Source organism: Luteibacter aegosomaticola (genome assembly GCF_023078475.1).
GTDB classification, from domain to species: Bacteria; Pseudomonadota; Gammaproteobacteria; order Xanthomonadales; family Rhodanobacteraceae; genus Luteibacter; species Luteibacter aegosomaticola.
Genome location: NZ_CP095741.1, coordinates 1,721,158 through 1,835,424, shown reverse-complemented (window position 1 = coordinate 1,835,424; position 114,267 = coordinate 1,721,158). Strand labels below are relative to the sequence as shown.

Below are 114,267 nucleotides of genomic sequence, written 5' to 3'. Positions count from 1 at the left end.
GTACTTTTCGACCGCGCCATCGGCGCCCCGCACGGGGTTGATTACCATGGATACCCAGTAAGGCGTGCCGTCCTTGCGGTAATTCAGGATCTCCTCGTGCATCGCTTCGCCCGCCATCAGCTTGCGGCGCACCGTGGTGACGACACCGGCATCCGTGGCACGCCCCTGCAGGATGTGCCCCGGCTTCTGGCCCACGAGGTCGGCGGCGGCGTAACCCGACATACGCGAGAAACCATCGTTCACGAATTCCGTGAGGCCCTGCGCATCGGTGATGACCACGGCGTTGTCCGTGTGATCGGCCACCATCGAGAGCAAGCGCAGCGTTTCGCGCCGCGCAACGTCCTCGCTCACGTCACGCACGAACGCGGTGTAATGAATGCCATCAGGCAGGTGAATGCGCGACATGGCGAGCGATACCCAGAGCAGCGTGCCGTCAGCACGCTCCAGGCGCACTTCGCGGCTCTTGCCGACGATGCGATCAGGCCGGCCGGCGCGATTCGCGTTCACCATGCCATCGTGGCCAGCCTGGAGGGCGACGGGCACCAGCATCGATACGTTGCGGCCGATCACCGCCTCGCGCGGGTAGCCCCACAACCGCTCGGCCGCGGCGTTGTAGAAGGTCACGTGATTGCCTGCGTCGATGCTCACCACCGCATCGAGCGCCTGCTCGAGGGTCTGCTCGAACGTGATATAGGCACGGCGGCCCGCGTCCTCTTCCACCACCGGCAGCGCGCGATCGCGACGATGCCACCAACGCTGCCAGCGTTCCAGCCACGCACCCATGTACTGCTCCGGTTACTGCTTGGGGAGCTCGCGTAACGGCGGTTGCATGCGTCATCTTGAGGTGATGTCAGCACCCTGCGACGTTCCGTCACCGTCACGACGCTAAGACGGGAACATGTGCTCACTGAAGAAATCGATGAACACTCGCAGCTTGGGCAGCACGTGGCGGCCCGAGGGCCATAGCAGGTGGAAGCTGCTGGATGCCTCGAGGTAATCATCGAGCAACGTCACCACGGCTCCACTTTCGAGCGCGTGGCGAGCGGAGTGGTCAGGCACGAAGGCGATACCGTGTCCACGCGAGGCGAAGTGCACGCGACTCTGCACATCGTTGCAAACCAGCGACGCGGGAAGGCGCAGGTCTTCGCCATCGCGCAGCGGCCATGTTTCGAGCCGGCCCGTGCTTGAGTAGCGATAGTGCATGCAGCGGTGGCGCACGAGATCCGCAGGCACGCGCGGCGTGCCGTGTTCGCGGAGATAGTCCGGCGAGGCGATCAGGTAGCGGTTGAAGCTGCCGAGAAAACGGCCAGCAAGACGCGAATCCGCAGGCTCCCCAACGCGAAGCACCGCATCGAAACCTTCCTCGATCACATCGACCATGCGATCGGTAAAGTCGAGATCGAGCGCGATATCCGGGTATGCCGCGACGAAATCAGCGAGCACCGGCAGGATGAGGTCGTTGACCGTCGGCAGGCTTACGCGCAGGCGGCCTTGCGGGTTGCCGACCCGCTCGGAGAGCTCGGTGCGCGCGGCCTCGGCTTCTTCAAGGATGCGTCGGCAACGCGCGAGGAACAGATGCCCTTCGGCGGTTAGCGTGATGCTGCGCGTGCTGCGATGGAACAGGCGCACCCCCATCGAGGCTTCAAGGCGCGCGATGCTTTTGCCCACGGCTGCCGCGGAAACGCCCAGGGCGCGGCCGGCATCGACGAAGCTGCGCGTTTCCGCCACGCGAACGAAGGTGTGCAGGCTGCCAAAGCTATCCACGGTGGAATCCGCTTAGAGGACATTTTTGTCCGGTATGTGCAGAACTCTACCCGACTTTATCCGCTATCGCATCCCGGATACGCTTGGAGGCATTGTTTTTAAAGGATATTCCCATGACCCGGATGCAGCAGGAGGCCACGACCGTCGCGCCCTCCTTCCCTTGGGTGGGCCTGGCCTGTCTCGCGGCGGCCGGCTTTATCACGATCATCACCGAGGCCCTGCCCGCCGGCTTGCTGCCGACCATGAGCGCGAGCCTGGGCGTGAGCGAAGCGCTGATCGGCCAGCTCGTCACGGTGTATGCGCTGGGCTCCGTGCTCGCCGCCATTCCCGTCGTGGCCCATACGCGCCGGTTCCGCCGACGCCCGCTACTGCTGACCGCTATCGCCGGGTTCGCCATCGCAAACACGATCACCGCGCTGTCCGGCTCCTATGCCTTGATTCTCGTTGCACGCTTCGTCGCCGGGGTTAGCGGCGGCTTGCTGTGGGCGCTTGTCGCTGGACACGCACTGCGCATGGTGCCCGGCGAGCGCCAGGGCCGGGCGATGGCGGTGGCCCTCGTCGGCGCGCCACTCGCGCTCTCGCTCGGCATCCCCGCCGGCACGTGGCTCGGCAATGCCATCGGCTGGCGGGCGACGTTCGGCATCATGTCGGCCTTCAGCGTGGCGCTGTTCGCCTGGGCCCGGTTCGCCCTGCCCGACTACCCGGGCCTCGCGAATCCCGGCCCGCTGCGTCTGCGCCGGGTTATCGCGCTGCCTGGCGTGGCTCAGGTACTGGGCACCCTGCTGCTCTTCATCCTGGCCCACAACACCATCTACACCTATATCGCGCCCTTGGTGACGCTCGCCGGTGCGGGCACGGCGGTGGATCGCTACCTGCTGGTGTTCGGCGTGGCGTCCGTCGGCGGGATATGGCTCGCGGGTGCCTTCGGCGACCGGCACATGCGCCTGCTGGTCGTGGGTGGCGTGATCGCACTGCTCGCCTCGGCGCTGGCTATCGCGCTCTTTCCCCGCGCGCTGCCCGTGCTCGCCGTGGCGCTCGCGGTATGGGGGCTTGGCTTTGGCGCCACGCCCACGCTGCTACAGACCGCGCTCTCCCGTAACGCGGGCGAATGGGCGGATGTGGCGCAATCGCTACTGGTGACCGGCTGGAACCTGGCGCTGGCCCTGGGTGGCATCGTCGGTGGCGCCGTGCTCGATCATGCGGGCGCCGGCGCACTGGCATGGAGCACCCTGCCACTGATCGTGGCGGCGCTGGCGATCGCGTGGCGGCCGGCGGCATGGCGCCGCACGGCCCCCTGAGCGCGACGGATCAGCTTCCGTCGGCGATCACTTCCTTCACGTCGCGCACGCTGTACACATCGATCGCGTACGGCGCGGCGGCATCGCCGGTGGACGTGAACCGGCCGAAGACGGTGGCGTCGGCGCGCGTGTTTTTCTCCGACAGCACCCTGCGGAAACTCAGCACGTCACGCTTGCGGCCGTTGCCGTCGTCCATGGTCAGCGACACGCCACCCTTGCACTGTGCATCGGCAAGGATCGTGATCTTGCCTTCGCTGGTGGCCGTGCCACGCACGGTAATCGTGGTGCCGACATAGCGCGCGGCCGTATCGAGTACGGCGCACAGGCTGTCCGGCGGTGTCTCGTCTCCGCGAGCCGCAGCCGGGCTGGTAGCGAAAACAAGGCCCAGGGTGACCCCCGTCACCCGGATAAAAGTTGGCACGTTCATGCGGATTCCCCCATCGTCACGGGCCTCGCGGCCCCGCCGTTTGGACGGCTGAACGGAGACTGGCCCCCTTGACGCATCGCGTCAATAAGAAAAATGGGCATGAAACTGGGCTTAGAATGCCGGTATGGCCGCTATCCCCGCCCAACCGGACTTGACCCTGCGCAGTTATGACGGCGATGAAGGCACCGATCGCCACGACTGGGCGCAGCTGGTGCTGCCCGTGCGCGGCTCGCTGACCCTCGCCATCGCCGGGCGCGAGAACCGGTTCGGCGTGGCCCGCGCGGCCTACGTGCCCGCCGGCGCCTGGCACACCACCATCGGCGACCGCCCCAACCGCTCGCTGGTGCTCGACGTGTCGGCGGCCGATATCCCGGCGGGCATTGCCGACCGGCTGGCCTCCTCCGCTTTCGTGCCCATGGCACCCGCCGCGTCCGCGCTCGTGGAGTACATGCGCCTGCAGGTGGAAGACCGCGCCCACACCGGCGAACAGCTGGTGCGCTGGGTGCCCTTGCTGCTGGATGCGCTGGGAAGGGAGCGGCCCCGCCCGGTGAGCCGCCTCCAGGCCACCCTGGCCGTGGTCGATAACGCTATCGGCCAGCCGTGGACCGCAGCCCTCATGGCCCGGCACGCGAACCTGAGCGTCAGCCGGCTGCATGAGGTGTTCCGTGCCGAACTCGGCACGACCCCGCGCGTCTGGCTCGCGGAAAGACGCCTGGCGCGCGTCCGCGAATGGCTGGTGCACAGCGACCGCTCGATCGCCGCGATCGCCACCGAGGCCGGCTACGGCGACCAGAGCGCGCTAACCCGGGCCATGCGCGACGCCATGGACACCACACCCGGCGCCTATCGGCGCCAGCAACGCGAGACGGCGACAAACATCCCGTAGCCCATGCCAAGCGCCTCCCCTGCGCACGCTGCCATGATGGCCATGCGCATTTCGAGGAATCAGCGTGGACGGCAAGACCAACATCCCCCTGGGCATCGCCTTTGGCATCGTGGCGGGCGCGCTTTGGGGCACCGTATTCGTGGCACCGCAGCTCGCCCGGGACTTCACCGGATTGCAGCTCGCGGCGGGCCGCTATCTCGTCTACGGGGCCATTTCTGCATTGCTGCTCATGCCACGCTGGCCGAGCCTGCGCGGGTGGCTGGAGCCTCGCCACTGGCGCGCCCTGATCGGGCTCAGCCTGCTGGCCAACATCATCTACTACGTGGCGCTCGCCACGGCGGTGCAATGGGGTGGTGTCGCCATGGCGTCACTGGTCATCGGCTTCCTGCCGGTCGCCGTGACCGTCGTAGGGAGCCGGGCGGTGGGCGCGGTTCCGCTGCGCCGTCTGCTTCCCTCGCTGGGCTTCAGCGCCATTGCCATCGTGTGCATCGGCTGGCAGGCGTTTACCGGTAGCGCCGGGTTCGAATGGCGCCGCGTGGCCGGGTTTGCCTTCGCGGTGACGGCGCTCGTTTCGTGGACGATCTACGCCCTGCGCAACGCGCGCTGGCTCCACGCGCTGCCCCACGTCTCGGCACACGACTGGAACCTGCTCACGGGCCTTGTGACCGGTGCGCTTTCGCTCCTGCTGGTGCCCGCCGCCCTGTACTTCGACAACGCCACCCACTCCTGCGGTGCCTGGCTGCGGTTCGCGGCGATCAGCGCGGGCATGGCGATTTTCGCCTCGATCCTCGGCAACGGCTTCTGGAACCGCATGAGCCGCCTGCTACCCCTGACCCTGGTCGGCCAGATGATCCTGTTCGAAACGCTCTTCGCGCTGCTCTACGGCTTTATCTGGGAAGCACGCCTGCCCGTCGCCACGGAGTGGATCGCGATGGCCTGCGTGGGCCTGAGCGTGCTCTCGTGCCTGCACGCCCACCGCCGCTGACCGTCACGCCTTGCCGGCGGCGATGTTCACGCTGATCGCGATGATGAACACGTTGAAGAAGAACGCGATGGCGCTGTGCATCAGCGCGATGCGGCGCAGGTAGCGCGTGCTGATCTGCACATCGGATACCTGGAAGGTCATGCCGATGGTGAACGAGAAGTACGCGAAGTCCCAGTAGTCGGGCTTCTCGTCACCGGGGAAGTCGAGGCCTTTGTGCTGATCGCCAAAGTTGCCGTAGAAGCCGTGCGCGTAGTGCAGCGCGAACAGCGTATTCATGAACGCCCAGGACAGGATGAGCGTGGTCGCGGCGATGGCAATGGCCATGGCACCGCCCTTCTCCGCCGATTCCAGTTCGGTGCTCACGGCCACCAATACCGCGGCCGACAAGACCACGCCGGCGAGCAGCGTCCCCCAGCGTCCGACATCCTGCTTCCGCGCTTCGTCGCGCATGGCAGCGGGCGTGCAATCGTGAAAGGTGCGCACGATAAGGACGAGGTAGAGCAGCGCCCCCAGGTCGAAGCCCAGCATGAAACTCAGCGCGTGCGGCAGCCGCGTGCATTCGAGGACGCCAAAGGTCGCCGCGGCGACCACGGTACCGATAAGCAGGCGGGGCCGCGCGTTGAGGTAGCGGCGGCCCCACCAGGGATGGGCTGCGGGTTGTCCGGTCATGCGGCGGACTATAGCCGCTGCGTTCGTGGGTGGTATGTGCACACTCCTACAGGGGGCGTGCCTTGTGGTTTGCGGTTTACAGCTGCGTCGTCGCGGTCTTCAGTAGTGCAGCCGCCTTACGGGTGGCCTCCGTCGTGAGCGTAATTTCTTGCTTCACCTGGGCTGTGTCCTTCGCATCGAGCGCATCGCCGATCGCCGGCAGCGGTGCCACGTCCTCACCTTCCTTACGGCCCGGGGCCTGCAACAGATGGCGGTACCAGGGGCGCTGCGGGAGGCCCGCTGGCTGTAGCCATGCCGTGGCAAACGCGCGCAGGGTGGCATTGACCTTCGCTGCCTTCGCCGCAGGCAGCTCGCTAGCCGCGCCAGCCGCCTCGTCATAGGCCCTGGCCGCGGCCAGGAGCTCCTGCTGCGCATCGCGCAATGGCGCCAGATCCGGCGCTTGCAGGGCCTCGTCGACCCGCGCGGGAGGCTGGAGCTGGCGGTAGGCCACCGAGGCAAGCCCGTAGGCACCGTTGTCGACGAGCGCGTTATGCCGCTGCGATTCGCGATGCGCCGCGTCGGCGCTGGCCTGCAGCCGATCGATATCCTTCCCCAGCGACGTCGCAAACGAGGTGTACCGCCACGGCAGCACGTCGGCATTCGCGGTACGCAACACGAGCCGCGCATTGGTCTTCGCGAGCAGGCCCACGTAAGCCAGCCCCGGGTCACCGAAACGCTGGTAGTGCGTGTAGGTGTCGTACAGCGAGTGATAGACCGGCACGCTCTCCTCATCGCCATCGCGGTCGTAACCGTAACGCACATGGAGCGACGGCACGCCGAAGCGATGCGCGAACGGCAGGTAGTCCGAACCCGTGCCCAACCGCTGCGGCACGATCTCGCCTTCGGCGTTCCGGCCCTTCTCCGCAGCATCCACGGCGCGCTTTGCCAGACGCCGGGCCTGCACGGTCGCACCTGTCTCGGGATCCTTCAGATCAGCCGCCACACCATCCACGAGCGCCGCCAGCGAGGGGTCACCACCCGCCGAGAGAAAGCCGCGACCGGTCGTGTCGTTGTTGAGATAGAACACGGCATGCGTCGCAAGCTCGCCGGCGTGGCGTTCCGCCCAGGCTTTCGAACCGAGGATGCCCAGCTCTTCGCCATCCCAACTGGCGAAGACCAGCGTGCGCTTAGGCCGCTGCCCCGCCCGGGCCAATTCACCGAGCGCTTTGGCTTCGGCAAGCAAGGCCGTGGTACCCGCCAGCGGATCCCACGCACCGAAAACCCATGCATCGTGGTGCACGCCACGGATCACCCATTCATCAGGCCATGTGCTGCCCCGCAAGGTCGCCACCACGTTGTACAAGGTTCGCCACTCCCACGGCGACGCCACTTCCAGATGGACACCGGCATCGCCACCGACGTGGTACGTGAGCGGCAAGCCACCCTGCCAACGCAACGGCACGGGCTTGCCGCCCAGCGCGCGCAGGAAGTGTTCGGCATCGCCGTAACCGATGGTCACCACCGGGATCGAGAGGTCGGCCGTGTGATGCTCGGCCTGCAAGGTCTTCGCGCCCTTCGCATCCAGCACGCTATCAATACCGAGCGTGCCGCGCTGAAGGGTTCGCTCGGTACGCCAGGCGCCCGTCGGATACACATCACCCTTGGGGAACCCGTCTGCTTCGGGATCCGAGTAGATCACCACGCCGACGGCACCATGCTGCTGCGCGAGCCGCGGCTTCACCCACCGCCCCGCACCGCTGGATTTCACCAGCACGACCTTGCCCTTCACCGATGCACCGAGCCGCTCGAGGTCGTCGTAGTCGCGAGCCAGGCCTTCGTTGACGAAGACCAGTGGCGCATCCACGCGTCCATCGGGGCTATACGACTCCATGCCGGGCAACACACCAGCCTGCTTCGCGGTATCAGGGTCGCCCGCCACGGCAGGCTCGGTGAAATCGGCGGCGTAGGGGTCGCCGCCGCTCAGCGACAGTTTCTGGGTCGTGGGATAGGCCACCAGCACTTTCACCGGCTCGACCTTCACATCCCAACCCCAGCTGCGTAGGCTGGCCGCGATGAAGTCGGCGTTCTCCTTGTTGTGCGCCGCCCCGACGTTGTTGGGCGCCGAGGTCAGCTGCTTCAGCCAACCATCGAGATCCGCCTTATCGATCGAAGCATCGGCGCGCTGCTCAAGCCCGCGCTCAGCCGATGCAGCCGTGGGCCCGAAGCCGGCCAGTGCCGCATCCTGCGCCGCCGCTGTGGTCGCCGCCACGGCGGCCGTGAGAACCAACGAAGAAATCACTGCACGCATGGCCATCACTTCCACCGGTACGTGACGCTGGCGTAGTAGTAGCGGCCGTTCCAGCTCAGTGGCGAGAACAGGCTGTACTTGAAGTTTCCGCTGGTCGAGTTGGCATACTTCACCTGCTCCGGGCGCGCGTTGGTCACGTTGTCCGCGCCAGCGGTGAAGGTCCAGCTATCGAGGTTGTAGTCCGCCGAAAGATCTAGCGTCCAGCGATGGTCGAAGTTCTGGTCGAGCGCCGGGCCGCTGTTGCTGTAGACCGTGTAGCTGCCGTAACGCTGTACGTTGGCATGGCCGCCCCAGCGCCCATGCAGGTAGTCGAAGCCGAGGTCGAGCTTCGTCCGTGGGTTCGTATCGCCCAGGAGGCCCAGGCGCTCACGCCTTTCGACGCGCTGCACCGCCACACCGAGCTCATCGAGGATGGCCGGGTTGTCCTTCACCTTGATGACCTTGTTCTCGTTGTACGCCCAGCCCAGCGTGGTGTTGAGGCGATCGCCATTCGAGAAGTCGAAACCGTACTGGCTGACGAAATCGAGGCCGCGCGTCCGCGTGTCCACGGCATTGGTGAAATAGCGGATGGACTGGTAGTTGGCATCCACGCCATTCGCGGCGAGATAGGCGCTCACCGCCGGGGTGTTCACCGGGATGTTCGACGAGAGGTTGATGCGGTTGGTGATCTTGATCCAGTAAGCATCCACGCTGAGGTTCCAGCCGGTCAGCGGCTCAGCCACCAGCCCGATCGTGGCGCTACGCGATTTTTCCGGCTTGAGCTGCTGCGCACCGAGCAGGCTGGCGGCCGGCGCATCCACCGGGAACGTGCCCGACTGCACCATCACCTGGCCCTGCCCGAGATCCTGCAGCTGCGAGGAGATATCGGCATAGTGCTGCTGCACAAGGGTGGGCGCACGGAAACCGGTACCGACGCTGCCGCGCACCGCGATGCGCGGTGTGAAATCGAAGCGGCCCGAAAGCGAACCCGATGTCGTGCCGCCAAAGTCACTGTAATGTTCGTGACGGCCCGCCAGCGAAACGGCGAAACGGTCCGTCAGGTTGGTTTCCAGGTCGATGTATTCGGACACGTCGTGGCGCTGCCAGTTACCCTGGAGATCACCCGTGATGCCGCCGTTGGCACCGTACTGCGAGACCGCATCACCGGGGGTCACCTTGTACGCCTGGCGCAGGTATTCGAGCCCAAACGACACGCTCACCGAGTTGGGCAGCCACGAAGGCGTGAACTCCTTGCTGATATCCACGTTGCCGGTCTGCTGCTGGGTCTTGTAATCCGCCCCCTGGATGAAGAACGGCGTATAGCCGTACGTCTTGTACCAGTCCGCGTTGATCGCATGGCTACGCTGGTCGTACTCGTTGGAGCCATGCGTGGCCGAGACATCGTAGTGCCAGCCATCGCCCAGTTCGCCGCGCAGGCCCGCGGTCAGGGTGGTGTCGTTGACGATGGGAATGCTCACCGGCAGGTAGCCATCCGGGTAGATCGCCGGCACGTTGGTGGAATCGCCACGGTGGCGGTAGAGGCTGGCCGTTTCATCACGGTCGCGGCGATAGATCGCGGTGAAGTAAACCTCGGCCGCCTTGCTGAACTCGTACTGGCCCGTCAGCGAGACCTTGTTCGACTGCACGGCCGGATCACCCAGCCAGTAGACCTTCTTGCCATAGGTGGTGCCGACCGCCGAGCTGCTCCGATCCAGCCCCGCGCGATTCGTACCGTCGTTGTTCTGGGTATCGATCGCCACATGGATCGAGCCCTTGTCACCCAGGCGGAAGCCCGTATCCGCGCTGAGCTGGCGTTGCAGGCCGTCACCTGCGTCGTAGCCGCCAAACTTCGCCGTGACCTGGCCGCCCTCCCCGCCTTTCTTCAGGATCACGTTGATCACGCCGCCGATCGCGTCGGAACCGTAACGCGCCGACTGGCCGTCGCGCAGCACTTCGATGCGCTCGATAGCGGAAATAGGAATCGCGTTGAGGTCCACCGGGTTCGAGCCGCGTCCGATCGCGCCACCCAGGTTGAGGAACGCGCCGGCATGCTGTCGCTTGCCGTCGATCAGCACGAGCACCTGATCCGGGCTAAGCCCGCGCAAGGTCACCGGCCGTGCCACTTCGGCGCCACTGATCGTGGTGGGCTGCGGGAAACTAAGCGAAGGCACCAGCCGCGCCAGCGCCGCGGTGAGCTGGGTGGCGCCGGTCTGCTGCAACTGTTGCGGTGTAATCACATCGATCGGCTGCAACGAGCTGGACACGGTGCGTTCGGTGCTGCGCGTACCCGTGACGATGACGGTGTCGAGGTTGCTGGCCTTGCTGGCCTCCTGTGCCTGCGCCGCGCTGGCTAGAGCAAGCGATACGGCAACGAACAACGGCGCGCGGCCGCGAATGGAGCGGTGAGACATGAGGTGCGATTCCCCTGGATTGGAAAACGGGAGCAACGAATGCCCGTGGCGGCGCAAACGGCGCCACCAGGGTTACGAGCAGATGTAAAAGAGGGACGGCGAAGCAGGCCGCGGGCAAGCCCGCGGCAAGTGCTGCATCAGCGTATTACGGGTGCGGCAGGTGCGCCGGGATCAGCCCAGGCAACAACAACACGCGCGCACCACGAAACATCGCGGCGTGGCCGCGGAGATGTTCGGAAGCATGGCGGTGTGGTTGTTGTGTGTGTTCACTGGGAGTGTGGATCGCCTGGCTGATGCCGCCCGAAGGCGGCGGATGGCAGTGGGCTGCAGCCACTGAACCATGACTGCAAGCTATTTGTTGCACTGCACAGTGCATTTGTCAACCAAGCGTAAAAAAACGCCACCGTGGTGAACGGCGGCGAGGGGAGAATTGCACAGGGCCATCGGGGGCCCAGCTGTTGTTATTGCCGTTGCTGGCATGGCGGACATCTCCGGTCCGCCATGCCAGCAGCGACATGGCTTGCCGCTTATTAGAAGTCGTACGTCGCCGTGAGGCGGGCGTAGCGCGGCGTCTGGAAGTACGTGCCGGTGTTGTAGCTGTTCGACACGGTGAAGCGGTCGTCTTCGTACGTAGCGTCGGTGGCCAGCGGCTTGTTTTCGTTGGTGACGTTGAACACCTGGAAGCCAAACGCGAGCTTGTGGTCGGCAAACGACGGGCGATACTCGATCGCGAGGTCAAGCTGCTTGACCCACGGCTGGCGCTGGTCGCCCGGGGCGTACAACGAACCCGCGCACGAGTGGTACGACGAGCCATAGCCGATCGGATCGTCTTCTTCCGGACCGAAGTAGCCAAGGCAGGACTTCGGTGCGCCGGAGGTCAGCCGGACCGCGCCCGAGACCATCCATTCCGGGGTCAGCTGGTAGTAACCGTAAGCCTTGAACTGGTGCTTGCGGTCGTTGGCGAGCAGGCCATTGCTGTGGATCATTAGCTCGGCGGCATCCCAATCCTGCGTCTTCGAGATGTCATCCTGGCCGATGTCCGACTTCACCTGGCCTTCCGTGTTGCCGTAGCTCTTCGAGAAGGTGTAGTCGAAGCGTGCGAACCACTTGCCATCGAACGGATGCAGCAGGTAAAGGTCGAGTGCGTAGTACTTACGCTTGGCGCCCTGGGTGAAGCCCCAGTCGTCCTTGCTCATCGTCACTTCGGTACGGCCACTGCCATCGACATTGGCGAAGCTGAAGTTATTCGACTTACCCGGGTTGAAAATGACGCAGCCGGGGATCGTCACGCTATCCGGATCGACACCCTGGGCAGCGAGCTTGTCTTCGACCTTAACCGGATCGCAAACGTCATCGATCGCAGCCTGCAGGCGGCGCAGCGTGAACTTGGCACCGGTGACCCAGTTGGCACCCAGGGTCTTGTCGAAGCCGAGGATCGCTTCATCCTGGTACTGCGAATCGAGGTCGGTCGCGGTGATCGACTTCGGGTCGTTCGGCTGGCCGTATTCGCCGTTGGACGACACGGGGCCCGGGCCGATGGGCGTCAGGCCGGTCGGCTCGCCGATCGGGGAAATGCCCGTGTACGTGAAGTATTCGTTGGTGAACGTCGACGACGACGCACCACGAATCGCCACGCTGTTCGGCAGCGCCAGGTAGTAACGGCCGAGGTTGCCGTAGATCTTCAGCGAGGAATCGCCGAAGACATCCCACGACGCGCCGAGGCGCGGAGCCCACTGGTTACCGCTGTTGACGTACGTGCGGCCGTTGTTATTGAAGTTCTTGAAGCGGTCGTTGCGAACACCGACGGTGACCAGGAACTTGTCCGTGATCTGCCACTTGTCTTCGAGGAAGTAGGCCTTCTGGTCCACCGACATGCTGGTGGTCGTGTTGAAGATGTAGCGGCGTGCGTAGTAGCCATCGCCGCCCGGCGCACCAACGCCGAGCGCCGGCACGAGATCGAGGGTGGGATCGCCGGCGTGACCGTAGATCCACAGGTAGCCCGGGCCGGTCGTTGCCACGCCCTCGTTATGGGCGCTGTAGAACATGTTATCGATACCGCCCGTCAGGCGGTGGTCGCCCACCTGCCATTCGAGGTCGGCACGCAGGCCGCGGGTCTTGCTGTTGGCATCCGGCGCGTTCTTCTGCGTGGTAGCCGTGGAGTTACGGATCGGGTCGCCGCCGTTCAGCGCCGGATCCTGGTTGGTCGCACTGCTGATGAACGGCAGGCCCTGGTCGCCCGGGTTACGGCGGATATCGTCGGTGTGGCTCTTACCGTACGTCGCCGAGAACGTCAGGTCATCGGTGATGTAGCTGGTGTACTTGGCGATGCCGTACTTCGACGCGATCTTGGTCGTATCCGGGTACTGGCCTTCGAAACCGGTATGGACGCGATCGTCGTAATCGAACGTGCTGTACTTGCCCGACTCCTCGTCCACCGAGCGGATGCCGGTGAATTCAAGGATGTTGCTGTCGTTGATGTTCCAGTCCAGCTTGGCGTAGTACTTCGGCAGGTCGTACGTGTAATGGTTCGTCGCGTTAGGCGTGAGCAGCACCGAATTCGTGGTGGTGCCTTCCGACTTCTCGGTCTCTGCCGCCACGAACATGTACAGCTTGTCCTTGATCAGCGGGCCGCCGATGTAGGCACTGACGGTACGGGTCCACTGGGTATCACCCTCGCGGCTGCGGTACAGCGTGCCAGGCAGCGTGTCGTCCGTGTAGGAGTACCTGTCAGGCAGGGTCGCGTTCGGGAAGTACTGGTTCGGGCGCGATGCGCGCGCGAACTTCGGCTCCCAAAGGAGCTGGGCACCGAAGTGCCATTCGTTGGTACCGCGCTTGCCGACCTGCGAGATAACGCCGCCATCGGAACGGCCATACATGGCGCTGTAACCGCCCGTGTAGACTTCCTGCTGGTCGATGGCGCCGTACGGCAGGCTGACGCCGCCGAGGTTCTTCAGCGGATCGGAGGTGTTGTAGCCGTTGATGTAGTACGCGTTCTCGGAGACGCCAGCGCCACCGAACGACACGGTGCGACCGAAGGCGCCGTTACCGGTCACCGCACCCGGTGCCAGCAGCGCGATCGCTTCGGCAGTGCGGCCCAGCGGCAGGCGGGCGAGCTGTTCGGAGGTGACGACGGTGCGCGAGTCGACTGCGGACACGTCGATCGGCGGCAGCGCGCTCGCATTGACGGTGACCGATTCCAGCGCCTGGGCGTTGGCGGCCGTCGCGGCGCCCGCGAACGACACTTCGGAGCTGGCACCGACGGTCAGGCCCACGTTCTTGCGCGAATCGACCACCTGGCCGTTCTGCACGACGTTGACGGTATACGAACCCAGCGGCAGGTTACCGATGCGGTAGCGGCCATCCTCGCCCACCGGTACTTCACGGCTCACGCCCGTGCTGCCAGCGACCTGGATGGTGGAGCCAGGCGCGGCCTGGCCGAAAATCGAACCCGTGGTGGCCTGTGCGAACACAGCTCCCGTGCCACCAAGGCCTGCCGCGAGGGCGAACGCCAGCGCGGACCGGCGCAGGAACTGCGCCTTTCGTGCGTTATTCGAATTCATGTAGGACTCCCCAAAGCGGCCGCGAGCGGCCTGCGTAAGGCCGGCAATTGCCGGCGGTCTCACGCGGAGTCTTGTCCCCTATCCCTATTGCACGCCCCCTCCCAAGGAGTGCAAAGACAAGCATTTCCGCCTGTCGCCACACGTTTGCCCGTGTGTTAGCCCGAAATTAAACGTTACGGATTTACGTCGTCAATACTTGCGATTCCTTTTTTTATTGCGAATTCGGCAGCTACGTAGAATTTCGTAGGCAAGTACTTGCGGCACATGGTTTTTTTGACGTAGCCACATAATTTCCTAGGATTTTTTCCGAAAGCCGCCTATGCGATCATGCGACTCCCCTGCTTCGCCCCTCCACAGGCCCCTCCATGAGCGACTACGAAGACGATTTCGACTACGAGCGTGAGCACGACGACGAGGACGGTGAAGAAAACACCGAATCGAACGTCTGGCAGCTCCTGCTCCTGATCAACCCGAATGACGAGGACGCGGCGCTGCAGCAGTTCACGGCGTACCGCGAGACCGTGGAAGAAGAAGGCGACGAGGACCCTATCGGCATCGTGGCCCGGGTGACGGACTGGCGCGCCAGTTTCGAGGTGGACGCGGACGATACCCGCGTACTGGTCGAAGCCATCAACGAACTCGTCTCACGCTGGAGCGGCGTGGAAATCGATTGGGGTGGCGATCCGGACGACGACGAATTCCATGAGGACGTCGACGGCCCGGAAATCTTCTCGCGCGCCTTCGATTCACTGAATGAACGCGGCTACACGCTCTGGTCACGCGAGGCCGAAAAAGACGATGTGTACGCGGGCTGGATCACGTCGTCGCGTGATGATGAAAACATGCGCATCGTCGCGACCGCACTTGGCGTCAATCTCCGCCTTGGCAACCAGGTGATGTGAAGCAACGGGAAGGCCGTCATATCGTAAGGACGGTCTTTCCCCTCTTCTTGCGGCCAGGCGCTTCAGCGAATGCTTTCGCGGCATCAGCCAGCGCATAGACGAGATCGACCTGCGCCTTGATGCGCCCATCGGCGACCCATTGCGCGATTTCGCCAAGTTGCGCCGCATCGGGTCGCACGATGAACCAGTAAGCCTCGATGCCGAGTGACGCGGCGCGCTCCGGCGAAGGTGCGTCTTCCGCTTCACCGGAAATTGTCACAAGGCGTGCGGCCGGCTTTACAAAGCGCCAGCTGCGTTCCAGCAGATCGCGGCCCACGGTGTCGAAGACGACATCGACGTGGCCTGCGAAATCTTCGAAGCGCTGGGTTTCGGTATCGATCGCCACGTCGGCGCCAAGCGCAAGGCACAGGGCTACTGCCTCGCCACCACGCGCCGTAGCCACGACGCGCGCACCCGCCGCTTTGGCGATCTGGATAGCGAACGTACCCACCGCACCCGCGCCTCCATGGACAAGCACCGTTTCTCCCGTGGCCAGCCTGGCGTGGTCGAAGAACGCCTGCCAGGCGGTGAGCGCGCCGATGGGCAAGGTGCTCGCATCAACGGACGTCACGCGATCCGGAAGCTTCGCCACCTCGCCGGGCAACACGCTGGCTTGCTCTGCCGCCGCACCGTTTCGCCAGAAGTCGATGAGCCCGACAACGCGATCGCCCACGCTGAAACCATGCGTGGCGCTGCCCACCTGGGCGACGGTCCCGGCAAACTCGTGGCCGATCACCACCGGTAGCGGCCGCCGGCTTCCGTCGGCCAGCGGCGTCGCTCCATTCGTGACCCATGTCGGCTCAGCGAACGTGAGGCCAACCGCCTCCACGTCGATCAACAAGCGATCATCAGCGGGCGCGGGCGCATCGATCTCGCCCACGCGAATGCTGAGATCGCCTGCGTTGGCATCGGCAATCCATGCGGCCTTCATGGCCGGCGCCCATGGGCAAGGCAAACGTGCATGACGCGTCTCCGGCAGGGTCAGGCGCCGAGCGTTCCATCTTCAGGCGCCGCTGGCTTGCAGCCCCACGCCTTCGGCTTGCATGCGCTCCTTCAACAAATCGATGAAGGCCCGCACCTTCACGGTCGGCTGCCCGGCATACACCGCATAAACGCCACCCGCGGGCAGCGTGTAGGCGGGAAGTAGCGGCATGAGGCGGCCCGCCGCGAGATCGTCACGGGCCACGTAATCCGGAAGCACCGCGATGCCCACCCCGGCCATCACCAGCGCGTGGACAGCGAGCGTGCTGTTGGCGCTAGCCGCGGCCTCGACCTGCACGGCCTGCTTCGCCCCTGCCCCGTCGCTGAAGGTCCAGCGCGTGGGGGAAGGAAGCACCGTCAGCGCGACCCACCGGTGTGCCGCGAGGTCTTCCGGTGCCGTCGGCGTGCCATGCGCGGCCAGATAAGCCGGCGTGGCCACCAGGCACTGGGCCACGTCAGCCAGCTTCGCCGAGCGCAACGACGAATCGCGCAGCCAACCGATGCGCACAGCCACGTCGAAGCGCTCCGCAATGAGGTCGACGATGGTGTCGCTCACGACCAGCTCGGGCCGTACCTGCGGGTAGCGGCGCACGTAGTCAGCGAGCGCCGGGGCCACGATAAACGGACCATGGTCCCCGGCGGCGGCGATGCGGAGGCTGCCCATGGGCGTGTCCCGGCATTCACCGAGGCGCGTAATGGCGGCTTCGGCATCGGCGACCACCTGGGCGCAATCCTGATAGAACCGCTCACCAGCGTCGGTCAGCGACATCTTGCGCGTGCTGCGGAGCATGAGGGTCATGCCGAGCTCGTCCTCGAGCTTGGCGAGGTGCTGGCTGACCATGGCCTTGGTGGTACCCAACTGCTCGGCGGCCGCGGTAAAGGAGCCGGCCTGGACAAGGGTGACGAAGACCGCGAGGCGGTTGAGGTTGATGTCGGTGGCCATGCGGATGCCCGGCGATCGTAAAGCCGCACTTTACGATGAATTACCGATAAGGGCATTTTTGCGCAACGATGATAGGCGCATGCTACCGGTTATCCCTTCCGCTCCGTATTCAAGGATCTCCATGAACATCGTTCTCTTCGGCGCCACCGGCAACATTGGCAAGGTCATCCTCCAGGAGGCGCTGGACCGCGGCCATCATGTGACGGCGATCGTGCGCGACCCGTCGAAACTGTCGGTGACGAGCCCGCTGTTGAAGGTTGCCCAGGGTGATCTTCTGAATCCGTCAACCTATGCCGCGGCGCTGACCGGCGCGGAGGCGGCGATCGCGAGCGTGAACGATCCGAACCCGGATAACGTGCCGAAGCAGGCTGAAACGTTGCTGGCGGCGTTGTCGAAGGCGGGCGTGAAGCGTTTTGCGTGGGTGGGCGGCGCGGGTTCGCTTGAAGTGGCGCCGGGCGTGCGAGTGATCGACGATCCGAACTTTCCGGCGGCCTGGAAGCCGTCGGCGATGGGCATGGTGAAGGCGCTGGAGGTTTTCCGGGCGAGCAAGGCGGATATCGACTGGACGTTTATCAGCCCGGCAGCGCACATCGAGCCGGGTGAGCGTACGGGCAAGTACCGCGTGGGCGGTGATCAGCTTCTGGTGGATGCTGAGGGAAATAGCCGCATTTCGCAGGCGGACTACGCGATCGGCCTGCTCGACCGCCTCGAAAAGGGCGACGCCGCGCGGAAGCGGATTACGTTGGCTTATTGAGGCCTTCGCGATAGGGCTCGCCTTCGGCTTCGCGTTGCTCGGCCTTTGGCCATAGCGTTGGCGCTCGGACGTCTCCGGAAAGAGCCCTTGGCGCCCACCCTCGCTGCTCAGACAAGTCTCCAACGTTCGAAAGGGATGCCCCTCCGGGGCCATGTACTTATTGCCCTACGGGCGCGAACCGGCGTGCGGACGGGGGTTTGAAACTCGCCTTCCTGGCTCGGTTTCAAACGACCGGCCCTCCATGGCCGGCCCCGCCTGCGGCGGCTGTTCCCGTCCGCCCGCCTCGTCTCCGACAACTCGCCTCGAGGGTGGGCGCCAAGGCCTCTCGGACACACTGAGGCTGATCGATGGGAAAGCCACCGCCACCAACACGGCCGACCTCGCGACGCCCCGCACCTGCCAAACGGCCGTAGGAGCCCACCCTGTGGGCGACATCTTTCGCCTCAACGCCCAGGCCCTGTCGTACGGCACGATCGATCAAGGGCCAGACGCCGCAAGATCCGCAGTCTGCCGCGAACGGCGTCGCCCACAGGGTGGGCTCCTACGGGGGTGGGCGTTGGCTTGTTGGTAGGTCGCACCTCGGGCGACAAGGCCTGCCGCCACGACCATGGTGCTGGCTCTCCCATCACACGCCCTCAGTGACTCGGAGAGTCCTCGGCGCCCACCCTCGAGGCGAGTTTCGCAGGCGAGGGCGCCGGGCGGGAACAGCCGCCGAAGGCGGGAGCGGCCATGGATGGCCGCTCGTTTGAAACCGAGCCAGGATGGCGAGTTTCAAACCCCCGCCCGGCGACCGGTTCGCGGCCGTAGGCCAAATAAGTACATGGCCCCGGAGGGGCATCCCTTTCGAACGACGAGGACCTGTCTGAGCAGCGAGGGTGGGCGCCGAGGGCTCTTTCCAGAGACGTCCGAGCGCTAACGCGATGGCGTAAGCCGAGCCAGCCCAACGCGATGCCGAAGGCGAGCCGCGCCGTGCCGGAGACGGGATACCCCCGCCAGCCGGGTATAATCGGGGAATGAATTATCGTCACGCCTACCACGCCGGCAACTTCGCCGATGTCATGAAGCACATGGTGCTCGTCGCCCTGCTCGACACCATGAAGCAGAAAAACACCCCCTTCTGCTACATCGACACCCACGCCGGCAGCGGCCGCTACGATCTCAAAGGCGTCCAAGCCCGTAAAACCGGCGAAGCCGACGAAGGCGTCGCCCAGCTCAAAGCCGCCACCGGCCTCCCGCCCCTCCTCTGGAAGTGGCTCGAAGTCGTCCGCGCCTGCAACGATGGTGACGAGATCCGCTACTACCCCGGCTCGCCCTGGATCGCCGCGCACCTCATGCGCGAAAGCGACAGCGCCCAGTTGTGCGAACTACACACCGAGGAAGCCGACCGCCTGCGCCAGCTCTTCCACCACGACGCCCGCGTCCACGTGCACAACCGCGATGGCTACGAAGCCATGAAAGCGCTGGTGCCGCCGAAGGAAAAGCGCGGCTTCGTGTTGATCGACCCGCCGTTCGAACAGCAGGAAGGCGAATTCCGCACCATCGAAAAGGCCCTGAAGGCTGCCATGGAAAAATGGCCCACCGGCATCTTCGCCGTGTGGTACCCGATCAAGGTGCGCAGCCAGGTCCAGCCGTTCCACCGCTGGCTGGCAACGAAGAGCGGGGCCAAGCGCGTACTGGCCGCGGAGTTCCTCCTGCATAAGGACGACTCCCCGCTTCGCCTCAACGGCACCGGGATGGTCATCGTGAACGCCCCGTGGAAGCTCGATGAAACGATCCGCGATAGCCTCAAGGCGCTGCCTAAGCTGCTTGGCCAGCCTGGCGAATCCGAATACCGGCTGACCTGGCTGGTGGAAGAAGGCAAGGATCCCGCGCCCCTACACGTCGCGCATCCACCGCGTTCAGTACCAAGGCGCTAAAGTCAGGCTACACGTCAGGAGTCGACCCATGCGCCCGTCCACCGTCCGTCTCGCCGTCCCTGCCGCCGTTCTCTCGCTTGCCCTCGCCGGCTGCGCGCCTGCGCCGATCTACAAGCCGACGCCGAACACCGCTGCCGTGCCGCCTTCCCAGGTGGCGCGCGAGCCGGAGCGTTATGGCAGCTCCGATGTGATCTGGGGCGGCCGCATCGTGCAGGTCAAGAATTACGCCGACCACAGCGAGATTGAAGTGCTCGCCTACCCGCTGGATAGCTCACAGCGGCCCAAGGCCAACGACACCGGCAACGGCCGCTTCATCGCCGCCATGCCAGGGTATGTGGAGAGCCTGGACTTTCCGGCGGGTGGACTGGTCACCTTCGCCGGGCGCTTGAATGGCACGCGCACGGGCAATGTTGGCCAGGCCAGCTACACCTTCCCGCTGGTGTCGGTGAACCAGTCGCACGTCTGGACCGCCAAGGAAATGCAGGGCGGCCACCCGAACATCAGCTTCGGCGTGGGTGTCGGCGTTATCCGTTAAACCGCAGGCACGCACGCCGCGCCGCTTTATACTCTGCCCAGCCGCACGGGGTCGCGGCGTCGGGGGATCAGGGCGTTGACGGAACACCGTGGCCAGCTTTACCTGCGCGCAAAAGCCATCGCACTTACCGCACTCGACTTGCCGCCCGATGACCGGGCGGCACGGGTCGCCGCGTTGTGCGAAGGCGACGAAGCCCTGGCGGCCGAGGTCGCATGGATGCTGGGTGCGGCCGACGTCACGGAGCCCGGCTGGTCACTGCTGCCTGCCGACATCGCGCTGCCCACCGATGGGGCCCGTTTTCACGGCGAGTTGCCCAGCGAATACCGCATCGAACGCTTGCTTGGCGAAGGCGGCATGGGCGTGGTTTACCTCGCGGCCCGCACGACCGACGCGGGCACACCAGGTGAATGGCGACAAGCGGTCGCCCTGAAGCTGCTTCGCTTTATTGGCACGGAGGCGAGCGAGGCCCACCGTCGCTTCGCCGCCGAACGGCGCGTGCTCGCGACACTGAATCACCCGCATATCGCCCACCTGCTCGATGCGGGGCGCACAGCCGACGGGCGGCCCTTTATCGCGATGGAATACGTGGACGGCGACCGCATCGACCACTGGTGCGAAGCACGGCAGGCGTCCCTGCGCGAGCGGATCACACTATTCCTGAAGGTGTGTGACGCCGTGCAGTATGCCCATGGCAAGCTCGTCCTCCACCGCGATATCAAGCCCGCCAACCTCCTCGTGACGGCAGAGGGTGAGCCCAAGCTTCTCGATTTCGGTATCTCGCGCCTGCTCGACGCCACGGGCAGCGCGGTCGATGCCCCCACGGTCACCATGCATCGCGCGCTCACGTTCGCCTACGCCAGCCCTGAGCAAGTCCGCGCGCAACCGCTCGATGTGCGCACCGATGTGTGGTCGCTCGGCGTCGTGCTTTACCAGCTCGTGTGCGGCAAGCGGCCGTTCGGCATCGCCGATGACACGTCGGCGCTTGCGGTCTCGCAAGCCATTGTCGATGGCCCGCTCATCGCCCCGGCGCGCCTCGCACCCGCGGCGGTGCCCGCCGATATGGACGCAATCGTCATGAAGGCGCTGCGTCGCGATCCGGCTGCCCGCTATGCCAGTGTGACCGCGCTGGCCGACGATTTGCGCCGCTTCCTCGACGCTCGCCCGGTCCTCGCCCGGCAGGGGCGCCGCTGGTATCGCGCGCGCCTGTTCATGCGCCGCCATCGCGCGGCACTCGGCGTAGCTGCCGGCGTGGCACTGCTGCTCGTCGCCTTCGTCGTAACGCTGTTCGTGCAATTGCAGCGCGTGCAACGCGAACGCGACAAGACACAAGCGGTCGCCAGTTTCATGGCCGATCTCTTTGAACACGCCGATCCGGGCCACGCGCAGGGCGAAAACCTGCGCGTACGCGACATGCTCGATCGCGGCGCGGCGCAGGTGCGTGCCGATCCACGCTTGTCCCCCGAAACGCGTGCCGCGCTGCTTCTATCCATCGGTACGAGCTACAACGCGCTCGACCAGGGCGCGCGAGCGATTCCGCTCCTGAAGCAAGCGATTGCATTGCAGGAGGCCGATGGGGCGACGCGCACCGAACGCGGCCGGACCTGGATGGCGCTCGGGCGAGCCTATGGCATCCAGACAGACGCCGTGCATGCCGTCGAGGCCGACCATCGCGCCCTTGCCCTCCTTGATGGCGCGCAGGCCCTGGCTCGCGGCGACATGTACACGCTACGCACCCATCTGTACCTGCAGCAGCTGATCTCGGGCGCCGTGCCGCCCGATCGGCTGGCGGCGCAGCTGGAGTCCCTCGTCACCGAACTCGACCAACAGAGCCCCGCCCTACCCGTCGAACAGGAACAGGCACTCACGACCTGGGCTCTCGCCCTCGGCAATGCGGGAAAAGATGGCGACGCCATCCGTGTGGGCCAACGCGCCTCGGCGCTATCTGCCACGACCTTCGGCAAGGACGACCCCGAACGCATGCACGCCGACTACATCCTGGCCGCTGTCACGGCCCCCACCGATCCTGCCGCCGCCTCGCGGATCTACGAGCGGCTGATCGCGGAGCGCGAGCGCATGCTTGGGCCGTCGGGTGCAGGCATGTCGTCACTGCAAGGCACGCTGGGCAGCACGCTGGCCCGCCAGGGCGAGCACGCCCACGCGGCCCGCGTGCTGGAGCAGGCGTACCGGTCGGCGCTCGCCGAGCCGGAACCCCGCGTGGATTTCCAGCACAACGTCCTGGTTGAGCTTGCCCGGGAATACGTCGCGCTCGGCCGCGCCAACGATGCGATGACCTTGCTCGAGCCGCACTGGGAATCACTCGCCACGCAGGCTCACCAGGGCGCGCCCTGGCCGCTGGCCAATTTCGCCCAGGCACTGGATATCGCGGGTGGCATCGCCTTGCAACGCGGCAACCTGGCAGACGCCCGCGCCTACTACGCGCGGATGCCCGCGCTGCCGGACCCGTCGCGTGCGCCCGATGCCGCGGCCGCCATGAATGAGCTGCGGGCACGCCTGCTTGCTGCCGGAGGCACGACGGCCACGCCATGAACGATACGACGACCGATAACGACGTCACCGCTTGGTTACACCGGGCACGCGCGGGCGATGCGCAGGCGCTCGACCTGGCCCTGCGCGAGATGTACGCCGCCCTGCACGGGCTGGCCCAGGGCAAGCTTCGCCAGAACCGCAGCGAACGCACGTTGAGCGCCACCGCGTTGGTGAACGAGGCTTACCTGAAGGTGTTCGGCAACAACGCCGGCCCCGTATGGGACGACCGCGGCCACATGCTCGGCGTGGCGGCGCGAGCCATGCGCGAGGTGCTGATCGATGCGGCGCGCCGGCGCAAGGCCGCCAAGCGGCCGCAGGAGGCTGATCGCCTCCAGCTGACAGAAATCGCAGCGTCCGTCGGCAATGACACCGACCCCGCTGCGCTATCCGATTGCCTGGACGAACTGGAGCGCCTGGACCCACGCCAGGCACAGATCGTCACGCTTCGCTTCTTCGTGGGCCTGAGCGCAGAGGACATCGGCGCGACGCTTGGGATATCCCCGTCCACGGTACAACGCGAATGGCGGGTCGCCCGCGCATGGCTCCAACGCGAACTCAACCGTTGAAGTAAGATCCTGCGATCACAGGGATAAGGATCCATATGTCGGGCCACGCTGATTCAAAGCGCGCGATCTTCCTCGCGCTGGGTGCCAACTTCGCCATTTTCGTCGCCAAGCTGGTGGCGGCATTGTTCACGGGCTCGGGCGCGATGCTGGCCGAGGCCGTGCACTCGCTGGCCGATTGCGGTAACCAGGGGCTGCTCCTGCTCGGCATGCGCCAGGCCAAACGGCCGCCCTCGCCCGACTATCCCCTGGGCTGGGGCCGCGCCCTGTATTTCTGGTCGTTCCTTGTCGCCATCCTGCTCTTCAGCGTGGGCGGCATGTTCTCGGTGTACGAGGGCGTGCACAAGCTTACCCACGCCGAGCCACTGAGCTGGCCGTGGCTGGCCGTGGGCGTGCTGGTGTTCTCGATCGTTACCGAGGGCATTTCCATGCATGGTTGCATGCAGGAAGTGAACAAGGCCCGTGGCGACCAGCCGCTCTGGCAGTGGTTCCGTGAAACCCGCGCCAGCGAGCTGCTGGTGATCTTCGGTGAAGACCTCGCCGCGCTGATCGGCCTGTGCCTGGCGCTGGCCGCGATCCTCCTGACCATGCTCACCGGCAACCTGATTTTCGACGCCGTCGGCACGATTTGCATCGGCGTGCTGCTGATCGTGGTGGCCGTGGCGGTGGCCCGCGAGGTCAAGGCACTGCTGATCGGCCAGGGTGTGGAGCCGCGGCGCCGTGCCGAAATGGTCGCCTTCCTCGAAGCCCGCCCGGAGATCGACCAGGTCTACAACGTACTGACCCTGCAGATGGGCAGCGACGTGATGGTGGCCACCAAGGCGAAGATGGCGCCCACCCCCACCGCCCGGGCCATGATCGAGGCCATCAACGTGGTCGAGGCGGATTTCAAGGCGCGCTTCAAGGATGTGCGCTGGAGCTTCTTCGAGCCGGATTACACGGACTGACGGGATCGCGCGCATGCGCGCGATCAGCCTACGGAGCGCTAACGCGGCCCCTGTACAATAGCGGGCTAACCCGACCGAAGATCGCCGCCCAACGATGCCCGTAACGCTCCCGCGCCCGCCCCTGCCCGCCAACGCCAAGACCCGCCGTTACTGGGCCGTGCCACACGGCTCGGCCTGGGCCATGGAGGTGGCCGAGGCGGCCCGGGCGCACGAGGGCTTGCTGGTGGTCGTGGTGCGCGATACGCGCAGCGCCGATACCCTTGAGAGCGAGCTGGGCGTCTTCGCCGGTGAGCTGCCGGTGCTGCATTTCCCGGATTGGGAAACCCTGCCCTACGACGTCTTCAGCCCCCACCCCGAGGTAGTCTCCCAGCGCATCGCCACGCTGTACCGCCTGCCCTCGGTCAAGCGCGGCGTGCTGGTTGTGCCGGTGGCGACGCTCATGCAGCGGATCGCCCCGCGCACGCATATCACCGGTTCCGGCCTGGTGCTGCGCAAGGGCCAGAAACTCGACATCAGCGCCGAGCAGCGCCGCCTCGAAGCCGCGGGCTACCGCAACGTGCCGCAGGTGGCCGAGCCGGGCGACTTCGCCGTACGCGGCGCGCTGATCGATATCTACGCCATGGGTGCCAGCGAGCCCTACCGCATCGAACTGTTCGATGACGAGATCGAATCGATCCGCACGTTCGATACGGAAACCCAGCGCTCGCAGCACCAGGTCGAAGGCGTCGACCTGCTTCCCGCGCGCGAATTCCCGGTGACCGACGAGGCCGCGAAAGCCTTCCGCGTCGCGCTGCGCGACCGCTTCCCGATCGACGTGCGCCGCTGCCCGCTCTACCAGGACATGAAGGAAGGCGTGACGCCCGGCGGCATCGAGTACTACCTGCCGCTGTTCTTCGCGAAGACCGAAACCCTCTTCGAATACATCGCCGACCATGCCTTGTTCGTACTGGGCGAAGGCGTACTCGAATCCGCTGCCGCTTTCTGGCAGCAGGTCGGCGACCGCTACGACCAGCGCGCCCACGACATCGAACGCCCGGTGCTGCCACCGGCGGAGATCTACCTGCCGCCGGAGCTTCTCCGCGAGCACCTCAACAAGCAGGTGCGCATCGATGTGGTCGAGAAAGGCCACGAACACGCGGCCGACCTGGGCACGCAACCCGCGCCCGACCTACCGCTCAACCGCAAGGGTGAGGAACCCGGCACCGCGCTGCGCCACTTCCTGGCCCACTATCCGGGCCGCACGTTGATCGCCGCCGATTCGGCCGGCCGGCGCGAGGCGCTGATCGAACAGCTCGCTGGCGCGGGCATGAAGCCGGCGACCATCGATGGCTGGAAAGCCTTCCTCGCGTCGGACGATAAATTCACGATCACCGTGGCATCGCTGGAACAGGGCTTCGCGCTCACCGAGCCGGCGCTTACGGTGCTTACCGAGCGCGAGCTCTTCGGCGAACGCGTACGCACCGACCGGCGCAAGCGCGCTGGCGCCGCGCGCGATCCCGAAAGCATCATCAAGGACCTCACCGAGCTGCAGATCGGCTCGCCTATCGTCCACATCGACCACGGCGTGGGCCGCTACCAGGGCCTGCTTACGCTCGACGTCGGCGATATGCCGGGTGAGTTCCTCACCATCGAGTACGCCAAGGGCGACAAGCTTTACGTGCCCGTGGCCCAGCTGGGCCTGGTCAGCCGCTATACCGGCACGGCGCCCGAACTGGCACCGCTGCATTCACTCGGCGGCGACGCCTGGGAACGCGCGCGCAAGAAGGCGGCGGAGAAGGTCCGCGACGTCGCTGCCGAACTGCTCGCGATTTACGCGCAGCGCGAAGCCAAGCAAGGCGAAGCACTTTCCGTCGACCGGCAGATGATCGAGGAATTCGCCGCCACCTTCCCGTTCGAAGAAACCCTGGATCAGCAGCGCGCGATCGACGCCGTGATCGTGGACCTCGCCGCCCCGCGCGCGATGGATCGCGTCGTCTGCGGCGACGTGGGTTTCGGCAAGACCGAAGTCGCCCTTCGCGCCGCCTTCGCCGCAGCTACCGCGGGCAAGCAGGTCGCCGTGCTGGTGCCGACCACCCTGCTCGCCCAGCAGCACTACCGGAACTTCGCCGACCGCTTTGCCGATTGGCCGGTGCGCGTTGAGGTGCTTTCCCGCTTCAAATCGAAGAAAGAAGTGGATAACGCACTGGAGCGCCTGGCCGATGGCCAGGTCGATGTCATGGTCGGCACGCACAAGCTGCTGCAGCCCGATATCCGCTTCAAGAACCTGGGCCTTGTCATCGTCGACGAGGAGCAGCGCTTTGGTGTGCGCCAGAAAGAGCAGCTGAAGAAGCTGCGCGCCGAGGTAGACCTGCTCACGCTCACCGCGACGCCGATCCCCCGCACGCTGAACATGGCCATGAGCGGCCTGCGTGATCTCTCGATCATCGCCACGCCGCCCGCGCACCGCACCGCCGTACGCACGCTGATCTCGACCTGGCAGCCCGCACTGATCCGCGAAGCGATCCAGCGCGAGCTGGCCCGTGGCGGCCAGGTGTATTTCCTGCACAACGAGGTGGAATCGATCGAGCGCCAGGCACGCGAGCTTGGCGAGCTGATTCCCGAAGCGCGCATCCGTGTGGCGCACGGCCAGATGCCGGAACGCGAGCTCGAACAGGTCATGGCGGATTTCCATCGCCAGCGCTTCAACGTCCTGGTCTCCACCACCATCATCGAGTCGGGCATCGATATCCCGACAGCAAATACGATCGTCGTGAACCGCGCGGATCGCTTCGGCCTGGCCCAGTTGCACCAGCTACGTGGCCGCGTAGGCCGCTCGCACCATCGCGCTTATGCGTACCTGATCGTGCCCGATCGCAAAGCGATGACGGCAGACGCCGAGAAGCGCCTCGAGGCGCTGGCCTCGCTGGAAGAGCTCGGCGCCGGTTTCACCCTCGCAACGCACGATCTCGAGATTCGCGGCGCAGGCGAAATGCTGGGCGAAGAGCAATCAGGCCAGATCCAGGAAATCGGTTTCGGCCTGTATACCGAGTTGCTGGACCGCGCCGTGCGTGCGCTGCGCTCGGGCAAGATCCCCGACTTCGATCTCACTTCGGAGCACGAGACCGAGGTGGAGCTGCACGTGCCGGCACTGATCCCCGACGATTACCTGCCTGACGTGCACACGCGCCTGACGCTCTACAAGCGCATCGCCAGCGCACGCAACGACGACGGCCTGCGCGAGCTGCAGGTGGAGATGATCGATCGTTTCGGCCTGCTCCCCGACCAGGCAAAGAACCTGTTCGCCGTGGCTCAGCTGAAGCTGATGGCCACGCCACTGGGTGTCCGCAAGGTGGATTTCGGCCCCAACGGTGGCCGCATCACGTTCCGCGAAAAGCCGGATATCGATCCGGTCGCACTGATCCGCCTGATCCAGCAGCAGCCGCGCATCTTCAAGATGGATGGCCAGGACAAGCTGCGCGTGATCATGGAGCTGCCGGGCAGCGCCGAACGCATCCGCACGGCGCAGGAAACGCTGGTCTCGCTAGGCGCCCGCCGGCCGGGCTAAGCGCCGCTCTTGTAGGAGCGCGCAAGCGCGCTCCTACAGGTTCGGTGGTTATGCAGCTAGCGCTGAACGCACCAGGTACTGCACGCTGAAGCGCTTATCGGCGTCCATCCACACCTTCTGCACCGACAGGCCGGCCTTGTTCGCCAGTTGCGCGAAATCATCCAGCGAATACTTGCAGCTGTATTCCACCTGCATGGCTTCGTCTTCGCGGAACGCGAACACATCGTGGCCTACATGCACATCCTGGCGCTTCGTGCTCACCAGGGTGGTTTCGATGCGGCCGGCCAGTGCGTTGTAGCGGGCGCGGTGACGGAACGCATCCACATCGAAGTCGGTGCCGATCTCACGATTCAGGCGCACGAGCATGTTGAGGGTGAAATCACGAGTGACACCGGCCGCATCGTTGTAGGCGGCCTCGATGTCGGCGGGATCCTTCTTCAGGTCCACACCGATGATGACGCCACCGCCATCGCTCATTTCTGCGCGCATCTGGCGCAGGATCTTGACCGCTTCCTTCGCTTCGAAGTTACCGATCGTGGAACCGGGGAAGTAGATAGCCGTACGGCGCGGAGACCGCGCCGCGACAGGCAGACGCAGGGGCTGGGTGAAATCCGCGCACACCGGCTGCATGGGCACGTGGGGGAAGCGGGTAGCCAGCTCGGCGACGCTTTCCATCAAGGCCGTGCGGGAAATTTCCACGGGCACGTAGGCCACCGGGCTCTCGAGGTGCTCCAGTAGCATGCGGGTCTTGATGCCACTCCCGCTGCCGTATTCGACAAGGCGCACGTCGGGGCCGAGCGTCTCGGCGATATCGGCCGCATGGTCGCGCATGATCGCGATCTCGGTGCGGGTCAGGTAGTACTCGGGTTGTTCGCAGATGGCTTCGAACAGTGCAGAGCCGCGCTCATCGTAGAAAAGACGGGAAGGCAGTTTCTTGGGTTTGGCGGCCAGGCCGCGACGGACAGTGTGGAGGGTGTCTTCGACATCCGGGTGGCGATCATCCAGGCGGATGTCTTTCGGTTGAGCGCTCATCGATCGTTTCCAAGTCGTAGCCCCGAAAACTGCCAGCGGGCGTGGGGCGGAAAAAAATTGCGATAGCTCGCACGCACATGGTCAGCGGGTGTAGCGCACGAACCTCCGCGGAGGATCCACTGCCCATTCATGAACTTTCCGTTGTATTCACCCAGCGCGCCATCGAGCGGACGAAACCCCGGATAACTGACATAAGGGCTCATTGTCCATTCCCAACAGTCGCCGTACATCTGCCCGAGCTCCGTCTCGAACGAGGTGGCACGGGGTTGGAACACCCCGCTGTCCTGAAGGTTCCCGCGCACGGGGAGCGGCGCGGCCATCGTTTCCCATTCGGCTTCCGTCGGCAGGCGTGCACCGGCCCACCGTGCGAACGCATCGGCTTCGAAATAGCTGATGTGGCACACCGGTGCATGCGGATCGATGGCGTGACGACCCTGCAGCGTGAACTCGGTGTCGCAAGCCTCGTCCCAATACAACGGGCGTTGCCATTGTTCGGTTTGCACGGTGGCCCAGCCATCGGAAAGCCATAGCGTCGGCGTGCGGTATCCGCCGTCCTCGATGAATGCACGGTACTCCGCGTTCGTGACAGGACGGTTAGCGATCGATCCCGCCTGCCGATAAGTGCGATGCCGCGGTTCTTCATTGTCGAAATGAAAACCATCGCCGGCGTAGCCGATATCAACAACGCCCTCGTCGAACTGCACGTAACGTAGTGCGGGCGCGGCGACGGAAAGCGCGCGCGGCGCGTCCGGCGCATACGCAGGTTCCAGCGGATTTTGGGCGAACGCGTGCTTGATATCGGTAAGCAGGAGCTCTTGGTGCTGCTGCTCATGCTGCACGCCGAGTTCGACGAGCATGGGCAACGCATCGTCATCGCCCCGCGCGATACGTTCAGCGAGCGCATCGTCGATGCGCGAACGATAGGCGTACACCTCGGCTAACGACGGACGCGCGAGCATGCCGCGGCGCGGCCGCGCATGCATCGGCCCAACGGACTGGTAGTAACTGTTGAACAGGAAGAACCACTCAGGGTTCGGCGAGACATACGTGTCATCGCGCCCCAGGATGAACTGCTCGAAGAACCACGTCGTATGCGCCAGGTGCCACTTGGTTGGGCTGGCATCGGGCATCGACTGGATGACGGTGTCCTCGGGCTGCAAGCGCGCCGCCAGCTCAAGCGTGCGGCGACGGATGCGGAGGAAACGTTCGGCGAGCGCCACGCTGGGGGACGTGGGGGGAACGATGCCGAGCGGACGTGCGGTCATGCGCTGGATTCCATGCTCGGCTGACGATCCGTCAGCCGTGACGCACGACCATGCCCTAGGAAACGTTCAATGGGTGTGAGTGGTTGCGTGGAGGGCCTTAACGGAAGGTGGACCAAGGCCCCATCTCCTCTCGTTTTTTCCTGTGAACCGGCTTAACGTGGTATTCCCTGCCACCGAGGGTTTCGCCATGAACGCCCGTTACCTGACCGCCACCTGCCTGCTCCTCGTCTCAGTAGCGGCCCATGCCGCCGGGGCCCCACCCCAGGCGCGCCAAGAGCTCCCGGTGAACGATTGCATGCGCACCGACCGGATCTCGAATTACACCGTGGTCGACGACCGCACGCTGACCGTGGCCAACGGCCCCAATTTCTACAAAATCACCACCACCGTGGCTTGCCCGCGAATGGACATCGGCGGAGGCGTTCGCTTCAAGTCGTCGGAGAATATCAAGGCCGTCCAGCCCATGGCGATCTGCGGCAGCATCAACGAACAGATCATCCGCCGCGACGATCCGCCGTGCGCCATCCAGTCGGTTGAGAAGATCGACAAGGCTACGTACCAGCAGCTCAACAAGAAGCACCGGACCTCGGGCCCGGGCACTAGCGGCGGTGTGCACTAGCGGCTCTTGTAGGAGCGCGCTTGCGCGCGATTGGGGCTTGCCGCAGGTACATCGCGAGCAAGCTCGCTCCTACAGGAGCGGTGCAAAAAAAAGCCCGGCATACGCCGGGCTTTTCTCGTTCAGGCTAAACGGCGATCAATAGCCGTCGTCGCGCACGTAACGGGTGGTGCTATAGCCATCATCGTACGTGGTCGTGGTGGTCGTGACACGGCGCACCGGCGGGGCGTCTTCGTAGACCACCGTGGCCGGACGGCTGTAGTACGCCGGGCCATTGTCGTACACGACCGTACGCGGCTGCGTGGCATTGTAAACCAGGGCGCCTACCGTACCGGCGACAATGGCGCCGGCGATCCAGCGGCCACTGTGGTCGTAGTAGCCACCGCGGTGATAACCACCGTAGTAACCACCACCGTGATAGTAGCCGCCGCCATGGTATCCGTAACCGCCACGGCCCCAGCCACCTGCGAACGAGGCTGGTGCAAACGCCATAAGGCCCACGGCAGCAAGGGCAACAGCGGACTTAACGAACTTGGCTTTCATGACAGTCACCTCCTCAGGTGAGCGCAGATTCGCGCCCGGCCACTGAATCCATACTGAAGTTTTCTGCACCGCCCGTTCACGTTTTCCACGGGTTCACGAACGGCTTCCTGAGCAGCCAGCAGCCATGGATATCGTGGCGGCGGGCGAAGTCGAACGGGATGCTCGGTGCGCTCCAGTCTTCAATGGAAAGATGGGGTTCGAGAGCCGCCTTATCAAGCTGGAAACGGCGGAAATTGTTCGAGAAAACAATCACCCCTTCCGGCAGCAGGCGCTCGGCGCACAGCAGCAGCAATTTCACATGGTCGCGCTGCACGTCGAAGTCATCGGCCTTCTTCGAGTTGGAGAAGGTCGGCGGATCGACGTAGATCAGCCCGTACTGCATCGAGCGGGTCTCGAGGAACTTCAGGGCGTCTTCCTGCACCAGGCGGTGGCGGTTGCCCGTGAAGCCGTTCAGGGCCAGGTTTTTCGAGGCCCAGTCGAGGTAGGTGCCCGACAGATCGACCGTGGTGGTGTCGCGCGCATTGCCATCGGCGGCATACACGCTGGCCGTGCCGGTATAGGCAAACAGATTGAGGAAATGCTTGCCGGCGGCAAGTTCCCGGATCTTCGCGCGGACCAGGCGATGGTCGAGGAACAGGCCGGTATCCAGGTAATCGGTCGGGTTAATCAGGAACTTCAGCCCACCCTCGTTCACCTCGACGAACTGGCCCTGCTGGTCGAACTGGCCGTACTTGGAGCCACCCTTGCCCTTCTCACGGGTTTTCACCGCGATACGGTCGCGCGAAATGTCCAGCACCTCGGCCGCTACGCGCACGACTTCGCGCAGGCGGGTGCGGGCCACGTCCACGGGGATGTCCTGTGGTGCCTTGTATTCCTGGATGTGCAGCCAGTCTTCGTAGACGTCGATGGCGGCCGCGTATTCCGGCAGGTCCTGGTCGTAGGCGCGCCAGCAGGTGATGCCCTCGCGGCTCAGGCGCTTACGCAGGTGGCGCACGTTCTTCTCAAGGCGGTTCTTGAGCATTTGCGCGCCGTCGGAGAGCGGCTTGAGTTCGCGCGCCGGGGCGTCGCCCACCGCGCGCAGGCTGAAGGTGAGCAGCGGCGTTTCCAGCGCACCGTTGTAAAGCGCATAGCGCTTGTCCGGCGACAGGCGCAGGGCACGGCCCAGCTCCTCATCGCCGGCCAGCACGGCGGCGCGCCAGCCCGGGAAGCGCTCCTTCAGCGCCTGGCCCAGCTGACGGTACAGGTGCGGCAGCTCGGCGCGGTCGCCAAGGCGCTCACCGTACGGCGGGTTGGTGATAACGAGGCCTAGCGGCGTCTCCGGCGGAGGCGTCACGTGGATCGCGTCGCGGCGGTCCAGCGTGATGAAACCCGCCACGCCGGCGGTCTGAGCGTTGCGCTTGGCGGTCTGCACCATGTGCGCATCGGTATCGCTACCGAAGAACACCGGGCGCAGGTTGCGCATGCCTTCATCGGTGGTGGCCTTGGCCTCCTCCCACAACTGCTTCCACATCGCGTAATCGTGCTTCAGCCAACCGAGGAAGCCGAAGTAGCCACGACGCAGGCCCGGGGCCGCGCCGGCGGCCATCAGGGCGCCTTCGATCAGCAGGGTGCCCGAGCCGCACATCGGATCGACCAGGGCACCACCTTCCGCGTACAGGCGCGGCCACTGCGCGCGGACCAGCATGGCGGCGGCAAGATTTTCCTTCAGCGGCGCTTCGCCCTGGCGCTCGCGCCAGCCGCGGCGATGCAACGGCGAGCCGGAAAGGTCGATGGAAAGCGTGGCGCGGTCGCGGCGCACGCGTACGTTCACCTGTACGTCGGGCTCGTCGGTTTCCACATCCGGGCGCGCGCCGCTGGCCGTGCGGAACTGGTCGACGATGCCGTCCTTGGTCTTTAGCGCGATGAACTGGCTGTGGGTGAGCTTGCTCTGCGCGGTGTTGGCGTCCACGGCCAGGGTGCCGTGCGGGGCCAGGTGCTCAGCCCAGTTGATCGACTGCACGCCCTGGTAGAGGTCTTCCGGCGTCGCGGCATCGAACTCGGCCAGCGGCAACAACACGCGGCTGGCCATGCGCGACCAGAGGCAGGCGCGGTAAGCCGTCTCCATGCCGCCGCTGAAGGCCACGCCCGCGAGGGCTTCCTTCACATCGGTGGCGCCGAGGGCGACCAGTTCGTCCTTCAGCAGGTACTCGAGGCCCTTCGGGCAAGTGGCGAAAAAGTTCATGCCAGGCTGTCCAGGAAGCGGCGGAATTCGGCGTCGATGTCGCCAAGGGTGTCGGAAAGGCGGTGGTCGTCCTGGACCAGGAGCAACGGGGCGCCCTGGCCCCGGGCGAACGCGATAGCGCCCTCCACCGGGCAGACGTCATCGGCATAACCGTGGACCAGGAACGAAGGCACGCCCGGTTCGGCGGCGAAAGCGCGCGGGTAACCGGGGATTTCGGCTGGCAGGGCCAGCAGGAAAAGGCCGGCGACCGGGGCGTCCAGCGAGGCCAGGCCAGAGACGAAGGCGCCCATGCTCGAGCCCACCAGGACCGGCGGCACGGGCGAGGCGGCGATGGCCTCGGCCAGTCGCGCCAGCCGCGGATCGACGGAGCCGGCATGGCCCTTCAGGTCGTCCTCCCGGTAATCCGGGCGGTGGGTGGTCCAGCCGAGAGCCTCGGCCGTGGCCGCCAGGGCGCTCACCTTGGTGGCGTCGGGACCGGAATCGGACCCGTGGGAAAGAATGATGTGGCCGCGCATGGCGGTCTCCGTACGCGGATCGACTGGCTATGTTATCAAAGCGGCATGATCGACATCCTGTACGCCCCCCTGCCCTATGAATCCCGGCTACCCGAGCGAGCCGCCGACACCGTCGACCTCGTGGTCATCCACTGCACCGAACTGCCCGACCTGGCGATGGCCCGCGAGTATGGCGAACGGGTGCTCTACGAAGACCGCGGTACGGGCGCCTCCGGCCATTACTACATCGACCGCGATGGCACGATCCTCTGCTATGTGGACCCGATGCGCGTGGCCAACCACACCCGTGGCTACAACCCCCGCTCCATCGGCATTGAGCTGGTAAACCTGGGCCGCTACCCGGACTGGTTCCACACGGCGAAGCAGGAAATGACCGAACCCTACCCGCCGGCGCAGATCACCGCCCTACGGGCCCTGCTTGACGACCTTGTGGCCCGCTTTCCGTCCCTCCGCCATATCGCTGGCCACGAAGACCTCGATACGGCGATGGTCCCGTCCAGCGACGACCCGGAGAACGAAGTGCCGCGCAAGCGCGACCCGGGCCCGCAATTTCCCTGGGCGCGGGCGTACGACGACGGCCGGCTCGGCCGGATCAAGGCCTGATTCCCTATAATCCGTCGCTATCGCGCACCGTTTCCAAAGGGTCACCCATGCAGGACAACCACGTCGCCGAGCTTGTCGAACTGCTCGAACTCGAACGCCTCGAAGACAACCTGTTCCGCGGCCAGAGCCGCGATATCGGCACACGCTTCGTCTTCGGCGGCCAGGTGCTGGGCCAGGCGCTCTCCGCCGCGGCACGCACCGTGCCTGCCGATCGCGTGGCTCACTCGCTGCACGCTTATTTCCTGCGCGCCGGCGATATCGATGCACCGATCGTCTACAGCGTGGAGCGCACCCGCGATGGCGGATCGTTCTCGGCACGCCGCGTGGTCGCGATCCAGCATGGCCAGCCCATCCTCAACGGTTCCATCTCGTTCCAGGTGCCCGAAGAGGGTTACGAGCACCAGATGTCGATGCCCGAAGTGCCTGCCCCGGAAGACGTGGAGCCGATGCCGGCCATGTCGGCCGAGCAGCTCTCCCGCCTGCCGGAGAAAACCCAGCGCTGGCTCGGCAAGGATGGCCCGTTCGAATTCCGCCACGTGTGGCCGCGCGACGAACTGCGCCCGGCCAAGCGTCCGCCGTACCAGCACATCTGGTTCCGCCTGACCGCACCGATCGCCGACACGCTCTCGCTGCACCAGGCCCTGCTGGCTTATGCATCGGATTTCCACCTGATCGGCACCGCCACCCTGCCGCACGGCATCTCGTACCTCACCCGCAACATGCAGATGGCCAGTCTGGATCACGCCCTGTGGTTCCACCGCCCCTTCCGCATCGACGAGTGGCTGCTGTATTCCTTCGACAGCCCCACCTCGCAGGGTGGCCGCGGCCTGGCCCGCGGCATGATCTACACGCGGGATGGCAAGCTCATCGCCAGCACCGCGCAGGAAGGCCTCATCCGCGTACGCCCCGACTGATATCCCATGCAGATTGAGCTGCGGCACCTGCGCTATTTCATCGCCGTAGCCGATGAGCTGCACTTCAGCCGCGCGGCCGAGCGGCTGGGTATTTCCCAGCCGCCGTTGAGCCAGCAGATCCGTGATCTCGAAGCGCAGCTTGGCGTACGCCTGCTGCGCCGTACGAATCGCCGCGTTGAACTCACCGACGCGGGCCGCGTTTACCTCGATGCAGCGCGCGACATCATCGCGCGCGTCGACGAAGCCGGCGACATGGCCCGGCGGGCTGAACGCGGTGAGATTGGCGAGTTGCATGTGGGCTTCACCCAGAGCACGCCGCTGATCGCGCGCTTCCCGCGCGCGGTGCGTGCGTTTCGCGAAGCTTATCCGGCCGTGCGCCTGGTGTTGAAAGAACACAACACACTGCAGCAGATCGAACGCTTGCTTGAAGGGACGCAGCAGGTGGGCCTGATTCGCGGCACGGATCTTCCGCCGCCGCTCGTCGCGCGCAAGCTGGTCGATGATCCACTGGTGGCCGTGCTTCGCGCCGATCATCACTTGGCCAAGGGCCGTCGTCCGCGTGTTCGCGTGGAGCAGCTCGCCGACGAACCGTTCGTGATCTTCAGCCGGAACGCTGGCACAGGCGTCGCCGCGCAGGTGCAGCAGATGTGCCGAAACGCAGGGTTCGCGCCGCGTATCGCGCAGGAAGCCGGTGAATCCGCCACGATGGTGGGCCTCGTCGCTGCCGGCCTCGGCGTAGCCGTGCTTCCCGAATCCATGCGCCTCCTCCATGTCGAAGGCGTCGCATACGTCCCCATCGATTCACCCGATGCCGCCAGCGCGCTACACCTCGTACACCGCCGCACAGACACGTCACCGCTAGTTAAAGCGTTCATGCAACTGATGCTCAGCGCGTGATGCGTGCTGACGCGCCGCATCGCTATACTCAGCGCCCATCTGTACTGAAGCAAGGACGCTTCGCATGCCCATTAGCAACAAGCCCAAGCCGGGCGAGATCCTGATCTGCGCGTTTCCGACCGATCAGCGCGACTTGATTGACGGCGAGATGGCGAAAGATCGCCTGGTGATCGTCATGAACAAGCCGCTTCCTGGCCGCGGGAAGCTCGTCAATGTCGTGCCTATCAGCATGACGGCACCTGCTCCGATCATGCCGTGGCACGTACAGGTACCCATTGATTGCCTGCCAGCGGCTTCAAGGCATCGCAAAGGCGATCGCTGGGCAAAGTGCGACATGATCTCAACAGTCGGCTGGGGGCGACTCAATCGATATGAAGCACCGATGAGGAGTGGCAGGCGAGTGTTTCAGGAAGGACGCGCTGACATGTCGACGTACGTCGCTGTTAAGCGCGCTCTTGCGACTGTTCTCAACATCACCACGGACGTCTTACATCAAGAGTCTGTCGTGCAGAAAGCGGACACGTCTTTGGAAGTCCCCCCATATTAAGAGGCGGAGCCATCTTCGAACGATCCATCGACAGTACACCGCTCCAAGAACGAACCAGATGTTTGACAAGCGGCTAAGGCATCCCTAGATTCCACCTCGTCGAGAACACACGACCTCCAAGTCTGCAGTCAGGCCCCTCAGGGGCGGCAATTGCAGCAGGGACGAAGGCGTTGACGAGTCTTCCACCCTAGCCAAAAGCCCCGGGTGTGAGCCCGGGGCTTCGTCATATCAGGGATAATCAGGTGGCGAGCGGCTTCAGGCCTCGCAACTTGATTGCGATGGCGAGGCCTGCGACAACGAGCACCGCGACATACACCGCCACGCCCGTCCAGCCCGCATGTACCCAGGCGACACCGCCCAGCGAGCCGGCGACGCTAGATCCCATGTAATACGAGAACAGGTACATTGACGAGGCATGGGCCTTGGCGCGCTTCGCCCGCATGCCCACCCAGCCGCTGGCGATGGAATGGCCACCGAAGAAGCCGAAGGTGATGAGCGCGATGCCGATCACGATGGCCCACAGCGAACTGCTTGAAGTGAGCGCCACACCTGCCAGCATCATGACGAAAGTCGTCCAGATGACCTTGCCCCGCCCCAGCTTGCTGGCGAGCGAACCCATCCAGGCCGAAGCGCCCACGCCGATCAGGTACACCATGAAAATGGCACCGACGTGCGATTGCGACAGCGAGAATGGCGGAGCGAGCAGTCGGTACGACACGTAGTTGTAGATGGTGACGAATGCGCCCATGAGCAGGAAGCCTTCGGCGAACAGCCACGGTAGACCCTTATCCTTAAGCAGCTCACCGAACGACGACAACAAGGCGCGCGGATGGGCTCGGCGCTTCTCAAAGTGCAGCGATGCCGGAAGGCCCTTGGCGACAAGGAACGCGGCGACAAGACCCAGCGCGCCGATAACGCCAACGGCAACGCGCCACGATGCGTGATCCGCCGTGAAGCCCGAGATCAAACGCCCGCTCATGCCACCGATGGCATTGCCGCCAATGTACAAACCCATGGCGAAGCCCAACGACTCACCGTGCACTTCTTCACTCAGGTAAGTCATCGCAACGGCCGGCAGGCCGGCCAGCGTGACACCCAGTAATGCGCGAGCCGCCAGCAGTAACGTCCAGCTCGGCGACACCGCCGTCAACAACACCAGGATCGACGACGAGAGCAGCGACGCCAGCATGATCGGCTTGCGGCCGAAGGCATCCGAGATGGCGCCAGCGAACAGCATGCCCACGGCCATTACCGCCGTGGTCAGCGAAAGTGAAAGCGAGCTGGTCGCGGCATCCACCCCGAACTCGTGCGAGAACGCGGGCATCAGCGGCTGCACGCAGTACAGCAGCCCGAAGGTCGCGAAGCCGGACGAAAAAAGGGCGAGGTTGGTGCGCCGGAAGGCAGGCGTGCCGTGGCGAATGCGCCGATCAACAACCGCCGGCGCAGCGGGGGACGAGCCGTCCACGAGGGACCTCCAGGGAGTGAGCCAATGTGCCTAGGCTAAACCCTGAATTGAGTCGAATCGATACCGCAAAACCTCCGGTTCGATATGCCACACGACTAAATACGCCCAGCTCCTGCAGGTGCGGGCATTTAGCGCACCGCGGTACCGGGCGCGACACCGTCCCACTGAACTGCCTGCGCGAGTTCCTCGTCGGTCAGGGCCAGCGCACCCGAATCCTTCGAGGCGTGGTCGGCAACGATGTGGCCATCGTGACGGGAGAGTTCGCGATTGCCGGCGTCCGTGACCGCCTTGGCCCGCTCATCATCGGACGACAGCAGCACCAGCAGGGTGGTCGTACCAGCCACGAATTTCACGCCGCTTGTCGCGCCGGATTTCGCCAGCTCGGCGGAGGCCAGGGGAATCGCTTTTACCTTCCCCGCCCAGCGCGGCGGCCCGACGAAAGTGTAGCCCGCCGCTTCGTCGCGCCACTGGAACTGTTTCATAGGCTCGGCGGCAGGCGCCTTCTGGCCGTGAGTGCCCGGTGGGGGCTCGGCGTGACCGGCCAGCGGTAACGCGAGGAGAAGCAGGAAGGCGGCGGTTTTCATGGCATAGCTCCGTTGTACCCGGCCAGCGTACGCGGAACGCCTGTCGCCGCCGCGTCAAGCGCCGCGATCACCCGGATCCTCGGGGTGCCCTTCCCGTCCGCTCACCCATGCGAACAGCACGATACCAACGACGATGGCCACCGCACCCAGCGCCGACAACGCGCCCGGAAACGACTCATGCAGGAAGGTCACGCCAATCACGGTAGCAAATAACAGTTCGGCGGCCTGCATAGCCTCCACGGCGGCCAGTGCCGTCGGATTACGGCCAACGAGCTCCGTGGCGTGGAAAAACAGCACCGTGGCGATCACGCCTGAGGACAAGGCGACCCCGCCGGCGAGCAATGCCTCGCGCAGCGTGGGCGGCCCAATGGTGGCCCAGGTGGCTACAGCGATCAGCAACCACAGCGGCCAGCTCGCCAGGGTCATACCGAACACCCGTTGCACCGGCCCCAGCTTCGTACCGGTACGCTCGAGATGCAGGAGGATCTTCCGGTTACCCAGGGGGTACGCGAAGGCCGCCAGCACCACCGCGCCAACGGCAAGCCACGCCGAGGCATCGAGCGAGCCGTGCGCATTCCCGAACTGCAGCAGCATCACGCCGGCGACGATCAGCGCACCTATAGCCAGTGCCCCACCATGCCAGCGGGCACGCTCATCGCGATAGATGAAAGGCGCCATCAACGGCCCGGCCAGCACCGTCATCTGGAAGCTACCCGCGACGAGCCACGAGGGGCCACTGCTCGCCGCCCAGGTGAGAGGCACACCGAACAACACGAAGCCCACCGAACTCCATCCGAGCCACGCCCGTGGATGCGCACGCAGTTCCGACGGAAGCCGCCCCAACCCTCCCTGGAACGGAAGCACCACGGCCAACAGCGGCAGCGTGAACAGGTAACGCAGGATCACCGCCCACTGCCAATGCCCACCGCCACTGACGACGGCGCGGTTAAGCACATAGGTGAACGTGAAGAACAGCGCTGACAACAGCGCGATCGCCACGGCCTTCAGGGCGATGGAGCGCATGGAGAGCCTTGCGGGGATGGAACGAACCCCGACTATGCCAGCCGGCGCATGCCTTCGTCAGCCGCTTCGTTGAGCTCGTTGAGCTCGAGGAACAATTCCTGCAGGTCACCGCCGATGGACCGCCCATCAACCACAAGCCCAACGGAGCCCTTCACGCCGGCTACCGGGCAGCAGCCATCGGCAATGCCCAGGAGATTGGCCGTGGTTTCCACCATGACCTGGCAGACGATATCCATAAGCGTCGCCTTGCCGTCGTCATCCAGGTTCTGGAATAGCGACAGCGCCCGCACCCAGTGCGGGTCGACGGCCTGGTCGGGCGTCATCCTGAACAGGTCCGCGTAGACCGCGAGGTTGTCGCGGACCACGGCATCCTGCAGGGCCTGAACAAAGCGTTCGGCGTTCATGGGGGGCGTTACCGATGAATTGGGGGATACGCCTTAGATGGAGGCTGGGGGACGGGAGTCAATTGCCCCGTGACTCAGTGGTTCTCGCGGTTCATCCGGCGGGGACGGCGGGATGCCGGGACGTAGCCGGGCCAGACGGCATCGTAGAAGTAGCGTTCCTGGGCGCTGGGTGGCTCGTAGGGCTTGCTGGCCGCCGGGATCCGCTGCCTGAGCGAGGCTTCGTTATGCTCGGCCCAGCGCATGATCATCCGTTGCATGAGGGATACGCCCTTGAGGGCCATGCCCTGCCCGGCCTGCGGCCCGTAACGCCAGCGGACCACCCAGCGATCGCCCTCCGGGCTGACACGCGCGAACGCCCGCGTCGTCCCCTCCAGGATCGCGTATTGCCTTTCCCCCATCTGGACCCAGTGGACCATCGCCATGGATTGACGTTACGCCGGGGTAGTCTCAGATACGTGGAACGCAAGTTCCCCCTCCCATGTCGTAGAATTCGGCGCCTTCCATCGGAACATCTTTCGTGGCCGCCGATCCCAGTGCCGTCCTCCCCGCCGCTTCCGGCGGCCAGATCCTGCGACGCATCTTCGATCGGATCCCCCTCGCCGTCAGGCGCGCCTTCATCCCGTTCGTGGTCACGCGCCTGCTTATCGCCCTGCTCTTCGCAACCGTTCCCCTGATGCAACAGGGCCTGGCCGATCATTGGGGTGCACGCGATAACATGCGGATCCGGGTCTCCCCCGCCGCGATGGCTACCGGCTTTGAACGGGTAGCCATCGGGAACGACTCCAGTTTCTATTACGGCATCGCGTCCGAGGGCTACGAAGAGCGGCCATTCGATACGACGACTGCGACGCGCTGGGCGTTTTTCCCGTTGCATCCATTGCTTTGGCGTGCGGCTGCATACGTTACGGGCGAATGGCTCTGGTCAGGCATCCTGGTCGCCAACGTGATCGCTTTCGCGGCGTTCTGCCTGATGTGGTCACTCGCCTACACACTCACCTCCGATATCTCGCTGGCGGATAGCGCGTTGGTGTTTGCCCTCTGCTGGCCAACCACCTATTTCATGATGCTTCCGCACAGCGAGGCATTGTTTTTCCTCCTCGTCACCGCAGCCTTCCTTGCGGACCAGGCGCGGCGTCCCTGGCTATCGCCGCTCATTGGTGGCTTTGCCAGCGCGGCGCGAGTGAACGGCGTCTTCCTCGCGCCAGCGCTCCTGGTCGATCGCTGGTACAGGGGCGAGCGGACGCTCCGCGACATACTTCCGCTTGGCCTCACAGCCGTGGGCCTGGCAGCCTTCATGGCCTATCTTTGGCACGCCACGGGGAATCCCCTCGCATTCAAGGATATCCAGGTCATCTGGGGGCGCAGTTTCCACATGCCGTGGACCGCACTTACCGACTACGTGAGCCGCCCCTTGCAGTTGGTGGCGCCATGGAACCCCAAGGTGCTGAACTTTGCCGTGACGGTGCTCGCCGGCATCAGTATCGTCACGTGCTGGAAGCGCGGCTGGCGTGGCCTGGCCGTATTCACGGGCCTGACCTTGCTGGCACCGCTGTGCACGGGAACGCTCATGTCCATGGGGCGCTACCTCAGCGTGAGCCCAGGCATCTTTCTCGCACTCGCCACCTGGTCGGCCGATCGTCCGCGCTTCGCCCTGCTATGGCAGGCGATTTCGGTACTCGCACTGACCTTGCTATGCACGCTATTCGCGTTGCATATCGACATCGGCGGGGCTTAAGGCACGGCACGGCCCGTGCCCAGGTAAAACGCTTTCGCGACGCCCGGCTCCGCCGTCACATTGGCGGAGCGATCAAAGCACACGTGCCCTGCTGCGTGCTGACGAAATGGCAGTTCGGCCGCAGGCCCAACGTCGCCGCTGGTGGCGAACACCGCACAGAGCCGGTAGTCCGTACCCTTGTGGGTATAGTCAAACGGCGCCTTCGTCACGGGATCCAGGCGTTCCGATTCAACGGCGATCTCCGCAAGGCTTTCAGGCAACTTGCCGTAGCGGGCCACTTGCGCCTCGAGGCGCGTGGCAAGACCCATAAGCAGGCCCGCGCGCCGCTCATCCTGTGCACGCATGCGCTGATACCCCGGCGTTCCGTTGATCCATAACCCGGCCGCAACGGCAGCCAGCATGACGACGGAGACGGCAATGGCCAATGCGCCACGGCCGGTCACGCATCCACCTCATCGCGACGCAGGTCACGCAGGTAGTACGTGAAAGCGACGACGGCAATGATCGCAGCCACGATCACTTTCAGCATGAAGCGCATCGTTAGTTCGCCGCCGAGGAAATGGTCGACAAGCGTGGTCAGGTCACAGATGAGTGCCACGGCCGCGACGAACAGCGTGAGATAGGTCAGCCACCGACGCACGGCAGACTGCCGCTTTGCCGGATGCCGCGCCAGGGCTCGCTCATTGCGCCAGGATAGATAAAGAAAGACCGGGAACGCGATGATCACCGACGCGAGCGACCAGCGAAGGTCAGGGCCCAGCCTGAAGTATTCGACCTGTTGCGTGGCGTCTGGAAACGCCCGGTCGATCAGGTTGAAAAGCAAGGCACCCAGGTGAAACGCGCTCAGGTAGAGCGTCGTGAAGATCACGAGGTAGATGAAAGCCTCGCGCGGGGAGAGATAAGGGCGCGGCCGCGGCACGGGGATGGGAAAATCGCTCTCGGCGTAAGCGACCAGTGCGGGGCGTACCTGTTCTGGGGTCCAGCCTGCGGTGACCAGTGCCTGCTCGATCGCCTGCCGGGATTGCCCCCGATCCAGCGCGGCGTGGACGAAACGTTCCAGTTCCTGCGTGCTACCCGCCATGCACCCTCTCCTGAGTCCGTGTGGAACGGATCATAGCCATGTTCGACAGGCATTACCTGCAGAAGCGCGCTTGCACCCTCCTACATGGGCTCGAGGTGGGTGATGAGCAGGCGGACGCTTTCACGGCCTTGCCAGTCGTTCACCGTGAGCTCGTAGGCGGCGCGAAAGCGCTGTGGCGGCGGAGTGCCGTCGTAGCAGCTGAACATCACGGCGTCGAGCGGGGCTCCGCCCTGTTCGTGGCGGAGCTGGAAGCGGAGGTGCTTCGTGCCCATGGGTTTCCATGACGCGCATTCGAAGACGTTTTCGAAGACAGGTGCCGGAAACGCCTGACCCCAGGGGCCCGCGAAACGCAGTTGCTTCGCCAGGTCGAGCGTGTGATCGCGATAGTCGAGCTCGCCGTCGGTGTGGATCATTGCCTGCAACCGCTCGTCGTCCAGATGGGCGCGCGCGGTCGCATCGAAGATTTCGGCAAAACGCGCAAATCCGGAGGCAGGCATGCTGAGGCCGGCCGCCATCGCGTGACCACCGAAGCGCAGGATCAGGCCGGGGTGCTTCGCGTCAATTTCGGCAAGCGCATCGCGAATATGGAAGCCGGGGATGGAGCGCGCCGAGCCACGCAATTCATCGGTATCGTCGCCCGCAGGCGCAAACGCCATCACAGGCCGGTGCAGTTTCTCTTTCAACTTCGAAGCGACGAGGCCAACGATGCCGGCATGCCAGCCGGGATCGAACAAGGCGACGCCCACGGCATCGATGTGCGCCGCACGAGCGACCATCGTCTCGGCCTCCTCCACCATCCCCGCCTGCATTTCGCGGCGTTCCTGGTTGATGGCGCTGAGCTGTTCGGCGTAACGGCGCGCGATGCCAGTGTCGTCGGTGAGCAGGCAGGCAACGCCCAGCGACATGTCTTCAAGACGCCCCGCCGCATTCAGGCGCGGGCCAATGGCGAAGGCAAGGTCGGTCGCCGTCACGGTGGCGACCGATCGGTTCGACGCTTCGATCAGCGCCGTGATGCCTGCGCAAGCCTTGCCGGCGCGCATGCGCTTCAGGCCGGCCTCGACAAACACACGGTTATTGAAATCGAGCGGAACGAGGTCGGCGACGGTGCCAAGTGCGACCAGATCCAGAAGCGAGGTCAGGTCGGGCTCGGTGCCCTCGGCGAACCGCCCTGCATCGCGCATGGCCGCACGCACGGCGAGCAGCAGGTAGAACATGACGCCGACGCCTGCGAGCGCCTTGCTCGGGAAAGCGTCCCCATCGAGGTTCGGGTTAACCATCGCATCCGCGGCAGGCAGCGTATCGCCCGGCAGATGGTGATCGGTGATGAGGACGCGGATACCGCGCGCTTGCGCGGCGGCGACACCAGCGACGCTGGCCACGCCGTTATCGACCGTGACGATCAGGTCCGGCGCGGGCTCGAGCGACGCCACCAGCGCTTCGCTCAAACCGTAGCCGTGCACGAAGCGATTGGGCACCACGTGTGACACGTGCTTCGCACCAAGCAGGCGCATGCCGCGCTCAGCCACGGCGGCGCCGGTCGCGCCATCGCAGTCGTAATCGCCGGCGATGACGATGCGTTGCTGCTTGTCGATCGCATCGATCAGGAGCGTGACGGCACGGTCCATGCCACCGAGCAAGGCGGGCGAATGCAAGCGCGCCAGCCGATGCTCCGCACCTTCAGGCGTCGCCACGCCGCGTGCGGCGTAGATGCGTTGAATCACGGGATGCACATAAGCGGGCCAGCCACTGGGGGCCGATGCGGCGGTGCGCTGGCGCCAGCTTTTCATGCCTTGGCCTTGCGCCAGAAGCGCAGGCGGTGGGATTTGTGTACCACGGTGCGGCGGCCGTCAGCGAAGCTGAGGCGGAGTTCGGTGCCAGCTTCGAGGCGGGCGGCCAGGAAGGGCCACCATGTGCGATCGAAGTCGCTGGGCTGGACGTCCTGAAGGTCGAGGAGTTCGGCCTGGCCCGTCCCGGCTACGGCGGGGGTCGCGCGTGAGCGCGCTCCTACGAGGGTGTCGCGGGCTACGACGTCCACACCGGCTTTGTGGCCTAGCGCCCAGACCAGGAGGTCGTCGCTGTAGATGCGGGATTGGCCGCACTCGACCCATGCCGGAAGTGTTCCCGCGCCCCACAGCCAGACGCTGTTGATGGGCGGCAAGCCATCGCGCTGGCGCGCGGCGTTGGCGGCATGGTTGTGTAGTACGACCTGCGCCTCGTTGAGAAGCGCGCGCCAGCGGCGACCGTCTTCGCCCTTGGGTAACTGCTCGAACAGATCGGCGCCGAGCGCCTCTTCCGGCTCGGGGAACACGGGCACCTGGACGTAGTTGGGCACCTTGAGCTGCCAATGCTGGGGATCACCCACCATCAACGCCATGCCCTCTTCCGCAAACGTTTCGCCGAGAGCGGCGACCATGCTGGCGGCATCGGCACTGCACACGGCGAGGTTACCGCAACCCAGCAGACGCGCGCCGCTAAGCTCAGGCTGTACCCACGCGGGATCCGCGCAGACCCACAACGCATCGCCGGCATCGCCAGCCACGCTTTGCCGGATCAAGGCGGCGGCAGGCAACGGGCCATCCGGCCAACGAAAGCATTCCGCCAACGCATGCATGTAACCGGGCGTCGCGGCCGGCAACGCGGTACCGCGCGCCAGCCACTGGTTGAACTCTGCCACGAAGCTGAGCTTATCGCGGCCGGGCAGCAGTACATTCAACACATTCGCCATGCTCAGTCCTCGATTTTCTCGAGCAGTTCCATCCATTCGAACTCGAGCGACTCCTTCTCGCCGCGCAACTCTGCCTGGCGCTGGCCCAGGCGGGCAAGCTCGGCCGTGGGGCCACCGTAGACGGCAGGATCGGCAAGCTTGGTTTCGATGCTGGTGAGTTCCTTGTCCATCGCCTCGACAAGCGATTCGATTTTCTTCACCCGGGCACGCAGCGGCTTTTCCTTTTCGCGCTCCTCAGCGGTGAGCTTGCGCTTCTCTTTCGCCTTTTCCTTCACCGGCGCATCGGCCGGCGCGGAGGCGACGGCGGCGGTCTTACGCGTCGTGGCGCGCGTGCGCAGCCACTTGGCGTAGTCGTCGAGATCGCCATCGAACGGGCTGACATCGCCATCGGCGACGCGCCAGAACTCGTCGCACACCATGCCGAGCAGGTGGCGATCATGCGAGACCAGCACGAGTGCACCGTCGAAGTCCGAAAGCGCATCGGCCAGCGCTTCGCGCATGTCCAGGTCAAGGTGGTTGGTCGGTTCGTCGAGCAGCAACAGGTTGGGCTTGTCCCACGCGATGAGCGCCAGCGCCAGGCGTGCGCGCTCACCGCCGGAAAACGCGTCGACGTGCTCGAACACGCGGTCGGCCGGGAAGTTCCAGGTACCAAGGTAGTCGCGCAGCGCCTGCTGGCCGGCATTCGGCGCTTTGTCCTGCAGATGGTCGAAGGCGCTCCAGCCATCGTGCAGGCTTTCCACGGTGTGCTGCGCGAAGTAACCGATCTTCAGGTCCTTGTGGAACGGGCGCTCGCCGGTCATCGGCTCGAGTTCGCCGACCAGCGACTTCACCATGGTCGACTTACCCGCACCGTTCGGACCGAGCAGGCCGATGCGGTCGCCCGCTTCCAGGCCAAAGGCGATGTCCTTCAGCACCACGCGATCGCCATAGCCCGCATCGACATGATCGAGGCGCAGCATGGACGTTGGCAGGCGGTCCGGCTTGGGGAAGCTGAAGCTGAAGGGCCGTTCGGCGCGCACGGCCTCGGTACCACTCATCTTTTCCAGGCGCTTCATGCGCGACTGCGCCTGCTTGGCCTTGCTGGCTTTGGCCTTGAAGCGGTCGATGAAGGACTGCAGGTGCGCACGCTCGGCCTGCTCGCGCACATGCGCGATCTGCTGCTGGCGGAGGTGCTCGGCACGCTGGCGTTCGAACTGCGAGTAATTGCCCGTATAGAGCTTCGCCGTGCCGTCGTGCAGGTGCATCGTGTGCGTCGTAACCGCATCGAGGAACTCGCGGTCATGCGAAATGATCAGCAGCGTGCCCTGGTAGCGGCGCAGCCATTCTTCCAGCCAAAGGACCGCATCGAGGTCGAGATGGTTGGTGGGCTCGTCGAGCAGCAGCAGGTCCGACGGCGCCATGAGCGCGCGAGCCAGGTTGAGGCGCACGCGCCAGCCACCCGAGAACGAGGCGACCGCCTGTTCGTGGGTTTCGGGGGAAAAACCCAGGCCATGCAGGAGGCGGCCCGCACGGGCGCGGCCGTCATAGCCGTTGACCTCTTCGATGCGCAGGTGAGCCATGGCCACGGCCTCGAGATCGCCGGCATCGTAGGCGTCCTGCTCGGCCTTCAAGGCGGCAGCCACATCCACATCGCCGCCGAGCACGTAGTCGATCGCAGCATCAGGCAGCGCCGGGGTTTCCTGGGCCACCGAGGCCATGCGCACCTTCGACGGCATGTCGAGATCGCCCTTCTCCGGCTCCAGCTCGCCCTTGAGGGCGGCGAACAGGGTGGATTTGCCGCAGCCGTTGCGGCCGATGACGGCCAGGCTCCATCCGGTCTGGATGGTCAGGTCCATCTTATCGAGCAAGGTACGGGTGCCCCGGCGCAGGGCGAGGTTACGAAACGAGATCATGGCGGGCCGAAGAAGGCGAAAGGCGACTGCGCATGATAGCTGCCCTGCCCGCTCGCGTCGCCCAAGTGCGACTTAGCCCACAGCCGTGAAGACGGCCGGGCGCCGCCCATGGCGCGATATCGGGCGATCTGTTAAAACGCTGTCCTGCGCCGCATGGGGAGCGCGACGGAGCCATCATGAACACCATCAAGCCTGTTTTCACCGCGATCGCCCTGGCCCTCGTGGCCGTGGCCGCAGCGCCTTCCGCCCGTGCCGGCGATACCCTCCTGATGCAGCGCGTGCAGCAGGAAAAGGGCATGAACCTGCCCACCAAGGGCATGAGCATGGCCGACGTGGAGCGCCGTTTTGGCGCGCCGACCTCGAAGCTCGATTCCCGTGGCGGCGGCAGCAGCAAGCAGCCGGTGATCAACCGCTGGATGTATCCGGGCTATATCGTCTATTTCGAGAAGAGCCACGTGATCCACACGGTGCTGAACACCCCGGCGGGCAACAACACCAACCCGCAAAGCCCGAAATAACACGGTCGGGCAACGGTCATCGGGAAGCCTTACAATAGCGGGCTTCCCTTCATGACCCCACCCGCCATGACCAACTCCGCTTCTTACCGCCTCCCCGCCGAGTGGGAGCCGCAGGCCGGCGTCCTTATCGCCTGGCCGCACGACGGTACCGACTGGGCCGAGCGCCTGGCGGGGGTGGAAACCACCTACGTGGCCCTGGCGGCCGCCGTCACCCGCTTCGAGCCGCTGCACATCATCGTGGCCGATGCCGAACTGCGCGAACGCGCACGCCTGGCCATCGAAGAGGCCGGCGCCGATATGGCGCGCGTGCACTTCATCGAACTGCCCTACGACGACACCTGGCTGCGCGACTCCGGTCCGATCACCCTGACCGGCCCGAACGGCGTGCTGCTCAACGATTACCGCTTCACCGGCTGGGGCGGCAAGTTCGGTGCCGAGCAGGATGACGCGATCATCGCCGGCCTGCTCCAGCGCGGCGTGCTCAGCGGCCTGCCGCACAAGCGCATCGACTGGGCGCTGGAAGGCGGCGGCATCGAGAGCGATGGCAAGGGCACGATCCTCACCACGTGGAAGTGCCTGGTGCAGCGCCACCCAGACCTTTCCCGCGAATCGATGACCGACACGCTGGCGACCACCCTGCACGCCGATCGCGTGCTGTGGCTGGAGCATGGCTACCTTGAAGGCGACGACACCGACGCCCATATCGATACGCTCGCGCGCTTCAGCCCGGATGGCGGCATCGTCTTCCAGGCCTGCGACGACGCCAGCGATCCGCATTTCGAAGAACTGGGCCAGATGGCCTCGGAACTTGCCGAACTGCGCTCGCCGGAAGGCAAGCCGTACGTGCTGCACCCCCTGCCCTGGGCCCAGCCGATCATCGACGAAGGCCGCCGCCTGGCAGCGTCCTACGCGAACTACCTGATCGTGAATGGCGCAGTGCTGGTGCCGGCGTATGGCGACCGCGTCGATGCGGAAGCGGCCCGGATCATCGGGCTGGCCCATCCGGGCCGCGAAGTGGTGCAGGTGCCGTGCCGCCCGCTCATCTGGCAGAACGGCAGCCTGCATTGCATCACCATGCAGCTGCCCGCCGATATCGCCAAGTAAGCATTCCGAGGAAAGACAACCATGACCCGCAAGACCCTCAAGGTCGCCCTCCTCCAGGAAACCGACCGCGGTAGCCGCGATGCCAACCTCGACGCGATCGAGGCCGGCCTGCGCGAAGCCGCGAAAGCCGGTGTTGAACTGGTACTGCTGCAGGAACTGCACAACGGCCCGTACTTCTGCCAGCACGAGAGCGTGGGCGAGTTCGACCGCGCCGAGACCATCCCCGGCCCGGGCACCGAACGCATCGGCAAGCTGGCCGAGGAGCTGAAGCTCGTCGTCATCGCTTCCATCTTCGAGAAGCGCGCCACCGGCCTGTACCACAACACCGCCGTGGTCTTTGATCGCTCGGCCGTCATCGCGGGCAAGTACCGCAAGATGCACATCCCCGATGATCCGGCGTTCTACGAGAAGTTCTACTTCACGCCGGGCGACATCGGCTTCGAGCCGATCCAGACCTCCGTGGGCAAGCTCGGCGTGCTCGTGTGCTGGGACCAGTGGTACCCGGAAGCCGCGCGCCTGATGGCGCTGGCCGGCGCTGACATCCTCTTCTATCCCACTGCGATTGGCTGGGACCCCAATGACGACGACGCCGAGAAGGCGCGCCAGCGCGAGGCATGGATTACCGTGCAGCGTGGTCACGCCGTCGCCAACGGGCTGCCGCTGCTCTCGTGCAACCGCACGGGTTACGAGGCGGACCCTTCCGGCGTGGGCAGCGGCATCCAGTTCTGGGGCTCCAGCTTCGTCGCAGGTCCGCAGGGTGAGTTCCTGGCCCAGGCCGGCACCGAGGGTCGCGAACTGCTCATCGTCGATGTCGACATGGAGCGCAGCGAGCACGTGCGCCGCATCTGGCCGTTCCTGCGTGATCGCCGCATTGATGCGTACGCCGACCTCACCAAGCGTTACCGCGATTAACCCTTAAGGACACCCGACGCGCATGCAGTCCGCCGAGCACGACGCCCCCATCCCCGCGGCCCTGGAAGGCCAGCCTATCGAGCGCATGCGCCGCGATGGGGTCGATTACGTCATCCTGGGCACGGCGCATGTGTCGCGCGCGAGCGTCGAGGCGGTCAACGCACTGCTTGAAACCGAGCACTTCGATGCCGTCGCCGTGGAGCTGTGCGCCAGCCGTGCGCACGGCATCCGCGATCCGGAGGCCTTCAAGCAGATGGATCTGTTCCAGGTCATCCGCCAGGGCAAGGCCGGCATGGTCGCGGCGAGCCTGGTGCTCGGTTCGTTCCAGAAGCGCCTGGCCGCGCAGTACGGCATCGAGCCCGGCGCGGAAATGAAGGCGGCGATGGATGGCGCGGATGCGCGCGGCCTGCCGGTGTGGCTCGTCGATCGCGAGGTCGGCACCACGCTCAAGCGAGCATGGCGTAGCGTAGGCTTCTTCCAGCGCTTCGGCCTGCTGGCCGGCATGCTGGGCAGCGTATTCGAGCGCGAAGACATCGCCGAAGCCGATATCGAGAAGCTCAAGCAATCCGACCTGCTCGAGGCCTCCTTCAGCGAGTTCGCGAAGGATTCGGCACCGCTGTACCGCGCCCTGATCGCCGAGCGCGATGAGTTCATGGCAGCAAAGCTGCGCGAATACGGCGACCGGATGGATGACGCCGCACCCAGCCGCAAGGTACTGGTGGTGATCGGCGCAGGCCACCTCAAGGGCATGAGCCACGAACTGGGCCACCAGCACGGCGTGCCGTCGGCCATCGCCGATGAGCTCGCCGTCACGCCGCCGGCGGCGAAATGGCCGAAGTACCTGGCCGTTGGCATCGTGCTGGCGATCTTTGCCGTCATCGGCTACGCGTTCTACCGCAACCCCAGCCTGGGCAAGGAAGCGCTGTTGAACTGGGTGCTGCTGACCGGCGGCCTCTCGGCACTGGGCGCACTGATTGCAGGTGGCCACCCACTCAGCATCATCGCTGCGTTTGTCGCCGGCCCGATCAAGCCGTTCCGCCCCGGCATCCCGTCTGGCGCCGTCAGCGCCATGGTCGAAGCATGGATCCGCAAGCCGCGCGTGGTCGATTTCGAGCAGCTGCGCGATGACATCACGCACTGGACCGGTTGGTGGAAGAACCGCGTGGCGCGGACACTGCTGAACTTCTTCCTCGTGTGCATTGGGACGATCGCCGGTGAGTACATCGCCGGGATCCATATCATCCGGACGCTGCTGTAACTCCGATCGAACGCTTACGTGATCGGGGTCACGGGGCACAGTGGTAGCCCGCAAACGCGCTTTCGCGCGATTCGCCGGGCCAAGGGCTCTTGCTGCACCGCCGGTTGTCGCCCGCCGGAAGGCGCCTCTATACTCCAATGGCTACTTTCACCCCCGGCCCCGCCCGGTACCCAGGGAACCATTGATGAAGCGTCTGTATCTGTACGGTCTGATCGCTGTAGCCATGTGTGCCACCACGGCGCACGCTGAAGGGGACAAAACCAGGGGACGCCAGCTCGTGTACACCTGCCAGGGTTGTCACGGCGTACCCGGTTATTCCAACGTCTACCCGTCGTACCACGTGCCGCACATCGCCGGCCAGAACGAGCAGTACATCGTCAACGCGCTGAAGGACTACCAGAAGGGTTTCAAGGCGCCCGGTACCGGCCGCACGCACCCCACCATGGGCGCCCAGGCCGCCAGCCTGTCGGATAAAGACATCGCCGACATCGCCGCCTACCTTTCCAGTCTCGCCCAGTAAGCTGCCGAGGACGCATGATGATCCGTGGGTTCACCCTGACTCTCATCGGCGCCGCCCTGGCGCTGTCTGCCACCACCACCTTTGCCGCCGGCGACCCGGCCTCGGGTAGCAAGAAGATCGCTACCTGCGTGGCCTGCCACGGCAAGGATGGCAATTCGGTCGATCCGCAGTACCCGCGCCTGGCCGGCCAGTACGCCGACTACCTCGAGCAAGCCCTCCACGAGTACAAGAGCGGCAAGCGCGACAACCTCGTCATGAAGGGCTTCGCGGCCACGCTATCCGATCAGGATATCGACGACATCTCGGCGTATTTCCACACGATGCCGACCAAGCTCAGCGGCCTCGAGGGCCACGTACAGGGCGACTAATCCACCCTGTTACCCGTAACGAAAAAGCCCGCTTCCGCGGGCTTTTTCGCAGCTTCCGCGTAGGAGCCCACCCTGTGGGCGACGCCGTTCGCGCGTAGGAGCCCACCCTGTGGGCGACGCCGTTCGCGGAAAAGCTGCAGGGCCTGCTGCGTCGCTTCGAAAGATGTCGCCCACAGGGTGGGCTCCTACCGCGCTACTACGAAAGATGTCGCCCACAGGGTGGGCTCCTACCGCGCTACTACGAAAGATGTCGCCCACAGGGTGGGCCCCTACCGGGCGGCGTTAGCCGGCTTTGCGTTCGAAGTAGGGCTTGTCGCCCGTCGCGTGGTCGGTGACGTCGCGCACTTCGGTGACTTCGGGGATGCGTTCGCGCAGGGTCTTCTCCACGCCATTCTTCAGCGTGACATCGACCATGCCGCAACCATGGCAGCCACCGCCGAAGCGAAGCACCACCACGCCTTCCGCCGTAACTTCCACCAGCGAGATGCGACCGCCATGCGAGGCGATGCCGGGGGCGATTTCGGTCTCCAGCACATACTTCACGCGCTCGACCACGCCCGCGCCCTCACCCGGTGCCTCACCCTTGATCCGTGGCGCACGGATGTTCAGCTGGCTACCCGTAGGGGTCATCTCGTAATCGATGCTGGCCGGGTCGAGCCACGGCATGCTCTCGCTATCGACGTAGAGGTTGAAACCCTGGCACTCGATGGTCCACTCATCACCCGTGAGCTCGGTGGTGGAGCAGAACTCGAGCTCGCACTGCGCCGAAGGGGTGCCGGCCGAGACGACGCGCAGGCGCACGCCAAGGCCATCCTCGCCCTGCTGGGCGATCAGCCGCTGGAAATGCGCCTGGGCGCGTTCCGTGATATCGATCATGGTGACTCCGGAAAGACATGCCCGGCGCGGAGATCGCCGGGAAACAAGACCATTTTAGTACGGTTTCGATCTGGGCGCGCCCTTTTGACAATTCAACCGCGACCATCGACCCTTCGCTCCTTTCTCCGGATGGACACGCCGCCATGTCGCTCTCGCCCCTCGCCACCCAGCACTGCCAGCCGCGCAAAGGCGCCGAGCACGCGCTCGACCGCACCGCCATCGATGGCTACCTGAAGGACCTGCCGGGCTGGGTTGTAAGCGCCGACGGCAAGGCGATCGTGAAGGATTTCCCGTTCAAGGATTTCCACCACACGCTCGGCTTCATCAACGCCGTGGGGTTCATGGCCAATCAGGAAGACCATCATCCGGACATCGAGGCCGGGTACGGCCACTGCCATCTCCTGTGGTCTACCCACGACGTGGGCGGCCTCTCCCTGAACGATTTCATCTGCGCCGCGCGCGTTGAGGCCCTGCTCGACCGCTGACGTGCCCTCACGCCGCTACCGCGCGCTAGCGCTGGCGATGGCCGTCCTGGCCATCGCTAGCTGCTTCCTGCTCCCACTACTGGCAGCCCGCGTGGTGCGTGGCGCCATGGAGCGGTCCGGCGCCATGGATCGCGCCGCCTATGCGAGCGGCACATCACCCTGGTCATGGCGGTTTCGCGACGCTAATGACCTGGTGGCAGGAAAGGTATTCGGCGACGCTGCGATCAAGTCCGGCGAACAGGGCCTCATCGTGGCGCCAACGCGCAGCGGACGCGGCGAACTCGGCTTCCCACTGACCCGGCAAGCCGACCTGAGCCGACTCAATCTCCTTCGCCTGGATGCCAGCGCCCCTGCCGGGCAGTTCAGCATTGTCGTCCGGCCAACCTTGTCCGCACCGCTCGTAAGGGCCGACTTAACAGGCCTTGCCGCGCCCATCCACCTGGATCAGTTGACGTGGCGCGACGCGACAGGCGCGACGGTCGCGGCACCTGGGCGGGCCGCCATGCTCCGACTCGCCTTCATGCTGCCGACGGACGCCACCCTGGTGCTTCGAGGGGCAAGCCTCGCCCGCGCAGGCGGGCCGCTACCCGAAACCGGCACACCCATCCCAACCGGCCTGACCGCAGAAGGACTACTTCACTGGCGTGACCAGCAGCGGGCGATCGACCCGCTGACCACCTTTGGCAGCATGCCGCCCCCAAGCCCCGGGCCCAACTGGCTCCGCCTGACGCCGGTTGCCGTCTATTTTGTGCTGCTCATTGCTAACAGCATTCGGACACGGCGCCAACGCACGACCAGCCGGCTCGACGACCTGGTCCATGCCGCCCTGGCGGCGGCGGGCCCGTTGTGGCTCATCGTTGGACTGGGACTGGCGCCGAGGCCAGACGCCAGCGCCGTGGCGATGTTCGCCGGCGGCGTCGCTTACGCCGCCTACCTCACCTGGATTCGAGCCGTGCCCCGCTGGCACTGGAAGGGCAACTGGCGAATGGCTGGCTGGCCACTCCTGGCCATCCCGGTCGCCCTCGGCGTGGCGGCAGTCGCCGGGCACGCACCGGCGTGGCCGCCCTTAGGCCGCGCACTCCTTTATATAGGGTGGGCGTTTTTCCAACAGTGGCTGATGCTCGCCGTCGTGGCCGGGCTACTGGCCCGAGCGCTACCGCGACCCGCAGCCGTGCTGCTGACAGCCCTGGCCTTCGCCCTGCTCCACACCCCCAACGGCCTGCTCATGCAGCTGTGTTTCGTGGCCGAGCTGGGCTGGGCATGGTGGTACCTGCACCACCGTTCACTCTTACCGGTCGCCGTGGCCCACGCTGCGGCGGCGGTGATCATGCAGGCCTGCATGGCCGGGGGCGTGCTCCGCTCCCTGGAAGTCAGCGCCCGCTTCCTGTCCTGACACGGTAGGAGCCCATCCTGTGGGCGACGCCGTTCGCGAAAGCGCCGCAGGGCCTGCTGCGCTGCTGCAAAAGATGTCGCCCACAGGGTGGGCTCCTACGATGCGGGTTAGCTGCGGAGATTGTCGAGGAACGCCTTGAGATCGTCGGGCAACGGCGCTGAAAAGTCGTAGTTCTTGCCGTCAAGATCGAAACTCATGCGGGCGGCATGGAGGAACATCCGCTTCAGTCCCTTGGCGCGCAGGCGCTTGTTGGCTTCTGGATCGCCGTACTTCGGGTCGCCGGCAAGCGGATGGCCGATGTACTGGGCGTGGACGCGGATCTGATGGGTGCGGCCCGTACCGAGGGTCGCGCGCATCAGGCGGCTGGCGGGGTACTGCTCCACTTCCTGGAAGAAGGTGAGCGAGGGCTTGCCGGCGTCATCGACCCGGACCATGCGCTCGCCGCCATGCACGACCGACTTGAGCAGGGGCGCGTTCACATCGAACTTGGCCTTACGCGGCGTCCCCGTCATCAGGCAGAGGTACTGCTTAACCACCTGGTTATCGCGGATCAGGGCCTGCAGGCCGGTCAGGCCAGCCCGGCTCTTCGAGAAGACCAGCACACCACTGGTATCGCGATCGAGGCGATGGACCAGTTCCAGGTGCTCATTGGGGCGGGCGGCACGAAGCAGCTCGATCGCGCCATGGCTCACGCCACTACCACCGTGAGCGGCGATACCGACCGGCTTGTCGATCACCAGGAAGTGCTTGTCTTCAAAGATGATCGAGTCCGTGACCGCCTTGACCATGCCACTCGGGGCCACGCCCTCTTCTTTTTCGGCCATGCGAATGGGCGGGATGCGCAGCATATCGCCGGCCGCCAGACGGGTATCCGGCTTGGCGCGCTTGCCATTAATACGGACCTGGCCCGTTCTCAGGATGCGGTAGACCAGGCTCTTGGGCACCCCTTTGCAGAGGGTCATGAGCGCATTATCCACGCGCTGCCCGTCCCTCTCGGGGCCGATTTCGACCTGCCGCACACCTTGGCCGCCGTCGAGGGAAGTTGCCGTCTGCATTGATAAAACTCGAAATTGATAGGATACTCGGCGAGCGTCAGGCTCCGCTGAAGACTTATCTCTCGCGGGGTGCCGGTTCCGTCGCGTAAGGCGAGTGTCACGCTATCCCGTCCGAGGGGTCGGGAGGTGGAAGACACCCCATATCGTAATGGTTCGGGTTGCAGTTGTCCGGTTATCTGTAAGAAACGGGGTGGCTGCAAGGCGCTTATCACGAATCACGCCGGGACCAGGTATCGGCCCCGGAAACCATGCCGCTTAAAGCCTCACCGCTGCGGCGCGATCCCCGGCAGGCCGCCACATGGGCGCCACCGCGGCGCGCGGCCGCGCGGTCAGGTCGAGGAATCTACAATGAAGCGTATGTTGATCAACGCGACTCAGCGCGAAGAGTTGCGCGTGGCCATCGTCGATGGCCAGAATCTTTACGATCTCGACATCGAAATCCCGTCCCGGGAACAGAAAAAGGCCAATATCTACAAAGGCCGCATCACCCGCGTCGAACCCTCCCTGGAAGCCTGCTTCGTCGATTATGGCGCCGAGCGCCATGGCTTCCTGCCGCTGAAGGAAATCTCCCGCGATTACTTCAATCCGAACGCGGAAGGTAAATCAAATATCCGCGAGCTCCTGAAGGAAGGCCAGGAGATCATCGTCCAGGTCGAGAAGGAAGAACGCGGTAACAAGGGCGCGGCCCTCACCACGTTCATCAGCCTCGCTGGCCGTTACATGGTGCTGATGCCGAACAACCCGCGAGCGGGTGGTGTTTCGCGTCGCATCGAAGGCGAAGACCGCCAGGCACTCAAGGAAGCCCTCGAGCACCTCTCGGTGCCCGATGAGATGGGCCTTATCGTGCGCACCGCCGGCATGGGCCGCGACGCCGAAGAACTCCAGTGGGATCTCGATTACCTGCTGCAGCTGTGGAAGTCGATCTCCGCCGCCGCCACCTCGCAGAAGGCGCCGTTCCTGATTTACCAGGAATCGAAGCTGTTCATCCGCGCGCTGCGCGATTACCTGCGTAACGACATTGGCGAAATCCTCATCGACGAAGAGTCGCTGTTCAAGGATGCCCGCGATTTCGTCCAGCAGGTGATGCCGAACAACCTGCGCAAGCTCAAGCTGTACCAGGACCCGACCCCGCTGTTCTCGCGCTATCAGATCGAGACCCAGATCGAGTCCATTTTCGAGCGCAATGTCCGCCTCCCCTCCGGCGGCTCCATCGTTATCGACCAGACCGAAGCGCTGACCGCCATCGACATCAACTCGTCGAAGGCCACCAAGGGCAGCGATATCGAAGAGACGGCGTTCAACACCAACCTCGAAGCCGCCACCGAGATCGCCCGCCAGCTGCGCATCCGCGATGCCGGCGGCCTCATCGTCATCGACTTCATCGATATGGACAGCCCGCGCCACCAGCGCGAGGTGGAAGAGCGCCTGAAGGACGCCCTCAAGGCGGACCGCGCCCGTGTCCAGATCGGCCGCATCAGCCGCTTCGGCCTGCTCGAGATGTCGCGCCAGCGCCTGCGCCCGAGCCTCGGCGAAGCCACCCAGAACGTCTGCCCGCGTTGCGAAGGCCACGGCCATATCCGCAGCGTCGAGTCGCTGGGCCTTTCGACCCTCCGTCTCATCGAAGAGCACGCGATGAAGGAAAACACCGGGCAGGTCCTGGTGCAGGCACCGCCGTCGGTCGCCAACTTCATGCTCAACGAGAAGCGCGCCAGCGTGGTCGAGATCGAGCTGCGCCACAACGTCCACGTCGTGGTCGTGGCCGACGACAAGCTGGAAACCCCGCACCTCGAGATCACCCGCATCCGCGAAGCGGACATGGGCGAGCACAGCAAGCCGAGCTACGAGCGCACCACCCCGGTGGTCGCGACGGCCCTGCCGAAGATGGGCCAGATGCTGGGCAGCGGCGAGCAGCCGCTCGTCACCGGCGTCGTCCCGTCCTCGCCCGCCCCGATCCGCGACGACGAAGACGAAACCGTCGCCGCGCCGGCCCAGGTGGCCCGCCCGGCCGCTCCGGCCGCGCCCACCGGCGGCTTCTTCTCGCGCCTGTTCAGCGGTCTGTTTGGCGGTGGTGCCAAGCCGGAACCTGCTGCACCGGCACCTGCCCCGTCGTCGCGCCGCGAAGAGTCGCGCTCCGGTGGTCGTAATGACCGTAACGATCGCAACCGTCGTGGCGAAGGCCGCGGTGAGGGTCGTGGCGAAGGCCGTGGCAAGGGCGAGCAGCGCCAGGGCCGCAAGGACAAGGGCGAAGGCCAGGGCCGCCAGGGCCAGCAGCAGCCCAAGCCGAAGCAGGAAAAGGGTCAGCAGCAGCGCCAGGGCGAAGACAAGAATCGCCAGAAGGATGGCCAGCAGGAGAAGGGTGGCCGCCAGGGCGGTCGCCAGGATCAGCAGGACAAGGCGCAGGCCAACGAGAACCGCCGCCAGCAGCAGCCGCGCAACGAGCGCCAGCCGCAGGGCGAGAAGGTAGAGAAGGCCGATAAGGTCGAGAAGGCAGCCAACCAGGCTCAGCCGCAGCGCACCCCGGCCGAGAAGCCGGTGGCGCCGGTCGCCGCCGTGGTCGCCGAAGAGAAGCTGTTGACCACACCTGGCGCAGACCAGCCGCTCACCACGACCGACGCTGGCAGCGAAGCCGCCGTCACCGCTAATGGTGCCGAAGCAGCCGATGCCAACCGCGAAGCAGGCGAAGGCGGCCAGCGCCGTCGTCGCGGCCGCCGTGGTGGCCGCCGCCGTCGTCGCCAGGAAGACGGCGCACCGGCAGGTAGCCTCGAAGCCGGTGCCGATGGCGCCGAGCTCGACGACGAGGATGGCGATGATGACATCGGCACGGGCCGCGACAGCGCCAGCGTGCCGCCGATCCTCGACACGCCGGAAGCAGCCGCCAACGCTGCGAAGCTGAGCCCGCCGCGCACCGAGGCCACGAGCCCCGCTGAGCCGGGCGATGAAGAACACGTCCCGTCGGCACTCACCCTGCCCGCGCTGCCGAAGCTGCCGCCCATCCCGGGCAACGCCGCGCAGCCGGCGCACGCCGTGGCATCGCACGAAACCGTCACCCCGGCCGATTCGGTCGAGGTGCGGACCAGCGAACGCCGCCAAACGGAATCGGACGCCCCGCTGAAGACGGCCCCGGCCGCACCGGCACCGGTCCCGGCCGTCGAGCCGTCCGAGTCGGCGCTCGACGCTCCGGCACGTGGCGTCGCTTCCGATGATGTCGCCGCCGCGCCCGCGCCGGCCATCGAACCGGTGAAGGCGGAAGCGATCCCGGCTGTCCCGCCGGTGCTCGCGCCGAAGGCTGACGACGCGGCTCCGGCTGAGGTCGCCGCCCCGCCGGCCCCCGAGAAGACGGTGGTTGAAGCCGAAAAGCCCGTCGAGGCCGTGAAGGCTGCCGAGCCGGTCGTAACGGCTCCTGAGGCTGAAGCACCTAAGGCTGCCCCGGCCCCGGCCCCGGTACCGGCACCTGTCGCCGAACCGACGCCGACGCCAGCCGTGGTCGCCGCACCGCCTGCTCCCGTGACCCCGGCTGCCGCTCCGGCACCGACGGCAACGGCGCCGGTGGCACCCCCTGCCGAGCCGGCCACGCCCAAGTCGCCGGAAGCGTCGAACGTCTCGCACGTCTCGCACACCCCGGCCACGCCCGGCGAGCAGCCTGCCTGGACGCCGCCGACCCAGGGTGACCTGCTGACGCGGCCCCGCCAGGAGCAGCCGCAGGACGGCCAGCACTAAGCACCACAACGCGGGGAGGCCATCGGCCTCCCCGCTGCGTTAAGGCACACACAAAAACGCCGGGACATGCCCGGCGTGCCTCCCTCGATGTGCCAGCCCCGATCTAGGTGCCGACCTGGTGGTTATGGGTATCGAGCAAACCGTGGACGGTCATGAGATGGGCGAGGCCCACCACGTGATCCACGTGCAGCTTCTCCATCAACCGCTGCTTATACGTCGATACTGTCTTGGGGCTCAGGTTCAGGCGCTCGCCGATGGACGTGAGTGGCATGCCACGCACGAGCATCATCGATACCTCCATCTCGCGCGTGGAGAGTGAGTCGAAAGGCGAATCCGAACCATCGAGCGTCGCGAGCGCCAGTTGCTGCGCCACGATGGGTGCCAGGTACCGGCGGCCGCCCGCCACCGAACGCACGGCGGTAAGCAGTTCGTCGGACGAGCAACCCTTGGTCAGGTAACCCAACGCCCCCGCATCGAGCAGGCGCTTGGGGAAACGCGCGTCATCCACAACGGTCAGGATGACGATATTGGTGCGCAACTTGGCGCGGATGACGCGCTCCGTCAGCTCGACGCCACTCATGCCCGGCATGTGGACGTCGACAAGGGCGATATCCGGGGCCTGTGCACGGATGAGGCGCAGGCCCTCCTCCGCGGTAGCGGCCTCACCCCTGACCCGGAGATCCGCCTGCTGCTGCAGGATCATCCGGAAGCCGGTCCTGACCAGTTCATGGTCGTCGACCAAAACAACACTAATCATTTATTGCCCTCCCTGGGCCGACTGTACTTCTTTGCACGCTGAAAGCGCGCGGCCTGCGAATGCATACAATGCCAGATGTGCAGGCGGGACAACCAGCGCGAACCATGATGCGGCGGCGCCCGACCGCGCTGTAGCGGCTTTTTCCGCCAGCGTTGTGGTGACACTTCCCAGTGATCGTGTCATCGTCCGGCGCGGAAGCATGTAGGCCAAGGAGGCATCATGGATGATCGAACGTATCTGCTCGGCAAGCTCGCCGCGCTCGAATCGGCGCTGGAAGCCGCCATCTCGGCCCACCCGGAGCCCGGCGTACTCACCCTCGCCCTGTGCCAGGCCATGGCGCGGCAAGCGCCTGCGGCGCAAGCGCTCGATGTCGGGGCCTACGCGGAAGGATGGCTGGCCGTCGTGACACCTTTATTGATCTCGCGCGTAAAAATGCGCCCGTCCACGCCGTCCATGCCCACGACAGCGCGGCATCATTGAGCAACATCTGAGAAGCGGCTTACCCGGACGCGCCCGGCAAGGCGGCGGCACGCGCCTTTTTCTGCGCGTGCACGGCGGCAACCCGGCGCACGAGCACGATACCGACGAGGATCAACAGCGTTGGCCACAGCCGTCCACCGGCGGCTTTGGCGAGCAATTTACCCGCGGCCATCGCGCCAATCTGACTTACCTGGTGGGCACCCTGCGTGCTGGCCATGACCGGCCTCCCCGAGGCATTGGTTATCGCCAGCCTCGCCGCGCCCGCATGGGCGCGGCGTGAAGCCAGCGGCTAAACCGCCTTCGCGCACTCACCAGATCCTGACGCGCCCGGACGGTGGCAGGTAGAGGCGCATGCCCTGTGTCACGCCGTAGGCGCTGTTCCAGCTATCCAGGTTGCGCATCGTCCACACACGCTGCGGTCCCGGTGCGTGTCCATTCGTCAGCAAGCGGCGGCGCAGATCCGCGTCCCGGTACCGATAGCGCCACAGCTGCGCCCAGCCAAGGAAGAAGCGCTGGTCGCCGGTGAATCCATCGATCACGGCAGGATGCAGGCCGTCTGGCGACGCCTTGTACGCATCGTATGCCACGGTCAGGCCCGCGAGGTCGGCAATGTTCTCGCCGAGGGTCAGGCCACCATTCACGTGCATGCCCGGCAACGGCTCGTACTGATCGAACTGGCGCGCCAGCGCGCCGGTGCGCGCCTTGAAGGCGTCGAGGTCAGCGGGTTGCCACCACGTTGCCAGCCGCCCGTGTTCGTCGTACTTCGCGCCCTGGTCGTCGAACTGGTGGCTCAGCTCATGGCCGATCACAGCGCCGATCCCGCCATAGTTCACCGCCGCATCCGCTTGCGGGTCGAAGAACGGCGGCTGCAGGATCGCCGCAGGAAAGGTAATCGCCACGGTGGGGTAATTGGCGAACGCATCCACGGTCATCGGCGTGGTGGTCCATTCCCATCGATCGACGGGCTTACCTATTCGTCCAAGGTCCCAGGCATGCCGCCATTGCCGCGCACGCATCGCATTACCCAGCAGATCATCGGCGCGCATGGTCAGGGTGCCGTAGTCATGCCAGCGGTCCGGATAGCCGATGCGCGGCGAGAAGTTGCGCAGCTTCGCGTGTGCGCGTTGCTTCGTCGCGGGCGCCATCCAGTCGAGCTGATCGAGGCGGCGATCCATTGCGGCGATGATGCCCTTCACCATGGTGAGCGCCGCGGCCTTCGTCTGTGGGGTGAACCAGCGCGCGACGTATACCTTGCCGACGTCGTCGGGCACGGCTTCGACGGTGAAATTCGCCGCGCGCTGCCTGATCGGCTCACGCTGCTCGCTGCCATCGAGCACCTTGCCGTGGAAGGCGAAGTCCGCGTCGGCCACCGCATCCGGCAGCACATCGGCATAGGCGTGCAGCGACTGGATCAGTAGTGCATCACGCAACACGTTCACGGGCGTGCTTGCCACGAGCTTGTCGATCGCCGCGATGGCATCGGGCTGCATCACCACGACAGGCGCCGTGTCGCCCGCTGCTGCGCCAAGCAGCGCATCAAACCCAAGGTTCGGCGATGCTGCCTTCAACGCGCCCAATGTCGTCGGATTGTACGTGCGTGCCGCATCGCGGTTTTGCAGTGGTGTCCAGCTCGCGCGTGCGATGGCCGTTTCGAATGCCATCACCGCATCCGCGCGCTTCGCCGCATCGCCCTGCCCCGCCAGTACAAGCATGCGCGCCAACCAGGCGACATACGCAGAACGGGTCGACGGCATGGGCGCATCGCTGCCAAGGTAGTACGAACGGTCTGGCATGCCGAGTCCGGCCTGCGATATCACGGCGGCGTACCGATCCGGCTGGCCGTCGTCGGGCTGTACATCCACGCCCACCGGTAACGTGATGCCGAGGCGCAGCGCGTCGGGCAGCAGCGCGCGATAACCAGCCAGATCGTGCACCGCAAGCACGCGGTCAAGCCATGGCTTCATCGGTGCCATGCCGAGCCGCTCAACGCGCGCATGATCAAGGTAACTGGCATAGGCCGCGCCCATGCGGCTGCCGACATCGTGCCGTGCGGCCTCGATGATCTCGCTCACGCGTGCCGTATTCGTATCCGCCATGCGAGTGAACAACGACACCGTTGAGCGGTCGGCCGCGATCGGCGTGTGCTTCGTCCAGGTGCCGTTGGCATACGCGTAGAAGTCATCGCCAGGGCGCACGGAGCGGTCCATCCCGGCCTCGTCGAAACCAAAGCGGCCAGTTTGCGCGCGCTGGGCATGCTGGGCGTACGTCGCACCGCACACGGCCGACAACGTCAATGCCAGGGCCCAACAGGGCAGATAGCGAAACGGATTCATAGGCCCCTCCTCGCCCCACTCTAGTGGGAATGGAGGGCTCGCGTCAGCCCTTGCGCTCCAGCGCTTCCGCGTAGGCCACATTGATTTCGGCCGCGCGGCGTTCCGCCAGCTCACGGATTTCCGGGGCCATGTTCACGACCTTGTCCGGGTGGTTTTCGCGAATGAGGCGACGATAGGCGTCGACGATCTGCTCGCGAGTGGCGTCAGGCGCCACGTTCAACACATCGAACCATGGACGCTTCGCACTGATCGGCGGCATGGCCGGAGTGGCAGGCGTCTCTTTCGAATCGACCATCATCGCCGAAACGAATTTGTAGCCAATGAGCAGCGCCACCACGATGACGACGATATCGGTGATGCTCATGCGAGGGCGCCTTCAATCTGCAGGGAATACGCCTGGAGCTGAGCGTGTCGCTCGCTTTCCAGGTCTTCGAGATCCATCTGGTAACGCACGCGTGCCTGTATCGCGCGAACCAGGCGCTCACGCTCCGGCGCATCGAGCAGCGCGTGGGCCACGGCAACCAGATCGAAGCGGTCCCCCGCGCGTGCACCCTGCTTGCGGATGATGTTCAGCGCGTAAGGTGCGCAGAGCAGCGCATCGGAGCTGATGCCCGCCGCCTCCTTGCGGCTGAGGCCCGTGACACGACGCACTCGCCACAGCCGCATGATCGCGGAGAAGATCGCGAGGTACAGGGCCGCCATCCAGGCGAGCGTCACGGGAATCGGGCTGTAGACGGCTGCAGGCATGGCGGCAAACAGGCAAGCCACGAGCAGCACCGGCCATGCGCAGGCGGAAACACCGATCCGCCACGCTCGCAGCCCACGCATGGGCGCGGCCTGCGTAGGCGCTTTCAGTGAACTCCAGCGCAAGCGCAGAAGGCCACGGGTCGGTGCAAGCATGGGCGGCAGGAACACGTGGCGCCCCGACAAGGCGAATTCCGATCCGACCGAAAACGACCAGCGCCCGTCACGCCCTTCATGGAACACCACTTCGTTGTGGTACAGCAACTGCACGGCGTCGTAGACGTACATGACGACGACGCCGGCCAGCAGCCACCAGGCGTGATGGAGCATGGGTGCGATCAGGCCTTGTTGCGGTTGAAGAGGCGCTTGAAGAACGTGCCGACGGCTGCAAGGCCCACCAGCACCAGCTTCCAGCCGGCCGCCAGGGCGCTGAGGATCACGGCAAAGAAGCCTTTCTTCGCCGCGACAGCGGCGGCACCGCCCACGATCAGCGCACCCAGGCCGTACTCGGCCACGCGGTCACCCGAACGGAAATCGGTGTAGGCCTGGCCGGGATTGAACGCGAAGCCCTGGATAGCACCCTTGAACTGGCCGATGGCGGCATCGAGGTCGTTCGGATCCGCCACGACGACCGCGCTCATCACGCCGCTGCGGCCGAGGATGCGCGCGTTGTAGTTCACCACGTCGGTCTGCGACTTGTCGTTGCGTGCCACGAACGACCAGGTCAGCGACTTGAACGTCGAGTCGTACTGCGGCTTCGTCTTCCAACCGGTGAGGGTCAGCGTGTCCCAGCCATTCTTACGGCGCTCGACGTTGCTCTCTTCCGTACCTTCCTTGACCGACTTGAGCAGATCGTCGTCGTCCAGCTTTTCATCGTCCTTGACGTAGCCAGTGTCTTCGTAATCGAAGTACGCCACCCAATCCATGGTCTGCGGCGCCAGAGTGTAGCTATCCTCGTCGCCCGAGGGGTTGTGCATGATCTTGTCCAGGCGGCGGGTCCCGTCCGGGCCGAGGAACGCGTAGCCGGCAGGCACGTCCAGGCTGGCGTGGGAACCGACCTGGACCTTGGTCGGGCCGATCTGCCACGGCAGGTCGTTGATGTCCTCGGCGTGGACCACGGCGGCGAGGAGCGAGAGCGCGACGAGGGTCGCGAGGCGGCGAGCGAATTTCTGCATGTTGATCTTCCTGAGCGTGCGCGACGACGCGCGAATACGGCTCGCCAAAGCGAACCCTTTGTCCGTACGGAGGCCGCAAGTCCCCTGACGCGGCTGCGAAAATTCTGAACGTGCGGCGGCGCAGCGTCAAGGCGCGCGACCCCAGGGGCCATGTAACGCCGTTTCATCCGGCACTTTCCCCGTTTCGTCGGAAACCCCGCCACTTCCCGTCGCAAGGCGCGGAGACTCCGGCCACCTATCCCGACGGTGGTTTGCGGAGGCTCTCATGGAACTGGATCGCTTCGTTCGTCTTACCCTGCTTGGTGCGTCGCTTTGCGCGGCGTTTTCGATGCCTGCGGCTGCGGCCGATGGCCGGGAAAGAAGTGAGATCGCGATGTATGTACGCCGATGCGGTGCGGCACTCGAGTGCAATGGCACCTATCTTGTCGCGCAGCATGGCCAGATCGTCTACGAGGGTGCCGTGGGGCGACTTTCCTCCACACGCCATACCCCGCTCACCGTCGATTCCGCGTTCGACATTGGATCCATCACCAAGCAATTCACCGCGGCCGCCATCGTCAGGCTGGCCGAGCAGCAACGCGTGGCGCTTGACGATCCGGCGGCGAAATATCTGCCCGGGTTCCCGTATCCGACGATCACCCTGCGCCAGTTGCTGAACCAGACGTCGGGCGTTCCGGACGTCATGCCGCACTACACGCAGGTGATCCTGAGCGGGAGCGCACACGGCCCCGTCGACCTCGCTGATATTGTCGAGGTCCTGCGTGAGGCGAAACAGCCGCTCATCACCCCTCCCGGCGCCGCGTTTGGCTATAGCAACACGGGCTATTCGCTGCTTGGAAAGGTCATCGAGAACGCATCCGGGAAAACGTACGCGGCCTTCCTGCAGGATGAATTCTTCGTTCCGCTCGGCATGACCCACACCTGGGTGCGCACGCCATCCGCCGAGACACTGCCCGGGACCGACCGGGCGTACGGCATGCGAATGACGCTCAATGGGTCGCGAAAGCCGGTCGACCAGATTCCCGGGCTTTACCTGTATGGCGCCGGGGGCGTCTATTCCACGACGGGGGATCTTTTGATCTGGGCGACGTCGATCAATCAGGGACGCGTGATGTCGGCGGAGCACTGGCGGGAGGCAACCACGCCAGCCACGCTGGCCGACGGAAGCCTGAGCCCATATGGCTTCGGCCTCAGCCTTAAGCCATCGATCGTTGGCGGCAAGAGCGTCTCGCACGGCGGACACTGGCGCGGCTTCAAGTCCGACCTGACCATGCTGCCGGATCAGGACACCACGATCGTTATCCTCACCAACAACAGCGAGGACCGCGAGGTGGAGAACGCGCGCAACGCATTCGTCGGCATCATGAGCAAAGCGGCTGATGCGACGCAAACCGCGCCGTAGGCCAAAAAACAAAGCCCCGGCGCAAGGCCGGGGCTTTGTAGAAAACTGGAGCGGGAAACGAGACTCGAACTCGCGACCCCGACCTTGGCAAGGTCGTGCTCTACCAACTGAGCTATTCCCGCGTCGTGAGCCGGCCATTATAGGGAAAGTTTGCAGATACGCAAGCCCCCGTTTACACCATGCCGCGAGCCAGCTTCATGGCCAGAACGAGCGCCCCTATGCCAACGCCTACCGAGGTGGCCACGTAAGCCACGGCCAGGCCCAGTTGGCCCCGCTCGTACAGCAGGACGGTCTCGAGCGAGAACGTGGAGAAGGTGGTGAACCCGCCCAGGACGCCCGTGGCTATGAACAAGCGGAGGGATTGCGGCCCCGTGCCCTGCGCCGCCAACCAGCCGGTGAGCAGCCCCATCAAGGCGGAACCCACGATGTTGATGAGCAGCGTGGGCCACGGGAATCCCTGCCCCAGCAGGCGCATGCCGAACACGCTGAGGCCGTAACGCGCCATCGAGCCCAGCCCACCACCAATGAAGACCAGCAGATAACCCACGAACACCTCGTGCCGTCAGAGGGCGACGTGCTTCGAGCGTAGATGCCGATGCGGGGCCACGCAAGCGATCACGTCGCGAAGACCTGCGCGATCGTCGCCGTCGGTTTGCGCAGCAGGGTTTCGTTGAAGGTGAGGTGCAGACGGCCGCTGTCGGGTTTGCCCACCACGATGTCTGCCGCGCGCGCCCGTTCGCGCAAGCCATCGGCCACGTTGGGATCGAGCACCGCAACGGCGATGTTGCTGCCACGCTCCACCCGCTCGATGCGGATACCCGGCATGCTTGCGAGCTTCACCAGCAACGCCTCTCCCGCCGTACGCACGCGTGCGAAGCGCTCGCCGAAGTGATCCAGGCCGCGCAAGGTGAGCACCGCCGAAGGCCAGCCGCGGAAGATCGTGCCGCCAAAGATGTGCCGCACATGCCGCGCCCTGTCGATATGCGCCTTGTCACCAGCGAGGATCGCGCCGAACGGCGCACCGAGGTATTTGTAGAGCGAGACATACACGGTATCGAACGGCGCGGCGTACGCCTTGGGATCGAACCCCTGCATGCCCGACATCAATAGCAAGCGTGCCCCGTCGAGATGCATGCCGCTGCCATTCTTCTTCGCGATGGCGGCGATACGCAGGATCGTATCGAGCGCGATGGTCGAGCCATCGAGTCTCCGTACCGGGCTTTCCAGCGAGATGGCACCGACCTCGAGCGGATAAGGGTCTTCCGAGCGCTGGTTGTAAGCCGCTTCGATGGAGGCGACGAGCTGCTCGCCCGTCCCGCCCTCGATCGGCACGGGATTGATCCCACTCAGCACCGGCGTCGCATCTTCCTCGTCGCGGTAGACGTGGCTCTCCTTCTGCAGGAGCAGGTGCCGCCGATCACCGCAGAGGATGCGGACGGCGATCTGGTTGGCCATGGTGCCCGTGGGCATGAATGCGGCGTCTTCCTTGCCCAACAGCTCGGCAAAGCGCTTCTCGAGCTTCCCGACCGCGCCCTCCTGCAGGTAGATATCGCCCACTTCGGTGTCCCCCGCGATCGCTTCATCGAGGCGATGGGGCAGCCAGATCGAACGGGTGGGCACATCATCGCCCACCAGCGCGACGATCTTGTCGGCCTGTAGCGGCTTTTCGGCAGGCGCCGGTGCCGGCGCGGCGCCCAGGGCCAGCGGGGTACCCGCGGCAGCAAGGGAAAGCGCGCCCATGGGCACGGCCTGGAGGAACGCACGACGACTGACCATGGATGCCTTTCCCGCGTGGTGGTGCGCGGAGCGTCACACGGAACACCTCACTCCGGCAACGGCTGGCGGAGCGCCTCGGCATCCCGCCGGGGTGGCGCACCGAACATGCGGGTGTATTCGCGGCTGAACTGCGAGGCGCTTTCGTAGCCCACGCGGAACGCGGCTGTCTCGGCATTGGCCGTGCCCGAGACGAGCAGGTGCCGTGCCTCAAGCAGGCGCAGTTGCTTCTGGAACTGCACCGGAGTCATCGAAGTAAGCGCCTTGAACTGACGATGGAAGGCCGAAGGGCTCAGCTGCGCGATCGCCGCGAGTTCATCGATGCTCACCGCCTCGGCAAACTTCGCGCGCAACGCATGCACGGCGCTGAGCACCCGGTGGGTGCGGCCATCGGCCAGGGCCACCTTCGCCACGTCCGCCGCGTGCGGCCCACTCAGCAACCAATAGGCAATCTCGCGCATTACCAGCGGCGCGACGTGCGGGATGGCTTCGGGTGTATCAAGCAGGCGCAGCAAGCGCATCACGCAATCGGCCAGCGGGCCGTCGTAATCGGTAACGAAGACACCCCGCGGCACCTGGGCCGAGACCTTCACCGGTGTGACGAGGCTATCGAGCACCTCGCTCATGAGCTTGCGGTCGAGCCCGATGATGACGCCGAGGAACGGCTCGTCGGGGCTCGCTGCCGCGACCCGGCTGAACGCGGGCATCTCGACGCTCACCACCAGCGCCTGCCCCGGGCCGTATTCGTAGCGGCGATTGCCGAAGACGCTTTGCTTGCTGCCCTGGGCCACGACGCACAACGACGGCTGAAACAGCAACGGCGCAGGCCGCTTGGGCAGGTCCGAGCGCAGGATGCCCACGTTCTCGATCGCCGTCATCCACGGGTTCTCGCCCGGGTGGCTTTCGGTGTAGCGGCGGACAAGGTCGATGAGGGTTTGGGACACGCGCGGCCTCCGCGAGGGGATGGCTGGATCGTACCCAGCCTACGCCCTCTTGATGGGGATGCGAGCAGGATCAGGCAAGAACCGGCTGGCTTCCGGCATTCGGCGGCGGGCGGCCGGCCCCTACCTTTTCCTCCACGCCCTTACCCCCCTGGAGCCATCGCATGACCGCCTCGCAGAACACCGCCCGCCGTATCGCCATCGTGACCGGCGGCAGCCGCGGCCTCGGCCGCAACACCATCATCCACCTGGCCCGTCGTGGTGTGGATAGCGTCTTTACCTACCACTCCAACGAAGCCGAGGCACGCAGCGCTGTCGACGCCGTGGCCGCGGAAGGCGCACGCGCCGTCGCTCTCCAGCTGGATGCGGGTAACACCGCGACGTTCGACGCCTTCGTTGAACAGGTGCGCGGCGCGCTTTCGACGCTCGGTGCGACGCGCTTCGACTACCTCGTGAACAACGCCGGCACCTCACACCACACGCCCATCGCGGAAACCACCGAGGCCCAGGTGGACGCGCTGTACAACGTGCACTTCAAGGGCGTGTTCTTCCTTACCCAGAAGCTGCTGCCACTCATCAACGACGGCGGCCGCATCATCAACCTCTCCAGTGGCCTCACCCGTTTCGCCATGCCTGGCAGCGCGCCCTACGCTGCCATGAAGGGTGCGATCGAGGTGCTTACGCGCTACTTCGCCAAGGAATTCGCGGAACGCGGCATCACGGCAAACACCGTGGCGCCAGGCGCCATCGCCACCGATTTCAGCGGCGGCATGGTCCGCGACAACCCGGAGATCAACCAGCGCGTCGCGGGTTTCACCGCGCTGGGCCGTGTCGGCCAGCCGGACGACATCGGCCCGATGATCGCCGCCCTCCTCTCCGACGAAAACCGCTGGGTGACCGGCCAGCGCATCGAAGTCTCGGGCGGCATGCTGCTCTGACGCTACGGGCAACCGGGTGCGGGTGAGCCCAGCCGTGGGCTCACCACGATACGGTCGAGGTCCGGGGCAAAACCGGATGGATTGCCGAGCTGGAGTGTGTTGCTGCCCTTGAGCAGCGGCACCTCCAGCACGCGCGCCACAGGATCGTCGAAGCTGCTGCCATCGAGATCCAGTTGGGTCGGGTTACGCCCGTTCACCGTGAGGAAGAGCGTGCGCGGCCCCTTCGTCGCGTAATCGATCTCGAGCTGGTAGACGCCGGCACGCGGCGCGGTGACGTTCGTGAAGGTCACCGCGTTCGCGCTGCCACCGCCGATATTCCCGGCCTTGGCCAGGCCCGAGAAGTAGTTGCTGAAGCCCGCGGTCACCGTACCGCCAAGCGTTGCCGACTCGGCCTCGTATACGCTGGCCACTGGCGCCGGCACGCCTGCGCCATCGCGAATCACGATGCGGTCCAGATCGGGCGGGTAACTCACATCGTTGCCAAAACGAATCCGGTTCACGCCCCTGCGCAGGCACACCGGCAGCGTGCTCGACGAGGGCAGCTGGAAGCTCCCACCGCCTGAATTGAACGTGTGGTACGGGCCATCGTTCACGCGATAGAGGTACGAACGCAGGCCAAGCGTGAGCGAATCGACCTGCATGAGGTACACGCCATCGTGCGGCACCGTGACACTGTTGAAGCTCACCGTATTGTTCACGCCAAGGCCAAGGCCGCCCACCTTGTTGCCCGACGAGCAGCCGCTGCACGCATACACCTGCGCCGTACCGGCCAGCGCGGCCGCCTCAGCCTCGTACGCCGCGGACGGCCCGGCCGGCAAGGTGCCCGGCAACCGATCCACCAGCAGCAACTGTGTACCGTGTGCAGGCAGCACCACCTCATGCTGGAGCACGGACGGGCCGAGCTCCTTGTGGTTCCACAGGTCACGCACGCGCAGCGCACCCGCGGCGCCCAGCAACCGCCACGGCAAAGTCACCGTGGCAGGCGCCGCGTTCATGTTGAACAGCGCGACGTAGTAGCGACCGTTACCGAGGTCACTCACCCATACCTGGTGATCGCCGCCGAGCACCTGGCGCGCCGGGTGGCCGGATTGATCGACCGCCAGCACCTCGTCGTTGGTCGCGATGCGCAGGCCATCGGGGTCGAGCGCCGTGAGGTCACCACCGAGATACAACGGCGCATTCGCCATCGACCAGATCGTCATGGCTGAACGCTTTTCGTCGAGGGTGAGGCCATCGCGGGTGCCGTCGGCGATATCCAGCGAATCCAGGTCGTTCCAGCCTTTCGCCGGACCGGCCGCGTCCTGCCACGATGGCAGGTCGCGGAAGCGCTTCTCGATGCGCGGCCAGTTGGTCAGCGTGGCGCAGCGGCCTTCGCACTCCACGTCATCATCGATACGTCGCGCATTGGCCCACGCCGACCAGATATCGTTGTCATCCTTGTCGACCTGCCACGACACGGTGAACCACATCGGCCGGCCTGTCTTCGCAATCGCCTTTGACCAGGCCACGACATCGTCGCGGTTATCGATGCTCAGGTCGTCGCTGTACGAGCCCGGCGTCACGCCATCAAGCTTGATGAAATCCACACCCCATGAGGCGAACAACGCCACCACGGAATCCATGTACGCCTGCGCGCCGGGCTTCGAGAAATCGATCTTGTAGTGGTACGGCGATTCGCCGGGGCCACCGAACGCATTGCCCGCCCGATGCGGCAGCGCCAGGATGTCCTGGATGTGCAGGTTCGTCCCGAGGATGGGCGAATTCGCCTGCACCGCGGGCTCTTCCACGCCGGGAATCCAGTAGATGCCGGCCTTCTGGCCGTTCGCATGGATGTGGTCGATGAGGGCCTTGATGTCAGGGAAGGTGGAAGGGTCCGGCCTAGGCCGGCCGTTGGCATCGAAGCCACCCATCCATCCGGAGTCGAGGTTGATGTACGTATAGCCATGCGCCTGCAAACCCGACGCGGCAAGCGCGTCGGACTGCTTCAGCATATTGGCCTGCGTGAGGAACGCAGCATCCATGGTTTGCTGGCTGAAACTGCTCCAGCCGAGATACGGGCGCTGAGCCACCCCATTGACCTGGGCGGTGGCGGTACTGGCCAGGGCGAACACGCCACAGGCCAGGGCGAGACGGCGGAGCGACGGAACATGACGTACAGGCACGGCGCGACTCCTTGCGGGGGAAAAGCTATGGCGCTTCGAAGACCGCCCCTGCAGCGTCGAAGTCACCCTTGATCAGCAGATCGACACCGTGGGCCATCCAGTACGCGCCGCTGGCCACCTCGGGGGTCCCTGGCACGGCGGCGCCGTGGATGAAGCGCATGCGGTAGCGTGCAACCGGGTCCAGCCCCTGCAGGCGTAGCGTCGGGAACGCCCTCGCCTCTTCGCCCTGGCGCTGGAACGCGAACAGCACGGCCTGCTTGCGATCGGTGGATACGGAACTGGTGGCCGACCACGCGGCACGGTTCTGCGGCGAGAGCAGGCGATAGAGGTCGCCACGCTGCACCGTCGTGCGGATCGCCTTGTACGCGGTGATGTAGTGCCGCGCCGTCGTGTTATCCGCCTCGCTCCACGTGAGCAGGTTGGCGCCGATGCCGAGACCGCCCTGCATGGACGAGAGGAAGCGGAAATCCAGCGACATCGCGCGGTTATTCACCCAGGTGGGCGAGCCGGTCACCCAAGACATCATCGTGGCCGGTGCATACGCCTGGCTGAAACCATCCTGGATGGAGAGACGATCCGAGGCATCCGTGTTGTCAGAGGGCCATACCTCATCGGTAAGCGCCATCACGCCCAGATCGACGCGCGCGCCACCGCCCGAGCACGATTCGATTTCCACGCCCGGATGCTTCTCGCGCAGGCGGCGCAGGATGTCGTAAAGGTTGCGCGTGTAGGCCACGTAGACCTTCTGCTGCTCGTCCGGCGACATCTGCGGCCAGCCCGGCTCGGACCAGTTGCGGTTGTAGTCCCACTTCAGGAACTGGATGTCGTTCTCGGCGAGCAGGCGATCCAGCACCTCGAACACGTGGGCTTTCACGTCCTCGCGCGCGAGGTTGAGCACGAGCTGGTTACGCCCCTCACTACGCTGGCGGTCCGGGAAATTGAGCACCCAGTCCGGGTGCGCACGGTACAGATCGCTATCGGAGTTCACCATCTCCGGCTCGACCCAAAGGCCGAAGCTCATGCCCAGCGTATGCACCTTATCGATGAGCGGCTTCAGGCCATTCGGGAACTTGGTGCGGTTCACCGTCCAATCGCCCAGCCCGGCATGGTCGCTATTGCGTGCGCCAAACCAGCCGTCATCAACGACGAACCGCTCCACGCCAAGCTTCGCCGCGCGTTCGGCCAGCTGCTCCTGCCCTGCCTCATCCACCTTGAATTCGGTGGCTTCCCAGGAGTTGTAGAGCACCGGGCGCAGCTTTGCCTGCTCGCCGTGCGGCAGGACGCTCGCCTTCTCGAAGCGATGCAGCAGGCGCGAGGCTTCCCCCATGCCATCGGCCGTGTAGCCACCGTAGAACACGGGGGTATCGAGCGATTCACCCGGCTTCAGGCGGTAACCAAAATCGAAGGGGTTGAATCCGCCGGTCACGCGGACCTGGCCGAGGATGTCTTCGTCGACGCGGATCTGCCACGAGCCGCTCCACGCCAGCGCGCCGAACCAGACATCGCCGTGTTCTTCATTCCACGCGCCACCCCGATTGATGGCGAACCACGGGTTGTTCTCGTCGCCCGTGGAGCCGCGGCGACTTTCCAGCACCGTCGCGCCCTGCGTGATCGCGCGCGTCTGCAGGTGCCATTCGCCCGCCCATGTGCCGGTGAGGTAACGCAGCGAATAATCGCTGCCGGATGGCAGGCTCCATGTGGCCGCGGCCGCGCTATCGATCGTGAGTGCCTGGGTGCTCTTGTTTTCAATGCGCGCCGAACGGCCGATGACGCCAGTCGCCGGATCGGCCGTGTAGCGCAGCGTGACATCCACGCCGGCCTTGACGTCGCGCATCAGGATGGCGAGCGCGCCGTGGTCGATCCGGTAGCTGTCATAGCGCAGGATCAGGTCGCGATTGCCGTCATCGAACTTCACCTTGAGCGCTGGCATCGCGGTGATGTTGCCGCCCCAACCCGCGTATTCCTGGCGCGAGAGTGCGCCCTTGGGATCAAACGAGGAGCGCTCGGGCGCCGGTGTCGCCGGCCCCAGCGGATCATCGGCCGCAAGGCGTGCACCCCAGTAGAGCGTCTGCAGCCGGCCATCGGGATCGACGCCCATGGCATACGTGACCTTGCCTGCGTCCAGGCGGAAAACGTGCGATGACGCGTCGTAGCGCGGCGCCACCTCACGCGGCGGCGTGGCGGCAACGGCGAGCGGCGCGGCGAACGCGGCAGCCAGGGCAAGGGCGAGCCGGCGGGTGGAGGCGTGCTGCTTCAACGTTCTTACCCCTCTTCGGAAACACGGAATGCGAAGGATCGTGCCAACGCCTGCCCAGGCGCCAGCACGGTCATGCCGTTGGCGGCAGGCCCGCCAGGCAGGTTCACGGCGTTCACCGGGTGGTCGACGGGCTCGAAGCAGAAAAAAGTTTCGCCTTCGGGCACGTAGAGGATGTAGCTATCCACATCGGCGGTGATGTTGAGCCGCAGGCCTTGCAGCGGCCAGCGAATGCGAGCCGCGCCCTTCCAGCCCTGGAAGCCGTTGTTAAGGCCTCCCCGCGGCAGGATCGGCGCGAAAGAAAAATCCCACGCCGGCGGCACCGCCTGGCAAGCCACCGGAATGAGGGAATCCCGGTCATCGTTGCGCCAGACGGTACGCGCCGGGGCGTGCAGCCGCACGCTGCCGTGGCGGGGGAAGAAAGGGTGCAGGCCGAGGCCAAATGGCAAGGCGACGTCGCCGGTGTTGGTGACCGCCAGCTCGACGCGAAGCGTGTTGGCTTCGAGGTAATACGCCAGGCGCGCGCGATAGTCGTAGGCGCCTTCGGTGGCGTCGTGCAGCGTGAACACCGCCTCGTCGGGGGCGTGGCGTTCTACCGTCCACGCGCGTTGCCAGCCGGTACCGTGGATGGGATAGGCATCGTCGGCGCGGTTGAGCGGCAGGTCGATGCGGGTGCCATCGTGCGTGAAGCCGCCGGTGGTGATGCGGTTGCTCCAGGGGACTAACGGGTAGCAGGCAAGGTGGTTGGGGTCGATGGGTTCGTTGGCCGCGGTTTCGCAAGAGCCATCGCGCGCAAGCGCGCTCCTACAGGGGCGCATGACGGCAATGGCCTCGACACTGCCTAGCCAGTCGAAGCGTGCGATGCCGCCACCCGTTTCGGGGAGCAGGATCACGCGCAGACGGTCGTTGGCGAGTTCGAGCATGTCGTGAGGTGCCCTGCACGCCCGGTGGCGCGTCTCGTCAATTGTAGTATTTTATGATTATCAGGCGGCAAGCTGCGGCGCAGCATGCCATGCCCGTAGGAGCCCACCCTGTGGGCGACATCTTTCGCGATAACGTCGCAGGGCCTTGAAGGTGGTCGCGAGGGGCGTCGCCCACAGGGTGGGCTCCTACAGGGGCGCGGGTGTTTTTTAACGTCGGCGGCGAATGTTGCGGCGGGAGATGTTGACCATCTCGAGCATGCCTTCCCGGGCGGCTTCAGGCTGCTTGCGGCGGATGGCTTCGAGCACCTTGCCATGGTGCGGCAGGGCTGCCTTGAAATCGGCCGCATTGCGCGCCGAAAGCAGGAAGTACTGGCCGAGCGCGGTTTCGATCACGCTGAATAGCGAAACCATGAGCTCGTTGTTGGTGGCCTGGAGCATGGTCTCGTGAAAAGCCAGGTCGGCCTCGGCCCAGGCGTCCAGGTTCTCTGCGGCCGCCATGGCTTCGTAGGCGGCTTTGAGCGCAGCCAGCTGGGCGGTCGTGCGGCGCCTTGCGGCGGTGGCCGCTGCACCGGGCTCGATCAGCTCGCGCATTTCAACGAGCTTCTCCACGAAGTCGTCGGTCGGCATCGATGCGCAGCGCCAGGCCAGCACGTCCTGGTCAAGCTGTTTCCAGTGGATGGCGGCGCGGACACGGGCACCCGTACGCTGGCGGGACTCGATAAGGCCCTTGGTCACCAGCACCTTCATCGCCTCGCGCAGCGCGGTACGGCTGACGGCCAGCTTTTCCGCGAGGATATCCTCGCGCGGCAAACCCTCACCCGGCGCCAGCTTGCCGCTCACGATGAGCTGGCCCAATTGCTGGACTACCTGGCTGTGCAGGTTGCGTGCTGCCACGGGCTTCAAAGTGGGGGGCGCTCCTTGTCGGGACGCCCACACGGTATTCGCCAGCCAGCGGCGTGGCAAGATGATTGCATACGCAACGGCCGGCGCCCGCGAATCCGAGGGCGCCGGCCGCGGTGCTTAGAACTCGGTCCAGACCGCTTCCTGGACGGCCGGCTGGCGCACCGCGGTATGTACTGGCGCGGCTGCCACGTGGGCGACCTGGGCCTCCCCACGCGCCTGGCGCGGGGCTTCGGCAGCCTCGTCACCGGTAATGCTGAAGAACGCCACCTGGCGCATCAACTCCTCGGCGAGGTCAAGCATCTGCTTGCTGGCCGCGCTCGCTTCCTCGACCAGTGCGGCGTTCTGCTGCGTCACTTCGTCCAGCGCCGTGACGGCGCCGTTCACCTGCTCGATGCCGGCCGACTGCTGCAGCGACGCGGCCGCGATGTTACCGACGATACCGGAGACCTTGCTCGCGCCGGTGCCGATCAACGCCAGCGCTTCACCGGTACGGCCCACCAGGACGGCACCCGTTTCGACACGTTCAGAGGCGTCGGCGATGAGCTTCTTGATGTCGCGGGCGGCCGACGCACTGCGCTGGGCGAGGTTGCGAACCTCGCTGGCGACCACGGCAAAGCCCCTGCCCTGCTCGCCCGCACGCGCGGCTTCCACCGCCGCGTTCAACGCCAGCAGGTTGGTCTGGAAAGCGATCTCGTCGATCAGCACAGCGATTTCACCGACGCTACGGCTGCTACGGGTGATTTCACCCATGGCCAGCACGGCCTCTTCGGCCACGGACTGGCCCGACTGCGCATCGCCATGCAGCGTGGTGGTGAGTTCGCGAGCGAGATCCGCGCCCTCGGAGTTCTCGCGCACCGTCGCGGTCATTTCTTCCATCGAGGCGGCGGTTTCTTCGAGCGACGACGCCTGTTCCTGCGTGCGGCTGGAGAGATCGTCCGTACCGGCGGAAATGTCGCGTGCAGCGTACGTCACCTGCTGCGCGTTGCTGCGAACTTCACTGACGATACGCGTGAGCTGCTCGTCCATCGTGGCCAGCGCACGGAGCGTCTCGCTCAGCTCGTCGCGACCGGTCACCTCAAGATGATGATTGAGCTCACCCTGGCTGATCCGTGCCGCAAGATCGCGGGCGCGGAGCAGCGGGCGCACCACGGCGCGCGCAAGGAGGAAGCCAAGCAGCGCCACCATCAGCGCCGACACCACGAGAACGCCGATCGTGATGGCCACGGTGCGGTGTTCACGGGTCGCTGCCGCCTGGTAGTCCTGGTCGGCCTGCTGCTCGTTGACAGTGATGATCTGGGAGATCTGGGCCGTCGCGGCATCCATCGCCGGGCCCACTTCCTTGACGAGGAACGACACCGAGTCCTTGTCGCCCTTCTGGAGTTTGTCGAGCAGGCCTTTCACCCGATCGTCGGACTGCTCACGGGCGGCGATAAACGCCTTGGCGGCCTCGCGCTCCGAATCGCTGCTGACCAGTGCCGGGTAATACGCCGACCAGTCTTTCGCAAGCTTAGCCTGGCTTGCGACGACGCGCTGCTGCGCCTCTGCGACGGCATCCGCCGCGCCGGCACGGGCAATGGCACGGTTCACGGCGTTGCGTTCGTCCATGAGCGAGGCACGCACTTCGCTGACGTGGACGATGGGCATGAGCGAGGTGCGGTACATGCCTTCCAGACCCGACTGGGTCTTATCGAGGGACACGAGCCCGGTGATACCGATCACGATTGCGGCGAGGAGTGCCGCCGCCATGGTGAAAATGATGCGCCACCTGATAGTCATGCTGCCGTTGCTGCCCTAGGAAAAAGTCTTAGGTGTTAACGGCAACTATTGTCTCCGCTTTAATCTCACGGTTTTGCGCAACTCATTGCTTTTACGGCATTTTAGTTTTGTCTTGTACGAAATCGTAACAACTTTCGCGCAAAAATCCGGCTTTCGTTTTATACCCGGATAGTTTGCGTAAGGCTTCGCCACCAACATGCCGAACTTTCATATAGTTATCCCGTGGCGGCCAGAAATGCCTCATGTATAAGAATCCGTCACCGTTTACGCAGTAGCCCAAGCAGTCGCCGTATGCTCCGCCAGCACCATCGCCGTCAAAATCTTTCGATCATCCTTTCCGTCCTTGAACGCGCTGGCTTTACCACGCCGCAGGCGCAGGCGGATGCCCTTGGCAATATCGTCACTGCCCGGAAACTCACGCGCATGACGGTGGGCGGCAACGTGCCGTCCATGTTCGCGCGTGGCGCAGAACACGCATTCGGCGTGAAGCGGGGCTGGATGGATCTGCCATACAACGAGCCACCCGCCCTGCCGAAGTGGCTGGCGCCACCGATCTATGCGGGCGCTATCGCTATCGAAACACAGCCCGCGAGGCGCGACCGTGTAGGCGAAGAAGTGCCTCAGTGCGCCTGTATCGCGATAGCTTCGAGCACCGCATCCACGACCACCTGCGGATGTTCGTACTGTATGTAATGGGTGCTGTTGGGCACGGTGATCATGGTCCCGCGCGTCGACATAGCCGCCATGCGCAGATGCAGGCGCTCCCATGAGAGCGTCCGGAGATCGCGCTCGCTCTGCGTCTCGTCATCACGTTTGGCGTAGGGGGAGTGAATCAGGACCATGAGCGGCATGTCCCCGTAATCCTTTCGCGTGGCGCGCACCTGATCCACGCTTACGCTGGCGACATTTTCACGCTCGGAAGCAACCGCCGCCTGCCAGCGCGGCGTGACACCGTAGGCCCGCTGGGCGGCGTTGATCGCATCGCTGAAGCGCGGATCGGCGTCATCACCCACGCAACGCGTAAAGTCAGGCGTACCCGGCTTCAGGCCGTTCCTGGCCAGCACGACGCATTCGTGTGCCTTGGCCAGGTATGCCTCATATTTTTCCTTCTGGTCGGCAGCGCCAATCGCCCAGCCTTCCGTGAACTGATCCTCGTGGGATGATTCGACCATCACCATACCCACGACCTCGCTGCGGAAGCGGTCGGCGAATACCCGCGCATTCAGGCCACCTAGCGAATGTGCGACAAGCACATAGGGTGGTTTGACCCCGGCGGCGCCAAGCAGGTGGTGCAGATCGTCGGCCGCGTTTTGCGGCGTGCCCGGTCGCGTCGCGGCATCGCTAAAGCCAAGGCCTGCGCGATCGAACGAGCAGGATCGGACATGCTTCGACAGCGCTGGTTGCACCAGTGCCCAGCTGATCGCCGAGTCGCCCATGCCGGCATCCATGACGACCGTCGGCGAACCCTCGCCCGTGCAATACAGATTCATGCGCCGGCCACCACCCACATCGACGAGATGGGATGGGCCGGCATAGACCGGATTCGTAATCATCGGGGCAGCGGCTTGAGCGGCCTGCGCCAGCGACCACGCCATGAGCGTAGCCACTACGAATGATTTCCCCACCGGCTTCCCCTGCTCACTATGACGAGTGCGGCAAGTCTGGCATAGCCATCGCTGCTGGTTCGCCCCATTCGGCGCGTGGCACGCACGGCTTGTCGATTAACCGGCCACCGCGCTGGTCAACGGGAACACATCAAGCGGGAGCGGGATCTGTCGGTTGGCACGAAGGTGCCGGTTTACCTGCACGACCTCGTACTCCGTGCGGATACCGGCCTGCCCCTTCCACTGCCGGACACGGGTCCGGCAGACCAGCACGTCATCCTTGAGCAGGGTGACCTTGTCTGCGGCCATCGCGTCGAGGAAGGCCTGATCGGACACTTTCGAACCCATGGTGGTTTCGCCATTCGACAGGCGCCACGTCTCAGCATCCGCACCTGTGCACGATACGACGGAGAACATGAGATCCCTGACATCGTCGATGACCAGGACTTCGTCTTCCGTGGGCGCGATAAAATAGGCGCGCTCGTCGCCACGAATGATCACGTTGAGGTAACCCTCCGTGCCCAGGGCGAATATGTCGACGCCGTTTTCTTCCAGGGGCTTGATGACGCGTTCAAGCGCCGTGCGCACGGCCGCATGGGTCAGCAGATCGAGTGCCTGGCGCCTGATTTCATAGGTGTCTTCTTCCGCATGGACCCGGACGGTCTCGAAGCCCTGCGAATCGGACCCAAGGGATTCGACGTGGGAAATGGGCCGGCCACGGAGCCATTTCAGCAGCGAGAAGAGGCCCCTGCCAATGATGCCGACCGCCGTAAGGATCGCTGTCGCATTGGCGATCGCTGATGCGCCCTGGCCAGACAAATAGTCACGCACCGACTTGAGCCACTGCACGCCAGCGACAAAATCGATATTGAAGCTACCGGACTTGAAAGGGCCTTTGATATGCACGTCGACCTTCACCTCATCGCCGTAGAGCGCGCGCGCGGCGGCATCCAGCAGATCGGACATGGCAATCAATGCTGGCGCGAGGTCACGCGGGTGCATTTCGTGCGCGATAAGCGCCGGGCCGTCGTACGTCAGGCGAAATTCGGTCATACCATCCATGCTAGCCACCTCGATCGGCCACGTAATGAGAAGTTAGCCCGAGAGTGGATCGTCGACTCTCGATGCAACACCGATGATGCCCGGAGTCCAGATCACACTCTGTAGGCGCCCGCCACGCCGTCACGAAGGAATCGGCCGATCCGCACGTGGGCGACGTACAGGCACGCGCCACGCTTCCGCCACAAAATTGCCAGCACGCCTCGTCAGAGTGGTCACACTAACAATCGCTCAGGGAGATCGAGTCATGGCGAAGGGGCGTTGGATCGGCCTGCTGGCCGCGTTACTCATGCCGGTAGCCGCATGGGCCACCACGGGGGGCGAACCGCTGCTCAACACGCAAAACCGGCCGTGGGCACCACCGGCCGGTATCGAGCAGGTGCCTCTATGGCCAGCGGACCTGAAGATCGAAGCGCCCGCCTACCCCGGCCCCGAGGTCTTCGGCACATCCAATGGCAAGATCGCCGGTCAACCGATCACCATGGTGGAGCACGTCACGCGCCCCACCGTCAGCATTTATCCCGCCAAGGGAAAGAATACCGGCGCCGCCGTCCTCGTACTTCCCGGTGGCGGTTATCGCGTGCTCGCCATCGACCTCGAAGGCACCGAGATCTGCGACTGGCTGACGGCAAAAGGTGTCACCTGCGCGGTGCTGAAATACCGCGTGCCAGGGTCAGGCCCCTACTGGAACGATGAGTGCAACTGCCGCCGCGCGCCGCGCGTGCCCATGGCCCTGCAGGATGCCCAGCGTGCCATGGCACTACTGCGCCAGCGTGCGGGAAGCCTCGGCATCGATCCGCACAAGATCGGCGTGGTGGGCTTCTCCGCCGGCGGACGCATGGTGGCCGACATCAGCAACCATACGAAGCGCGCCTACACACCCATCGACGACGCTGACAAACAGGACTTCCGCCCCAACTTCGCCATGGCGCTCTACCCCGGCCACCTGTGGACGGAGCCGGGCATCACGCTAACCAAGGAGGTCCGGATCGACCCGAAGGGCCCGCCCGCCTTCATCGCTCAGGCCGAAGACGACGCCACCGACGATATCCGGGAATCGCTCACCTATTACCTCGCCTTGCAGCAGGCGAAGGTGCCGGTGGAAATGCATCTCTATGCGCACGGCGGTCACGCGTTCGGCGTGAGAAAAACGGATAACCCGATTACCAGCTGGACGACGCTGGCCGAGACATGGATGCACACGATCGGGGTCCTCTGACCCCGTCGTTAGCCCTCAGTTCTGCGCCTCGCAACCCCAGCCATCCAGCTGCCCGCCAAACGGTTCCGCCTCGTTCGCCAAGGCGTTCTCGAACATGGTGAGGTTGTCGTGGCTGGGTTCCATGAACGGATGCAGGAAAACCTGCCAGGGCATCTCGTCATTCTCTTCGTATTCGGAGAGCGACACCTTCTGGCCCTGCTGGAGCATGGCGACCGCAAACTGCAGCGCAGCCTCTTCGGTCTCGAAGATCACCGCGAAGTCGATCTCGCGCGGGATCGACAGGTTGTCGCCTTCGGCGACCATCTGACGCAGGACCTGGCCGTTGTCGTCGTCCGGGAACATGAGTTCGTTGTTCATTGCGGCTGCCCTCATACATCGACGTAAAGATGAGCTGCCGCCCAGCTTAGTCTCGCTGAGCGGAGTGAATAATCGCCGTCACGCCAATCGTCGCGGCACAAGCTACCGCCTGCGCGCTTCCGCCGGACGATGAGCAGGAGGGGCTGCTGCTTGCCTGCTTTGTTGACCCAGTGGCGCAACCCCCAAGGGCAGCGCACGCTATAACAACCATGAGAGGTATAAAGCGCATATCGATCATCCTTAGTCGAAGGTGGTGTGGATGGTCTCACACTGTGTTTACCGTGTCTTGCTCCCGGCTTGCGTGCGACACACCGGCCCCCTAGCATCCGCCCGAGTGGCCTGACACACCTGACAACCGGAGAATCGATATCGTGATTGATGCCAGGGAGGCGTTTAGCGAAGTCGCCAGCCAGTACCGCCGATTCGAGCGAATGGTCGCTACCGGTATGGGGTTATTTGCCTTCAGTGTCGTGTTGGCGAGCCTGTGGGGGCGGATGAACGGCTTTTTCGCTGCCATCGGGTTTCTGGGCTGGATCATCACCGTGGCCTCGCTGTTCTCCCTGCCAAGGCTCGCGTGCCCGGCATGCTCCAAAAGGATCGACAAACCGGTAGGCGACTGGTGTCCCTGCTGCGGCCAGCGCTCGCTCAGCGGCTCGACGCTATCCGGCCGAAGGAAATGCACCCACTGCCGTCGAAGTATGCCTAACCGCCAAAAGGGCCGGGTACAGAAGATTCGCTTTTGTACGAATTGCTCCGCCTATCTGGATGAGGAAGGCCTCTAGCGAAACGAGGCCGCCACGTTCCGACGCCGTTAGCTACGCTCCTTCAAGTTGCAATATCCAGGAGTCTGGGACGACCGAAACAGACATGGGACTGCGAAGGGATCGCATTGATACGCAACGGTTGCGTCGCACCGTCATCACCCCGCCCCAATTTTCAGGCCAAGGACAATCATCGTGAAATTCCGCGAACTTGAAAGCTCAGCGCTGCAGTTGAACGAGCTCTATGAAAAAGTCGAGCTCAAGAGATACGGTCGCGTCTGGAGCACGACAGAACTTGCCCTGGGTTTCGTCGGTGATGTGGGTGACCTTGCAAAGCTGATCCAGGCAAATGCGGGTATTAGGGACATCGATGACTGCAAGGCGAAACTGGGGCACGAGCTTTCGGATTGTTTGTGGTCGATCATCGTGCTTGCGGACAAGTGTGGGATCGATTTGCAGACGGAGTTTGTCAAAAACACCCAGGAGCTCACTGCACACTTAAGTAGCGAGCTCGAAGCATAGAAAGCAAGAACGACGCGGCTGGAAGGCCGCGCCGCCGCCTAAACACCTCGTCGATAGGGCTCAGCTATCCAGTAACGTCGCGGTGCCGCGCTTCTTCGCCGCGTTTATCTGCCTCGACTTCTCCACCGAGAGATGATCCAGCGCGCTGCCAAGCGTGCCCTGCACCGAGAAAGGGGAGCACGTGGGGTTGTTGCATTTCCAACAGGACCCAAAATCGCCGCCCGCAGCGACGCACTTGTCGTATTCGGCCTTGCAATTCGAGCACAGCTCGACCGCCGCCGCCGGGGTCGATGTGGCGAGACCCGCCACCATGAGTGCGAAAGCAAAAGCACCAGTCACATACTTCATATGCAAATCCTTCTGATAATGGAATGACATTCGCTTGCCGTACGTGCCGGCCCCGCTGTGCGTCCGCTTACGTCATGAGGACTGGATGCCACCCTGGAGCTGACTCGCTGGCCAACTCAAAGTAGTACGCAAGTTTCGTCGCGTCTGTAGGGGTTGCCCTACACGCTTCACATTCGACACTGACTTCTTTTTCAGGCCGCCGATGTAGCTGCGTACGTCCTCTATCAACAAGAGGCTCTGAATGCGTACACAAAGAAGCCTTGCGGCAAGGCTTGCTTCAATCGATTGATGCCAGTCTGGAACAGGCTGACTGCACGCAATGACAGCAAGGCGTCATGTTCTGGGCATTCCGCGCGCCTGAGACGTTTCGCGCATGGGCTAGGCGCGGCCATGGGGCTGGCCTACGAGAAGTCCCTGGTGCCCGGAGTGGGACTCGAACCCACATACCCTTTCGGATGAGGGATTTTAAGTCCCTTGCGTCTACCGATTTCGCCATCCGGGCTGAAAAGAAAAAAGGCGCACCGCGTGAAGCGTGTGCGCCTTGGAATGCGATGGAGGCCGAGGTCGGAATCGAACCGGCGTACGCGGATTTGCAGTCCGCTGCATGACCACTCTGCCACCCGGCCATCGCTTGCGCACGCGGAGATTAGCCGCATAGCGCTTAAAAAACAAAACCTCGGTCACCCGAGGCTTTGTGGAAATCTGGAGCGGGAAACGAGACTCGAACTCGCGACCCCGACCTTGGCAAGGTCGTGCTCTACCAACTGAGCTATTCCCGCGTCGTAGTCCAGCTATTCTATGGAACTGGGCTCATGTGTCAACTGTTTTGCACTGTCTTTTTTTAGCTTTTTTTCACGCCGGGCGCATCCCCGCGTAAAGCGGGCCATGCGGCGCGCAGATAATCGAGCCCCGACCAGATGGTCAGGATGCCCGCGATGACCAGCAGGGCCTCGCCGATATGGTAGTAGCGCAGCGTCTCGGCATCGTGCTGGAGCAACAGGGTGACCAGGGCCACCATCTGCATCATGGTCTTCAGCTTGCCGAGGAAGGCCACCTTCACCTTGGAACGCGCGCCGATCTCGGCCATCCACTCGCGCAGGGCGGAGACGCTGATCTCGCGGCCCACGATAACGGCAGCGGTGACCGCCAGCAGGATGCCTGGCCAGCCCTCGGGGGCCGACTGCACCAGCAGGAACAGGGTGATGGCCACCATAAGCTTGTCGGCGACCGGATCCAGAAACGCACCGAAGGCCGAGGTCATGTTGAGCCGGCGGGCCAGATAGCCATCCAGCCAGTCGGTGAAGGCGGCCAGTACGAAGACCACGGCGGCCACGAGGTTCGCCCAGCGGAATGGCAGGTAGAACACGACCACCATGACCGGCAGCAGCAGCACACGAAAAAGGGTAAGCCAGGTTGGCAGGTTGATACGCATGGATTCAGCCGGTTGCGGGAGGCGTCGCGGGGGCAATCGCTTCCGTTCGATCAGGGATGCAGCATGGCATAGATGCGTTCTGCGAGACCGCGATCAATACCCTTTACGCTCATGAGTTCTTCAACACCGGCGGCTTCGACACCCGAGAGGCCGCCGAAGGCCTTCAGCAACGCCGCGCGGCGGCGTGCGCCGACACCGGCCACGTCTTCCAGCGTACTGCGCTCGCGGGCCGCATCGCGCTTGCGGCGGTGGCCGCTGATCGCAAAACGGTGCGATTCATCACGCACGGCGGCCACCAGGTGCAGCGCGGGCGAGGATGTACCGGGATGTAAGGTTTTGCCACTCTCCGCGAGGATCAGGGTCTCCTCACCAGCGCGCCGGCCAGGGCCCTTGGCCACGCCCACCACACGGATGCCTTCGACCCCGAGTTCGCGCAGCACGTCCATAGCCTGGGCCACCTGGCCGAGGCCACCGTCGATCAGCAGGATGTCGGGCTTCGCCCCACCCTCCACGACTTTCTTGAAGCGCCGCGTCAGCGCCTGGTGCATGGCCGCGTAGTCATCGCCCGGGGTGATGCCGGTGATGTTGAATCGGCGGTAATGCGACTTCTCCGGGCCTTCCGGGCCGAAGACGACGCACGAGGCCACCGTAGCCTCGCCACGGGTGTGGCTGATATCGAAGCACTCGATGCGCCGCGGCGGCTCGGTAAGCTCGAGCACCTTCTGCAGGTCATCGAAACGGGCGAGCAGCGTGTGCCGGCTGGCCAGCCGTGAGGTGAGCGCGGCGCTGGCGTTGCGCTGGGCCATTTCCAGGAAGCGAGCACGGTCGCCACGGACGCTGGGCTTCAGCTGCACGGCGTAGCCGGCGTGCTGGGACAGCACGTCTTCCAGCACCTCCATGTCTTCCACCGGATCGCTCAGCACCAGTTCGCGCGGTACCTGGCGTTCCAGGTAGTACTGCGCGATGAATTGCGAGAGCACATCGCCCACCGACGCATCCGTCGGCAAGCGGGGGAAGAAATCGCGCGAGCCGAGGCTTACGCCGTTGCGGAAGAAGAGCACGCTGACACACGCCATGCCGCCATCAAGGCAGCAGGCGATCACGTCCATATCCGCGCTGGCACCCTGGACGAAGTGCTGGGCTTGCAGGCGGCGCAGCGCGGCCACCTGGTCACGCAGGGAGGCGGCGCGCTCGAAATTCAGCGCGGCACTGGCCTGCTCCATCGATTGCGCCAGCTCATCGATCACCGCACTGCTGCGGCCCTCGAGGAACATCTCGGCGTGGCGCACATCGCTCCGGTAGTCCTCAACGCTGATCAACTGGACACAGGGCGCGCTGCAGCGGCCAATCTGGTGCTGCAGGCAGGGACGCGAACGGTTCTTGAAGTAGCTGTCCTCGCACTGCCGCACCTTGAACAGCTTCTGCATCAAGCCAAGGCTTTCGCGCACGGCGAAGGTGCTGGGGTACGGGCCGAAGTAACGCCCTACCCCGCTCTTGGCGCCACGATGGAAGGCGAGACGCGGGTAGTCCTCCCCGCCCGACAGGTAAATGTAGGGGTAGCTCTTATCGTCGCGCAGGACGATGTTGTAGCGCGGCTTCAGCGACTTGATCAGCTGCGATTCGAGCAGCAGGGCTTCGCCGGCCGTGCGCGTCAGCGTGACCTCGGCCCGGGCGATCTGCGACACCATCGAGGCGATGCGCGGGTCCATGGGCGGCTTGAGGAAGTAGTTGCTGGTCCGCTTCTTGAGATTGGCGGCCTTACCGACGTACAGCAGCTCGCCCTCGGCATCAAAGTACCGATAGACGCCAGGCGACGTGGTCAGGTGGCGAACGAAGGCCTTGCCATCGAACGGGTGCGACTCAGTGTGCTCCATCGGCCTATTTTAGCTGCTGATGGGCAACCGGGAATGAAAAACGCCGGCATGGAGGGGGACCATGCCGGCGCACTGCCTTCCTTGGGGGTGTCGCCTTCGTCCTTGGGTGTTTCCGGCGACAGGGATAGATTACGGGGAAGCCCGTGTAGGCGCGCCCGGCGAATCCCAGTAAATCCTGTAAGCCCCGCCCTCGCCCCCGTGTGGGCAATCCCCTACACGGCTCCGCTTTCCCGCAACCAGCGCTCCGCACGGGCCAGGTCTTCGGGCGTGTCGATGCCCGGCGGGAACGGCTCGGGGGTCAGGTTTACGGCGATGGCGTAGCCGTGCTCCAGGGCACGGAGCTGCTCCAGGGACTCGGCCTGCTCCAGCGGGGTGCGCGGCAGCGCAGCCATCCGGCGGAGGAAGCCGGCACGGTAGGCGTAGATCCCGATGTGGCGCAGGAACGGGACGTCGGCTGGGAGGGAGTGCCGGTCTTTCGCGAAGGCGTCGCGGGCCCACGGAGCGGGAGCCCGGGTGAAATAGAGCGCACGGCCGTTGCCGCCGCGTACCACCTTCACGATGTTCGGGTCGAACAGCTCCTCGGCGTCGGCGATCGGCGTGGCAAGGGTAGCCATGGGGGCCTCGTCGCCTGCCAGGGTATCGACAACGGCGCGGATACCGGCGGCCGGGGCGAACGGCTCATCGCCCTGCAGGTTCACTACCACGGTCTCCTCGGGCCAGCCGAAGTGGCTGGCGACCTCGGCGATGCGGTCGGTACCCGAGGCGTGCTCGGGGCTGGTCATGCAAACCAGGATGTCGCCCGTGCACCCGCGCATCTCGGCGGCAACGCGGTCGTCGTCCGTGGCCACGACCACCTGGGCGGCGCCCGCATCGGCGGCGCGCAGGGCCACGCGACGGATCATGGAGAGGCCGCCGATCGGAAGCAGCGGCTTACCCGGCAGGCGCGTCGACGCGTAGCGAGCCGGGACGACGACGACGTAAGGAGGCGTTTTGGGGGACATCAGGTGGGGTCCGGGGCCGAAGGCTGGGACCCATTATGGGGCTGTCGTGAGCGGGTGTCGCGAGGGATTGCGCGCGTCGGCGGCCGTGTTGGCTGAGGCTTCGATGAGACGGTGATCGCGCGCAAGCGCGCTCCTACATAGCGCCTTGTGGTGATATCGCACGCAAGGGCGCCCTCACAAGACCTTTTGTAGGAGCGCGCTTGCGCGCGCTATCACGCTGCCTCGGTCAGGCTGAAACCCACACCGTTGGCAAGATCAATGAACCCCGGGAACGACGTCGCGACATTGGCGCAATCGCCAATCGTGATCGGCGCCGTCGACACCAGCCCCGCAATGGCAAAACTCATCGCGATCCGGTGATCGCCATGGCTGTCGACCGACCCGCCGCCGATCGCGCCGCCACGGATCATGGCGCCGTCCGGCAGCTCGTCGATCAACACGCCGCAGGCCTTCAGGCCGTTCGCCATGGTGGCGATACGGTCCGATTCCTTCACGCGTAGCTCGGCCGCGCCACGGATGGTGGTCATACCCTCGGCGCAGGCCGCCGCAACGAACAGCGCGGGGAACTCATCGATCATATCGGGGACGATATCGAGCGGCAGCGCCACGCCGTGCAGCGGGCGGTAGCGAACAACGAGATCCGCGATGGCTTCGCCACCGCTCTCGCGCTCGTTTTCCACGGCGATGTCCGCGCCCATCAGCTCGAGCGCTGCGAGCAGACCCGTGCGTCGCGGGTTGAGGCCCACGCCCTTCAGGCGCAGGTGCGAACCCGGCACGATGCAGGCAGCGACGATGAAGAACGCGGCTGAGGAAAAGTCAGCGGGCACGTCCACATCGACCGCGCGCAGTACGTGGCCACCCGTGACCTTCGCCTTGCCCGGCGAGTACTCGATCGGCCAGCCGAAGGCCTTGAGCATGCTTTCGGTGTAGTCGCGCGTCGGGTGCGGCTCGATCACTTCCGTTTCGCCCTCCGCGTACAGGCCGGCCAGCAACAGGGCCGATTTGATCTGTGCGCTGGCGACCGGCGATTTGTAGCTGATGCCCTTGAGCTTGCGACCACCGTGGATACGCAGCGGCGGCTTGCCGTCGTTCGTATCGATCTGCGCGCCCATCTCGCTGAGCGGGTCGGTCACGCGACGCATCGGGCGACCCGACAGCGACGCGTCGCCCACGAGGGTCGAGTCGAAAGCCTGCCCCGCCAGCAAACCGGCCAGCAGGCGCATGCCCGTACCGGCGTTGCCGCAATCGAGCGACTCGGTGGTGCCGCGCAGGCCGTGCAGGCCGACGCCGTGCACCACGCGCTCGCCCGGCGCCGGGGTGTCGAAGCGCACGCCGAGCTTGCCGAGGATGGCAGCGGTGGCGCGGGTGTCCTCGCCTTCGAGGAAGCCACGGATATGCGTGGTGCCTTCGGCAAGGGCGCCGAACATGAGCGCGCGGTGCGAGACGGATTTATCGCCGGGCACGACGAGCTCGCCGTGCAGGGGGCCGGCAGCGCGGCTGATCCAGGCCAGAGAGGTCATGGCAGGTTCTCCAAAAGACGTTGGAGCTCGCCGCGGCTGCCGACACTGATACGCACGGTGTGCGGCAGGCCGTAGCCACCCATGGGGCGGACGATCACGCCGGCTTCGAACAGGTGTTTCTCGAAAGCGGTAGCGTCCTGGCCCAGGTCGACGAGCAGGAAATTGGTTTGCGACGGCAGCACGCGGAAGCCGCGAGCGCTGAGCTCCTCGGCCAGCCACGCGCGGTCGCGATGATTGGTGTCGCGGACGCGTGCGCGATGTTCGTGGTCACCGAGCGCCGCTTCCGCTGCGGCCAGCGCCACGCCGTTGACGTTGAACGACTCACGGAGGCGCTCGGCCACCGCGGCCACCGACGGGTGGCTGAGCATGTAGCCAATCCGCAGGCCGGCGAGCGCGTACGCCTTCGAAAAAGTGCGCGTCACGATCAGGTTCGGGAAGCGCCCCAGCAAATGCAGCGCCGTGCTGAGTCCCGCGGCGTCGACGTACTCGTGGTAGGCCTCGTCGACGACCACGAGGGTTTCCGCAGGCACCTTCTCGAGGAACGCCTCAAGCTCGGCATCGGTGAACCACGTGCCGGTCGGATTATTCGGATTGGCGAGATAGACCAGCCGCGTGGCGGGTGTCACCGCTGCCGCGATGGCCGGCAAGTCGTGACCGTAAGGCGCCGTTGGGTGATCCACCGGCAACGCAGGGACGCGAATTGCCGGTGCGCCCGCGGCGGCAGCCGCGATCGGGAATACCGCAAAACCGTACTGCGAATGCACCACCGGGTGCTCGGCATCGGCAAAGCACTGCGCCAGCAGCATGAGCAGTTCGTGCGAACCGTTACCGAGGGTAATGGCGCTGACCGGCACGCCCAGCTCGCCGGAGAGGCGATGCTTCAGCGAAGCGCCAAGCGGGTCGGGATAACGCCAGATATCTTCCAGCACGCGGGTGGCGGCACGCGTGGCCTGCGGGCTCGGGCCGAGCGGGTTCTCGTTGGAACCCAGCTCGGAGAGCACCGCGCCAAAGCGTTTGCGTAGCGCGGGAAGGTCGTGACCGGGATCGTAGGCACGCAGAGCCGACGTCGCCCGGTTGGCGAGCGCGGCTGCATCGAACGCGGCGGTCATGGCAAGGCGACGGGGTAAGCGCCCAGCACGCGCACATCGGCGGCGGCAGGCTTCATTTCGTGCAACGCGGCCTGCAGGGCCTCGTCTTCCACATGGCCAGAGACATCGATGAAGAACGCGTACTGCCACTTGCCGGTATGCGCCGGGCGTGACTCGATGCGGTTCATGCTGATGCCGTGTTCGGCGAGCGGCTTGAGCACGTCGTACAGCGCACCGGGCTTGTCGCGCACCGATACCAGCAGCGACGTGCGGTCATTACCCGACGGCGGGAAGATCGTGCGGCCGATGACCAGGAAGCGCGTGGTGTTGTCGCTGCGATCTTCGATGGGGCCCGCGATGATCTTCAGGCCGTACACACGCGCGGCGGATTCACCGGCGATGGCGGCGGATTCCGGCGAGAGCTTGGCCATGCGCGCCGCTTCGGCGTTGCTCGATACCGCGATGCGCTCGACGTTCGGCAGGTTCACGCGCAGCCACGCCTGGCACTGCTGCAGCGACTGCGGATGCGAGTAGATGCGCTTGATGTCCTTCATCTCGCCGGTAAGCGAGAGCAGGTTCTGGTGCACGCGCAGTTCCACTTCGCCGCAGATGGTGGCCTTGGAGGTGAGGAACATATCCAGGGTCATCTGGATCATGCCCTGCCCCGAGTTCTCCACCGGCACCACGCCAAAATCGGCGTTGCCAGCGGCCACTTCCTGGAACACTTCCTCGATGCTGCCAAGCGGCAGGCCATACGCTGCATGGCCGAACTGTTTACGCACGGCCTGTTCGCTGAAGGTGCCCTCGGGGCCGAGGTAACCGATCTTCAGGGGCTGCTGCTGCGAAAGGCACGACGACATGATCTCGCGGAACAGGCGTACCAGTTCCGCGTTCGGCAGCGGGCCATCGTTGCGATCGATGACACCACGTAGCACCTGAGCTTCCCGTTCGGGTCGGTAATACTCCACCGCCGCCTTCAACGGGCCCTTGGCCCGGCCGACCTGCTGTGCCCAACGGGCGCGCTCACTGATGAGCGATTGCAGTTGCTGGTCGATGCTGTCGATGCGCTGACGCGCCTCGCCCAGCGTGGCTTGTTTATCGGTGGAGCTGCTCTTGCTCATGGACTTCCAGGCGGCTAAGTGGTTGCAATTGAAACAGTTATCACCGCAAACGCATGTTGCACTGCGGTGATCCCCGACTTTAACCGTGCCGCGTTGCAAAGTCCCGCATGAATTTCACAAGCACCTCGACGGCTTCGAGCGGAACGGCGTTGTAGAGCGATGCACGCATGCCGCCCACAGCCTTGTGCCCCTTCAATGCGAGCAGCCCTTCCGCCTCGGATTCCTTGAGAAAAGCGGCATCGAGCGCGCTATCGTGCAAGGTGAACGGCACGTTCATGCGCGAGCGCGAAGCGACTTCCACCGGGCTGCGGTAGTAACCGTTGGAACTATCGATGGTGTCGTATAGCAGCGCCGCTTTCGCCTTGTTGCGCTCACCCATGGCGGCAAGGCCACCCTGCGCTTCGAGCCACTCGAAGGTAAGCCCCGCGAGATACCAGCCCCAGGTATTCGGCGTGTTGAGCATGGAATCGTTCTTCGCGTGCTCGGCGTAGCGGAAGATATTCGCCATCGGCCGCCCCGTGCGCGCAAGCAGATCGTCACGGATCACCATGATGACGAGGCCCGAGGGGCCGATGTTTTTCTGCGCGCCTGCATAGATCAGGCCGAAGCGCGAAACATCCACCGGTTCGCTGAGGATGTTCGACGACATGTCGGCGACGAGCGGCGTATCGCCGACGTCGGGCACGTCGTGGAATTCGACGCCATGGATCGTTTCGTTCGGCGTGTAGTGCACGTAAGCGGCGCCGGGGCTGAGCTGCCAGGTCTCACGAGCTGGCAGTTTCAGGTAGTTATCGGCGACCGATGTGGCAGCCACGCGGGCATCAAGGTACGGCGCGGCTTCGCGCACGGCTTTCTCGCCCCAGTGGCCGGTGACGATGTAATCGGCGTGGCCATCGGGGCCGGCCAGGTTCATCGGGATCTGCGCGAAATGCTGGGTGGCGCCGCCCTGCAGGAACAGCACCTTGTAGTTCTCAGGAATGCCCATCAGGCCGCGCAGGCGTTGCTCGGCGGCGGCGGCCAGCGCCATGAAGGGCTTGCCACGGTGGGACAGCTCCATCACGGAGGCGCCGGAACCGTTCCAATCGAGGAGCTCAGCCTGTGCGCGCTTGAGTACCGCTTCCGGCAGCGCCGCCGGTCCGGCGCTGAAATTCCAGGCTCTGCTCACGTCGTGTCCTCTCGCATGGGTGAACCGGCATTATGCCGCCGCATGCGGGCGAAACGGGGGCTTAGAACGGCGCGAACAGCACCACGGCGATACCGGCGGCGAGCAAGGCCGCGGTAAGGATCAGCCACCATACGTCGCCACGGGCGCTCGCCGGCTCTTCGGGTTCCGGCTCCGGCTCGGGTTCGGGCAGCACCACCAGCGGCTCCGCCGACCAGCCCGGGGCTTCCAGGATAAAGCGGTGGGTGGCCAGGCCGATCTGGTCGCCGGGCTGGAGCACCGCCCGCACGGTACGCACGCCATTAACCCGCAGCGCGTGCCGGGCCGGAACACGCGACGCATCGAGAATCAGTTCGTCGTCTTCCCACGCGAACGTGAGGAGCGCGGCATCGTTGCCAGGCAGTTCCAGCGGCAACGCGCCATGGGTCGCACCGAGTTCGAGGCGCTCGCCGATGGCGACTAGGCGACCCGAAAGCGGGCCGGCCACCGGCCGCAACGCAGCCGTGCAGCGCGCGTCCGTGGGTGTCTGGAGCTCGCGGGCTTCCAGATCGTCGTCATCGCGAATAAGCATGCGGCAATCGCCCAGCGAGAGGCTATCTCCCGGACGCAGAAGGGCTTTTTCACGCACGGGCCGCGCGTTGACGTAGACACGGCCGACGCCGGAAGCGACCTCGAGCACCATGCCGCGACGGTCGCGCTGGATGGTGACGTGCTGGCCGGCGACCTGTGCCTCGGACACGACGAGATCGTTTTCTTCGGCGCGGCCGATCGTAAGCACGGGCCGGGACCAGTGAAAATCACCGCGAGCCGAGCTGACGAATTCAATGCGCATGGAGGGACCGGCCGGATGACGACGCGACTTTAGCAGAGTGCGGTATCTATTTGAACGCAAAGAGATCGGCCCGGTTCAGCCGAGGGGCCTGTTAGACTTGCCCACCCTTTTCCCGCGGAGACTCCCCCATGGCCAAGATCGATATCCGCCGCGAGCACGGCAAGAGCGCTGCCGAAGCGCGCGCCGTGGTGGAAAAAGTGGCGGCCCGCATGGCCGAGAAGTTCGGCACCAAGGGCGGTTGGGAAGGCGATGCCTACGCGTTCTCGGGCTCCGGCGTGAAGGGCGCGATCGCCGTCTCCGATAGCGATGTCCACGTTACCGCCGAGCTCGGCATGCTGCTGTCGGCCTTCAAGGGCAAGATCGAAGACGAGATCCGCGGCAAGCTCAACGAATACTTCGCCTGAGGCCCCCGGGTGGCCTTGCCGGGGTGGGCATGGCATAATAGGGGACTTATGCCGGTCAAGCCGGCCCTACTCCGACCCGGAACACATGGCAAAAGACGACGTCATCGAAATGGAAGGCACGGTCCAGGAGACCCTGCCCAACACCATGTTCCGCGTGCAGCTCGAGAACGGGCACGTCATCACTGCCCATATCTCCGGCCGTATGCGTAAGCATTACATCCGTATCCTCACCGGCGACAAGGTGAAGGTCGAGATGACCCCGTACGACCTCACCAAGGGTCGTATCACGTACCGCATGAAGTAAGCGCGCGCCTGGCGCCGCCCTTCTGCGAATGAAAAGCCGCGGCCTGCCGCGGCTTTTTTGTTGCCCGGAATTTGTAGGAGCCCACCCTGTGGGCGACGCCGTTCGCGGAAGGGTCACAGGTCCTGTGGCGGTGTCGCGAAAGATGTCGCCCACAGGGTGGGCTCCTACAAAAAAAAAGGCCGCCCGGGAGGGCGGCCTTTTTTACATCACCAACGAGTGCTTTACGCTTCAGCCGTAGCCGGCTCGGCCGACTCGGTTTCCACGTGCAGCTCGTCGCCATCGACCGACAAGGTGACCTTGCCGCCCTCGGCCAGCTTGCCGAACAGCAGTTCGTCGGCGAGCGCGCGCTTGACCTTGTCCTGGATGACGCGTGCCATCGGGCGCGCACCCATCTGCGGATCGAAGCCATGCTCGGCCAACCAGCGGCGGGCCTCCGGGGTGACATCCACGCTGACCTTCTTCTCCGCAAGCTGGGCTTCCAGCTCGATGAGGAACTTGTCGACAACGCGCAGGATGTGGTCGAAATCCAGCGCATTGAACTGGATGACCGCATCGAGACGGTTGCGGAACTCCGGCGTGAACATGCGGCGGATCGTCTCCATCGCATCCGGCGAGTGGTTCTGCTTCACGAAGCCGATGCCGCGACGCGAGGCCAGCTGGGCGCCGGCGTTCGTCGTCATGATCACGATGACGTTCTTGAAGTTCGCCTCGCGACCGTTGGTATCGGTCAGCACGCCGCGATCCATCACCTGCAGCAGGATGTTGTACACATCCGGATGCGCCTTCTCGATTTCATCCAGCAGCAGCACGCAGTGCGGGTGCTTGGTGATCTGCTCGGTGAGCAGGCCACCCTGGTCGAAGCCCACGTAACCCGGGGGCGCACCGACCAGGCGCGACACCGAATGTGCTTCCATGTACTCGGACATATCGAAGCGGACCATCTCGATACCGAGCTGCATGGCGAGCTGGCGGGTCACTTCCGTCTTACCGACACCCGTGGGGCCGGCGAGCAGGAAGCTACCGATCGGCTTGGACGGATCGCCCAGGCCCGAACGGGCCATCTTGATCGACGACGCCAGCGCTTCGATCGCCCCATCCTGGCCAAACACGACCATCTTGAGGTTGCGCTCGAGGTTACGCAGCACGTCGCGATCCGAGGCCGAGACCTGCTTCGCCGGAATGCGCGCCATCTTGGCCACGATGTACTCGATTTCCGGCACGTCGACCTTGCCCGTGCGCTCTTCTTCCGGCAGCAGGCGCTGGCGTGCGCCGGCCTCATCGATCACGTCGATGGCCTTGTCCGGCAACAGGCGATCCGGGATGTGCTTGACCGAGAGATCCACCGCCGCACGCAGGGCCTCACTGGTGTATTCCACCGAGTGGTGCTCTTCGAAGCGGGTCTTCAGGCCCTTCAGGATCTCGATGGAATCGGCCACGGTGGGCTCGACCACGTCGATCTTCTGGAAGCGGCGAGCCAGGGCGCGGTCCTTCTCGAAGATGCCGCGGAATTCCTGGAACGTGGTGGAACCGATGCAGCGCAGCTCACCCGAGGCCAGCATGGGCTTGATCAGGTTCGAGGCATCCATGGTGCCGCCCGACGCCGAGCCCGCACCGATGATGGTGTGGATCTCGTCGATGAAGAGGATGGCGTTCGGCTGCTTCTTCAGCTGGCCGATCACCGCCTTCAGGCGCTTCTCGAAATCGCCGCGGTACTTGGTGCCTGCCACCAGGGCGCCGAGATCCAGCGACCAGATGGTGCAGTCTTCCAGCACCTCGGGCACCTGGCCTTCGACGATACGCTTGGCAAGGCCTTCGGCAAGGGCGGTCTTGCCCACGCCAGCCTCACCCACGTACAGCGGGTTGTTCTTGCGGCGGCGGCAAAGCACCTGGATGGTGCGCTCCACTTCATCCTGGCGGCCGATCAGCGGATCGATCTTGCCCTGCAGGGCCAGTTCGTTGAGGTTGGAGGCGTACTCGCTGAGCGGGTTGCCCTTGCCCTCGCCGCCTTCCTCACCATCGCGCTCAGCGCTGGACGGGGCAGCCGCGGATTCATCGCTGATCTTGGCGATGCCGTGGGAAATGTAATTGACCACGTCCAGACGGGTAATCTCCTGCTGGTGCAGGAAATAGACCGCGTGACTGTCCTTTTCGCCGAAGATCGCGACAAGAACGTTGGCGCCGGTCACTTCCTTCCGGCCCGAGGACTGGACATGGTAGACCGCGCGCTGGAGCACACGCTGGAAGCCCAGGGTGGGCTGGGTGTCACGCTCGTCGCCGGCGGGGAGGACCGGGACGGTTTCAGCGATGATCCGCTGCAGATCCGCCGAAAGGCGGGGCAAATCCACGCCACAGGCACGCAGGGCGGCCAGGGCGGAGGTGTTTTCCGTGAGGGCGAGCAGGAGATGCTCCACGGTCATGAACTCGTGGCGCTGCTCCCGGGCCTGCTTATAGCAGTGCCCAATGGTGACTTCGAGATCCTTGCTGAACATACGGACCGTCTCCGATAGCTGTGGGCGGCGGGTTCTTAGCCCTTGTTAGTGCCGCATGAACTCCAGATGGGGGATCTGCTACATCTTTTCCATAGTGCATAACAGCGGGTGCTGATGGGACCGTGAGTATTCATTTACCTGGGTCACCTTCGTTTCTGCCACCTCGCGAGTGAATACTCCGCACACGCCCTTCCCCCTGGTGTGTACATGGAGCATCACCTGGACCGCCCGTTCCTGGTCCATGCCAAAAAAGCTCCGTAGCACCTCAACCACGAAATCCATCGGTGTGAAGTCGTCGTTCAGCAAGACGACCTGGAACAACGGGGGCTTCGCCGTCTCGGGACGAGCGGTTTCGATGGCCAGGCCGTGTCCGCGCTCGTTTTCCTGATCGTGTTCGTGTTCCTGGGACATTAAGTAAGAACCTTCGGTACGCGATTCGATTATATACACCGGATTTCGAGCCCTTACGGGGTCGATTTCCACAGGTGATGGCACAATATGTCTTTTTCCAGAGCCACCCCCTCCCATTCGTCAGATGACCCAGACCGCAGCCCCGGCCGAAAACGTGTGGTGCCCCCGTGTGACGGTCGCTTGCGTCATCGCACACGGTGACCGCTACCTCATCGTCGAAGAGGAGATCTTCGGCGAACTGGCGTACAACCAGCCCGCTGGCCACCTCGATCCGGGTGAGAGCCTGCAGGCCGCCGCGGTGCGCGAGACGCTGGAAGAAACCGGCCACACGGTCGAACTGGATGCCTTCCTTGGCGTCTGGCAATGGATGAGCCAGGAGCACGGCGAACAGGTGCTGCGTTTCGGCTTCAGCGGCCGCTCGGTGGCCCATGACGCCACCCGCACGCTCGATACCGGCATCCGCCGGGCGATCTGGCTGCGCCGTGACGAGATCGAGGCCCTGGGCCCGCGCCTGCGCAGCCCGCTGATCCTGAGCACCATCGATGCCTGGCTTGATGGGCGCCGCTACCCGCTGGATACCGTGTCCAGCCTGTTGCCGGATGCCCGCACGTGAAAGTGATCCTGGGCGTTTCCGGCGGGGTCGACTCCTCGGTCGCGGCGATTCTGCTGAAAGAAGCCGGCCACGAGGTGGAAGGCATGTTCATGCAGAACTGGGAAGAGGATGACCGCTCCGGCCCCTGCACCACCGATGATGACCGCCGCGATGCGGTCGCTGTCTGCGGCCGGCTGGGCATCCCCTTCCATGCCCGGAACTTCGCCGGCGAGTACTGGGACGGTGTCTTCGAGCACTTCCTGGCCGAATACGCCGCAGGCCGCACGCCCAACCCGGACGTGCTGTGCAACCGCGAGATCAAGTTCAAGACCTTCCTTGAGCACGCCCAGGCCCTCGGCGCGGAGAAGATCGCGACGGGCCACTACGCGCGCGTAGATTTTTACGAAGGCCGTTACCGCCTGCTTCGCGCCGTCGATGCGGCAAAGGACCAGACCTACTTCCTGCATGCGCTCGGGCAGCGCCAGCTTTCGGCCACGCTGTTCCCGGTAGGCGAGATCGAGAAGCCCGTCGTGCGCGACATGGCCCGCGAGGCGAACCTGCCGACGGCGGCGAAGAAGGATTCCACCGGCATCTGCTTCATCGGCGAGCGCGATTTCCGCGCATTCCTGGCGCAGTACCTGCCGGCGAAGCCCGGCGCCATGGTGGACCCGGATGGCCGCAAGGTCGGCGAGCACCAGGGCGTCATGTATTACACGCTGGGCCAGCGCAACGGCCTGGGTATCGGCGGCCGTGCGGATGCGCCGAATGAGCCGTGGTACGTCGTCGGCAAGGATGTGGCCACGAATACGCTGATCGTGGCCCAGGGTGGTGAAAACCGCTGGCTGCAATCCACCCGCCTGTTCGCCACCGATGCCACGTGGGTGGCGGGCGAACCGCCTGCCCTTTCCTTCCGCTGCACGGCGAAGACCCGCTACCGCCAGGCCGACCAGGCCTGCACGGTAGAGGTCCGCGCCGATACGCTGCACATCACCTTCGACGAGCCCCAGCGCGCCGTCACGCCCGGCCAGTCGGTGGTGCTCTACGACGGCGACGAATGCCTCGGCGGCGCCGTCATCGCCACGACCGACGCCGCCTACGGTGGCCTCGAATGAACCCCCTCGTAGGAGCCCACCCTGTGGGCGACATCTTTCGCCTCAGGCCTCACGCCGCAGGCCTCACGCCGCAGGCCTCACGCCGCAGGCCCTGTGGCGTTATGGCGAACGGCGTCGCCCACAGGGTGGGCTCCTACAAACTGCACCAACGTGAGTTGCTTCCATGAATGAAGAACGCGTCCTGGCCCTGGCCGGCGTATTCCAGGGTGCTGCACTGGCCCACCAGCTGGCCACCGAAGGCCGCTGCGATGAGGTGGCTTACGAGGCCAGCCTCGCCAGCGTGTTCCGTATCGATTCGGACACCGTCGCCGGCGTGTATGGCAACGTGGCCGGCGTGCGCCGCGGCCTGCGTACGCTCGTGAACCAGTTCGACGAAAGCACGCGCGATGTCGCCGTGATGCGCATGGGCGTGACCGTGCTGCGCCTCGAGCGCTCGCTGGCGCGCAACCGCACGTTGGGCAACCGTTTGCATGAAGGTATCGTCGCTACGCAGCGCCAGGTCGAGCATTTCGGCTTGACGCATCCGAACGTCGCCGCGCGCCTGGCCGAGCTCTACGCCACCACGCTGTCGACACTGAAGCCACGTGTGATGGTCACCGGCAACCCCACCCATCTCCAGCAGAAGGCCAACGTTGATCGCGTCCGCGCCTCGCTGCTCGCCGCGGTGCGCTCGGCGGTGCTCTGGCACCAGCTCGGCGGCCGCCAATGGCACATGCTGTTCCAGACCAAGAAAACCGCCATGCTCGCCCGCGGCCTCCTAACCGGCTCGACCCTCGACAACGGCTTCTAACGCCATCAAACCCCATGGGCGACGCCGTTCGCCTAAATGTAGGAGCCCACCCTGTGGGCGACGCCGTTCGTCCAATTGTAGGAGCCCACCCTGTGGGCGACGCCGTTCGCCAAAACGCCACAGGGCCTGCGGCGTGGGGCCTGAGGCGAAAGATGTCGCCCACAGGGTGGGCTCCTACGGGGTGTCCGGCGTTTTATTAGCTGGCGGCGTCCAGGCCGGGGATGGTCGTGGCCAGCGTGCGCAGGAGGTCCGCGAAGCCGGCCAGGTCGTCACGCCAGGGCGAGGCGCTGCGCCAGTACAGCGCGATATGCCGGCCCGGGCGCGCGCCGGCCACCGCAGCCAGCACCACGTTCGGGATCGACTGCAGGCGGTCGTGCGCCAGCACCGGCACCAGCGTATAGCCACCGCGCAGCGCCACCAGGGTGGCCAGGCTCTCGATCGAAAGATCCTGGATACGCTCAGGCCGCGCCGCACCCGGCATGCCCAGGTCGGACACGCCATTGCCGTGGCTTTCCGCCATCAGCGTGGCATCCGCCGCATCGAGTTCGGTGAGCGCCACCTCGGCCTGTCCGGCCAGCGGGTGGCCTTTGTGCAACATCAGCTCATACGGCTCAAAGAACAGCGCCGTGGAATCCAGCCCGGTGGCCGTGGCGCTCGGTGGCGCCAGCACGGCATCGAGCTCACCCTCGCCCAGCCGGCGCAGCAGGCCACGCGGCTTGCCTTCGGAAATGGTCAGTCGTGCGCCAGGAAAGCGCTGCGGGAACGGTTCGATCACATGGGGCAGCAGGTACGGCCCGAGGGTGGAAGGCACGCCGAGGCGCAGCTCGCCGCCAAACGCCACATCGCCGGCGCGCGCCGCGTGCTCGAGGTGTTCGGCGGCCGACAGCACCCCCTCGATGTACCCCAACAGACGCTGACCGGCCGACGTGGGGACGACCCGGCGCCCGCCGCGCTCGAACAGGGGCATGCCCAGGGCCTGCTCCACTTTCTGCACCTGGTGCGAAAGCCCCGAGGCACTGATGTACATGGCCCGGGCGGCGCTATTGAAGCTCCCTTCGCGGGCCACGGCCTGGACCAGCGCGAGGTCGCGCAGGGATACGGATGACAGGGCCATCGAAATCATCGAACGCTGTGTGCCATCAAATACGTTTGCGCCCATCCGCCCCCCGCTTCATGCTTTTAGGGATTTCTCGCCGTAGTCGCGCTCGTGCGCGCCCCGGGCCGGGCATTGTAACGGACGCCGGGTCTCACGGCGGTCGCATACGAGCCGCAGACTGCGCGATAATCGACGCTTTGGCGCCCCCACCCGGGGCCGCCAGGCCTCCCCAGCTAAAGCAAGCCACGCCAGGAGTACAGCATGAAAGACTCGTTCTCAGTCGCAGACAAAATCGAAGTCAACGGCAAGAGCCACAAGATCGCCAGCCTGGCGAAGCTGGGTCAGAAGTTCGACCTGAAGCGCCTGCCCTTCTCGATGAAGATCCTGCTGGAGAACCTGCTCCGCCAGGAAGACGGCGTGAACGTCACCTCGAAGGAAATCGAGGCCGTCGCCAACTGGAACGCCAAGGCCGAGCCGGATACCGAAATCTCCTTCATGCCCGCCCGCGTGGTGCTGCAGGATTTCACCGGCGTGCCCTGCGTGGTCGACCTGGCCGCCATGCGCGATGCCGTGGTGAAGCTCGGCGGCAACGCCGATCGCATCAACCCGCTGGTCCCGGCTGAGCTGGTCATCGACCACTCGGTGCAGGTGGACGCATTCGGTGCCGAGTCGGCGCTGGAAAAGAACGTCGAAATCGAATTCGAGCGCAACCAGGAGCGTTACTCGTTCCTGCGCTGGGGCCAGAAGGCCTTCAACAACTTCGCCGTCGTGCCGCCGCGCACCGGCATCGTCCACCAGGTGAACCTCGAGAACCTGGCCCGCGTCGTCTTCACCAGCGACGTGAACGGCGAATCGTTCGCTTACCCGGATAGCGTGTTCGGTACCGACTCGCACACCACCATGATCAACGGCATCGGCGTGCTGGGCTGGGGCGTGGGCGGTATCGAAGCCGAAGCCGCCATGCTCGGCCAGCCGTCGTCCATGCTGATCCCGCAGGTCGTCGGCTTCCGCCTCACCGGCAAGCTCGGCGAAGGCGTGACCGCGACCGACCTCGTGCTCACCGTGACCCAGATGCTGCGTAAGCTCGGCGTCGTCGGCAAGTTCGTCGAGTTCTTCGGCAACGGCCTGCAGAACCTGCCGCTGGCCGATCGCGCCACCATCGCCAACATGGCCCCGGAATACGGCGCGACCTGCGGTATCTTCCCGATCGACCAGGAAGCGCTGAACTACCTGCGCCTCTCGGGCCGCGAAGAAAGCCAGATCGCCCTCGTCGAGACCTATGCCAAGGCCCAGGGCCTGTGGCACGACGCGAACACCCCGGAAGCCGAGTTCACCACCGTGCTCGACCTCGACATGTCGACGGTCAAGCCCTCGCTCGCCGGCCCGAAGCGTCCGCAGGACCGCGTGCTGCTCGAAGGCGTGAAGCAGAGCTTCCTCGACGTGGTCGGCCCGCTCACCGCCAACCGCAAGCCGAAGAACGGCGACGCGGCCAACTTCAGCAATGAAGGCGGCGGCACCGCGGTCGGCAACGAAGCCAACAAGGTCGGCGACGACGGCGTGCTGGTCGAGAAGGACGGCAAGTCCTTCCGCATCAACGATGGCTCGGTCGTCATCGCCGCGATCACCTCGTGCACCAACACCTCGAACCCGGCCGTCATGCTGGCTGCTGGCCTCGTTGCCAAGAAGGCGGCCGCGCGTGGCCTCACCAGCAAGCCGTGGGTCAAGCCCTCGCTCGGCCCGGGCTCGCTCGTGGTCACCGAATACCTGAAGAAGACCGGCCTGCTGGCCGAGCTCGAGAAGGTGAACTTCTACGTGGTCGGCTACGGCTGCACCACCTGCATCGGTAACTCCGGTCCGCTGCCCGCTGAAATCAGCAAGGGCATCGCCGAGGGTGACCTAGCCGTGGCGTCGGTGCTCTCGGGTAACCGTAACTTCGAAGGCCGCGTGCATCCGGAAGTGAAGATGAACTACCTGGCCTCGCCGCCGCTGGTGGTCGCCTACGCCCTGGCCGGTACGCTCAACATCGACCTGACCAAGGATGCGCTCGGCACGGGCAGCGATGGCCAGCCGGTGTACCTGAAGGACATCTGGCCGAGCAACCAGGAAATCTCCGACCTCATCGCCGGCGCCATCAGCCCGGAGATGTTCAAGGCCAGCTACGCCGACGTCTTCAAGGGCGACAGCCGCTGGAACCAGATCGCCTCGCCGGATGGCCAGACCTACGCGTGGGACGACTCGACCTACATCAAGAACCCGCCCTACTTCGACGGCATGGCCGCTGAAGCCGGCACCATCGAAGACATCCACGGCGCGCGCGCCATGGGCATCTTCGGTGACTCGATCACCACCGACCACATCTCGCCGGCCGGCTCGATCAAGAAGGACAGCCCGGCGGGCCGTTTCCTGATCTCCAGGGGCGTCGAGGCGAAGGACTTCAACTCCTACGGTTCGCGTCGCGGCAACGATGACGTGATGGTGCGTGGCACCTTCGCCAACATCCGCATCAAGAACCTGATGCTCGATGGCGTGGAAGGCGGCTACACCAAGTACATCCCGACCGGCGAACAGATGGCCATCTACGATGCCGCCATGAAGTACAAGGCCGACGGCACGCCGCTCGTCGTCCTCGCTGGCAAGGAATACGGCACCGGTTCGTCGCGTGACTGGGCGGCCAAGGGCACCCTGCTCCTCGGCGTCAAGGCCGTGATCACCGAGAGCTTCGAGCGCATCCACCGCTCCAACCTGGTCGGCATGGGCGTGCTGCCCTGCCAGTTCCAGGACGGCGAGAACGCGCAGACGCTCGGCCTGAAGGGTGATGAAGTGTTCGACATCACCGGCCTCAACGGCGGCGAGTCGAAGACCGCACAGGTGAAGGCCACGCGTCCGGACGGTTCGACCAAGGAGTTCACCGTGAAGGTGCTCCTGCTCACCCCGAAGGAGCGCGAGTTCTTCCGCCACGGCGGCATCCTGCAGTACGTGCTCCGCCAGCTCGCCAAGGCGGCGTAAGAAAAAAGGCCCGGGAAACCGGGCCTTTTTTTTGATTCATCGTAGGAGCCCACCCTGTGGGCGACATCTTTCGCCCCAACGTCGCAGGCCCTGCAGCGTTATCGCGAAAGGCGTCGCCCACAGGGTGGGCTCCTACCTCATAGGGCGCGCTTCCAGGTGGCGGTGAAGCAATGCCATTCGCTGCCGTCCTTGCGCCAGCCGGTTTCCACCTCATAGGCACCGGCGTTTTCCGGCAACACGCCCGCGCCAGCGGTTAGCGTGACGGTAAAGGTTGCGACCTGCCGGTCACCGCGCTTCTCAACCGAGATGGGCCCGACCAGCGCATGCACTTTCTGCCCGCGCAGGGCGAATACGCGTACCAGGTTCGCGAGGTCGCGCTTGGCGAGCTGGCCACCGTTACCATCGAAATCATCGGAAAGCCCACCGACCGTGTCGCTGGCACTGCCAGCCTCTGCTCCCGCCTCGGCCGCGGCGATCGCCTTGCGGACCTGCTCGTCATCCGGTGTACGGTGGCAGCCGCTGACGACAGCGAGGGCCGTGAGGAGTAAGGTGGCCAAGGCCTTATGACGCAGCATGTATTGCCCCTTTTGTGGCGCGTTGCAATGCGGCTTGATGCTATACGCGCGCGTATGCTCCAATCGCTCCGATCATACGACGAGCCTGCCGTGCGATCGCCACATTTTCCAGGAGTCCGTCCCGTACATGAGCAACGAGCGCCCGTGGCTTGCCCACTACCCGGCTGGCGTGCCGGCCGACATCGACGTCAACGCATACCGCTCCGTTGCGGCGGTCTTCGAGGAATCGTTTCAGAAATTTCGTGACCGCCCCGCGTACAAGAACTTCGGGAAGGTCCTGACCTACGGCCAGATCGACGAGCTCTCCACCGCCTTCGCCGGCTTCCTCTCGGGCGAACTCGGCCTGAAGAAGGGCGACCGCCTCGCGATCATGCTGCCGAACCTGCTGCAGTATCCCGTGGTGCTGTTCGGCGCATTGCGCCTCGGCCTCACCGTGGTCAACACGAACCCGCTGTACACGACCCGCGAACTGCACCACCAGCTGGAAGACTCCGGCGCCAAGGCGATCGTAGTCCTGGATAACTTCGCGCACACCGTGCAGGAAGCCCTGCCCGGCACGCGCGTCGAACACGTCATCACCACCGGCGTGGGCGATCTCATCGGCTTCCCCAAGGGCAGCATCATCAACTTCGTGGTCAAGCACATCCGCAAGGAAGTGCCGGCCTACAAGCTGCCGAAGCAGACCCGCTTCAATGACGCGGTCGCGCGCGGCAAGGCGCACGCCATGCCCAGCGTGGACGTGGGCCACGACGATATTGCGTTCCTGCAGTACACCGGCGGTACGACCGGCGTGGCCAAGGGCGCCATGCTCACCCACCGCAACATGATCGCGAACATGCTGCAGGCCGATGCCTGGATCAGCACCGCGGCCACCGCGGGTGAGGAAGTGATCGTCACCGCGCTGCCGCTGTATCACATCTTCTCGCTGACGGCGAACGGCCTGGTCTTCACCCGCCTGGGTGCCATGAACCTGCTGATCACCAATCCGCGCGACATGAAGGGCTTCGTCAAGGAGCTCTCCAAGGAAAAGTTCACGGCCATCACCGGCGTCAACACGCTGTTCAACGGCCTGCTGAACACCCCGGGCTTCGCCGAGCTAGATTTCTCCCGCCTGCACCTGTCCCTGGGTGGCGGCATGGCCGTGCAGCGTGCCGTGGCCGAGCGCTGGAAGAAGACGACGGGCGTGACCCTGGCCGAGGCTTACGGCCTCACCGAAACCTCGCCGGCCGCGTGCATCAACCCGCTCGACCTGAAGGAATACAACGGCTCCATCGGCCTGCCCATTCCTTCGACCTATGTGCAGATCTGGGCCGATGACGGCACCGTACTGCCCATCGGCGAAGTGGGCGAGCTGTGCATCAAGGGCCCGCAGGTGATGAAGGGCTACTGGAACCGTCCGGACGAGACGGCCAAGGTGCTCGACGCGAACGGCTGGCTGCGCACCGGCGACATCGCCAAGATGGACGCCAACGGCTACCTGTACATCGTGGACCGCAAGAAGGACATGATCCTGGTCTCCGGTTTCAACGTGTACCCGAACGAGATCGAAGACATTGTCATGAGCCACCCCGGCGTCGCCGAAGTGGCGGCGGTGGGTGTCGATGACGAGCACTCGGGCGAAGTGGTGAAGATCTTCGTGGTGCGTAAGGACCCGTCACTGACCGAAGAAGCGCTGCGCGAGTTCTGCCGCGAGAAGCTCACCGGCTACAAGCGGCCCAAGCAGATCGAGTTCCGCGACTCGCTGCCGAAGACGAACGTGGGCAAGATCCTCCGCCGCGAACTGCGCGACGAAGACCGCGCCAAACGCAAAGCCGCCCAGGCCTAAAAAAAAGCCGCCCCATGGGCGGCTTTTTTGTCTGTAGGAGCCCACCCTGTGGGCGACGCCGTTCGCGATAACGCTACAGGGCCTGCCATGGTGAGGCGACAGATGTCGCCCACAGGGTGGGCTCCTACCGGCGGGGTTAGTCGTCGGTCCAGGCTTCCAGGGTATCGGCGTAGCCGCCCAGCAGTTCCCACAACGGGGCCTGCTTGTCCTCGGGGATCAGCGAGTACTCCATGCCGATCTGGCGCGCGCCGGCGCGCACCACCTTCGCCTCCATGTTGATGTGGAGGTCGTGGCCAAACACCATGTCGAGGATCCAGGTCTGGCCGGCTTCACCGCGCCAGCCCGAGGGACGACGCAGCAAGGCGCCGGTCGCTGAAATGTCGATCAATTCTGTCGGGTGCGCTTCCCCGCCACGGCTCAGGAGCACCGCGGTCTGTACCTTCATCCTTGCGTGGCGATAGCGCACGTTCGGGTCTTCCTTGTCAGCCATCAGCTGTTCCACCCATCCCGCCTGCCGGCGGCCAAAAATTACGGTCGGCATGACCGAGGCCCCACGAAACTTACCTTCCGTGTCACAAACGGACACATTAGCGCAGTAGGGTCACTCCCGGCCACGCGTCTTCAACACGCCTGCCCTCACCAGCGCTCCGTTGCCAAAACGCTCGTTGATGAGATCTTGTACGCCATCGGTTCGTTTTTCCTCTGCCGGTGCGCTGAACATGTCCTGTTGTTCGTCGCCATGCCGTGCATCGAAGCCAGAAAGCGTCACACCAAGCAGGCGCAGCCGGGGCCGCGGATGCTGGTGCCACCAGACGTGAAGCAAGCGTCGTGCCACGGCGTAGATATCCGGCGTGGCGTTACCCGGCACCGGCAGCTGTGCCTGGCGGCTATGGGTCACGAAGGGTGGCTCGCGAAGCTTCACCGACACCGTGCGCGCCTTGACCTCCCGCCCGCGCGCCCGCGCCCCTACCCGTTCGCACTGGCGCAGTAGCCACGCCTCGGCGATGGCCAGGTCGTCCAGGTCGACATCGAAGGTCCATTCGGCACCGATCGAGACCTCCGGGGCATCCGTCACCACGGGGCGATGGTCCTCGCCCTGGCACAGCAGGCGCAGCATGGCCGCATGGCGTTCGCCCACGGCCTTGTTCAGCCGCCATGCGTCCGCGCGCAGCAGATCGCCGATGGTCCGGATGCCGACCTTGTGCAAGGCCTCCTCAGCCACCTTCCCCACCGTCCACATCCTTCCGATGGGCAGGGGATCCAGGTAGCCACGGACCTCGTCCTGCTGAATGTGGAGAAAGCCATTCGGCTTGGAAAGCTCGCTGCCCAGCTTGGCCAGTAGCTTGTTATGGGCCATGCCTACCGAGGCGTTCAGGCCGGTCCGCTCGCGGATCGTCTCTTTCACCTTGCGACCGATCACCTCGATCGATGAGAAAAGCCGCAGGCTCGCCGTGACGTCCAGGAAGGCTTCGTCCAGCGAAAGCCCCTCGATCATAGGCGTCACTTCGGCAAATACATCGAACACCACGGCCGAGATGGCCGCATACCGGTCGTGCCGGGGGTGGATATAAACCGCCTGGGGGCAGCGCCGGCGGGCCTCCGAGGTGGCCATGGCCGAGCGCACGCCGAAGGTGCGGGCCACGTAATTGGCCGTGGAAACCACGCCACGGCGCCCCAGACCGCCCACGATGACGGGCTTGCCGACCAGACTGGGGTCGTCCAACTCCTCCACGGACGCGTAGAAAGCGTCCATGTCGACATGGATGATGGCGCGGGGATCGGCGGGCATGGCTGTATTTTGCCGTAATGGCCCGGCCGACACATGGCCGCCCGCTGGACTTGCGAAGGCACACGCTATACCCTGTCTGTCAATCGGGTGAACTTATTCGGGCGTACTGCCCTACCGGCCTGCAGTTCTGGTCGGCGGTAGTCTATGTTCCCGGCGATATCTCACAGACGGTGACCCTCCTGGGGTGTCCAGCGGCCATGCCTTCCGCTCGTCGGCGACGATGCGCGGCATGCCCGGCGAGGTGGCGGTATAGCCGCCGGACGGCATCGATTTGTTGCTTGCGTTCCCGGTCGCTTGAAGGCGGCCCTTCTGACGTGTGCCGATGACTAACGAGACAACCGAAGTCCAGGTGGTCGAACAAACGCGGAATGCCTTTGCCGGTGTTCCCCAGCAGCAGGAAATGCCCCTCGCGCTCGTACGCGGGCAGCCCGTGCTGCAAATGCCACAGGATCTGTACATCCCGCCGGACGCGCTGGAAGTCATCCTGGAATCGTTCGAAGGCCCGCTGGATCTTTTGCTTTACCTGATCCGCAGGCAAAACCTGGACATCCTCGACATCCCTGTCGCCGAGATCACCCGGCAGTACATGGATTACATCGAGATGATGCGCGAGGTGATGCGGCTGGAGCTGGCCGCGGAGTACCTGCTGATGGCCGCCATCCTGGCGGAGATCAAGTCCAGGCTGCTGCTGCCCCGCCCGCCGGCCGAGGAAGGCCTCGAGGACGATCCGCGAGCGGAACTGGTACGCCGCTTGCAGGAGTACGAACGCTTCAAGAAGGCCGCGCAGGATATTGAAGAACTGCCGCGCCTGGAACGCGATACCACCGTGGTGCACGCCTTCGTCGGCGAGCACAACGTGGTACGGGTCCCGCCCCCGCTCGACCTGAAGGAGATGCTGCTCGCGCTCAAGGATGTGCTCAAGCGTGCCGATCTGTTCACGCACCACGCGATCCAGCGCGAACCGCTCAGCGTCCGCCAGCGCATGGGCGATCTGCTCAACTCGCTGGGCACGGGTGGGTTCCACCGCTTTGAAACGTTGTTCGATATCAGCGAAGGCCGGCTCGGCGTCGTGGTCACCTTCCTGGCCATGCTGGAGCTTGCGAAGGAAATGCTCGTCGAGATCGTCCAGGAACAAGCCCTGGGCCCGATCTACCTGAAGACGAAGGTACAGACGGAGGCCGAGCCCGAAGAAGCGCTCGCCTGAAGGCCCAGCCGGGCCACGAACAGGGGGGCGTCGCAGGTGCGGCGGCTCCCGCGCACGAACCGAACCGCGCCCGAGGGCACGGCACACTCCAAGGCCTATGCAACCCGAACAGCTCAAACCCATCGTGGAAGCGGCGCTGCTGGCGTCGACCCAGCCGATGACGATCGCGCAGCTCAATGCGATCTTCGGCGAGGAAGAGGACGTCGGCGCGGACCAGCTCAGGGCAGCGCTTGAACTGCTCGCCGCCGACTGCGAAGGACGCGGCGTCGAACTGCTGGAAGTCGCCTCCGGCTGGCGCTACCAGGTGCGCCGCGAAGTGCATGGATGGGTCTCGCGGATGTGGGCGGAAAAGCCCAGCCGTTACTCGCGAGCCCTGCTGGAAACGCTGGCGCTTATCGCGTACCGCCAGCCCATCACCCGCCCGGAGATTGAACAGATCCGTGGCGTGGTGGTCTCTTCGAACATCATCAAGACGCTCGAGGAACGCGAATGGATCCGCGTGGTGGGCCACCGTGACGTCCCGGGCCGCCCGGCCCTGTTCGGCACCACCCGCATGTTCCTGGATTACTTCAACCTCAAGTCGCTGGACAGCCTCCCGCCGTTGTCGGAGATCCGCGACCTTGAAGAGCTCAACCCGCAGCTACGCCTTGAAGGCGATGCGGATGGCGTCCCGGCCCGAGCCGCCCTGCCCGACCTGGGCGTGGAAGGCGATGAAGGTGACGAGGCCGCCAACGAACCGCCCGCCGGCGATGACGACATCGCCGCGGCTTCCCACACTGCCGATGAGGCAGAGAACCCCGACGGCGCCGCCGATGAAGACGAAGGCGCCGGGCAAAACCCCGAGGAGTCACGCGCATGAATGCGCCACAACGTTCCGTACTTAGCCTGAAGCGCAGCGACGCCCCCACCGGCGAAGCCGCACAGCTCGAAGAACGCCTGCACAAAGTGCTGGCCAACGCCGGTCTCGGCTCGCGCCGGATGCTCGAACAGCGCATCCAGGCTGGCGAGGTCGAGGTCAACGGCACCGTCGCCAGCATTGGCGCCAGCGTCCACGCCGGCGACCGCGTCACCATCGACGGCAAGCAGTTCGTCGTTGCCACCGATAGCCGCAGCGATGCCGAAGTGCTGGTCTACCACAAGCCGGAAGGCGTGGTGACCACCCGCGAAGACACCGAAGGCCGCCCCACCGTGTTCGAACAGCTGCCGCGCCTGAAGGGTGCGCGCTGGGTCGCCGTGGGCCGCCTCGATATCAACACCACCGGCCTGCTCCTGCTCACCACCGATGGCGAACTCGCCAACGCGCTGATGCACCCGAAGAGCGGCCTCGAGCGTGAATACCTCTGCCGCGTGCACGGCGAAGTGCCCGATGAAATCATCGAGCGCCTCAAGGCCGGCGTGGAGCTGGAAGACGGCCCCGCCCGCTTCGACGAAATCGCCACCATCAGCCGTGGCGGCAGCCACAGCTGGTTCCGCGTCACGATCCGCGAGGGCCGTAACCGCGAAGTGCGCCGCCTGTGGGATTCCCAGGGTTTCCTGGTGAGCCGCCTGAAGCGCATCCGCTACGGCACCGTGGAACTGCCGCGCGCCCTGCGCCGCGGTGATTGCGAATCGCTCGACGAAACCGCGATCAAGTCCCTGCGCGAACGCGCTGGCCTGGGTGCGCCGGATCCGGTGCTCACCCTCAGCGCCGTGGTGCACCAGCGCCGCGCCCCGCGCCATGTCACCGAATACCGTCCCGACAAGGGCAGCACGGGTGCCTGGAGCTCGGCACGCCATGATGAAGCCCGCGAACTCACCGCATTCGATCGCCTCCGCGACGATACCCCGGGCCGTGGCGGTCGCGGCGGCCGTGGTGGTCGTCCGGGCCAGGGTGGCGGCGGTGGCCGCGAAGTGAACGGCAACGTCGCTCGCCCGGACCGCGCCTCCAAGCCGCGCAAGCCCTCCTCGCGCCGCGTCGCGCCGGGCCAGGAACTGCCGGCCATGCGCACCTGGTTCGCCGGCGATAGCCGCACCGGTGGCGGCAACGCGAACGGCAACGTCGCAGGCGACGGCGCCGGCAACCGCGGCGGTAGCCGTGGCCCGCGTGGTGGCCAGGGCGGCCAGGGTGGCGGCAATCGCTCCTATGGCGGCGGTGGCGGCCAGGGTGGCGGTAACCGTAGCCAGGGCGGCGGTGGCAATCGTTCGTACGGCGGCGGTGGCCAGGGCGGCCAGGGCGGCGGTAATCGCTCCTACGGCGGCGGTGGTGGCGGCCAGGGCGGCCCGAGCCGCTCGGGTGGCAACCGTGCCTCCGGTGGCGGCGCTGGCGGCAACCGTGGCCCGCGTGGCGCCGGTGGTGCTGGCGGCGGCAACCGTGGTGGCCAGGGCGGCCAGGGCGGCGGTAACCGCGGCCCGCGCGGCGGCAACCGTGGCGGCAATGGCGGCGGTGGTAACCGCGGCGGCAACTTCTAAGCATGTCAGTGCTTTGGCATAACCCGCGATGCTCTAAATCGCGGGAGACGCTGGCGCTGCTCCAGCAGCACGGCGTCGAGCCCACCATCGTGGAATACCTGAAGACGCCGCCCTCGGCGGCGGAACTGGATCGCGTGCTGAAGCTACTTGGCCGCGAACCGCGCGAATTGATGCGCAAGGGCGAGGATGACTTCGCCGGCGTGCCTGCCAACGGCAGCCGCGCCGAGCTCATCGCCTATATGGTCGAACACCCGAAGCTGCTTGAGCGTCCGGTGTTCATCAACGGCAAGAAAGCCGCCGTTGGCCGGCCGCCGGAAGACGTCCTCGCGATCGTGTGAGTTACGCGCGTAGGAGCCCACCCTGTGGGCGACATCTTTCGCCTCAGGGCTCAGGTCCTGCGGCGTTCTCGCGAACGGCGTCGCCCACAGGGTGGGCTCCTACCTGTGGCGTGAGGCTAGCTTGGTTGCCACAGCTTCAAAGCCGATGCCGCGCGCTCGCAGTGCCACCATCAGGTGGAACACCAGGTCGGCGGCCTCGCCGATGAGCGCATCGTCATCCTGCGCTACCGCGGCCAGCGCGGTTTCCACGCCCTCCTCGCCTACCTTCTGCGCGATACGGCGAATGCCACCTTCAAACAGCGTCGTCGTATAGCTGCCTTCCGGTCGCTCGGCGTGCCGCGATGCCACCAGCGCATCGAGCTCCGCCAGGAAACCCAGCGAAGGCACCACCTCGTTTCCGAAGCAGCTTGTCGTACCGGTGTGGCACGTCGGCCCCGCAGGCAACGCGCGGACCAGCAAGGTGTCGTTATCGCAGTCGATTTTCAGATCGACCAGCGCCAGCGTATCGCCGGACGTTTCGCCCTTCGTCCAAAGGCGCTGCTTGCTGCGGCTGAAGAACGTGACGAGGCCACTCTCGCGGGTCTTCGCCAGCGCCGCCTCATCCATGTAACCGAGCATCAACACCTCGCCCGTGCGGGCGTGCTGGATGATCGCAGGCACCAGGCCATCGCCCTTGGCGAAATCGGGGGTCATACACGTACCTCGATACCCTGCGTGCGCAGTTCGCGCTTCAGAGCCGGAATGGCGATATCGCCGGAATGGAAAACACTGGCAGCGAGCGCGGCATCGACGTCTGCTTCGCGGAACACCTCGGTGAAGTGCGCCGGTGTACCCGCGCCACCGGAGGCCACCAGCGGCACACGGGAAAGCGCGCGCGCGGCGAGAAGCTGTTCGATATCGTAGCCCCGGCGCACGCCGTCGGTACCCATGCAATTCAACACGATCTCACCCGCACCCAGGTCCTGCACTTCGCGGATCCAGTCGAGCGTAAGCTTGCGCAAGGCCTGCGTGCGCGAGGGATCGCCGGTGTACTGGCGCACACGCCACTCACCATCCTCATCACGCAGGCTATCGATACCTACCACCACGCACTGCACGCCGAAAGCCTCGGCGATCTCGCCGACGAGTGCCGGCCGCTCCAGCGCGGGCGAGTTGATCGAGATCTTGTCCGCGCCCGCGTGCAACACCTCGCGCGCATCTTCCACCGAACGGATCCCG

104 protein-coding genes and 4 tRNA genes (2 of these 108 cut by a window edge) are annotated in these 114,267 nt (G+C 65.1%); 43 read left to right on the top strand and 65 right to left on the bottom strand.

Features of this window, described 5'->3' with window-relative positions:
- Together L2Y96_RS22960 and L2Y96_RS08080 are read right to left on the bottom strand one after the other, a co-directional pair.
- On the bottom strand, positions 1-783 hold the 5' portion of the coding sequence (locus L2Y96_RS22960) for a PAS domain S-box protein (protein WP_283248875.1). 621 nt of this gene lie to the left of the window's left edge; the window shows 783 of its 1,404 coding nt (coding positions 1-783); the start codon lies at positions 781-783; its stop codon lies beyond the left edge, outside the window.
- A 102-nt stretch (positions 784-885) separates the two neighbouring features.
- Entirely contained in the window at positions 886-1,764 is an 879-nt protein-coding gene (locus L2Y96_RS08080) for a LysR substrate-binding domain-containing protein (RefSeq protein ID WP_247335272.1), read from the bottom strand.
- Positions 1,765-1,877: 113 nt separating this feature from the next.
- Between L2Y96_RS08080 and L2Y96_RS08075 the strand changes: the two genes are divergently transcribed.
- Positions 1,878-3,062, top strand: coding sequence for an MFS transporter (locus L2Y96_RS08075; protein WP_256452200.1), 1,185 nt, complete (start codon positions 1,878-1,880; stop codon positions 3,060-3,062).
- A gap of 10 nt (positions 3,063-3,072) precedes the next feature.
- Here L2Y96_RS08075 and L2Y96_RS08070 read toward each other — a convergent pair whose 3' ends face one another.
- The gene (locus L2Y96_RS08070) at positions 3,073-3,489 is read right to left on the bottom strand and encodes a hypothetical protein (protein WP_247335270.1); all 417 of its coding nucleotides are present in this window, start codon (positions 3,487-3,489) and stop codon (positions 3,073-3,075) included.
- 124 nt (positions 3,490-3,613) lie between these two features.
- Here L2Y96_RS08070 and L2Y96_RS08065 point away from each other — a divergent pair, with 124 nt between their 5' ends.
- Together L2Y96_RS08065 and L2Y96_RS08060 are read left to right on the top strand one after the other, a co-directional pair.
- Positions 3,614-4,375 carry a helix-turn-helix transcriptional regulator gene (locus L2Y96_RS08065; protein ID WP_247335267.1) on the top strand — a complete coding sequence of 254 codons (762 nt, stop codon included), beginning with the start codon at positions 3,614-3,616 and terminating at the stop codon, positions 4,373-4,375.
- A gap of 64 nt (positions 4,376-4,439) precedes the next feature.
- Positions 4,440-5,360: a DMT family transporter gene (locus L2Y96_RS08060; RefSeq protein WP_247335264.1), complete on the top strand. Its 921-nt coding sequence runs from the start codon at positions 4,440-4,442 to the stop codon at positions 5,358-5,360.
- A gap of 3 nt (positions 5,361-5,363) precedes the next feature.
- Here L2Y96_RS08060 and L2Y96_RS08055 read toward each other — a convergent pair whose 3' ends face one another.
- The 4 genes from L2Y96_RS08055 to L2Y96_RS08040 all read right to left on the bottom strand — a co-directional run bounded on the left by L2Y96_RS08055 (position 5,364) and on the right by L2Y96_RS08040 (position 14,266).
- Positions 5,364-6,029 (bottom strand): DUF1345 domain-containing protein, encoded by a 666-nt coding sequence (locus tag L2Y96_RS08055; RefSeq protein ID WP_247335262.1) that lies wholly within the window; start codon positions 6,027-6,029, stop codon positions 5,364-5,366.
- 76 nt (positions 6,030-6,105) lie between these two features.
- Positions 6,106-8,316, bottom strand: coding sequence for a transferrin receptor-like dimerization domain-containing protein (locus L2Y96_RS08050; protein WP_247335259.1), 2,211 nt, complete (start codon positions 8,314-8,316; stop codon positions 6,106-6,108).
- 5 nt (positions 8,317-8,321) lie between these two features.
- Positions 8,322-10,706: a TonB-dependent receptor plug domain-containing protein gene (locus L2Y96_RS08045; RefSeq protein WP_247335256.1), complete on the bottom strand. Its 2,385-nt coding sequence runs from the start codon at positions 10,704-10,706 to the stop codon at positions 8,322-8,324.
- Positions 10,707-11,236: 530 nt separating this feature from the next.
- Entirely contained in the window at positions 11,237-14,266 is a 3,030-nt protein-coding gene (locus L2Y96_RS08040) for a TonB-dependent receptor (RefSeq protein ID WP_247335254.1), read from the bottom strand.
- 365 nt (positions 14,267-14,631) lie between these two features.
- On the opposite strand from L2Y96_RS08040, the gene L2Y96_RS08035 reads away from it, so the two are divergent.
- Entirely contained in the window at positions 14,632-15,168 is a 537-nt protein-coding gene (locus tag L2Y96_RS08035; protein WP_247335253.1) for a DUF6630 family protein, read from the top strand.
- A 16-nt stretch (positions 15,169-15,184) separates the two neighbouring features.
- On the opposite strand, the gene L2Y96_RS08030 is transcribed toward L2Y96_RS08035, so the two are convergent.
- Together L2Y96_RS08030 and L2Y96_RS08025 are read right to left on the bottom strand one after the other, a co-directional pair.
- Positions 15,185-16,138, bottom strand: a complete 954-nt coding sequence (locus L2Y96_RS08030; RefSeq protein WP_247335251.1) for an NADP-dependent oxidoreductase — start codon at positions 16,136-16,138, stop codon at positions 15,185-15,187.
- A gap of 72 nt (positions 16,139-16,210) precedes the next feature.
- Positions 16,211-17,131 (bottom strand): LysR family transcriptional regulator, encoded by a 921-nt coding sequence (locus tag L2Y96_RS08025; protein ID WP_247335238.1) that lies wholly within the window; start codon positions 17,129-17,131, stop codon positions 16,211-16,213.
- On the opposite strand from L2Y96_RS08025, the gene L2Y96_RS08020 reads away from it, so the two are divergent.
- The 7 genes from L2Y96_RS08020 (at position 17,118) to mfd (ending at position 27,937) form a co-directional block, all read left to right on the top strand.
- Positions 17,118-17,885 carry an NAD(P)-dependent oxidoreductase gene (locus L2Y96_RS08020; RefSeq protein WP_247335235.1) on the top strand — a complete coding sequence of 256 codons (768 nt, stop codon included), beginning with the start codon at positions 17,118-17,120 and terminating at the stop codon, positions 17,883-17,885. The genes L2Y96_RS08025 and L2Y96_RS08020 overlap by 14 nt on opposite strands.
- 1,013 nt (positions 17,886-18,898) lie before the next feature.
- A complete protein-coding gene (locus tag L2Y96_RS08015; protein ID WP_247335229.1) occupies positions 18,899-19,801 on the top strand; it encodes a 23S rRNA (adenine(2030)-N(6))-methyltransferase RlmJ in 903 nt (300 codons plus the stop codon).
- Between the two features lie 28 nt (positions 19,802-19,829).
- The gene (locus L2Y96_RS08010; protein ID WP_247335227.1) at positions 19,830-20,336 is read left to right on the top strand and encodes a Slp family lipoprotein; all 507 of its coding nucleotides are present in this window, start codon (positions 19,830-19,832) and stop codon (positions 20,334-20,336) included.
- Positions 20,337-20,411: 75 nt separating this feature from the next.
- Positions 20,412-22,883, top strand: coding sequence for a serine/threonine-protein kinase (locus tag L2Y96_RS08005; RefSeq protein WP_247335225.1), 2,472 nt, complete (start codon positions 20,412-20,414; stop codon positions 22,881-22,883).
- Entirely contained in the window at positions 22,880-23,449 is a 570-nt protein-coding gene (locus tag L2Y96_RS08000) for an ECF-type sigma factor (protein ID WP_247335224.1), read from the top strand. Before L2Y96_RS08005 ends, L2Y96_RS08000 begins: the two co-directional genes overlap by 4 nt.
- Before the next feature lie 35 nt (positions 23,450-23,484).
- A complete protein-coding gene (locus L2Y96_RS07995) occupies positions 23,485-24,393 on the top strand; it encodes a cation diffusion facilitator family transporter (RefSeq protein ID WP_247335222.1) in 909 nt (302 codons plus the stop codon).
- Between the two features lie 94 nt (positions 24,394-24,487).
- Positions 24,488-27,937 carry a transcription-repair coupling factor gene (gene mfd / locus L2Y96_RS07990; protein WP_247335206.1) on the top strand — a complete coding sequence of 1,150 codons (3,450 nt, stop codon included), beginning with the start codon at positions 24,488-24,490 and terminating at the stop codon, positions 27,935-27,937.
- 48 nt (positions 27,938-27,985) lie between these two features.
- Here mfd and egtD read toward each other — a convergent pair whose 3' ends face one another.
- Both egtD and egtB read right to left on the bottom strand, forming a co-directional pair.
- Entirely contained in the window at positions 27,986-28,969 is a 984-nt protein-coding gene (gene egtD / locus L2Y96_RS07985; protein ID WP_247335203.1) for an L-histidine N(alpha)-methyltransferase, read from the bottom strand.
- Positions 28,966-30,234, bottom strand: coding sequence for an ergothioneine biosynthesis protein EgtB (gene egtB, locus L2Y96_RS07980; protein ID WP_247335186.1), 1,269 nt, complete (start codon positions 30,232-30,234; stop codon positions 28,966-28,968). Before egtB ends, egtD begins: the two co-directional genes overlap by 4 nt.
- Before the next feature lie 187 nt (positions 30,235-30,421).
- On the opposite strand from egtB, the gene L2Y96_RS07975 reads away from it, so the two are divergent.
- Positions 30,422-30,853, top strand: coding sequence for a DUF6491 family protein (locus tag L2Y96_RS07975; protein WP_247335183.1), 432 nt, complete (start codon positions 30,422-30,424; stop codon positions 30,851-30,853).
- 135 nt (positions 30,854-30,988) lie between these two features.
- Here L2Y96_RS07975 and L2Y96_RS07970 read toward each other — a convergent pair whose 3' ends face one another.
- The 3 genes from L2Y96_RS07970 to L2Y96_RS07960 all read right to left on the bottom strand — a co-directional run bounded on the left by L2Y96_RS07970 (position 30,989) and on the right by L2Y96_RS07960 (position 34,129).
- Entirely contained in the window at positions 30,989-31,393 is a 405-nt protein-coding gene (locus L2Y96_RS07970) for a hypothetical protein (protein ID WP_247335181.1), read from the bottom strand.
- A gap of 76 nt (positions 31,394-31,469) precedes the next feature.
- Positions 31,470-33,614: a bifunctional 23S rRNA (guanine(2069)-N(7))-methyltransferase RlmK/23S rRNA (guanine(2445)-N(2))-methyltransferase RlmL gene (gene rlmKL / locus L2Y96_RS07965; RefSeq protein ID WP_247335178.1), complete on the bottom strand. Its 2,145-nt coding sequence runs from the start codon at positions 33,612-33,614 to the stop codon at positions 31,470-31,472.
- A complete protein-coding gene (locus L2Y96_RS07960) occupies positions 33,611-34,129 on the bottom strand; it encodes an alpha/beta hydrolase (RefSeq protein ID WP_247335176.1) in 519 nt (172 codons plus the stop codon). Before L2Y96_RS07960 ends, rlmKL begins: the two co-directional genes overlap by 4 nt.
- A gap of 45 nt (positions 34,130-34,174) precedes the next feature.
- Here L2Y96_RS07960 and L2Y96_RS07955 point away from each other — a divergent pair, with 45 nt between their 5' ends.
- The 4 genes from L2Y96_RS07955 (at position 34,175) to L2Y96_RS07940 (ending at position 37,090) form a co-directional block, all read left to right on the top strand.
- Entirely contained in the window at positions 34,175-34,732 is a 558-nt protein-coding gene (locus L2Y96_RS07955; protein ID WP_247335174.1) for an N-acetylmuramoyl-L-alanine amidase, read from the top strand.
- Between the two features lie 47 nt (positions 34,733-34,779).
- Positions 34,780-35,646 carry an acyl-CoA thioesterase II gene (gene tesB / locus L2Y96_RS07950; protein WP_247335171.1) on the top strand — a complete coding sequence of 289 codons (867 nt, stop codon included), beginning with the start codon at positions 34,780-34,782 and terminating at the stop codon, positions 35,644-35,646.
- Between the two features lie 6 nt (positions 35,647-35,652).
- Positions 35,653-36,543, top strand: a complete 891-nt coding sequence (locus L2Y96_RS07945; protein ID WP_247335169.1) for a LysR family transcriptional regulator — start codon at positions 35,653-35,655, stop codon at positions 36,541-36,543.
- A 64-nt stretch (positions 36,544-36,607) separates the two neighbouring features.
- Positions 36,608-37,090, top strand: a complete 483-nt coding sequence (locus L2Y96_RS07940; RefSeq protein ID WP_247335167.1) for a type II toxin-antitoxin system PemK/MazF family toxin — start codon at positions 36,608-36,610, stop codon at positions 37,088-37,090.
- 238 nt (positions 37,091-37,328) lie between these two features.
- Here L2Y96_RS07940 and L2Y96_RS07935 read toward each other — a convergent pair whose 3' ends face one another.
- The 5 genes from L2Y96_RS07935 to L2Y96_RS07915 form a co-directional block, all read right to left on the bottom strand.
- Complete coding sequence (locus L2Y96_RS07935; RefSeq protein ID WP_247335163.1) at positions 37,329-38,555, bottom strand: MFS transporter; 1,227 nt, start codon at positions 38,553-38,555, stop codon at positions 37,329-37,331.
- A 128-nt stretch (positions 38,556-38,683) separates the two neighbouring features.
- Entirely contained in the window at positions 38,684-39,139 is a 456-nt protein-coding gene (locus L2Y96_RS07930; protein WP_247335154.1) for a hypothetical protein, read from the bottom strand.
- 54 nt (positions 39,140-39,193) lie between these two features.
- Positions 39,194-40,162: a multidrug resistance efflux transporter family protein gene (locus tag L2Y96_RS07925; protein ID WP_247335151.1), complete on the bottom strand. Its 969-nt coding sequence runs from the start codon at positions 40,160-40,162 to the stop codon at positions 39,194-39,196.
- Between the two features lie 32 nt (positions 40,163-40,194).
- On the bottom strand, positions 40,195-40,566 hold the full coding sequence (locus L2Y96_RS07920) for a hypothetical protein (protein WP_247335149.1): 372 nt from the start codon (positions 40,564-40,566) through the stop codon (positions 40,195-40,197).
- A 74-nt stretch (positions 40,567-40,640) separates the two neighbouring features.
- The gene (locus L2Y96_RS07915; protein ID WP_247335146.1) at positions 40,641-40,982 is read right to left on the bottom strand and encodes a hypothetical protein; all 342 of its coding nucleotides are present in this window, start codon (positions 40,980-40,982) and stop codon (positions 40,641-40,643) included.
- A gap of 101 nt (positions 40,983-41,083) precedes the next feature.
- Between L2Y96_RS07915 and L2Y96_RS07910 the strand changes: the two genes are divergently transcribed.
- Entirely contained in the window at positions 41,084-42,301 is a 1,218-nt protein-coding gene (locus L2Y96_RS07910; RefSeq protein WP_247335143.1) for a hypothetical protein, read from the top strand.
- On the opposite strand, the gene L2Y96_RS07905 is transcribed toward L2Y96_RS07910, so the two are convergent.
- The 5 genes from L2Y96_RS07905 to L2Y96_RS07885 form a co-directional block, all read right to left on the bottom strand.
- A complete protein-coding gene (locus tag L2Y96_RS07905; protein WP_247335140.1) occupies positions 42,298-42,744 on the bottom strand; it encodes a hypothetical protein in 447 nt (148 codons plus the stop codon). The two genes, L2Y96_RS07910 and L2Y96_RS07905, sit on opposite strands and share 4 nt — an antisense overlap.
- A complete protein-coding gene (locus tag L2Y96_RS07900) occupies positions 42,741-43,382 on the bottom strand; it encodes a DUF5671 domain-containing protein (protein ID WP_247335137.1) in 642 nt (213 codons plus the stop codon). The genes L2Y96_RS07905 and L2Y96_RS07900 overlap by 4 nt, the downstream gene beginning before the upstream one ends.
- Before the next feature lie 80 nt (positions 43,383-43,462).
- Entirely contained in the window at positions 43,463-45,169 is a 1,707-nt protein-coding gene (gene recJ, locus L2Y96_RS07895) for a single-stranded-DNA-specific exonuclease RecJ (RefSeq protein ID WP_247335131.1), read from the bottom strand.
- Positions 45,166-46,107, bottom strand: a complete 942-nt coding sequence (locus tag L2Y96_RS07890; protein WP_247335127.1) for a phosphoglycerate mutase — start codon at positions 46,105-46,107, stop codon at positions 45,166-45,168. The genes recJ and L2Y96_RS07890 overlap by 4 nt, the downstream gene beginning before the upstream one ends.
- Before the next feature lie 2 nt (positions 46,108-46,109).
- Positions 46,110-47,999, bottom strand: coding sequence for an ABC-F family ATP-binding cassette domain-containing protein (locus L2Y96_RS07885; protein ID WP_247335125.1), 1,890 nt, complete (start codon positions 47,997-47,999; stop codon positions 46,110-46,112).
- A 176-nt stretch (positions 48,000-48,175) separates the two neighbouring features.
- Between L2Y96_RS07885 and L2Y96_RS07880 the strand changes: the two genes are divergently transcribed.
- The 6 genes from L2Y96_RS07880 (at position 48,176) to L2Y96_RS07855 (ending at position 52,679) form a co-directional block, all read left to right on the top strand.
- On the top strand, positions 48,176-48,517 hold the full coding sequence (locus L2Y96_RS07880; RefSeq protein ID WP_247335122.1) for a hypothetical protein: 342 nt from the start codon (positions 48,176-48,178) through the stop codon (positions 48,515-48,517).
- A 51-nt stretch (positions 48,518-48,568) separates the two neighbouring features.
- Complete coding sequence (locus L2Y96_RS07875; RefSeq protein ID WP_425492586.1) at positions 48,569-49,621, top strand: agmatine deiminase family protein; 1,053 nt, start codon at positions 48,569-48,571, stop codon at positions 49,619-49,621.
- 21 nt (positions 49,622-49,642) lie between these two features.
- Entirely contained in the window at positions 49,643-50,533 is an 891-nt protein-coding gene (locus tag L2Y96_RS07870; RefSeq protein ID WP_247335120.1) for a carbon-nitrogen hydrolase, read from the top strand.
- A gap of 22 nt (positions 50,534-50,555) precedes the next feature.
- On the top strand, positions 50,556-51,791 hold the full coding sequence (locus L2Y96_RS07865; RefSeq protein WP_247335119.1) for a TraB/GumN family protein: 1,236 nt from the start codon (positions 50,556-50,558) through the stop codon (positions 51,789-51,791).
- Positions 51,792-51,975: 184 nt separating this feature from the next.
- Positions 51,976-52,311 (top strand): c-type cytochrome, encoded by a 336-nt coding sequence (locus tag L2Y96_RS07860; RefSeq protein ID WP_247335117.1) that lies wholly within the window; start codon positions 51,976-51,978, stop codon positions 52,309-52,311.
- A 14-nt stretch (positions 52,312-52,325) separates the two neighbouring features.
- Positions 52,326-52,679, top strand: a complete 354-nt coding sequence (locus L2Y96_RS07855) for a c-type cytochrome (protein ID WP_343218442.1) — start codon at positions 52,326-52,328, stop codon at positions 52,677-52,679.
- A 282-nt stretch (positions 52,680-52,961) separates the two neighbouring features.
- Here L2Y96_RS07855 and L2Y96_RS07850 read toward each other — a convergent pair whose 3' ends face one another.
- A complete protein-coding gene (locus L2Y96_RS07850; protein ID WP_247335116.1) occupies positions 52,962-53,555 on the bottom strand; it encodes an NfuA family Fe-S biogenesis protein in 594 nt (197 codons plus the stop codon).
- Positions 53,556-53,698: 143 nt separating this feature from the next.
- Here L2Y96_RS07850 and L2Y96_RS07845 point away from each other — a divergent pair, with 143 nt between their 5' ends.
- Both L2Y96_RS07845 and L2Y96_RS07840 read left to right on the top strand, forming a co-directional pair.
- A complete protein-coding gene (locus L2Y96_RS07845; protein WP_247335115.1) occupies positions 53,699-54,040 on the top strand; it encodes a 4a-hydroxytetrahydrobiopterin dehydratase in 342 nt (113 codons plus the stop codon).
- A gap of 1 nt (position 54,041) precedes the next feature.
- Entirely contained in the window at positions 54,042-55,433 is a 1,392-nt protein-coding gene (locus L2Y96_RS07840) for a CPBP family glutamic-type intramembrane protease (RefSeq protein ID WP_247335113.1), read from the top strand.
- 107 nt (positions 55,434-55,540) lie between these two features.
- Here the strand turns inward: L2Y96_RS07840 and L2Y96_RS07835 are convergent, their stop codons facing one another.
- Positions 55,541-56,395 carry an RluA family pseudouridine synthase gene (locus tag L2Y96_RS07835; RefSeq protein WP_247335099.1) on the bottom strand — a complete coding sequence of 285 codons (855 nt, stop codon included), beginning with the start codon at positions 56,393-56,395 and terminating at the stop codon, positions 55,541-55,543.
- 441 nt (positions 56,396-56,836) lie between these two features.
- Here L2Y96_RS07835 and rne point away from each other — a divergent pair, with 441 nt between their 5' ends.
- Positions 56,837-60,205 (top strand): ribonuclease E, encoded by a 3,369-nt coding sequence (rne, locus tag L2Y96_RS07830; protein ID WP_247335096.1) that lies wholly within the window; start codon positions 56,837-56,839, stop codon positions 60,203-60,205.
- A gap of 103 nt (positions 60,206-60,308) precedes the next feature.
- On the opposite strand, the gene L2Y96_RS07825 is transcribed toward rne, so the two are convergent.
- Positions 60,309-60,962 (bottom strand): response regulator, encoded by a 654-nt coding sequence (locus L2Y96_RS07825; protein WP_247335094.1) that lies wholly within the window; start codon positions 60,960-60,962, stop codon positions 60,309-60,311.
- 219 nt (positions 60,963-61,181) lie between these two features.
- Here L2Y96_RS07825 and L2Y96_RS07820 point away from each other — a divergent pair, with 219 nt between their 5' ends.
- Complete coding sequence (locus tag L2Y96_RS07820; protein WP_247335092.1) at positions 61,182-61,442, top strand: hypothetical protein; 261 nt, start codon at positions 61,182-61,184, stop codon at positions 61,440-61,442.
- A gap of 19 nt (positions 61,443-61,461) precedes the next feature.
- Here the strand turns inward: L2Y96_RS07820 and L2Y96_RS07815 are convergent, their stop codons facing one another.
- From L2Y96_RS07815 to L2Y96_RS07795, 5 genes are all read right to left on the bottom strand, one after another.
- Positions 61,462-61,659, bottom strand: coding sequence for a hypothetical protein (locus tag L2Y96_RS07815; RefSeq protein WP_247335091.1), 198 nt, complete (start codon positions 61,657-61,659; stop codon positions 61,462-61,464).
- A gap of 91 nt (positions 61,660-61,750) precedes the next feature.
- Positions 61,751-63,775, bottom strand: a complete 2,025-nt coding sequence (locus L2Y96_RS07810) for a M13 family metallopeptidase (protein ID WP_247335089.1) — start codon at positions 63,773-63,775, stop codon at positions 61,751-61,753.
- A gap of 43 nt (positions 63,776-63,818) precedes the next feature.
- Positions 63,819-64,139 (bottom strand): J domain-containing protein, encoded by a 321-nt coding sequence (locus L2Y96_RS07805; protein ID WP_247335088.1) that lies wholly within the window; start codon positions 64,137-64,139, stop codon positions 63,819-63,821.
- Positions 64,136-64,849: a hypothetical protein gene (locus tag L2Y96_RS07800; RefSeq protein WP_247335086.1), complete on the bottom strand. Its 714-nt coding sequence runs from the start codon at positions 64,847-64,849 to the stop codon at positions 64,136-64,138. Before L2Y96_RS07800 ends, L2Y96_RS07805 begins: the two co-directional genes overlap by 4 nt.
- A gap of 8 nt (positions 64,850-64,857) precedes the next feature.
- A complete protein-coding gene (locus L2Y96_RS07795) occupies positions 64,858-65,694 on the bottom strand; it encodes a DUF2167 domain-containing protein (protein WP_247335085.1) in 837 nt (278 codons plus the stop codon).
- 265 nt (positions 65,695-65,959) lie between these two features.
- Here L2Y96_RS07795 and L2Y96_RS07790 point away from each other — a divergent pair, with 265 nt between their 5' ends.
- Entirely contained in the window at positions 65,960-67,096 is a 1,137-nt protein-coding gene (locus L2Y96_RS07790) for a serine hydrolase domain-containing protein (RefSeq protein WP_247335083.1), read from the top strand.
- Between the two features lie 46 nt (positions 67,097-67,142).
- On the opposite strand, the gene L2Y96_RS07785 is transcribed toward L2Y96_RS07790, so the two are convergent.
- The 4 genes from L2Y96_RS07785 to L2Y96_RS07770 all read right to left on the bottom strand — a co-directional run bounded on the left by L2Y96_RS07785 (position 67,143) and on the right by L2Y96_RS07770 (position 69,813).
- Positions 67,143-67,218, bottom strand: a tRNA-Gly gene (locus tag L2Y96_RS07785).
- A gap of 50 nt (positions 67,219-67,268) precedes the next feature.
- The gene (crcB, locus tag L2Y96_RS07780; protein WP_247335081.1) at positions 67,269-67,643 is read right to left on the bottom strand and encodes a fluoride efflux transporter CrcB; all 375 of its coding nucleotides are present in this window, start codon (positions 67,641-67,643) and stop codon (positions 67,269-67,271) included.
- Between the two features lie 68 nt (positions 67,644-67,711).
- Entirely contained in the window at positions 67,712-68,872 is a 1,161-nt protein-coding gene (locus tag L2Y96_RS07775; protein ID WP_247335079.1) for a threonine aldolase family protein, read from the bottom strand.
- Between the two features lie 47 nt (positions 68,873-68,919).
- Positions 68,920-69,813, bottom strand: a complete 894-nt coding sequence (locus L2Y96_RS07770) for an AraC family transcriptional regulator (RefSeq protein WP_247335076.1) — start codon at positions 69,811-69,813, stop codon at positions 68,920-68,922.
- A 161-nt stretch (positions 69,814-69,974) separates the two neighbouring features.
- Here L2Y96_RS07770 and L2Y96_RS07765 point away from each other — a divergent pair, with 161 nt between their 5' ends.
- Positions 69,975-70,748 carry an SDR family NAD(P)-dependent oxidoreductase gene (locus L2Y96_RS07765; RefSeq protein WP_247335073.1) on the top strand — a complete coding sequence of 258 codons (774 nt, stop codon included), beginning with the start codon at positions 69,975-69,977 and terminating at the stop codon, positions 70,746-70,748.
- A gap of 2 nt (positions 70,749-70,750) precedes the next feature.
- Here L2Y96_RS07765 and L2Y96_RS07760 read toward each other — a convergent pair whose 3' ends face one another.
- The 8 genes from L2Y96_RS07760 to L2Y96_RS07725 form a co-directional block, all read right to left on the bottom strand.
- Positions 70,751-72,910: an alpha-galactosidase D gene (locus L2Y96_RS07760; RefSeq protein ID WP_247335070.1), complete on the bottom strand. Its 2,160-nt coding sequence runs from the start codon at positions 72,908-72,910 to the stop codon at positions 70,751-70,753.
- 25 nt (positions 72,911-72,935) lie between these two features.
- Complete coding sequence (locus L2Y96_RS07755) at positions 72,936-75,167, bottom strand: alpha-galactosidase (RefSeq protein ID WP_247335060.1); 2,232 nt, start codon at positions 75,165-75,167, stop codon at positions 72,936-72,938.
- 5 nt (positions 75,168-75,172) lie between these two features.
- Positions 75,173-76,087 carry an aldose 1-epimerase gene (locus L2Y96_RS07750; protein WP_247335059.1) on the bottom strand — a complete coding sequence of 305 codons (915 nt, stop codon included), beginning with the start codon at positions 76,085-76,087 and terminating at the stop codon, positions 75,173-75,175.
- 207 nt (positions 76,088-76,294) lie between these two features.
- A complete protein-coding gene (locus tag L2Y96_RS07745; RefSeq protein WP_247335056.1) occupies positions 76,295-76,981 on the bottom strand; it encodes a FadR/GntR family transcriptional regulator in 687 nt (228 codons plus the stop codon).
- A gap of 126 nt (positions 76,982-77,107) precedes the next feature.
- Positions 77,108-78,766 (bottom strand): methyl-accepting chemotaxis protein, encoded by a 1,659-nt coding sequence (locus L2Y96_RS07740; RefSeq protein WP_247335053.1) that lies wholly within the window; start codon positions 78,764-78,766, stop codon positions 77,108-77,110.
- 264 nt (positions 78,767-79,030) lie between these two features.
- Positions 79,031-79,240 carry a hypothetical protein gene (locus tag L2Y96_RS07735; RefSeq protein WP_247335052.1) on the bottom strand — a complete coding sequence of 70 codons (210 nt, stop codon included), beginning with the start codon at positions 79,238-79,240 and terminating at the stop codon, positions 79,031-79,033.
- Between the two features lie 146 nt (positions 79,241-79,386).
- Positions 79,387-80,373: an alpha/beta fold hydrolase gene (locus L2Y96_RS07730; RefSeq protein ID WP_247335051.1), complete on the bottom strand. Its 987-nt coding sequence runs from the start codon at positions 80,371-80,373 to the stop codon at positions 79,387-79,389.
- 114 nt (positions 80,374-80,487) lie between these two features.
- Positions 80,488-81,432 carry an LAPAL motif-containing putative phage structural protein gene (locus tag L2Y96_RS07725; protein WP_247335050.1) on the bottom strand — a complete coding sequence of 315 codons (945 nt, stop codon included), beginning with the start codon at positions 81,430-81,432 and terminating at the stop codon, positions 80,488-80,490.
- A 244-nt stretch (positions 81,433-81,676) separates the two neighbouring features.
- Between L2Y96_RS07725 and L2Y96_RS07720 the strand changes: the two genes are divergently transcribed.
- The gene (locus tag L2Y96_RS07720; protein ID WP_247335048.1) at positions 81,677-82,648 is read left to right on the top strand and encodes an alpha/beta hydrolase; all 972 of its coding nucleotides are present in this window, start codon (positions 81,677-81,679) and stop codon (positions 82,646-82,648) included.
- A 15-nt stretch (positions 82,649-82,663) separates the two neighbouring features.
- Here the strand turns inward: L2Y96_RS07720 and L2Y96_RS07715 are convergent, their stop codons facing one another.
- Entirely contained in the window at positions 82,664-83,005 is a 342-nt protein-coding gene (locus tag L2Y96_RS07715; RefSeq protein ID WP_247335045.1) for a ribonuclease E inhibitor RraB, read from the bottom strand.
- A gap of 371 nt (positions 83,006-83,376) precedes the next feature.
- Here L2Y96_RS07715 and L2Y96_RS07710 point away from each other — a divergent pair, with 371 nt between their 5' ends.
- Positions 83,377-83,787: a hypothetical protein gene (locus L2Y96_RS07710; RefSeq protein ID WP_247335043.1), complete on the top strand. Its 411-nt coding sequence runs from the start codon at positions 83,377-83,379 to the stop codon at positions 83,785-83,787.
- Positions 83,788-83,961: 174 nt separating this feature from the next.
- Positions 83,962-84,288, top strand: coding sequence for a nucleoside triphosphate pyrophosphohydrolase family protein (locus L2Y96_RS07705; protein ID WP_247335040.1), 327 nt, complete (start codon positions 83,962-83,964; stop codon positions 84,286-84,288).
- A gap of 60 nt (positions 84,289-84,348) precedes the next feature.
- Here L2Y96_RS07705 and L2Y96_RS07700 read toward each other — a convergent pair whose 3' ends face one another.
- The 12 genes from L2Y96_RS07700 to L2Y96_RS07645 form a co-directional block, all read right to left on the bottom strand.
- Positions 84,349-84,666, bottom strand: coding sequence for a hypothetical protein (locus L2Y96_RS07700; RefSeq protein WP_247335038.1), 318 nt, complete (start codon positions 84,664-84,666; stop codon positions 84,349-84,351).
- 385 nt (positions 84,667-85,051) lie between these two features.
- A tRNA-Leu gene (locus tag L2Y96_RS07695) sits at positions 85,052-85,138 on the bottom strand.
- 50 nt (positions 85,139-85,188) lie between these two features.
- A tRNA-Cys gene (locus tag L2Y96_RS07690) sits at positions 85,189-85,262 on the bottom strand.
- Positions 85,263-85,339: 77 nt separating this feature from the next.
- A tRNA-Gly gene (locus tag L2Y96_RS07685) sits at positions 85,340-85,415 on the bottom strand.
- 62 nt (positions 85,416-85,477) lie between these two features.
- A complete protein-coding gene (gene pgsA / locus L2Y96_RS07680) occupies positions 85,478-86,068 on the bottom strand; it encodes a CDP-diacylglycerol--glycerol-3-phosphate 3-phosphatidyltransferase (RefSeq protein WP_247335035.1) in 591 nt (196 codons plus the stop codon).
- A 50-nt stretch (positions 86,069-86,118) separates the two neighbouring features.
- Entirely contained in the window at positions 86,119-87,942 is a 1,824-nt protein-coding gene (gene uvrC / locus L2Y96_RS07675) for an excinuclease ABC subunit UvrC (RefSeq protein ID WP_247335033.1), read from the bottom strand.
- Between the two features lie 212 nt (positions 87,943-88,154).
- Positions 88,155-88,943, bottom strand: a complete 789-nt coding sequence (kdsB, locus tag L2Y96_RS07670) for a 3-deoxy-manno-octulosonate cytidylyltransferase (RefSeq protein WP_247335030.1) — start codon at positions 88,941-88,943, stop codon at positions 88,155-88,157.
- 212 nt (positions 88,944-89,155) lie between these two features.
- Complete coding sequence (gene aroA, locus L2Y96_RS07665) at positions 89,156-90,463, bottom strand: 3-phosphoshikimate 1-carboxyvinyltransferase (RefSeq protein WP_247335028.1); 1,308 nt, start codon at positions 90,461-90,463, stop codon at positions 89,156-89,158.
- Positions 90,460-91,572, bottom strand: a complete 1,113-nt coding sequence (gene hisC / locus L2Y96_RS07660) for a histidinol-phosphate transaminase (RefSeq protein WP_247335026.1) — start codon at positions 91,570-91,572, stop codon at positions 90,460-90,462. The genes aroA and hisC overlap by 4 nt, the downstream gene beginning before the upstream one ends.
- The gene (pheA, locus tag L2Y96_RS07655) at positions 91,569-92,672 is read right to left on the bottom strand and encodes a prephenate dehydratase (RefSeq protein ID WP_247335024.1); all 1,104 of its coding nucleotides are present in this window, start codon (positions 92,670-92,672) and stop codon (positions 91,569-91,571) included. Before pheA ends, hisC begins: the two co-directional genes overlap by 4 nt.
- 79 nt (positions 92,673-92,751) lie before the next feature.
- Positions 92,752-93,837 carry a 3-phosphoserine/phosphohydroxythreonine transaminase gene (serC, locus tag L2Y96_RS07650; protein WP_247335021.1) on the bottom strand — a complete coding sequence of 362 codons (1,086 nt, stop codon included), beginning with the start codon at positions 93,835-93,837 and terminating at the stop codon, positions 92,752-92,754.
- A 61-nt stretch (positions 93,838-93,898) separates the two neighbouring features.
- Complete coding sequence (locus L2Y96_RS07645; RefSeq protein ID WP_247335018.1) at positions 93,899-94,666, bottom strand: FHA domain-containing protein; 768 nt, start codon at positions 94,664-94,666, stop codon at positions 93,899-93,901.
- A 128-nt stretch (positions 94,667-94,794) separates the two neighbouring features.
- Between L2Y96_RS07645 and L2Y96_RS07640 the strand changes: the two genes are divergently transcribed.
- Positions 94,795-95,070 carry a polyhydroxyalkanoic acid system family protein gene (locus L2Y96_RS07640; protein WP_247335016.1) on the top strand — a complete coding sequence of 92 codons (276 nt, stop codon included), beginning with the start codon at positions 94,795-94,797 and terminating at the stop codon, positions 95,068-95,070.
- Between the two features lie 85 nt (positions 95,071-95,155).
- Positions 95,156-95,374, top strand: a complete 219-nt coding sequence (gene infA, locus L2Y96_RS07635; protein WP_019466733.1) for a translation initiation factor IF-1 — start codon at positions 95,156-95,158, stop codon at positions 95,372-95,374.
- 221 nt (positions 95,375-95,595) lie between these two features.
- On the opposite strand, the gene clpA is transcribed toward infA, so the two are convergent.
- Entirely contained in the window at positions 95,596-97,863 is a 2,268-nt protein-coding gene (gene clpA / locus L2Y96_RS07630) for an ATP-dependent Clp protease ATP-binding subunit ClpA (RefSeq protein WP_247335014.1), read from the bottom strand.
- A gap of 78 nt (positions 97,864-97,941) precedes the next feature.
- Positions 97,942-98,274, bottom strand: a complete 333-nt coding sequence (gene clpS, locus L2Y96_RS07625) for an ATP-dependent Clp protease adapter ClpS (protein ID WP_247335012.1) — start codon at positions 98,272-98,274, stop codon at positions 97,942-97,944.
- A gap of 124 nt (positions 98,275-98,398) precedes the next feature.
- Here clpS and L2Y96_RS07620 point away from each other — a divergent pair, with 124 nt between their 5' ends.
- The 3 genes from L2Y96_RS07620 (at position 98,399) to hflD (ending at position 100,768) form a co-directional block, all read left to right on the top strand.
- Complete coding sequence (locus tag L2Y96_RS07620; protein ID WP_247335009.1) at positions 98,399-98,887, top strand: NUDIX hydrolase; 489 nt, start codon at positions 98,399-98,401, stop codon at positions 98,885-98,887.
- The gene (gene mnmA, locus L2Y96_RS07615; protein ID WP_247335007.1) at positions 98,884-99,978 is read left to right on the top strand and encodes a tRNA 2-thiouridine(34) synthase MnmA; all 1,095 of its coding nucleotides are present in this window, start codon (positions 98,884-98,886) and stop codon (positions 99,976-99,978) included. Before L2Y96_RS07620 ends, mnmA begins: the two co-directional genes overlap by 4 nt.
- Positions 99,979-100,141: 163 nt before the next feature.
- Positions 100,142-100,768, top strand: a complete 627-nt coding sequence (gene hflD, locus L2Y96_RS07610) for a high frequency lysogenization protein HflD (RefSeq protein WP_247335004.1) — start codon at positions 100,142-100,144, stop codon at positions 100,766-100,768.
- A 196-nt stretch (positions 100,769-100,964) separates the two neighbouring features.
- On the opposite strand, the gene L2Y96_RS07605 is transcribed toward hflD, so the two are convergent.
- Positions 100,965-101,891 (bottom strand): LysR family transcriptional regulator, encoded by a 927-nt coding sequence (locus L2Y96_RS07605; RefSeq protein ID WP_247335000.1) that lies wholly within the window; start codon positions 101,889-101,891, stop codon positions 100,965-100,967.
- 234 nt (positions 101,892-102,125) lie between these two features.
- Between L2Y96_RS07605 and acnA the strand changes: the two genes are divergently transcribed.
- Entirely contained in the window at positions 102,126-104,870 is a 2,745-nt protein-coding gene (gene acnA / locus L2Y96_RS07600; protein WP_247334999.1) for an aconitate hydratase AcnA, read from the top strand.
- Between the two features lie 137 nt (positions 104,871-105,007).
- Here the strand turns inward: acnA and L2Y96_RS07595 are convergent, their stop codons facing one another.
- Positions 105,008-105,445, bottom strand: coding sequence for a hypothetical protein (locus tag L2Y96_RS07595; protein ID WP_247334987.1), 438 nt, complete (start codon positions 105,443-105,445; stop codon positions 105,008-105,010).
- A 127-nt stretch (positions 105,446-105,572) separates the two neighbouring features.
- Between L2Y96_RS07595 and L2Y96_RS07590 the strand changes: the two genes are divergently transcribed.
- Positions 105,573-107,270: an AMP-binding protein gene (locus L2Y96_RS07590; RefSeq protein WP_247334985.1), complete on the top strand. Its 1,698-nt coding sequence runs from the start codon at positions 105,573-105,575 to the stop codon at positions 107,268-107,270.
- A 136-nt stretch (positions 107,271-107,406) separates the two neighbouring features.
- On the opposite strand, the gene L2Y96_RS07585 is transcribed toward L2Y96_RS07590, so the two are convergent.
- Both L2Y96_RS07585 and dinB read right to left on the bottom strand, forming a co-directional pair.
- Complete coding sequence (locus L2Y96_RS07585) at positions 107,407-107,811, bottom strand: PilZ domain-containing protein (RefSeq protein ID WP_343218441.1); 405 nt, start codon at positions 107,809-107,811, stop codon at positions 107,407-107,409.
- Positions 107,812-107,871: 60 nt separating this feature from the next.
- The gene (gene dinB / locus L2Y96_RS07580; RefSeq protein ID WP_247334983.1) at positions 107,872-109,059 is read right to left on the bottom strand and encodes a DNA polymerase IV; all 1,188 of its coding nucleotides are present in this window, start codon (positions 109,057-109,059) and stop codon (positions 107,872-107,874) included.
- 400 nt (positions 109,060-109,459) lie between these two features.
- On the opposite strand from dinB, the gene L2Y96_RS07575 reads away from it, so the two are divergent.
- The 4 genes from L2Y96_RS07575 to arsC all read left to right on the top strand — a co-directional run bounded on the left by L2Y96_RS07575 (position 109,460) and on the right by arsC (position 113,049).
- On the top strand, positions 109,460-110,263 hold the full coding sequence (locus L2Y96_RS07575) for a segregation and condensation protein A (protein ID WP_247336964.1): 804 nt from the start codon (positions 109,460-109,462) through the stop codon (positions 110,261-110,263).
- Between the two features lie 97 nt (positions 110,264-110,360).
- On the top strand, positions 110,361-111,122 hold the full coding sequence (gene scpB / locus L2Y96_RS07570) for an SMC-Scp complex subunit ScpB (protein ID WP_247334971.1): 762 nt from the start codon (positions 110,361-110,363) through the stop codon (positions 111,120-111,122).
- Complete coding sequence (locus L2Y96_RS07565; RefSeq protein ID WP_247334967.1) at positions 111,119-112,711, top strand: pseudouridine synthase; 1,593 nt, start codon at positions 111,119-111,121, stop codon at positions 112,709-112,711. The genes scpB and L2Y96_RS07565 overlap by 4 nt, the downstream gene beginning before the upstream one ends.
- A 2-nt stretch (positions 112,712-112,713) precedes the next feature.
- On the top strand, positions 112,714-113,049 hold the full coding sequence (arsC, locus tag L2Y96_RS07560; protein ID WP_247334965.1) for an arsenate reductase (glutaredoxin): 336 nt from the start codon (positions 112,714-112,716) through the stop codon (positions 113,047-113,049).
- A gap of 99 nt (positions 113,050-113,148) precedes the next feature.
- Here the strand turns inward: arsC and hisIE are convergent, their stop codons facing one another.
- Together hisIE and hisF are read right to left on the bottom strand one after the other, a co-directional pair.
- The gene (hisIE, locus tag L2Y96_RS07555) at positions 113,149-113,742 is read right to left on the bottom strand and encodes a bifunctional phosphoribosyl-AMP cyclohydrolase/phosphoribosyl-ATP diphosphatase HisIE (protein WP_247334959.1); all 594 of its coding nucleotides are present in this window, start codon (positions 113,740-113,742) and stop codon (positions 113,149-113,151) included.
- Positions 113,739-114,267, bottom strand: partial view of an imidazole glycerol phosphate synthase subunit HisF gene (gene hisF / locus L2Y96_RS07550; RefSeq protein WP_247334957.1) — the 3' portion only. Its footprint extends 242 nt past the window's final position; the window shows 529 of its 771 coding nt (coding positions 243-771); its start codon lies beyond the right edge, outside the window — the gene reads right to left on this strand; the stop codon is at positions 113,739-113,741. Before hisF ends, hisIE begins: the two co-directional genes overlap by 4 nt.

Coding starts and splice junctions, on each gene's coding strand:
- L2Y96_RS08075 (WP_256452200.1), top strand. CDS start 1,878: ATGACCCGGATGCAGCAGGAGGCCACGACCGTCGCGCCCTCCTTCCCT.
- L2Y96_RS07775 (WP_247335079.1), bottom strand. CDS start 68,872: ATGGTCAGTCGTCGTGCGTTCCTCCAGGCCGTGCCCATGGGCGCGCTT.
- tesB (WP_247335171.1), top strand. CDS start 34,780: ATGCAGGACAACCACGTCGCCGAGCTTGTCGAACTGCTCGAACTCGAA.
- L2Y96_RS07715 (WP_247335045.1), bottom strand. CDS start 83,005: ATGAACAACGAACTCATGTTCCCGGACGACGACAACGGCCAGGTCCTG.
- L2Y96_RS07930 (WP_247335154.1), bottom strand. CDS start 39,139: ATGAAAACCGCCGCCTTCCTGCTTCTCCTCGCGTTACCGCTGGCCGGT.
- L2Y96_RS07725 (WP_247335050.1), bottom strand. CDS start 81,432: ATGGATGGTATGACCGAATTTCGCCTGACGTACGACGGCCCGGCGCTT.
- scpB (WP_247334971.1), top strand. CDS start 110,361: ATGCAACCCGAACAGCTCAAACCCATCGTGGAAGCGGCGCTGCTGGCG.
- arsC (WP_247334965.1), top strand. CDS start 112,714: ATGTCAGTGCTTTGGCATAACCCGCGATGCTCTAAATCGCGGGAGACG.
- L2Y96_RS07640 (WP_247335016.1), top strand. CDS start 94,795: ATGGCCAAGATCGATATCCGCCGCGAGCACGGCAAGAGCGCTGCCGAA.
- L2Y96_RS07835 (WP_247335099.1), bottom strand. CDS start 56,395: ATGACCCTCTGCAAAGGGGTGCCCAAGAGCCTGGTCTACCGCATCCTG.
- L2Y96_RS08045 (WP_247335256.1), bottom strand. CDS start 10,706: ATGTCTCACCGCTCCATTCGCGGCCGCGCGCCGTTGTTCGTTGCCGTA.
- mfd (WP_247335206.1), top strand. CDS start 24,488: ATGCCCGTAACGCTCCCGCGCCCGCCCCTGCCCGCCAACGCCAAGACC.
- L2Y96_RS07875 (WP_425492586.1), top strand. CDS start 48,569: ATGACCCCACCCGCCATGACCAACTCCGCTTCTTACCGCCTCCCCGCC.
- L2Y96_RS07870 (WP_247335120.1), top strand. CDS start 49,643: ATGACCCGCAAGACCCTCAAGGTCGCCCTCCTCCAGGAAACCGACCGC.
- L2Y96_RS07945 (WP_247335169.1), top strand. CDS start 35,653: ATGCAGATTGAGCTGCGGCACCTGCGCTATTTCATCGCCGTAGCCGAT.
- L2Y96_RS07750 (WP_247335059.1), bottom strand. CDS start 76,087: ATGCTCGAACTCGCCAACGACCGTCTGCGCGTGATCCTGCTCCCCGAA.
- L2Y96_RS08035 (WP_247335253.1), top strand. CDS start 14,632: ATGAGCGACTACGAAGACGATTTCGACTACGAGCGTGAGCACGACGAC.
- L2Y96_RS07815 (WP_247335091.1), bottom strand. CDS start 61,659: ATGGCCAGCACGCAGGGTGCCCACCAGGTAAGTCAGATTGGCGCGATG.
- hisC (WP_247335026.1), bottom strand. CDS start 91,572: ATGACCGCCGCGTTCGATGCAGCCGCGCTCGCCAACCGGGCGACGTCG.
- L2Y96_RS07940 (WP_247335167.1), top strand. CDS start 36,608: ATGCCCATTAGCAACAAGCCCAAGCCGGGCGAGATCCTGATCTGCGCG.
- infA (WP_019466733.1), top strand. CDS start 95,156: ATGGCAAAAGACGACGTCATCGAAATGGAAGGCACGGTCCAGGAGACC.
- recJ (WP_247335131.1), bottom strand. CDS start 45,169: ATGAAAAGCTGGCGCCAGCGCACCGCCGCATCGGCCCCCAGTGGCTGG.
- L2Y96_RS07595 (WP_247334987.1), bottom strand. CDS start 105,445: ATGCTGCGTCATAAGGCCTTGGCCACCTTACTCCTCACGGCCCTCGCT.
- kdsB (WP_247335030.1), bottom strand. CDS start 88,943: ATGTCCCCCAAAACGCCTCCTTACGTCGTCGTCGTCCCGGCTCGCTAC.
- clpS (WP_247335012.1), bottom strand. CDS start 98,274: ATGTCCCAGGAACACGAACACGATCAGGAAAACGAGCGCGGACACGGC.
- rne (WP_247335096.1), top strand. CDS start 56,837: ATGAAGCGTATGTTGATCAACGCGACTCAGCGCGAAGAGTTGCGCGTG.
- hisIE (WP_247334959.1), bottom strand. CDS start 113,742: ATGACCCCCGATTTCGCCAAGGGCGATGGCCTGGTGCCTGCGATCATC.
- L2Y96_RS07820 (WP_247335092.1), top strand. CDS start 61,182: ATGGATGATCGAACGTATCTGCTCGGCAAGCTCGCCGCGCTCGAATCG.
- L2Y96_RS07845 (WP_247335115.1), top strand. CDS start 53,699: ATGTCGCTCTCGCCCCTCGCCACCCAGCACTGCCAGCCGCGCAAAGGC.
- L2Y96_RS07810 (WP_247335089.1), bottom strand. CDS start 63,775: ATGAATCCGTTTCGCTATCTGCCCTGTTGGGCCCTGGCATTGACGTTG.
- L2Y96_RS07790 (WP_247335083.1), top strand. CDS start 65,960: ATGGAACTGGATCGCTTCGTTCGTCTTACCCTGCTTGGTGCGTCGCTT.
- L2Y96_RS07720 (WP_247335048.1), top strand. CDS start 81,677: ATGGCGAAGGGGCGTTGGATCGGCCTGCTGGCCGCGTTACTCATGCCG.
- L2Y96_RS07825 (WP_247335094.1), bottom strand. CDS start 60,962: ATGATTAGTGTTGTTTTGGTCGACGACCATGAACTGGTCAGGACCGGC.
- L2Y96_RS08050 (WP_247335259.1), bottom strand. CDS start 8,316: ATGCGTGCAGTGATTTCTTCGTTGGTTCTCACGGCCGCCGTGGCGGCG.
- L2Y96_RS08055 (WP_247335262.1), bottom strand. CDS start 6,029: ATGACCGGACAACCCGCAGCCCATCCCTGGTGGGGCCGCCGCTACCTC.
- L2Y96_RS07900 (WP_247335137.1), bottom strand. CDS start 43,382: ATGGCGGGTAGCACGCAGGAACTGGAACGTTTCGTCCACGCCGCGCTG.
- L2Y96_RS07850 (WP_247335116.1), bottom strand. CDS start 53,555: ATGATCGATATCACGGAACGCGCCCAGGCGCATTTCCAGCGGCTGATC.
- L2Y96_RS07700 (WP_247335038.1), bottom strand. CDS start 84,666: ATGTCATTCCATTATCAGAAGGATTTGCATATGAAGTATGTGACTGGT.
- egtB (WP_247335186.1), bottom strand. CDS start 30,234: ATGACCGCACGTCCGCTCGGCATCGTTCCCCCCACGTCCCCCAGCGTG.
- pheA (WP_247335024.1), bottom strand. CDS start 92,672: ATGAGCAAGAGCAGCTCCACCGATAAACAAGCCACGCTGGGCGAGGCG.
- L2Y96_RS07860 (WP_247335117.1), top strand. CDS start 51,976: ATGAAGCGTCTGTATCTGTACGGTCTGATCGCTGTAGCCATGTGTGCC.
- L2Y96_RS08025 (WP_247335238.1), bottom strand. CDS start 17,131: ATGGCCACCGACATCAACCTCAACCGCCTCGCGGTCTTCGTCACCCTT.
- L2Y96_RS07645 (WP_247335018.1), bottom strand. CDS start 94,666: ATGCGCATTGAATTCGTCAGCTCGGCTCGCGGTGATTTTCACTGGTCC.
- L2Y96_RS07880 (WP_247335122.1), top strand. CDS start 48,176: ATGAACACCATCAAGCCTGTTTTCACCGCGATCGCCCTGGCCCTCGTG.
- L2Y96_RS07765 (WP_247335073.1), top strand. CDS start 69,975: ATGACCGCCTCGCAGAACACCGCCCGCCGTATCGCCATCGTGACCGGC.
- L2Y96_RS07960 (WP_247335176.1), bottom strand. CDS start 34,129: ATGCGCGGCCACATCATTCTTTCCCACGGGTCCGATTCCGGTCCCGAC.
- L2Y96_RS08000 (WP_247335224.1), top strand. CDS start 22,880: ATGAACGATACGACGACCGATAACGACGTCACCGCTTGGTTACACCGG.
- L2Y96_RS07970 (WP_247335181.1), bottom strand. CDS start 31,393: ATGAAAGCCAAGTTCGTTAAGTCCGCTGTTGCCCTTGCTGCCGTGGGC.
- egtD (WP_247335203.1), bottom strand. CDS start 28,969: ATGAGCGCTCAACCGAAAGACATCCGCCTGGATGATCGCCACCCGGAT.
- L2Y96_RS07740 (WP_247335053.1), bottom strand. CDS start 78,766: ATGACTATCAGGTGGCGCATCATTTTCACCATGGCGGCGGCACTCCTC.
- L2Y96_RS07590 (WP_247334985.1), top strand. CDS start 105,573: ATGAGCAACGAGCGCCCGTGGCTTGCCCACTACCCGGCTGGCGTGCCG.
- L2Y96_RS07920 (WP_247335149.1), bottom strand. CDS start 40,566: ATGAACGCCGAACGCTTTGTTCAGGCCCTGCAGGATGCCGTGGTCCGC.
- dinB (WP_247334983.1), bottom strand. CDS start 109,059: ATGCCCGCCGATCCCCGCGCCATCATCCATGTCGACATGGACGCTTTC.
- L2Y96_RS07585 (WP_343218441.1), bottom strand. CDS start 107,811: ATGCCGACCGTAATTTTTGGCCGCCGGCAGGCGGGATGGGTGGAACAG.
- L2Y96_RS08040 (WP_247335254.1), bottom strand. CDS start 14,266: ATGAATTCGAATAACGCACGAAAGGCGCAGTTCCTGCGCCGGTCCGCG.
- hflD (WP_247335004.1), top strand. CDS start 100,142: ATGAATGAAGAACGCGTCCTGGCCCTGGCCGGCGTATTCCAGGGTGCT.
- L2Y96_RS08030 (WP_247335251.1), bottom strand. CDS start 16,138: ATGAAGGCCGCATGGATTGCCGATGCCAACGCAGGCGATCTCAGCATT.
- pgsA (WP_247335035.1), bottom strand. CDS start 86,068: ATGCGTATCAACCTGCCAACCTGGCTTACCCTTTTTCGTGTGCTGCTG.
- L2Y96_RS08015 (WP_247335229.1), top strand. CDS start 18,899: ATGAATTATCGTCACGCCTACCACGCCGGCAACTTCGCCGATGTCATG.
- L2Y96_RS08065 (WP_247335267.1), top strand. CDS start 3,614: ATGGCCGCTATCCCCGCCCAACCGGACTTGACCCTGCGCAGTTATGAC.
- uvrC (WP_247335033.1), bottom strand. CDS start 87,942: ATGGAGCACACTGAGTCGCACCCGTTCGATGGCAAGGCCTTCGTTCGC.
- L2Y96_RS07855 (WP_343218442.1), top strand. CDS start 52,326: ATGATGATCCGTGGGTTCACCCTGACTCTCATCGGCGCCGCCCTGGCG.
- L2Y96_RS08020 (WP_247335235.1), top strand. CDS start 17,118: ATGTCGGTGGCCATGCGGATGCCCGGCGATCGTAAAGCCGCACTTTAC.
- L2Y96_RS08070 (WP_247335270.1), bottom strand. CDS start 3,489: ATGAACGTGCCAACTTTTATCCGGGTGACGGGGGTCACCCTGGGCCTT.
- L2Y96_RS07565 (WP_247334967.1), top strand. CDS start 111,119: ATGAATGCGCCACAACGTTCCGTACTTAGCCTGAAGCGCAGCGACGCC.
- L2Y96_RS07925 (WP_247335151.1), bottom strand. CDS start 40,162: ATGCGCTCCATCGCCCTGAAGGCCGTGGCGATCGCGCTGTTGTCAGCG.
- clpA (WP_247335014.1), bottom strand. CDS start 97,863: ATGTTCAGCAAGGATCTCGAAGTCACCATTGGGCACTGCTATAAGCAG.
- L2Y96_RS07605 (WP_247335000.1), bottom strand. CDS start 101,891: ATGATTTCGATGGCCCTGTCATCCGTATCCCTGCGCGACCTCGCGCTG.
- L2Y96_RS07890 (WP_247335127.1), bottom strand. CDS start 46,107: ATGGCGAATGTGTTGAATGTACTGCTGCCCGGCCGCGATAAGCTCAGC.
- L2Y96_RS07620 (WP_247335009.1), top strand. CDS start 98,399: ATGACCCAGACCGCAGCCCCGGCCGAAAACGTGTGGTGCCCCCGTGTG.
- L2Y96_RS07865 (WP_247335119.1), top strand. CDS start 50,556: ATGCAGTCCGCCGAGCACGACGCCCCCATCCCCGCGGCCCTGGAAGGC.
- rlmKL (WP_247335178.1), bottom strand. CDS start 33,614: ATGAACTTTTTCGCCACTTGCCCGAAGGGCCTCGAGTACCTGCTGAAG.
- L2Y96_RS07795 (WP_247335085.1), bottom strand. CDS start 65,694: ATGCAGAAATTCGCTCGCCGCCTCGCGACCCTCGTCGCGCTCTCGCTC.
- L2Y96_RS07575 (WP_247336964.1), top strand. CDS start 109,460: ATGCCCCTCGCGCTCGTACGCGGGCAGCCCGTGCTGCAAATGCCACAG.
- acnA (WP_247334999.1), top strand. CDS start 102,126: ATGAAAGACTCGTTCTCAGTCGCAGACAAAATCGAAGTCAACGGCAAG.
- L2Y96_RS07885 (WP_247335125.1), bottom strand. CDS start 47,999: ATGATCTCGTTTCGTAACCTCGCCCTGCGCCGGGGCACCCGTACCTTG.
- L2Y96_RS07955 (WP_247335174.1), top strand. CDS start 34,175: ATGATCGACATCCTGTACGCCCCCCTGCCCTATGAATCCCGGCTACCC.
- L2Y96_RS07995 (WP_247335222.1), top strand. CDS start 23,485: ATGTCGGGCCACGCTGATTCAAAGCGCGCGATCTTCCTCGCGCTGGGT.
- L2Y96_RS07800 (WP_247335086.1), bottom strand. CDS start 64,849: ATGCTCCATCACGCCTGGTGGCTGCTGGCCGGCGTCGTCGTCATGTAC.
- L2Y96_RS07805 (WP_247335088.1), bottom strand. CDS start 64,139: ATGAGCATCACCGATATCGTCGTCATCGTGGTGGCGCTGCTCATTGGC.
- aroA (WP_247335028.1), bottom strand. CDS start 90,463: ATGACCTCTCTGGCCTGGATCAGCCGCGCTGCCGGCCCCCTGCACGGC.
- L2Y96_RS07915 (WP_247335146.1), bottom strand. CDS start 40,982: ATGGTCCACTGGGTCCAGATGGGGGAAAGGCAATACGCGATCCTGGAG.
- L2Y96_RS08010 (WP_247335227.1), top strand. CDS start 19,830: ATGCGCCCGTCCACCGTCCGTCTCGCCGTCCCTGCCGCCGTTCTCTCG.
- L2Y96_RS07975 (WP_247335183.1), top strand. CDS start 30,422: ATGAACGCCCGTTACCTGACCGCCACCTGCCTGCTCCTCGTCTCAGTA.